This window comes from Peribacillus loiseleuriae, from assembly GCF_001183985.1.
Classification (GTDB): domain Bacteria; phylum Bacillota; class Bacilli; order Bacillales; family DSM-1321; genus Peribacillus; species Peribacillus loiseleuriae.
The window spans coordinates 2,028,863-2,111,782 of sequence record NZ_LFZW01000001.1 but is presented as its reverse complement, the minus strand read 5'-3'; the positions used below and the strand labels follow the sequence as shown (position 1 = coordinate 2,111,782).

Genomic DNA, 82,920 nt, shown 5'->3' with positions numbered 1-82,920 from the left:
GAGCGAATGGCTAATTCTTACTCGACGGGAATCCCACCCGTTATATGATACGACCTAGGCTCGGCCGCACACCTGCCCGTTAGTTTAAGTGGAAACCTTCACACTCTCAATAGAATAGAACCTATTGATACACAATCAAATCACCTCTAAATTAGGCTTCATAATGTCCCATAAGACTTGTACCAAAATCTAATCGTTGTAAATCCGCACTTTCCTAACGATACCTCAACTAGTACAAAACCTAGTAATAGCAAGGGTTCGAAAGTTCCGAAATACCATCTAAATCAACGAACTTAAAGTTAGTTGAAGAAGGGGTTTTTCTGAATGTATGATTTTACATATTTTCATACATTCGGAAAAAGTGTAAAGAAGGCCGCCAATGAACCCTTTAGTTTAACAAAAACTGTCAGTCTATAACTAATTCAAATAACTCAACTACCAGAATGGTCTCATCATTTAAATCAATACCTATATTCTTCCATGCTAATCTGTGGTCTTCTTGAAACTTACTTACATTTTCCCCATCTCCTTCACCTCGAACAAGTCTCAAATCGGGGTTGCCGAAAGTAGTTTCAAATACTCCCTTTAGTCTCACATTACATCTGGGTTTATCACTTTTATCATAGACAGTAACAATTTCGTCAACTGGTTCATACGTTTCTTTTAATTCTTCTTCAGAATATTCCTCTTTAGGAGCACAAGTAGCTGTTTTTTCTCCTCTAAGAATTTGTTGAATTAACATCTCACCTATTCCATTATCATTTTCCCAACCAAAACTCATTTTATAATTATGTACTTTAACTTCAGACATTTAAATTCCTCCACACCTTATAATTTATCTTTAATAACTATATTTATTTTAACCCGATATTTTGTGCCAACAAGTAATACTTGTTGAACTAACTTACCCCTTTAGTTGAAGAAGGGTGCTGAATGTATGATTTTGTATACTTTCGTACATTGAAAAGACCACCAATCTGGTGGTCGCGCTGTTGAATTAAAGCACTTCGTTTAGTTTAAGTGCATTAATTCACACATGGGAATGGTGCGACAAATGATAGTTGGTTTGTTCAGTTTGCACTTACACTAGAGCAAACTAATTGAACATCTCCACCAAAAATAATCAACAATTTTCCAGACTTTCAAAATTTATTTTTATCTAATTTTTCTTTTATTATCATCATCGAAATACGAATTTCATTAATCTCACTATCACTTAGTCCATTAAACAATTGATTTATTTGTTCATCTGACTGAATATTAATTTTACCTAGCAGTTCCTCTCCTTTTTTTGTCAAAAAGAGAAAGTTTTTTCTACTGTCTATTGTTGAGCTTTTTTTCTTTATTAAATCTTCCCTCTCTAATTTACGTAAAATTCTGCTCATATAGCTCCTATCAATATTAAGTTCTTGCACAAGATTATTTGCAATACACTCAGTTCTCTCGCTTATTTCAAATAGTATTCGTGCTTCGGTTAATGAATAATCTGTATCTAGAATTTGGTTATTAAATAAACCCAGTACCTTTGTATAAAATCGATTGAATTGTCTAATATCATAAATGATTTCTTTATCCATACATTCTCCTTTAGTTGACATAGTCCACATTTAATATTAATATAACTGTATCTTTTAAATGTGGACCTTGTCAACATTTAAAGATGCCATTTTTTAAAATATATCGCAATCTTTATTAAGACCTAATTGAAGGAGATAATATATGATTATTCGGGAAATTAAAAAAGAAGACAATGCAAAAGTAAAAGAAATAATACAAGATTCATTAAAATCACTTGGCTTAGCGATTCCTGGAACAGCATATTTTGATCCTCAACTTAACGACCTTCACCACTATTATAATAACTTAAAACATGCAAACTACTGGGTAGTAGAAATGGAAGGAGAAGTTGTTGGTGGAATTGGTATAGCACCGTTTAACGAACATGAAAAAGTTTGCGAATTGCAAAAGCTATACTTAAGTCCAAAAGCACAAGGTTTCGGGCTTGCAAGGAAACTAATGGAAATAGCTTTGTCATTTGCCTCTAAACATTATACAAAGTGCTACTTAGAAACACAGCACGAATTAAAAGCTGCATGTAAATTATATGAGAAATTTGGATTTACACTTTTACATGAACCACTATCAGGTTCTGACCATTCTGCTATGAATGCGTGGTATTTAAAAGATTTGAATTAACCATAAGAAGTCCATTAAATCAATTATAATTAGAAATTAATATATAGAAAAAAGCCGATTTCCAAATGTGGAGTTCGGCTTTTTTCTAACTTTGTGAAGGTATGTACTTAAACTAAACTGCTTCTTTAGTTGAACAAGGAGTTTTTTTGAATGTATGATTTTAGATATTTTCGTGCATTCATTTCGTTGATAACAATAGGGCTTATCGTTAAATTAACAATATCATGGGTTGAATGTGCGATATTGGAGGTAAATCATGAAAGAAAAGAACGTGCAGCCATTGCGAACAGCGAAAGAAATCGAGGATATGAAATGGGCGTTGCGGCGCTATGGATCCGAACCGGACTATTTTTTGTTTGTCTTTGGGATCAATATCGGTCATCGAGTCAGTGATATTATTCCGTTGACCGTTGGGGATGTACGAGATAAAAGTCATGTGGTGGTTCGGGAGAAAAAAACGAATAAGTCGGAAGGAATTCCTCTCCCTCACAAGCCTACAGAGCGCTTGTGAAGGCCGGATACGTGCTTGGACGGGATGACATCGACACGCATACGATGCGAAAAACATTCTGTAACTTTAAAATAAAGATTGATTCAAAAGGTCCTTTACTGGATGTAATACAAACTGATTTAGGCATGAGTGGAGTTGCAGCTAGTTTAATTACTTCACTGCCTGTATTTTGTATGGGGCTATTCGCACTTTTTTCAATCCGTCTAAGTAATCGCTTTGGGATTGAGATGTCTTTACTGATAGCAATGTCTTTAATTTTTATCGCAACACTTTATCGAGGCTTTATTACTGATAGTTGGTCATTGATTATTACTGCCTTATTTTCCGGTATTGGAATAGGGTTAGCGGGACCACCTATTTCAGGTTTTATTAAAAAGTACTTTCCTGAAAAATTAAGTGTTACTAGTATTTACTCTGTCTTCATGGTAATTGGGGCATCGATTGCGACAAGTTTTACAGTACCTTTATTTAATTATTTCAACAAGTCTTGGCAAATTGCATTAAGTATTTGGAGCATTTTATCTTTAGCGGCAGCTCTATTACTTCTTCCACTTTTGATTACAAAAAAAACCGAAAAAGTTAGAACAAAAACGCCTTCTCTAAAAATTACAAATAATCGAGTCTTTTTATTTATGATGTTTTTTGGGTGTATGGCCGCAATATTTTATTCTATTACAGCTTGGTTAGCTCCATTTGTTCAATCGATGGGTATGAGTCACGCTCAATCAGGCATGATTCTTACATTATTCACAGTAATTCAAATACCAGTTAGTTTTTTTATACCTTTCATAGTTGCTAAAACGGGAAATCGAAAAACGTGGTTACTATTATGTAGTGTTGCAGAATTCATTGGGATAGTTTTATTGCTCGGATCTTTTTCACCTTGGATTGCAACTATATTTTTAGGATTTGGGGCAGGTGGTCTCTTCCCTTTAGCTTTAGTCATTCCAATTGAAGAGGCAAATACTTCAGATGAGGCAACTTCTTTATCAGCTCAAATGCAGTTTGGAGGGTTCATTTTAGGTGCCACTGGACCGTTGCTGTTCGGATTGACTTTGGATATATTTAACAACTATATACCGGCTTTAGTTGTGATATTAGTATTAATAATCATAATGATAGTGATTATTTTTAAAATGGAAAGTAAACCTAAGATAACGATAAACCATTATTGAAAGGTAGTGTCAAAACTTCTATAAAAAACTAAAAAATTGGCACGCACATTTGTTAGATGGAAAGGATGGGGGCCGCAATTATTATGGTGCCAGGTACATAAACTAATCAGAATAGTGTTGGTACCTGGTACCGAATCTTATCAGAAACGCCCTCGCAAGCAAGCATTTTCAATAAATAAAAAGAATCCACTTAGAAAAGGGATTGATCCTTTTCTACCTGTGTTGCTCCAAAATCGCCCGATTGTGGAATAAACATTATTAGGGGTTTTTTGTTCCAATTTCATTTGTTCTGGCATTTTTTAGAACTCATTAAAGATATAGCTCCATTAATCCGAACTTTCTTCTATTTATTTTATTAACGATAATATTAAAGTTACAGATTTATCTACGAATGATCGCTCCAGATGAGATTTCAATAAAACAGTAATTCCAATTAATGCAACAACTAATGCCTGAGCTAAGGCTTTAACATCTAGGTTGCTTTCTAACTCACCTGATTTAATACCTTTTAGAAGGGTTTCTTGAAATATGACTGAAAGATACATTTCATGCTCCCTCGTAAGGATCTCAAATTTTTCATCGTGTGGAGCAAGCTCTATAATTGTATTAATACAAAAACAGCCCTTACTTACTTTGTTCTTGTACTCTTCTTCTATCAATTCTTCAAATAGATTACGGAATGCTTCCTTCACAGATGTAGCGTGTTGTAGTTTTGTTCTAATAAGGGAGGCATGCAAATTTGTATATTTACGCAAAGCAGCTTCAAACAATTTCTCTTTATCTCCAAACGTTGCGTATAAACTGGGTCGTTGTATTCCCATAATGGCTGTTAAATCACTAATCGATGTGGCAGCGTATCCCTTCTCCCAAAAAAGTTCCATAGCATCATCCAATGCTTTTTCCTTATCAAATTCACGCTGTCGAACCATGATAAATCCTCCTTCGCAAAAAACTGAATTTCTCTACTGATCGCAATCTTATTTTTGATTTCGTTTTATCTGTTCAATGACTCCAAGTCTGTCCACTTGAATCCAATATTCCACTATTTTTTGTTTTTCCAGCAGGTATATAGCACTACCTATTTCAATAACTTCTTTATTTGTAGGAGGGTAGCCCTCATATTCTGCAATATGCATTCCAATCTGTTTCCATCTAACATAAACCTTCTGATTTTGAGAAAAAAGTTCTTGAATTTCAATTTTAAAGTTTCCCCATACATCCAACATTTCTTTTATATGTTCTGCATAATTCTTGGGTGATCTTATTATTGTCACCGTACTTTCTGAATTCATTTGATGAGCTTTTACCTCTTTCGCCATGAAGGTTTCAGCTTGTTCAGGTTTACTACCTGATCTGACAACTTCAAAAAAAGTTTTTATAATCTGTTCGTTAGTCTGTATTGATTGATTCAGTTCATCAATTGCTAAGTCCCTATCAAATTTTCCTTTTCTATTCATATCAAAACCTCCTCATATTATACCAATCAGTATATTTCGATTTTATTCATTTATATCTTTTCTGTCAATATTGGGTACTTTTTTCATTTAAACTCTCCAATTGAGATAATTAAGGATGTGCTTACAATCTCATATGCCAATGGCCAAATCCTTTGATGAACAAGAGATAACATTCAAAACTAACTTGACATCTAAACAAGTTAAGAATATGTTTAAAAAGCATCATTTTATACCGATCGGTATATTATACTTAACGGTAAAATTAATGAAAAGGAGATGTAATAAATTGGATAATAACGAAAAAAATATTAAATTTACTGAAGATTTTGCCACAAAAACGGATGAGTTACAATTAGCATCCAGTTCAATCATGTCTCGATATACAGAACTATTATTAGCAATAGCTTGTGGTATGGCTGTTGCTAACATCTATTTCGCCCATCCATTACTCGACTCAATAGCTACTGATTTCATTATTACCCCCTCGACCATTGGAATCGTAATTACAATTACTCAGATTTGTTATGCATTAGGACTGCTGTTATTGGTCCCTCTGGGTGATTTATTAAACCAACGACATGTGATTATTGGTCAAATGTTAATGTTAGTTGTTGCGTTAGTTGTTGTTGGTATAGCTCCTACCAGTATAGTGTTTTTCATTGGTATTGCAGTGGTAGGTTTGCTTGCCACTGTTACACAAACTCTAGTCGCATATGCATCAACGTTGGCTGTTCCTGCTGAGCGTGGACGAGTAGTTGGTTTCGTTACAAGTGGAGTTGTCATTGGCATCTTACTGGCAAGGACGTTTGCTGGCATAATGACCGATCTTGGAGGTTGGCGTTCTGTCTACCTTTCTTCAGCTGTATTAATTCTGATTTTGATTGGCTTACTACACAAAGAACTTCCGGGTACGGTTTACAAACATCCACCTCTATCCTACCCAATGTTGTTACATTCTGTTCTAATGTTATTTGTTCAAGAAAGGATTCTGCTTATTCGTGGGATATTGGCACTTTTGATTTTTACTGTTTTTAGTACTTTTTGGACTTCATTGGTGTTACCGTTAAGTTCTCCATCTTACTCATTTTCACATACTGCTATTGGAGCATTTGGTCTGGCTGGAGTTTCTGGAGCATTAGCTGCAGCACGGGCTGGGCGACTGGCTGATCGAGGATTAGGACAACTTACAACGTTTGTAGCATTAGTGTTACTAATGGCATCATGGTTCTTTATTTACTTTATTAACTATTCAATTCCCGTATTAATTATTGGCATTATCCTTCTTGACCTTGCTGTACAAGCAGTTCATGTCACGAATCAGAGTTTGATTTTTACAGTCCGTCCTGAAGCAAGAAGTCGGCTTACTGCTGCATACATGGTTTTTTATTCTGTTGGCAGTGCAACGGGCTCCATAGTTTCAACCAACATATACGCAAATTATGGCTGGAAAGGGGTATGTTTATTCGGTGTCTCTGTCAGTGCTTTGGCTCTTGTATTTTGGATGGCTACCTACCGTCTCACTAAGGAGATTATGCAGAAGTAATTTCGTAGTAGATGATGTTTTTAAAAGATTTAGCAAAAGGGGATAGAAATTAATTCTATCTCCTTTTTACTTAATTTCAGAAACTTACGTTTATTTTATCCTTTTTTCTAACCTTTTTATTTTTAAGAGAAGATTATCAATTTCCATATTCAATTAAATGGCTCTCTAATGGGATAACTTTATTATCGCTTAATAGGTTCTTTAATCCACCCAAAAAAACGAAATCCCTTTTTTATAGAGATAGGAAATTCCGGTTGATCTTTTTTATAAATGGTTAAACTTTCTTCAAAACGGTACGACTTTTTTATAAACAGTACAACTTTCTTTCAAATCAACAGTACACGGTACAATTCAATACCTCTCTCTTGTTCTAATATCATTAAAACCAACACCCTTTCCCAAATGTTTTTGATTTCTATCTCTTCCGAGAACGCAAAAAAGCCTTTGGGCAAGTTTAATTAGATGAACAAAAAAACGTTCAACTACAAAAACTGCCACAAAGGCTAATAATTTATTCTCACCGCTAAATCCAAAATAGGATTTGCAAAAAAAGTTAAAAGAAAAGAATCATAATTTAATATATAGCTTATATGTAACTGTTTCAATATGTTAAGGATAGATAATGCTATATACTTTATCTATCCTTTTTTACGCAAATTAAATGTAGCTTTAAAATAATGTTTGATCAAAAACACCTTCCAAACCCACATTTTACGTGAAATAAAAAGAATCTGTTTTGAAAAAAGATTGATCATTTTAGGGCTGTGATCCTTAACAATCGCGCCCGATAACGGAATACGGATGATCTATTCATCTGAGGCCTTTATTTTCCCCGAGCTTTAATACTTCGTTCAACAACAAAACCAACGACTAATCCAATTCCAATTGGTAATAACGCAATTTCTGTTGTTTGTGTTAAACCATTTTCCAAATGTTTGTTTTGAAAGATTTTAAATGCAAGAAAAGACACGCTAAATATGTCACCAATTAAATACAAGAATATCATCGTTCCGAACGCCGCTATTAATGGCACCCTGAATAGCTTGTTTTTCAAAGAAACACCCCCAATAAAGGAATTCGACATAATTATCCAAGTTTAAGTTACTCCAGAATATGGACCGTTTGTGGTATAATCCTATATTAATTTTAACATAAGAAATCCCTTCAGAATTACATCCAAAGGGAGAAAACGGTGCGACTTTATTTCAAAGCCACATATTAAATGGTTCATTTCTTAGTTATCGATGATTTTAAATAAAGGAAAAATAAGAATAATGCTAAGTAGTTGATTTTCAGTTTATATTTTAAAGGTATAGTTCATTGTAATAGTAACTGTATGGAGGTCTTTTTATGTTTAAAATATTAGTTGTTGAAGATGATACAAATACGAGAAAGCTAATGTGCGCTGTATTAAAGCAGAATGGTTTTGAAACATACGGGGCAGAAGACGGTAATGTAGCGCTTAATTTAATGGATAAGCAGCACTTTGATTTAGTCATGGTTGATTTAATGATGCCAAATATGGATGGTTATGAATTAACCCGTCTACTCAGACTTTCGTGGGAACATCTACCTATATTAATGGTTACAGCTAAGCAGGAGCCAAAAGACAAAAGGAAAGGATTCCTAGTAGGAACAGATGATTATATGACAAAGCCAGTAGACGAACAGGAGATGGTACTTCGTATTAAGGCGCTTCTCCGCAGATCAAAGATTGCCAGCGAACATAAACTATCAGTCGGCAAAGTTGTTCTCGTTTATGAAGCTCACACCGTTTCCCGTGAAGATAAGGTTATAACGCTGCGACAAAAAGAGTTTTACCTTTTATTTAAGTTGCTTTCATACCCGAACATGATTTTTACTCGTCTACAGCTTATGGATGAGATTTGGGGAGTAGAATCTGAAACCGATGACAGCACACTCAATACTCATATTAATCGCTTACGAGACAAATTTCATGATTGGCCAGAGTTTGAAATTCTTACAGTACGTGGTCTTGGCTACAAGGCAGTGAAAAAAGTATGAAAGCATTTTTTAAGAAGCGTCTGAGCCTTGCTATTACATTGGTTATGTTTGTATTCGGAGTCTTGACGGCAACATTTCTGGTGGCTGGTGGAATTACCATACTACTACAGTACACGGACATTATATCTTCTTCTAGCCAAACTGCTCAGAATAACCGTCACCCCATTGAATTTCACATACTTCCACTACTTTATTTTTTAGGATTTTGTATTTTACTCGGAACGGCATTTACGGCATTTCTTAGCAAAAAGGCGCTAAACCCGATTCGCAAAGTAATAGATGCCATACATAGGGTAGCTAGTGGTGACTTTAGCGTTAAGGTAGATATAAAAGGCATTGGAGAACTGGAAGAATTGTCTCAGAGCTTTAATAAAATGACCCAAGAACTTTCTAGCATTGAAACATTGAGAAGTGATTTTGTTAACAATTTTTCTCATGAATTTAAAACACCTATTGTATCTTTACGTGGTTTTGCAAAGCTTCTCAAAGAAAATAATCTTAGTGAGGAAGATAGACAGGAGTATCTTGACATTATCATTAAGGAATCAGAACGTTTAGCTGACCTTTCCACCAGTGTTCTCACTCTATCCAAGTATGAGAATCTTGAAATTATTACTGATAAATCCACATTCAGGCTGGATGAACAGATAAGAAAGACAATAGTTTTAATGGAACCCAAATGGTCTGCAAAAGAGCTTACCGTAAATGTAGAGTTAGATAATGTGAATTATAGTGGAAACGAAGACTTGACACAGCAAATTTGGCTTAACCTTTTGGATAATGCTATTAAATTTTCTTATCAAGGTGGGCTAATAAATATTAGTCTTAAAAGAGCAAATAACAATATTCTGTTTGTTATTCAGGATAATGGTTGCGGCATGGATGATCAGACGAAAGCTCATATTTTCGATAAATTTTATCAAGGTGATACATCTCATTCCAAAGCAGGAAGTGGATTAGGACTTTCAATTGTAAAACGTATAGTGGAAATTAGTGGTGGAAACGTTCATGTACAAAGTGAAGTAGATAATGGTAGCACATTTTCCGTTAACCTAAAATAACGCAAAGACCAAATTCTCCCATAATAATGAGAATTTGGTCTTTAACTATACTAATTGCTTTATTTCACATTTTATTCAACTGAACAACACAAACTTCATTTCAATTGAATCATTATTCACTTCTTAAAGCTGTCACAGGGTCTTTTTTGGCTGCCATTTTAGAAGGTAAAAATCCGCCAATCAATGTCAAAACAATACTTAGTGCGATTAAAATACCGGCATGTAATGGATTTAAATGTGCCACATTATCAAAATCTGTCAGATGATAGATGATCTTATTTATTGGAATTGTTAATAAATACGTAATACCAACACCAATGATGCCAGAGGCAGCACCAATAATAAATGTTTCGGCATTAAATAATCTGGAAATATCTTTTGTTCTCGCCCCAAGAGCACGCAAAATACCAATTTCCTTTGTTCTTTCTAGAACAGAAACATAGACAATAATCCCAATCATAATCATCGAAACAACTAATGAAATAGAAGCAAATGCTATCAATACGTAACTAATCATATCCACGATTGAACCTATCATACTTGTCATCATACTAGCCATATCAGAGTATTCTATTTTCTTATCCTCGGAGACTTTATCATTCCATTTATCCAAATACGATTTTATTGAGTCTTTCGCATCCAAATTCATAGGATAAATGGAAATAGATGTTGGAATAGAAGATGCTCCAAGCATACTTAACATATTATCTTTAGTCGTTTGATTTGATCCTGTTTCTTCACTTAACAATTCACCTGTTAAGACATTATAATCGACCGATTCCTGTACTTTAACGATTTCAGACTCTTGGGCCTTTGCAATAAAGTCTTGTGATAACTGGTCTGAATATACAATACCACTAGGTAATTTAGAAACAGCTGCATCCTCTTTTAATCGAATGACACCAGAAATTTTTAAGGTTTTGCCCTTTTCATTTTTATAAAGATTTGACAAGTCTACTGGGTTCCCATTTACCGCAAAGGTATCACCTGATTTTATATAATATAGGTCATTGGGAAGTAACTTATATTCAGTACCAATTACGTCTTTTAGTGAAATTTCTTTTCTACTGAACCCTAGTTCTTTTAAGGTAGTTTCTTCAATGCGGTTATATTCATCTACCACTAACAATAAATCTGTTTCCTTTGAAGGGAACGAACCTTCTAACAAGTCGAAATTCTTTTCTAGATATGCAGTTGAATCAGAATCATGATCTGACACTGGATAAGTTGTAAAACTTACATTATTCATATTTAACTTCGTTGCGACATTGTCTTCTGTTTTTAGAATAGGTAGTGAAACAGATCTTGTTGTGGAAATTCCATTTATATACTCTTTATCAATTCCATTCACATAATCTATATATTCAAAAGAAAATACATTCTCATGTATTTTCTGCCTCGAACTTTCTTCCTTTGCATTATATGCAATTATGGATTCCTTGTTTGAATATGCTTTGTCTTCCTCGCTGTCTACTAACACTGGTTGTGTTGGAATCGAGTTCACTTTACCATTATTTATGGTAATGGGATAACCCGACAACATTTGTGATTCGTATTCCGAAATTTTTTCGCTGAAACCATTGGAAAGTGCAAGTACTAGCGCCACCCCGATGATTCCTACACTTGATGCAAATGCAGTTAATCCTGTACGCCATTTCTTTGTAATTACATTTCTACCGGAACTTTTTAAAGCTGTCAAAAAGCTCATACTTGTCCTTTTTAATTGGTAGTCATTCGAACGTTCTATCTCTTCGTATGGGTTTGAGTCATTCTTTATTCGCCCGTCTGAGAATTGGATAATACGATCTGAATACTCTTCAGCTAGTTCAGGATTATGAGTGACCATAATAACCAGTTTTTCTCTTGCTATTTCCTTAATCAACTCCATAATTTGAACACTTGTTTCAGTATCCAATGCTCCTGTCGGCTCATCAGCTAATATAATTTCGGGATTATTAGCGAGCGCACGTGCAATTGCTACACGTTGCATTTGACCACCAGATAATTGATTGGGTTTTTTGTAAAGATGAGCTTCCAACCCCACCTTAATCAATACTTCTTTAGCTCTATTGCGTCGCTCTGTCGAGTTAACGCCACTTAAAGTCATCCCCATTTCAACATTATCAATGACTGGTAAATGAGAAATAAGGTTATAGTTTTGAAAAATAAAACCAACAGTATTATTTCGATAAGCATCCCAATCTTCAGCTTTAAATGAAGTACTTGAGCGCCCATTAATTTTCAAGTCACCAGAAGTATATCGGTCTAAACCTCCAATTATATTTAAACAAGTTGTTTTTCCCGATCCACTAGGACCTAAAATAGAAACAAATTCGCTTTTGCGAAAAGCAATATTCACTCCATCTAAAGCAACTTGTTCAAAGTTTTCTGTTTTATAAACTTTACGTATATTGACTAACTCTAACAAATTTCATTCCTCCTTCTTTTCTTACTGTAAAGGAGAAATATAAACTGAAAATAAACTTCTATAATTCATAACTAATAAAAACTATAACCAACTAAACTCCCCGTTCGTTAAAGAAAAAATCCCGCAATCACAGAATTTAATCAAACTTTATTACAAATGATCAATCTTTTTTATAAAACTACATTAAAAGGACTCTTCGGATTAAGTGCAGGTTTCAAGTACTCTAAATTGATAGAAATTTACAAACGAATATTTATCAAACATGGATTTGAGTCAATATTTTGGACACAAAAAAGTTAAATCTTAAGCTGTATTTGCAATTTGATCTTCAATGGCTTGTGGAGTTTTATATCCTAAGCTGCTGTGAATTCTTTTTCGGTTATACCAACCTTCAATAAATTGGAATATCGCTAATTTAGCTGTTTGGTAGTCTAGATACTGTACGTGGTTGACTTCTTCCTTCTTTAATATCGCATGAAAAGATTCAATACAGGCATTATCGTACGGGCACCCCTTCTGGCTAAAGGATTGCTTAATATGATGATTTTGGGTATGTTGAGTAAACTCACTGCTTGTATACTGTGAGCCAAGATCCGTATGAAGAACTAAGCCCTCCGAGGGCTTTTGTGAAGTGTGAGCGTTATCGAAAGCTTTTATGACCAGTTCTGTCGTCATAGAACGTGAAAAGGAATATCCTACTATTTTCTTAGAATGAAGATCCAATACAGAAGCTAAATAACACCATCCGTCTTTTAACGTGTGGATATACGTAATATCAGCCACCCATTTCTCATTAATGGTCTGGGTAGTAAAGTCTCGTTTAAGTAAATTTTCTAACTGAATAACCTTTTCTTTTGATGGATAAGGACGGTATTTCTTCTTCGTGATAGAACGAATACTCGCTTTGCTCATTAGGCGTTGAACACGCTTTAGACTTAGGGAAAACCCTTTGCTTAATAAGCTTTCATGAATCTTTGGAGCCCCATATCGTCCCTTGCTTTCCAGGTAAATGAGATGAATTTCCTTCGTGAGTTCTTGGTTTTCCTGTTCGCGATTGGATACGACAAGTTGAAGAGACTGATAATGGCTGCTTCTTGGGATTTCTAATATTTCACACATTTTCTGTACGGGGTATAGATTCTTGTGTTCCTCGATAAATTCAGTAAGATCTGTCTCGGTTACTTTTTCGCGAATATGGCCATAGCCTTTTTTAAAATTTCAACTTCCTGCTTTAACCAAAGGTTCTCCTTCTGTATGGCGGCTAATTCTTTTGGGGTCATGGACTCTTCTCCTAAACCGATAGGAGTAAATTCTTTAACCCATTTATAAATGGTAACTTCTGATACGCCATATTCGCCGCTTAATTCTTTGACCGAATTACCCGAGTGATAAAGATCTACAATAGTCTTCTATGATAGTAGCCTTTTTAAAATCTCTTTCGTATTCTTTAACCAACTTATAAAAAGTAGTCTTTTTAACGCCTAATTTTTCCATGGCTTTAACGGCTGGCATCTCTCCTGCCTTCCATCGATCATAAACTTCTTTGAAATCCTCTATAACCTGAACTTTCGGTCGACCAAAAGCTACTCCATTTTGTAAAGCCAAATCAATACCCTCACGCTGACGTTTTCGAATTCGTTCCCTTTCTTCTTCTGCCATCCAAGAAAGAATCTGCAAAACAAGATCCGCAATGAAAGTTCCTAAACTATCTTTAAATTGAGTTGTATCGAGCAAAGGCATATCTACCACCACGATATCGGCTTGGATGTTCTTCGTAATGTCATTCCATTCCTGTAAAATCTCTTCTTTATTCCGTCCAAAACGATCCAAGGAATGAATATATAGCACATCTCCTTTTCTCAACATTCGTTTAAGCAACTGATATTGAGTACGATTAAAGTCCTTTCCACTTTGTTTGTCCATGAAAATGTCTCGTTCGCCTATCCCCTTTTCTTTCATGGCATCAAGTTGCCGTCCCTCATTTTGATCTTTGCTACTAACTCGTATGTATCCAAACTTTCGAACGTCCATTTGATTCTCCTTCTTTTTGGTTCTATTTCTCTTATTCTATCAAATGACGTTCGTAAAAGTATATAGAATTCAATGAACGTCCGTAAATCAATTTCTAATTTTTACGAACGGGTAAATGATATTTTTCTTGATCAACTCTAACCTAACAATTTCCCACCTGTATTTCCTGCTTGGAGTTTATTTTAAAAGATTACTTATCCTCTAAAGAATTATCAATAGTAATTTCAAATTTCTGCTTTACCACTATTTGTGATACGGTTCTCCGTGATATATCGGGAAGTTTTTAAAAATAACTATAATAGCATCACCAATATTCGAATTGAAGCCAGAACAGGCAAAACCTATAAATGTTTGTTTGTGAAATAATTTTCATTTTCCCTATTGCTTTTTATATTATATGCTGATAGTATAAACTAGCATTAATAGGAAAGCTAATATTCAAAATATTGAGTCTTTCCAAGTAGATAATTTTGACCACTTCCTTAAGGAAGTTAAGGCCATACGGACAGCCGGGTCAAATGCCGATTGGCAACTTTAGTTGCCTTATTGATTGAGTTAAAAGCTCAAATTTTATAAGTTGGTTACTTTACAACCAGTGCATATGCACATCAACTTGTGAAACGGTCAATAAGAGTAGTAAAAGTAATTATTTGCTATATAGACTCTGATCATATTACGATATATTTTGAATATCAAAGGGCTTTCTACCTTGTCCTAAGACTTTTATGGTAGACGTATACATATGACTTTTATCATAGATATACTTATGCTTTTTAATATTGATGATTATATCTAAAGCAAGTGTTGTGCGCGATTACGCGTTTTAAACTTGCTTTTTTTGTGGTTAAAAATTCTTTGAGGGGTTATGACAATAATCTTTTTCCTATAGACATCCTATGTAGTAGATGCATTGCTAGTTTGGTTGTTATGGAATTCCCTCTTTGCTTTGCAAAATCTATTTAGTTAGGAGATAAGAAAATGGGAAAAGCACTTATTATTGGTTGTGGTGGAGTGGCATCAGTAGCCATTCATAAATGTTGTCAAAACAGTGAGGTATTTGAAGAAATTTGTATCGCAAGTCGTACAAAATCTAAATGTGATGCTTTAAAAGAAAAATTAGATGGTGGAAAAACAAAAATTACAACTGCACAAGTTGATGCAAATAATGTTGATGAATTGATTGCTTTAATTGAAGAAGTAAAACCAGATATCGTCATGAACTTAGCTTTACCGTATCAGGATTTAACGATCATGGATGCTTGTCTTGCAACAAAAACAAACTATTTAGATACTGCCAATTATGAGCCGGAAGATACGGCAAAATTTGAATACAAATGGCAGTGGGAATATCGCGAACGTTTTGAAAAGGCTGGTATTACAGCTCTTTTAGGAAGCGGCTTCGACCCTGGTGTTACAAGTGTATTTTCTGCCTATGCACTTAAACATCATTTTGATGAAATTGAATATATCGATATCCTCGACTGCAACGCAGGAGATCATGGATATCCTTTTGCAACGAATTTTAATCCTGAAATCAATATTCGTGAAGTTTCTGCCAATGGCAGCTACTGGGAAAACGGTGAATGGATCGAGACTGAACCAATGGAAATCAAACGCGTTTATAACTTCCCTGAAATTGGCGAGAAAGATATGTATTTATTGTACCATGAAGAAATTGAATCTCTTGCTTTAAACATTCCTGGAATTAAACGTATCCGTTTCTTCATGACATTTGGCCAAAGTTACCTTACTCACCTAAAATGCCTTGAAAATGTAGGAATGACTTCAATTGAGCCAATTGAATACGAAGGAAAACAAATCGTTCCGCTTCAATTCTTGAAAGCTATGTTACCTGACCCTTCTTCTCTTGGTCCACGCACAAAGGGAAAAACAAACATAGGCTGTATCTTCCAAGGTAAAAAGGATGGAAAAGATAAAACGTATTACGTATACAATGTTTGTGACCATGAAGAGTGCTATAAAGAAGTAGGTTCACAGGCAGTATCTTATACAACAGGCGTTCCTGCGATGATTGGTGCGATGATGTTGATGACTGGAACATGGAATAAACCAGGCGTATACAATATTGAAGAATTTAATCCAGATCCGTTCATGGATGCATTGAACAAATGGGGACTACCATGGAAAGAAAACTTTGATCCAGAACTTGTCGATGCTGAACCTGTAAAAATCTTAGAGCCGGAGCTTGTTTATTAAGATGCGGTTTGAAGAATTACCAACACCATGTTATGTAGTCGATGAAGGTCTTCTGGAAAACAATCTAAAAATCCTGTATGGTGTCATGGAACGTACAGGATGTAAGATTGTTTTGGCACAAAAAGCATTTTCAATGTATTCGATGTATCCTCTCATTGCAGAGTATTTAAGTGGTACGACAGCAAGCGGCTTATACGAGGCTCGTCTAGGTCACGAGGAAATGGGGAAAGAGAATCATGTCTTTTCCCCTGCCTATCGTGAGGATGAAATCGACGAAATTATATCCATTTGTGATCATATCATCTTTAATTCTTTCTCACAGGTGGAAAAATTTAAAGATAAAGTTCTTCAAGCCGGTAAAAAAGTGGGCTTGCGCATCAATCCTGAATGCTCCACACAAGTTGGGCATGAAATCTATGATCCATGTTCACCGGGCTCTCGATTTGGTGTAACAAAAGAGCATTTTCGTCCGGATTTGCTTGAGGGTGTTTCAGGGCTGCATTTCCACACACTATGTCAGCAAAACTCTGACGATTTAGAAACAACGTTAAATGCGGTTGAAGAAAAGTTTGGACCGTGGCTTTCGCAAATGGAATGGGTCAACTTTGGTGGAGGCCATCATATTACAAGAAACAATTATGATATCTCATTATTAGAAGAGTGTATTAAGAGAATGCAAGACAAATATGATTTAGAAGTTTATCTTGAGCCAGGAGAAGCCGTTGCTCTTAATGCTGGATATTTAGTTACGACTGTACTTGATACGCTTCAAAACGGTATGGATATCGCTATTCTTGACACTTCTGCATCTTGTCATATGCCAGACGTGTTAGAAATGCCTTATCGTCCGCCACTTCTTGGTTCAGGGGAAGTAGGAGAAAAGCCATTTATGTATCGACTTGGAGGACAAACTTGTCTTTCTGGAGATACGATCGGGGATTATTCTTTTGATCAACCTTTGAAAAGTGGAGATCGATTAGTATTTGGCGATATGGCAATCTACACAATGGTGAAAAACACCACTTTTAACGGCATGCCATTACCAGCCATCGCCGTTCAAGATAAAGATGGAGATTGTCATATCGTGCACGAATTTGGCTATCAAGATTTTAAGATGAGACTCGCATAAAAAAGTAGTAGAAATTTCATATGTTATTTATCCGTAACGGGAAGCACGGTTTCGAAAATGAGGCTGCCCACACAAAGGTACCTTTAAAGAACCAGATTCTGAAACATGAGTCTGGTTTTTTGTGTAAAAACTTATAAAATCCTTTTGTCCGAATTATTTTATAACACTTCATATTTAGACATGTTTTGAGATGATAATAGGTTATAATATAAAGAAACAGGTAAAAAGAGGATGATATTTTGTTGTATAAGAGCCTAGATTTCAAAAATGTTGTTGGACAGAAGGTAAAAATCAGTGAAATCCCTGTATTAGGAAAAAATAATCGTTACTATTTTATGATTCAAGTTCGATTGCAAATCTTTATCTCATCACTTTACAATAAACTTCAAGAAAAAAGCTGTTATTCCTTTCGTGATTATTTGAAACGAAAAATGAGATGGTCTGATTTCGAGGATTTATTTAGTATTCAAGAATTTAGAAATAACGCTTAATTCTCTTAAGAAACATTCAAAATGACTTCCTACATTTTTATATCATCTATAAAAAGTAGTAAAATAAAGAAACAATTATTTTATTACCTAAACTGTCAATCCAGCAGCTATGTGCTACTGGATTTTTTCTGAACCTTTCCAGTTACATATGGTACAGTTTATTACAATTAATCTTAAAAAAACCTCATTTACTTATGATACGGTTCACCACTATTAATCTTGGGGTTCTGGTGCAAAGATAAAGCAAAAGAGAATAAAGCGCATATATTCCTAGCGGAATCGTATCTTATGCTGCAATCCCAAACAATTGATGGATGAATTCTTTCTGATTTTGAATAGACTTATCCCGTAAATCAATCTGTTCTTTTTTAATCATATGCATGGCTTCTACTCCTGAAAGAATGGATGTAGCTGTGGTAAAAGACTTGAACCCTAACATAGGAATGACTCGTCTCTTAATGAACCGATGATCCTGTTCCACGATGTTGTTCAGATATTTCACTTGCCTTATTTGGATGCCTTCTAGTATCTTTTTTTCTTCTTTTAACTTCTCAATTGCTACTGGATAAGCTGGATTTTTATCTACAGTAATGACACGAGGAGTGGATACATGCGAAAAAGCCAAGGCTTTTTTGAAAAAACGCTTGGCTGATTTGGTATTTCTATTTTTACTTAAATAAAAATCAATGGTATTCCCTTCTGAATCGACTGCACGATACAAATACATCCATTGTCCTTTTACTTTTATGTATGTTTCATCTACTCTCCACGAGTTATTGGTCTGCTTAAGATGACGCCGGATTCTCTTATCCAACTCAGGACCATATTGATGAACCCAACGCATAATCGTTGTGTGAGCTATCGACAGGCCTCGCTCTTCCATCATTTCCACCAAATCACGAAAACTTAATTTGTACCGTAGGTACCATCTCACTGTAAAAAGGATAATCTCAGGTTGATAATGTTTCCATTTGAACAAATTTTGGTTTTCCATACTGATCATGCTCCTTTTTTAGAGTAGTAGTATCAGTATGTTCAAGTTTTAGAGATTACTTGCAAGTGACTTGAAGTTTTTGCACCAGAACCCGATTTTCTAAGTGAAGTTTGTTCAAAATATTTTTAAGATGACTCTTAACCGTATGTTCAGAAATGAAAAGATTTTCAGATATTTCTCTGTTTGACAGACCCTTTGCAACAAGCTGAAGTACTTCTAATTCCCTGAATGACAATATAGCATGATTTAAGTGTTGCTTTGAAATAAAGTTTGGTCAAAAGTATCCCGCAAAAACTCATTTTAGGGGCAAAAAAGAATCCGTTTTGAAAAAAGTTTGATCAAAATGGATTCTTCTCTTAAAAATTAATATACATTTTTTGTAAAAAAGTTTGATCATTTTCTACTTATGATCTTCAAGTAAAGACCCCGTTAGCTTACATCCCAAAAATAAAACAAGCCTCAATTATTTATTTTATTCATATTCCATAACCCAATATTTTTCTTCGGGTTTACCTTCTTCAACAACTTTCTTCCAACCATTATTCTCATAAAACTTCATTGCTTTTTGATTTTCAGATACACATTTCAATCTTAATGGTTTATTCATTTTTTCTATGGATGCATTAACCAATTGACCACCAACGCCCTTACCCGAGAAATCAGGGTGAACAAATAAATGATGTATAAAATTATCTGGCAAGTACAAAGAAGCAAATCCGAGGATATGAGTATCTTCCTCAGCTAAAATTATATACTCTCCTACAGTATGCTTATCAAAGTCGTCTAAAGTCATTTCTTCTATATCTGCCCAATGAAAACTTTTACGACGAGATTTTAAGTATATCAGTCTTAAATCAGGGTAATCTAATTCACTTGCTACTCTAATATTCATATTTTCTCTCTCACTTTCTTTTATATAAATAACAACATAATGTTCAATCTATATATTGTAGGTTTAAATCAAGATTTTCCTTCTTACACTAAAGAGGTGATTTCAACAATAGGACCAATTCCTGAAGAAAAAGCCACCAGAAAAAGCATAAAAGATTGTTTGTTCCACTGTTAGGTCATTTCACATGAAATTAGTTAATTTAAGAAGTGACCTCCGTTTTACTTTGTTTCTGAAGTTGATGGATATGTGGTACCCTCCCATTCAGACTTTAGAATTGAATATTGATATTCATCAATCCACTGTCCTTTTGACATATAGTTTTGTAATAAATGACCTTCTCGCCTCATACCCACACGTTCTAGCACCGCAATAGACTTGGTATTTCGAACATCTGAGAAAGCAATCACTTTATGTTTTTCTAATGAATTAAATATATAATGCAATAACGCACAAACAGCCTCATTTGCATATCCATTTCCCTGATATTCTGGGGAAAGAGTAAATCCAATTTCTACGATGCGAGGTTCATTTAAAAGTGTATGAAGAGCGCAATCTCCAATAAGTTCGTTGGTTTCAGCTAAAGCAATTGCAAATTGGAACCAAGTACCTGGTTGATTAGGATTATTTTTAATTTGTTCATTAACAAACGTTTTTGCTTCGTGATATTGATAATTCTCCCATGACTGAAATTTAGCAACTTCTGAATTAGAACGGTAAAAATGAAAGTATTTAGTGTCATTGATATTAAATCTTCTTAAAATAAGACGTTCTGTTTTTTCAAAAAAATGATCGTATTTTCTCATATTCTTTACCTCTATTCCCTACATTTGTTGTGAGATGGATTTCTTTGTTTCATAGACCTTTTAGTTCATTATAAAAAAGTTAATTCATTCTTATAAACCGCAACGTTAGTTTAAATGGTCCTAGAGTATTGACATGTTTGTTCATACATCATAACCCAATATTTAGTTCTATATGTACAATAATGGTTCAGCAGCCCGTTTGAATCCTTCGTATTTAATTGAAAGACTAATCTTTACAGATGGAAACAACGTAGTGCTACATATCCATTCTTGTTGGTTTAGAATAAAATTTGATTATTATTCACTCTAAATCCTTGATTTTACTGCATATAAAAAGCAATCGTTTTGAATAAAGAATGATCAAAACAATTGCTTTCTTTTATTTTTAAGAACTGTTTTTTATAAAAAGATTGATTATTTTAAATCTCCTTATTCCACTAGTCGAGTAGAAGGGAACCTCTCTACCTTACGGTAGATTGTGTTCCTCCCCCCTCACAGAACCGTGCTTGCGTTATTTACGCACACGACTCCTCCTAGTCACCATTCATAAAATGTAGCTAATCACTTTTCTTTAGTCAGTCATAATTATTCACCTTAACTCTTAGTTAAGGTAACGGATATTTATGAAGAAAGAGTCTGATTTTATCTCAAATAAGGGATTTCCTTTTGCTAATTTTGCTATCCTTAATAGTTTTGTTTCCATTTATTATACCTACCACTGCGTGTAGTAATTGTATCCCTAGTAAGGGTGATAACTGGTAGCTAGCCTTTCCTTCATTGGTACTACGCTGCTATCCGACTCCCTACAACGGCATTTGGTTTCCTTGCTTATTATCGCTTGTACACCATACTCTTCTATAAGAAGAAAAGACCGGTAGGGTCTCCCGAGTTGCCGTATCATATCAATGTGTGACGTGCCAAGGTCTCTGACTCCAGAGAGATTTTATCCTTCTTGCCTTTAACGATGGATAAAATGTAGCTTTCTGCTGTGCTTAAGGCATCAGCCCTCTCGATTTACTAACATTATGGAGCTCAATCCCTTCAACCGTTTGGCTTTCGGCCCGCCACCTAAATGTCTACGCTTAAAGGATAATGTTACCATTAGTCCTCCAAGACTCGCTACGAGTGAATGGCTAGTTCTTTCTCGACGGGAATCCCACCCGCTATATGATACGACCTAGGCTCGACCGCACAAGCACCCGTTAGTTTAAGTACATTCCTTCACAAACTCAGTTAATGCGATTTTCATTTTTTTATTTCTGAATTAATTTATTCGTTTCATTCAATAAACGCGCGGCTTTATTCTTATCAAATGTTGGCATTGACAGATCTACTCCTTTTTTTTGAACATATGCACTTAGTGTTTCTTTTGGCGGGGCATCTAATAAATCGATTACCGGAAGAATTGCTTCTTCAGGAGTTTTCCCAATTAATTTATAAATGAAAGCATTGATTCGTTGCTGTATTTTATTTTTAGCTGAAGCATCTGCACCTGTTGTTCGAACAGCCCATGGATTAAATAAAATGTATTTAATATGCTTGGCTTCATTTTTGTTATCGAATGATACAGCTAGCAAATCATTCAATCGACTTCCGTGACGTTGCGCTTTAGTACTATCAAAGTTTTGGCTCATTTGGATATCATCCCATTTCACTTCACCTTTTAACCCTGGAGCACTTATGTTAATAATAATTGGCCCATTTGATTTTTCCATTAATGATTTTAGACCATAGCTTAATACATGACGACTTAAATAATATAAAGCAAATGTAAACTCAAAACCTTCTTTAGTTTCTCGTTTATTTGGACGATACGATTGATCCGCTGCTGTTAAAATTAAGGTGTCTAATGATTTCATTTCTTGTTTCATAAATTCGATGATTCTTTTGTTTTCACTAATTAAGCTTAAATCGGCTTCAAGAAAAACAGCGCGATTCGAAGCATTTAATTGCTTCGCTTCATTTATAAATTGGGAGCCTTTATCTTTCGAACGACCAACAATAATCACACGATGCCCGTTTTTTAATTGAGTTATCGCCAAAGCTTTCCCCATTCCATCTGTACCACCAGTAATTAATATTGTTTTCATATTATATCCCCTCTAACCAACAAATACTTTTCATGTATTTTTTTATTTATGATGTCTATAATAGAGGGATTACAAATAGAAAAACAGTAGTCACTTTTTTGTGACCAGCTTATACTTTTTATTGCGAGGTGGACAAAATGGCTAAATTCAATTTCAACCTAGACACTCTTCCCCCATCAGAAATCCGAGAAGAAATTTGTTCTTTGACGATTACCCAAAATGTTCTTCAAGGTAGATGGAAGCCGCTTTTAATCTGGTATATTTCACTTCAACCACAAAGATTTGGTGAATTAACACGGCTTCTTCCTGGAATCTCAAAAGGGATTCTCGCCAAACAATTAAAAGAGTTAGAAGATGATGGTTTAATCCAAAAAGAAATATTTGATGAATTACCTTTCAAAGTAGAGTACACATTAACCGATTTAGGTGAACAACTTCTTCCTGTAATAGCTGTTATGCAAGATTGGGGTAAAAAATATATAGATTCTCGACAGAAATAAAGGAGTTAAGTGTAGGTCACTTAACTCCTTTTGAATAGATGCCTTATTCAAGATACGGATAAAAACTAATATTCAACTTGTGGCACTTCTTATTTCTTCAACCCTTTATCTGTATTGTTAAACGGCACAACAAACTCGTTCTTCAACTAGTCGAGTAGAAGGGAACCTCTCTACCTTGCGGTAGATTGTGTTCCTCCCCTCACAGAACCGTGCTTGCGCTATTCACGCACTCGGCTCCTCCTAGTCACCATTCACAAAATGTCTAGCTCTCTTTTTGGTTTTTAAAAGAGATTTCTCCAATCTACATGAAAGTATAGAAGAAGAAAAAGAAGAGAAAATGAAGCAAAGAGTAATCCTGTCAAGGTTAGAAAAATTTTTGAATGAGCAAGATACAATTTCTGCAATGAGAAAAGCAAAAGAGATGAACGATATTATTAAATTAAAGAATCCTAAAAAATGAAGGCAATTTGTTAAAACTGGTTATTTACGATTCCTCAACTATAGAAGCATTTTGTAGCTTTATAATAAAGTTTGATCAAAAATATCTTATGTGCCTGCATTTTACGGCAAATCAAAAGAATCCATTTTGAAAAAAGTTTGTTCAAAATGGATTCTTTCTTTATCATTTCAAATGTGGTTTTTAAAAAGTTTGGTCATTTTCTCCTGTGTTGCCTACAATCGCGCCCTTTAATGGAATAACATGGCGTCATTTAAATTATAATTTTACAGCTTTAATAGGATGAAAAATTTAAAAGGAAAGAGGTATTTCTTTTACCCCTCTTACAACCATACCGGGTCTCCATTCAAGTTCATTCATATCAACTCTTAATTTGATTTGTGGAAAGCGCTGCAAGAGACTGCTGATAGCAATTTCGCCTTCTAGACGGGCAAGTGGAGCACCCAGGCAAAGATGAATTCCTTTCCCGAAAGCAAGATGAGGACTTTTCTCACGGGTAATATCAAAAACCTCCGGGTCTGTAAATTGATTAGGATCATGGTTAGCGGAATTCAGAGCGATAATCACTAAATCTCCCTTACTTATTTCTTTCCCTTTGAATTCAAAATCTTCACGTGCCCATCGGGATGTGCTAAATTCGACTGGGCCATTATACCGGAGCGATTCTTCAAGTGCTGTATGAATCATTTCAGGATGATCCTGCAAGAGCTGTAACTGATCAGGGTGTTCCAAGAAAGAGAGAATACTATTGCCAATCAGATTTACCGTCGTTTCATGTCCTGCGATAATCAAAAGTGAGACCACCCCATATAACTCTTTCTCTGTTAATTTGTCACCCTCCTCTTCGGCCGTGATCAGTTGGCTAATTAAATCTTCCCCTGGACTTTCCCGTACCTTTGAAAACCGGTCTCCCAGATATTCGGTGAATTCCTGCATATGAACTGCCATATCTTTCGCATGTTCACCGTTGGTTCCTTCAATTAATGAATTTGACCATATGCGAAACTTGTCACGGTCTTCTGATGGAACGCCTAAAATCTCACATATTACGATAATCGGTAAAGGAAAAGCAAGATCATCGATTAAATTCATACTATCCTTTTTGGCAATTTCGTCTAAAAGATCATCTGTTATCTCCTGAATTCGATCCCTCATTTCTGCTATCATTCGTGGCGTAAATGCCTTTTGAACAAGCCCCCGTAATCTTTTATGATCTGGCGGATCAGAAAAAAGCATATTGTGGGTAAAAATGCTATCGTATCCCTCATTTTCGCCAGTTAACTTTGAAAAATTCTTAATAAATCTTAAGTCCTTCAGAGCTTCAATGGCATCTTCATACCGTGTAATCATCCAGCCGTACTGACCATCCGGAAGGAGGATTCTGTAAACAGGTTCCGTTTCTCTCAATTTTGCATATGTAGGGTATGGATTCTTTGTAAATTCCTTCGTAAATAAAGTGTTATTAGTTGACTCATTTGAATTCAATTGAAATCTCCTCTCGAATACTTTTTCATGAACGTTCCACTATCCATTTGAAATTGACTTATTTTAAAGTCCATTTGCCATCACTAGTGAGTATGTTATCTAAATGATTGTTTAGATATGTTCTAGATAAGCATTTGCCCCCTTTTGATTATAACTAGGCACCAAACTTTTAATTATTTTAACCTAATCTAAAAATACAAAAACCTAATATATATATACTTTATGAGTTTTACCATTATGCTTTCTATTTTTTTCGTTTAAGAAACTCTAGAATTTCTGAAAACGGTTGCTGATGCCGAACAAGATGATACTCTCTAAAAGGACAGCAATGCTTTATAATCCGCTTTGGCACACTAGAGACGGTGTAATTTCTAATTTGAACGCCTCTTCGCTTTCTCTCAACTCTTCCCAATACAGTGGCGTAGCCACTCCTGCAAAATCGTTACCGCGAGTGGAATAAGGGGCAATGATTGTTTTTCCTTCATGATGTTGAACCGAAATCAAGATACAAACGCTGATGCCGATTTTTTTTTAGTCGTTCTGTTGTAAAGTCATCTGGAAATGTACTTTTTAAATAATCCCCGAGAAATGTAGTGAAAATCCTTGTATCATCATATGTAAAGGTCTCTTTTGGCAGGGGTATATGCACTTGAAGTCCTTTATTTCCCGAAGTCTTAATAAATGCAATTATTCCAAGCGGCTTCAGTACTTGATAAATCTCCAATGCGGCCTTTACTGCAAGGGAAGACTTTTCTTCAGAAGGAGGATCTAAATCAAGGACAAGTTCATACATCGTTTACTGAGTAAAGATATCACGTATTCATAGTAACTTTTCACTCAATTTTTCTTCTTAGAATACTTTAAATACTCCTAATTTTCATAGTACAGATAACCGCATATTCCTGACTCTACCCTTATTTACGCCCAGTCAATTGACCAATAAACTCCATATCATCAACCTTCCAACCTTGCTCTTTCACATATATGAGCGATGTTTTGACGATAACCGTTTCAGTGGCAGCAACATTATTAAATTCCGTAGTGAGCTTGAATTCATTAAAAAATTCAGCTTCCGTCTTCGAGGACTGGTATTCAAAAGGCTTCAGGCCTATCATGGATGACTGGACCGATTCTTCCGAATCCGGAAGGATAGGTCGCCTTGTATCCCTGATTGGTCATGAACGGTTCAATTTTTTTGTATCGTTCAGCAGTGGTTTGATAGGTGAAAAAACTTTCAAGAAACTCACGATTTATCTCTAATGGATCCGTGTTCTGGATAGAGGATAGAGATTTAATCTGATCTTCATAGTTGCCCTGGTTCGCTCTGACTTCCTGCAACTGTGATTGCAAGCTGAAAACGTACATAATAACCAAAGCAGCAACGACAAATACGATCATTAAAAATAAGAAATTTTTCTTTTGGGTTGGCTCCATCCCCTGCACCTCCGTTTCTATATCCGTCTAAAACCTAAAAAGGGATATAAGTTTTTCCATTCTTCAACGGATGAATAAGAAGTACCACCACTGCTATTTGCATTGATAAATTGGTTCTGGTGCAAGAATTCCAAGAAAATTGCAATGAATCTCTAAATCTTGGACATACTGATACTATTACTCTAAAAAAGGTGTGTGATCAGTATGGAAAAGGAAGATTTGTTCAAATGGAAGCACTATCATCCTGACATTATTTTGTTAACAGTAAGGTGGTACCTACGGTACAATTTAAGTTTTCGTGATTTGGTGGAAATGATGGAGGTGCGTGGCTTATCCATGGCTCATACAACGATTATGCGTTGGGTTCATCAATATGGACCTCAATTAGATAAAAGAGTACGTCGTCATCTTAAGCCAACAAATGACTCTTGGAGAGTCGATGAAACGTATATCAAAGTAAAAGGTCAATGAATGTATTTATATCGTGCAGTCGATTCAGATGGGAATACCATTGATTTTTATTTAAGTGAATCAAGAGATAAACAAACAGCCAAGCGCTTTTTCAAGAAAGCCTTGGCCACTTCTCATGTTTATAAACCTCGTGTCATAACAGTGGATAAGAATCCAGCCTATCCTGTAGTGATTCAAGAGTTAAAAGAAGAGAAACGTATGCCTGAAGGCATACAAATAAGGCAAGTTAAATATCTCAATAATATGGTAGAACAGGATCATCGTTTTATAAAGAAGCGAGTTCGTTCGATGTTAGGATTGAAATCATTTCGTACAGCCACTTACATACTGAGTGGTATAGAAGCCATGCATATGATTAAAAAGAAGCAGGTTCATCAAAGGGTAAAGTCTGCCCAAAATCAAAAAGAATTCATCCATAAATTGTTTGGATTAGCTTCGTAAGTTAGCAATTTAAAGGAAACTCATACTCTATGCTTCTAACGAGTGATTTTTGCACCAGAACCCTACAAAGTGTCCTGCTACAGAAGAAAGATTAATAATATGACCGGATTTACGTTCTCTCATTGTTGGAAGAACTGCAGCAATGCCATAAAGCACTCCTTTAATATTGACATCAATTATCTTGTTCCAATCATCAATCTTTTTCTTATAAAGAAATGAATGTGGCATCACTCCGGCATTATTTACTAATACATCGATTTTTTCAAACTCATTAAGAGCAACCTCAGCTAATTCTTCCATTTGTTCATGCGGAGTTACATCCGTCACTTTATAAATAGCTTCTCCGCCAGTATTTTGAATGTCTTGTTGCAATTTTTTCAAACGATCTTCACGTCGCGCTGCAAGAACAAGTTTTGCGCCTTTGGAGACAAGTTCTTTTGCGGTTTCTTATCCGATCCCACTCGATGCACCCATAATAAGGACAACTTTATCTTGAATATTAGACATACTAGAGAACATCCTTTCCAATTTGTTGATTTTATTTTCGTATTCTGCCGGATATCGAACATATGAAATCTTGGTTTTCGAGAGCGCTTTGTTCAAATCGTACCCATGCAACTGAGTCCCTTTGTAGAAACTTCTAGTCCTTACTCAACAGACTATAATGGAAAAAGCGTATGTAGAATTCACACGCTTTTTCTTTTGGATTTTACACCTTAATAAACAACAGTATTTCGGTGAGTAGACTAAACCCAGAATATCATTTTGATTGTTGATAAGAATGAACATTAAATATCAAGTTTACGTGTCCCGATCCATTTCACCATTTCAGGGTCTTGATGAGAAAAGAATAGGCTTTGTTTCGTATCTAAGGTAGCAATTTTCTCCATATCTTCTTGGCTTAATTCAAAGTCAAAGATATTGAAGTTCTCGATGATTCTTTCCTTACGAACAGACTTTGGAATCACAACGACACCTCTTTGTGTCAACCAACGTAAAACCACCTGAGCAACGGTTTTGTTATAATTTTCAGCAATTGATACCAAAGTTTCGTTTTGGAACATGTTATTTTTTCCTTCTGCAAACGGTCCCCAAGACTCAATCTGAACATTGTTCTCTTTCATAAAGTTATGACTTTCAATTTGTTGATTGAAAACATGTGTTTCGACCTGATTTACGGCAGGAACAACTTCATTATGAATGATTAAATCAATTAGGCGGTCTGAATAGAAGTTACTTACTCCGATTGCTTTGATTTTTCCCTCCCGGTATAATTCCTCCATAGCTCGCCAAGAACCATATACATCTCCGTATGGCTGATGAATTAAATACAAGTCTAAATAATCCAATTGAAGTCTTTTTAGTGAATTGGCAAATGCTTTTTTTGTGCTCTCATAACCAGTATCCTGAACCCATAGTTTCGTAGTAATAAACAATTCCTCTCTTGGCACACCGCTCCGCTTAATAGCTCTGCCGACCGCTTCTTCATTTAGATAAGAGGCAGCGGTATCAATCAGTCGATAACCAGCCATAATAGCGTCATAAACAGCTTGTTCACATTCTTTTTCATCTTGAATTTGAAAAACACCAAAACCGAGTATCGGCATTTCAACACCATTGTTTAAAATAATTTTTTGCATAAAAAATTCCTCCTATTAATTAAATTTTGAGTGTATTTTATTTTCCCACTCTATTTGCGTATTCTGCCGGGTAGCGCTCTCCCGAAACTTCAATCTTTGATAGTGCATCGTTCAAATCATGTAGTTCTTCAGCAGTCAGCTCAACATCCGCTGCGCCAAGATTTTCTTCCAGACGTTCCAGTTTCCTTGTACCGGGAATCGGAACAATCCATGGCTTCTGAGCAAGTACCCATGCTAATGCGATTTGAGCAGGGGTTGCATCTTTCCCTACTGCAATCTTCTTTATCAGTTCGACCAATATCTGATTCGCTTCGATATTTTCCGGTTTGAAACGAGGAACAATACTTCGAAAATCGGAGCTAGCAAATGTTGCATTTTTATCAATTTTTCCAGTAAGGAAGCCCTTGCCCAGAGGGCTAAACGGCACAAAGCCGATTCCAAGTTCTTCAAGAGTAGGCAACAGTTCTTCTTCAGGACTTCTCCACATCATGGAATATTCACTTTGAATTGCAGTCAAAGGCTGAACCGCATGTGCGCGGCGAATCGTTTGTACTCCTGCCTCAGAAAGCCCCCAATGTTTAACCTTACCTTCCTTGATTAGGTCTTGTACAGCACCGGCTACTTCCTCAATAGGCACATTGGGATCAACCCGATGCTGATAGTAGAGGTCAATAGTATCAACTTTTAGGCGATTTAATGAGCCTTCAACAGATTGCCGAATAGTCTCCGGCTTGCTGTCAAGCACCTGCTTGCCATTTTCCATTTGGATACCGAATTTAGTGGCAATGACCACTTTTCCCTTGAAAGGTTCAAGCGCTTCACCAACCAACTCCTCATTCACATATGGACCATAAACTTCGGCGGTGTCGAAGAAAGTGACTCCTCGATCAATGGCTGCATGAATCAGCGAAATCATCTCTTTCTTGTCCGATACCGGACCATAACCATTACTCATTCCCATACAACCAAGACCTATAGCAAAAACTTCCAAGCCGCTATTTCCTAATAGGCGTTTTTTCATGATTTATCTTCCTTTCTCCTCTTTATTATCCATTAGATTGTGCAATTTGGTTGCTTCCTTAGAATTAGTTGCTAATCCCATATAATTCATGTGGAAACGGCGACAGAGATGTTTTATTACATTTGTAATATAAGGAATAGCATCATCAGGTGCTGTACCTTGAATTAATAGATAAACACGTTTACCTGCTAATGGGGCATCCAAAGCGTCTGCAAAACGATCAATGAAAGTCTTTAAATAACCACTCATACTTGACCAATAAACTGGAATACCAATGACGATATCATCTGCCATTATTAATTGTTCCATGACATTTTGAAAATCATCTTGCTTTCCGTCGGAGTCTTGTCCGATTTGATTAATATGATGCTCAGCGAAATTGATAGGAATATAATCAAGACCTTGAAAAACTTCTTTTGCTAATCTAGCAGTATTACCATCAACATTCATACTGCCGTTTAGAAATATACGTCTCCAAAATATTCCCCCTCAACTTTTATATTTTAATAAAATGATGGCTTCGCCCAATCTGTATTTGGTTCACTTACTCCTAGACTAGTTTGAAAATATTTATCACTTTTTTCTTCAATGATATCCATGATTAACTGAGTTACAGCTTGACGTGTAACTTGTGCACCAACAAACGGCTCTCCTTTATGGGTAATCATATATTTAGTATTCCTATTTTCGTTGTAAAGCCATGTCAATCTTAATAGTGTATAATCTAGCTTTGATTTTTCTAATAACCGTGCTGATTCAATCTGGGACTGCATTCTAGGGATTCCTCCAATCATACGTTTATTCCATTCTCCGAAAGCTCCCGGCACTTCATCATATATTCCAAGAACCGATGCCGCGATTACTCTTCTTACTCCTGCATCATTCATGGCATTAATAATTGTTTTTGTTGATTTATCGTCACCCATGTCGTTGATATAAACAAGGTCTACATCTTTCATCGCATCGATCAGTTTATCTTTGTCTTTAAAATCACCATCAAAAATCTCTTCACGGCTCTTATCAATGAGCGTTAAACGCTTATGACCGTTTCTTGCATAAAGAACGGTTGAATGGCTAGTTTTATTGAGCAATTCACTTTTTAGCATATGGGCTATTTGACCTACAGCACCCAAAATCAAAATTTTCATTATACCTACTCCCTTAAATAAATTTTGTTCCTATTTTCTACATTATCCCCTTTCTCTTGGTAACGTCGGGTAAGCCCAAATGAGGTAATATTTACAAAGAATGCGACTGCTACCGCGGCGGCACCTATCCAACAAATTGCTAGTATCGATGAGCCTCCCACGACGATTCCCCCGATACCAGCGCCTGCTGCAAATCCAAGCTGCACAAAGGTGCTATTTAGACTAAGCATAATACCAGAGGCTTCCGGAGCGATTGAAAGCAGATTGAAATTCTGTGTTGGCCCAAACGTCCAAGCAGAAATTGACCAAAGCATAAGTAACATAATGACGCCAACTGCCGAACCAGACACGACCGACACCAATGCAAGACTGAGGAATTGAACTGCCATGCTACAAAGAAGGGTCCGAGTGGTACCAAGCCGATCCGCCAGAAAACCGCCAGTTTTGGACCAAATCAAGCTTGCTATCCCTAAAGCAAAAAGAACGGTGCTCACTTTCCCTCCACTAATTGGTATGGCAGAGGTTAAGAAGGGGGTAATATACGTATTAACCACTGAATAGCCAATAAATACGAACAACGTCATACCAAGGGCGAAAGTGACTTTTGGATTCTTTAACAGTGCGAGTTGTTTGCCAAGAGGGATCGGTTTTTCACCTTCCATGGACGGAATCGCCCTTGCGACAGCGAAAATTCCGAGAAGTGTGAAGAACCCAATGCCCCAAAAAATCACCTTCCAATCGTATGCCGAAGCGATTACACGTCCTATGGGAACACCAAGGACAAGGGAAGAACTGAAGCCCAATGAAATATTGGACATGGCTCCACCCTGCCGCCCAGGGGGTGCCAATTTCGCAGCGACCGCATAAGCAGTGACGACGAAGACGCCTGTTCCAACCCCAAGAATAGCACGGGAAACCATCAAGAAACCAAAACCGGGCAGGGCAAGTGTCGAAATGACTCCTAGTAATACGATGGCAAGAGCTATTAGCAGTTGCTTACGCCGGTCTATTTTTGCAGTCGCTACGATAAAAATGGGCGTTCCAATTGCAGTGGCAAGTGCAAATGCGGTGGTAAGCTGTCCAGCTGCCGATAACGATACATCGATAGAAACAGCTACCTGGTCTAGAATGCCAGAGATAACATTTTGTGACGTGCCAACCAAGAAACTGATGAGAGTTAACATGTATATTTTCCAAGTATTGTTCATGGTCATCTTTCTACTCCCTTATCTATAATTTGATATTTTTACGTAAAAAAAGATGTGCAATTACTTGATCCTAATTATGCTACATATGAAATCACGACTGGTATCACAATTCTGTCAAATGATTGCATAATCCTCTCACAACCATTTACGCAGAAAGTGAATTAGTCTTATAATGGGATCATCACGAATGAAGAAAAAAAGGGGGATTTATGTTTGAACAATTATATAGACAAAGAGTTGAGCTCGCCAAAATTATAGAGGGTAACACAGGACAGGGCGGTACTCAAATGACCGCTATTCCGTCTTTATTTTTCTCCCGTTACTCTAATGATACTGGACCAAATTACGGAGTTCACAAGCCTTCCTTATGCATTGTCGTTCAAGGGATGAAGGAGGTATTACTTTCACAGGAGCGTTTTCAATATGGTCCTGCCGATTACCTTGTTGCATCCGTTAATCTGCCGATTTCAGGACAAGTAACAGAAGCCTCTTCTGAAGTTCCATATCTGGCTCTCAAACTTGAATTCACACCGAGTGAAATATTGGAGGTGTTACGTGAATTCCAAATGGGAGTTGACAAAAAGGAAAATGCCAACCGAGGAATGTATGTCAGCAAAATAGAGCAATCTCTGTTAGACGCGGTAACCAGATTAGCTCGACTTCTAAATAATCCGAAAGATATCAAGGTTCTTGCCCCTCTAATTAGGAAAGAAATCATCTATAGAGTTCTGCAAGGAGAACATGGAGAATTGCTAAAACAAATAGCAATAGAAGGAAGTTCCACCAGTCAAATCAATGACGTGATTGAACATATCATGACTAATTATGAAAAGTCTTTTAAGATTGAAGAACTTGCTGAAATAGCAAATATGAGTGTTTCTTCACTGCATCGGCACTTTAAAGAGGTAACAGCAATGAGCCCCATTCAATTCCAAAAACAACTGAGACTACAAGAAGCCCGGAGTCTGTTATTATCCGAATCAGCGGATGCAGCAGATGTTGCATTCCGAGTAGGCTATGAAAGTCCATCACAATTCAGCCGTGAATATTCGCGCATGTTTGGTTTACCACCAAAAGAAGATATAAAGCACCTAAAGGAGCAAAATGACCAAAGGATAAAAGCTTGATTCCCCTGCTTACGGGGGTTCATACTGCGTATAAATTATAGTTGCAACTACACTTTAATAGCATGAAAAGGTGCATTAATCCAATCCCAGATTAATGCACCTTTTCATGCTATAATTTACCTTCCTTTGTAAACCATAGCTTTATCCTGCTTCCGAACAAATTTCAGTACATAATGAGTCTCACTGATATATATTCCCATGATGGATAGATGATCGATTAAAAATCCTATGGAAGACTCATCATAGTTCCAACCAAATGGATTATATACGGTTAACTTGTAAAGTATACCTCTCTCAAAAGAAGCCTGCACGCCATATACAACTATCAACACAGCTATGACACGCAACGCAATTGTGCGGATACGGCTATAGCTGGTAATTCCCGTCATCTTTCGTACTTCATTGATAATTGTTCTCCAGGACATTCCTATATGCACAGCCATGAAGATAAATCCCCAATATGAAGTCATAACCAGGGTTATACCTTAGTCGTCGTTCCAAGGAAATCGGACCAGTTTATGGGATACATACATTTTCTTTATGTATAGTCGCCCAAGGTTATAAAGAAGTTTACTTAGGAAAAGAGAGGTATGGTTATGGAACAAGAGATTATTTTGTAACAGTGGCAGATGTTCCTATTACGGCTCATGTCCTAAAAGCTTCAAAGGATTTCCCTTATTTGTAAATCAAGTTACAATTTACCACAAAGGATATACTGGATCTAATTAATAAAGGCGTACAAGTAAAACCTAATATGGAAATCAAACAAAAACGAAGTATGCTCGTTAGCTCATTAAATGAGGGAATTTTCAACGCAGTTTGTCGCATGGTTGAACTTTTACAAGAACCTGAGAGTATTCCTTTCTTAGCACTTTTAATTAAAGAGGAAATCCTATACAGAATTCTACAAAGCTCTGATGGTCATATACTGCATCAATTTTTTAATGGGAAAACCAGTAAAATGAGCGAAATCATTTCTGAGATTACAAGGAATTATGAACGAAAATTAAGCATACAGGATCTTGCAGAAAGTGCAAATATGAGTGTCGCGTCACTGCATCGTCATTTTAAAGAGATGACCTCAATGAGTCCTATACAGTTTCAAAAACAAGTGCGATTACAACAAGCAAGAAGTTTATTAAAACTTGGAAAAATAAGTGCAGCAGATGTTGCCTTTAAAATAGGTTACGAGAGCCCTTCTCAATTCAGTAGGGAATACTCCAGATTATTCGGTTGTGCCCCCTTAAAAGATATGGAAAGATTAAAATTAGAGTACGGATCCTAAAATTTTTACCTGTTTCTGTTTCTGGTTCTATTATTTTTGAGATTCACTATAATTCTAATAAAATGGCACTGTCCGAAAAGTAGTTTTTTAAGCAAAAATTTATATACAGCAAAACCCAAGAATGTTGTTTTATCAACATTCTTGGGTTTTTTCTTGGTTAAAATTCACGATAAAATGTACCTTTTAGACAACCCCATTCTTACCTCTATGTACCGTAACAATAAAGTCATTTAATTTTGAAGCGTCAAACTCGCATAAAACCGTTCTAAATTCAGATCAAACAAAAAATAAGTTGTTTAATTTCGATCGTAACATGAAGATTAAATTTCAAAACTAATGATAATAAAGTTGTTTAAAATGTTAATATTCAAACAACTTCATTGCCATTCAACAACATATTTCTATTTTTTTATAAGAAGATTTTTGATAGATCGTGATGAGTTTGTCTAATTTCCGACTGCAATAAATGGTCTCACGGCTATTTAAGCCAGTTATTTCAGCAATCTGAATCAATTCTTTTCTCAGTTGATTGATTCTGTATTCTAACTCATCTAACTCTATAAATATCATACAAATTCCCCTAATCACTCACCCATTATCTTAAACTGGTTATTAATAAAAATCCTTTCTTAGGTCGACAAATCAGTGAAAACTTATATTTATTTAGTCTTTTCGCTTGCACATGTAATATTGAACAACTTTATTATGTTTTAAATGACTTTATTGTAAATTGAAAAACTTTATTGTCACTCAACATATTACCTCTGTGCTAAAAATATTTATATGAACCTATTAGATTAATAGCAAGTCAAACACAAGACCTGCATTAACCATGGCTTTCTACCTTGTTTCACTATTAAAAAGCTGGTGGAAATGCACATCCTAAATAGAAAGCTCTTTTGACAATCTCAGAAGGTTCGTATCAAGCGTATGTGCTCCTCCCAAAATATCTGCGATTTCGTGATCTATTATTTGATTGTTTTCAATCCCTACTGCCCTTCCACCTTTTCCTTCTATTATAAGTTCAACTGCACGTGCACCAAGCCGGCTTGCTAATACACGGTCAAAGGCTGTAGGAGAACCACCACGCTGCATATGTCCTAATACAGAGACTTTGGTATCAAAATTCGTTAGCTCTCTAATTTGTTTGCCCAATTCAACACCGCTTGCTGCCCCTTCAGCAACAACGATGATGCTATGTTTTTTGCCCCGTTCATGCCCCTTTCTTAATCGGTCACAAATTTCGTTCATGTCGTAATTTTCTTCAGGAACGAGAACCGTTTCTGCTCCTCCGGCAAGCCCGGCCCAAAGCGCAATATCACCGGCATCCCTTCCCATTACCTCAATTACAAAGGTTCGTTCATGTGATGTTGCGGTATCTCTAATTTTATCGATTGCCTCAATGACAGTCTTTAAAGCTGTATCAAATCCAATCGTAAATTGTGTTCCGCAAATATCGTTATCGATTGTCCCCGGTACACCCACACATGGAAAACCATGCTCAGTGAGAGCCTTAGCCCCTCGGTATGAGCCATCTCCGCCGATTACAACCAAGCCCTCAATACCAGCCTTTTTTAATTGCTCAATACCCTTAAGTTGACCTTCTTTTTTCTTAAATTCTTCACATCTTGCCGATAAAAGAATCGTTCCGCCGCGATGTATAATGTCACCAACAGAGCCCAATCCAAGTTCCTCGATATTTCCTTTTATTAAACCAGCGTATCCGCCATATATTCCAGATACCTTAAGATCATGGTAGATTGCTTTCCGAACAACTGCTCTGACAGCAGCATTCATTCCAGGCGCATCTCCCCCACTCGTTAAAACACCTATCTTTTTCATTTCACCCTCCATTGTTCATGTGCCATCAATGTGTATCATCGTTCATTGTCTCGGTTCTTACGAGAAATGGTTCATAATGGTTAATGAGAACGGCTTTTACAAGTATTTTTCAAAAAAATAAAACCGTCCCCGTTAAAAATCATTTTTTATAACCGTTCCTATTTCATAATTTCCTTTACGGCTTCGATTACTTCACTTGTTGTTTTCATTTGCAAGGCTTTTTCTGCTAAGTTCTTCATTTCTGTTTTAGAAAGACGAAGAATTTGGGAACGTACTTTTAGGATGGATGTTGCACTCATTGAGAACTCATCAAGTCCCAGGCCTAAGAGAATTGGAATTGCTGTTTCGTCTCCCGCCATTTCACCGCACATACCTGCCCATTTGCCTTCAGCATGCGCAGCATCAATTACCATTTTAACCAATCTTAAAATTGCCGGACTGTATGGCTGATATAGATAGGAAACACGTTGGTTCATACGATCTGCAGCCATTGAATATTGGACTAAATCATTTGTACCAATGCTGAAAAAATCCACTTCTTTAGCAAACTGATCAGCTAAAACAGCAGTAGAAGGAATTTCCACCATGATCCCCAGCTCGATTTTTTCTACTACCTGCTGGCCTTCAAACAAAAGCTTTTGTTTTTCTTCTTCAAGAATTCCTTTTGCCGAACGGAACTCATCTAGTGTGGCAATCATAGGAAACATGATTTTTAAATTTCCATAAACGCCTGCTCTAAGCAAGGCTCGAAGTTGGATGCGGAACATATCCTGCATTTCTAAGCATAAACGAATCGCACGGAATCCTAGAAATGGATTCATTTCCTTTGGTAAGTCTAAGTATGGAAGTTCTTTATCTCCACCGATATCAAGTGTACGCACAACAACAGGCTTACCTTCCATGCGCTCTAATACGGATTTATAAGCATCAAATTGCTCCTCTTCAGTCGGAAGCTGAGTACGTCCCATATATAAAAATTCGGTACGATACAAGCCGACACCTTCACCACCGTTTTCAAGTACACCCTTTACATCCTCAGGCGTACCAATATTGGCAGCGAGTTCTACATGTTGTCCATCTTTTGAAACAGTCGGCTCATTCACAAGCTTTGCCCACTCTGCCTTTTTTGCTTCATAAGTAGCTTTTTTCTCTTCATATTCTTTCACAGTATCAGCTGACGGATCGACAATCACTGTTCCAGCTAAGCCGTCTAGGATGACTAATACGCCATTTTCGATATCAGTTGTGCCTGTTTTTGTTCCAACAACTGCGGGAATTTCCAATGAGCGAGCCATTATTGCTGAATGGGATGTGCGTCCACCGATATCGGTCGTAAACCCTTTCACATATTGTCGATTTAATTGAGCTGTATCAGATGGAGTTAAATCCTCAGCAATAATAATAACTTCCTCAGAGATCATACTTGGATTCGGAATCGTTACACCTAAAAGATGAGACATCACACGTTTTGTCACATCCCGGATATCTGAAGCACGTTCCTTCATGTATTCATTGTCCATTGACTCGAACATGCCGATAAACATATTTGCAACTTCCTGTAAGGCAAATTCAGCATTCACTTTTTCAGTTGTGATTTTGTCTTTGATTGGGTTAATAAGCTCTGGATCACTTAGGACAAGAAGGTGAGCAGCAAAAATTGCTGCTTTATCTTCTCCTAACTCTTTGAAAGCATGTTCTTTTATTTGTTCAAGCTCCGATGTCGATTGGCTAATCGCAGCAGTAAAACGTTGAATTTCTGCTTCGATGCTGTCAATCACACGTTTTTCCACGACTAGTTCTGGTTCTTCTAATCGATAAGCTTTTGCAATGGCAATTCCTGCTGATGCTCCAATCCCTTTTAGACTTTGAACAATCATTGGCCTAACCCCTGTTTCGTGATTGTTTCAGTAACCGCAGCAATTACTTCGTTTTCATCTGAACCAGATGCAACAATTTTTGTTTCAGCACCTTTTACAATTCCTAATGACATAACACCCATAATTGATTTTAAGTTTACGCTTTTTCCGTTATATTCTAAGTTGATCTCACTGTTAAAATTAGATACTGATTTAACCAAAAGTGTTGCCGGGCGTGCATGAATTCCTGCATCATCAATAATTGTGTATAATTTTTCTGCCATTTATTATGACCCCTTTTTCAGTTTTTAATTACTTAATGAGTTCTTCCATCTGTTTGAATTTACAAACCACGTTTTCTACGGTAAATACGTACTCTTGTAATAATTTATCTGCTGGGGCAGATGATCCAAAATGATCAATCGGTATATACTCTCCAAATTCACCGATGTATTCCCTCCAACCAAATAAAGATTCTAATTCAATTGCTATACGAGCAGGTAGATTTTTTGGAATGATACTTTCTTTGTATTCTTTTGATTGTTGTTCAAAACGATCCCAGCTAGGCATACTAACAACAGAGACGTGAATACCTTCTTTTTCAAGTTCTTTTTGTGCTTCAATGGCTAATGAAATTTCAGAACCAGTTGCAAGTAAAAGACCCGTTGCTTCACCTTTAGCAGTTGAAACCACATAAGCACCTTTCTTAACGCCTTCATATAGGGGTACAGACACATAGACAAGCTGCCTAGTAAAAAAATCGTATTTTAATAGGCTTCTTTGGTATGCCTACTTTCCCATCACTCGCTCGTTTTGAAACAAGAATTATTTCGTATCTAGTCATTTACGTCTTTAGCTTGATGGGCATGTGGCGATACCCCTATAATCAAAAGGGCACTAAGTGACATATCATGTCCTATTAATTTTTCCTTAAAAAGAAAGTACGCGTTGCACCCTAACTCATATAGTTAGTTGTGCAACACGCTCTTTAACAGTTAAATATTCTTCCCATTACTTCTAATACATTCCTTATACCAATAAAAGGAATCCTTTTTATATCTATCTAATGTTCCATTTCCATCGTTATCTTTATCTACATAGATAAAACCGTATCTTTTTTTCATCTCTCCAGTTCCTGCACTAACAAGATCAATGCAGCCCCATGGAGTGTAACCCATTACTTCTACACCATCTTCTAATACAGCTTTTTTCATTTCTTCCACATGTCTTCTCAAATAATCAATCCGGTAAGGATCATGTATGCTACCATCTTCCTCATTTCTATCTACTGCACCTAAGCCATTTTCTACAATAAATAGTGGAATCTGATACTTATCGTATAACCAGTTAAGCGTAATGCGAAGCCCAACTGGATCAATCTGCCATCCCCACTCACTTGCTGGTAAAAGAGGATTCTTGTAACCGCTAATCTCATTGCCCTGACTCTTATCCTGTTTTGTTGGATTAGCGATTGCAACAGAACTAGAGTAATAACTAAAGCCAATGTAATCAACGGTTCCCTCTTTCAGAATTATCTCATCTTCTGGCAAAGTTTTAATGACTAGTTGATTTTTGTGCAAAAATTTATAATAAGAATTAGGATACTTTCCTCGTACATGAACATCTAAAAACATATATGCTTGTTGAAGTTTTTTTAGGTGTGCCATTACATCGTCTGGATCACAGGTTGCAGCATAAGATGTAGGATGAAGAAACATGCATCCTATGACAAAATCAGGATTAATTTGAATCCGTTGCACATATCCTTCATCGACCAATAACTGAACTGCGTGTCTTACAGTAATACGACTCACATTATATCGTTTTTGTAAGTCAGGCTCCGCTGGGAAAAGATCACCAATGGGGTAATCCCCATTGGTGATCTTTTGTTTTAATTCTTCGAAATCGTCAAATATTTAATATTATTTTTTTTCATCACTATTCACCATACTTGCTAATGAATTTGCTAACTCTACTAAGTTATAATTATTAGCACGTTGTACAGTCTCATACAAAGGCATAAATCTTTCATCAGTTAAATCAACAAACGAACCAACCATAGATCCAACGATTGTTGCAACAGTATCTGTATCGTATCCAATATTTACAGCATCAAACACTGCTTGTAGGGCATCGTCTTTGTTTAAAGCAATAATTCCAAATGCAGAAGGAACAGCTTCTGAAATATGCAATCCGGTTCCTACTACTTGTGATAACCGACGTAATTTTTCTTCTTTTGTACCGACACCATCTACTATATCGAGCGCTAATCGGATACGCTCTACAACATTTGGCCCTGCAACTTCACGAGAAATGACTTTTGCCTTTGTTTCACCACGTACGGCCCCATAAAATCCGGCACTTAGAGCATCTTCGACTGTCGCATTGGGTGCTAAAGAAGCACTTATAGCAGCGGCTACTGCACAAGCACCAGAAATCGCCAAGCTATTATCATGTGTTACTTGTGTAATCGTAATTGCAGCATCAATTGCTCCTTCCAAATCATTAGGATGTAAAATTCCAGCTGGCGCAATTTTCATTGCCGACCCATTTGTGGCCTTTGATGCATAATCTACAGCTGCCGACCCTGGTAACGGCTTCATTTTTAATGAAGGATCTTTATACATGGCCACCGCACTTCGAGTTGTAGGTCCTGCAAATCGATCAAAATACCAAGGAACATCTGACCAATCTAAAATAGCTTGAATGATAATATCTTTTTCAATAACACCGTTATTTTTTAAAATAGCTTGACAAAGAAAGTATATTTGGGAAAAATCATCTGTCACTTGTCCTGCTTCATTTCCTAGCGCAAATGCCGTTTCTCCAGGTTTTTTAAATTCTGTTACAGGTTGACCGAACTTTTTACGAATTTGATCAAACGATAAATTTTCAGTTGCTGCCCCCATAGCATCACCAATTGCTGCTAGTCCTAAAATTCCTTGTATTTTTGAGTTCAAACTCAATTCCAACATCCTTTCTGTATTTAAACTGCTATTTATTTAGAAGCAGACATTTCTGCTTTTGGATCTTTTATACCGAAAATCAATGTTAGTACCATACCACCAATAAATGAAATGGTTAAACCAACGATATATAGCCATAATGTTGGTCCCGCAAATGCAGGAATTGTTGTCAATCCACCAAATACAAATGCATTCCCTACTACGTTAAATGCACCCATAAACGCACCACCAAGTGCAGCACCTAAACAACCTGCTACTAATGGACTCTTAAATCGCACACCTAAGCCGTAAATTGCTGGTTCCACAATTCCTGATAACATGACAGAAGTAATGGCAGTTAATGAAAAGTTCTTCAATTCCCGATTTCGGCTGCGTAAGAAAATAGCAAATGCAGCACCTGCCATACCAAAATTTGCGGTAGCAGCATAAGCAATCAAAGCTGATTTACCTGTTGAAGCAACTTCAGGGATAACAACCATTGTATTCGGTGCCCAGTGTACACCAAACATAATCAAGATATTCCAAGTTCCACCAATGACCGCTCCAGTAACAATTTGATTAATATTTACTAACGAATCCACCATGCTGGCAATACCGATACTTACATAGTTTCCAATTGGTCCAAATATTCCCGCAACAACTGGAACTAATATTACTAATAATACCGTAGGAATCACAATCATGTGTAGACTGTTTGGTAGTTTCTTTTTCATAAAATGTTCCATTTTTGACTGTACCCAAATAGTTAAAATAGCCGGAATAATTTGACTAGTATAATTAAATACAGGAATCGAAATACCTAGAAATTTAATTGTATTTCCACCATCACCTTGCACTAATTCAATAAAACCTGGCATAATCAGCGCACCCATCACAGCAATCGCAATATACGGACTTGTGTCAAATCGTTTTGATGCTGTAACAGCGACTAATAATGGTAAGAAATAAAACACTGAAGTTGCTGCTAGAGTTAAAATTAAATTCGTTGTACTCTCGGTTGATAACCAACCTAACTCATTAGCTAAAATCGTAAATCCTCGAAGCAACCCTGAACCCGCTAACAATGGTAATAACGGTGAAAAAATACTGACAACTAGCCCAATAAAATCATTAAACAAATTACGTTTTTCATTACCTGTCTGCAAGGTATCTGCCATATCGTTAATATCAGTTGATGCATTTGACTTCCAGACCTTCATAAATGCATCGTAAACCTCATTAACATGGAGACCAATCACTATTTGCAATCCCGCATCTCTATCAACAACCCCTGACACACCATTCAATGCTTCAATTTTCTTCACGTTAACAAGTGAACGGTCTTTTACTGTGGGACGTAGTCGTGTTGCACAATACGTCACCGACACTATATTATCTGCACCTCCCATTAACGATAATAATTCTTTTTCTAAAGACTCCGTTTTCTCCATAAAAAAACCCTCCTTTTATTAGATCTAGGGATATTTTCATCACCTAGATAATGTTATAATGTTATATCTTTTTCGTTAAACATATACAGATTCACAATAACTGTAAAGGGTTACAAACTTTACAATTTGTCTCTATTCCTTATTTACTCAACTATTCTTACCTTTAAATTAGGTGTCATAAGTGTTAATATGTTTAAGTATGCAATCTTTTGATTTAGAATCAGTTTGAGTCATCGTCAATTTCCTTCGTATTGTGGTTTTGGTCGACCTATATTATAACGGGGTTTCACGATGACTTTCTGATTTTCCAACAGTAGCATTTGATTTTATAATGAACCAATATTAATAAGGTCAGAAAAAAGAATCTCGTAAAACTTGAAAAACTCTAGACATCTTTATGCGTTGCATTATTTCATTTAGTTAATACATCAAAAACTACTTAGAAAATAAATGAATCAATTTACCGTAACGACTAGTATTGTCTCCTCGGATGCATCTACTTTTCCTGAACAGAAAGGTTTTTCAATATTTGTCATCACTTCTGTATTAGTAATAATTAATGGTGTAACTATACTTTTTGCTTTTTGTTTAACCAAATCCAAGTCAAATGTCAAAAGTACGTCACCAACGTTAACCTTTTCCCCTGCCGAAACGTGTGCTTTAAAACCTTCTCCATTCATTGCGACAGTTTCAAGCCCGATATGAATTAAGACCTCGACACCATTTGAAGTTTTGATCCCTACAGCATGTTTTGTGGGGAAAACTTGTACTATTTCACCTTTAACTGGAGCAACAACTTTTCCTTCTGTCGGTTCAATAGCCAATCCATCTCCCATCATTTTTTCTGCAAAAACGGGATCGGGAACATCTTCTAACGGAACTATATTACCCGACATATGTGCTTTTAGCTCAATCATTTTGGGTGTTTCTTCCTTTTTCTTGAAAAGTTTTGTAAACATAATTTTTCTGCTCCCATAATATTTAATTTTTTTCTTTTTTTCACTCAGAAGGTATTTGACAACATTATTTTTTCCTATATTTTTCAAGGAAAGCAAACTTTATCTTGTATTCCCTTACAGGATTAATTTCTGTTCTTATATTCTTTCGCCTTGTTAGCTTCGGCCATAAATAACTTAGCTTTATCGGGGTCAATTGGATTCTTCATATCGCCATTCTTAATCCATGTGGCAACAGACACGCCGTCATAATATTTAAGAAGCTCATAAATATTATCTCCATTAGCACCGCCACCCAATAGAACAGGAGTGTCAGGTAATTTTTTTCTGATCTTTTTAATCATTTCAATGCTTTCCTCAGGTGTCTTACCTGCTAGGAATAAACCATCTAGGCCTCATGAACAGCTTCCCATGCTGCATCTTCAATCGGTTTTCTTCCTAATGGAACGCCATGGACCTCATACACATCTGCATATACAGGAACTTTTGTATTAATTCTTTTTCTTAGTCTAGCAATATCCACACATTGGGCCTGTAAGATTCCAGCGCTAGTTACGTTTGCATCAGTAAAGAGATGCTCGACCCTTACAAAATCTGCCCCAACAGCATCTGCAACTGATAAACCAGAGACACCATCCCAATTCATTAGAATACCCATTGTTAATGTCGGAAACTCTTTACGAATTTCATAGCCAATTCATGTCATATACGCTATTGCCTCAGGGTCTGATTCTTGTTTGATTGGCATGTCATTCATGTTCTGAACGATAATCCCGTCAAACCCATTTTCTAATGCCATTTCAGTTTCTTTTAAGGAATTATAAACAATTTGATCAATTGTTTGATCCCTATGTCTGTAACTACCCGGTAGCGGATCGGGTTGAATCATTGATAATACTGTGCAATCAGGTTTAAATAAATTTCCCATTAAATAGTACCCCAGTCCTTTATAAAATTCTTGACTCACGGCAGATGGAATAATACCCTGTTCTGTAACACCCCCCTTATATGTTTAGCTTTAACGCCTAATAATTCTGGTGCGGTGAAATCAATACCCTTTGTCAATTCCTTGTTCGACCAATACTCTGTCATTTTGTGAGTTAAGTCACTAATTTTAAGGTTTTTATAATGTCCATATATAGATCGAATATCTAATTTAATTAGTGGGGTAAGGAAATATAAAGGAATTTTATAATAACTACATACTAAGCCAACGATATCTGATCCAGTAGTATTGAATCCCGTTCCATCCGCATAGAAGGTTTCAGCTCCCATTAAGGCAACATCACATTCTTTTAAGTAGTACATTAAAGCGGCATCTGGGAAAAACTTAATTTTATGTCCAGCCTCTTTACATGTCTCAACAAATGGTAGCCCACCAATAATAATTCTGCTTTCAGGAATATATACTGTTGCTCGTTTTCCCCAAGTTCTACCAAGACCTTTTCAACGGTGCTTGAATAATCGTATACTAGAATATTTTTCTTGTTTTTTATTAATTCAATTGAATATTTAAGCGCTTTCTTTGTTGCGTTATTGTTATAAGTTAAGTAATTATTTTTACTGTTAATGATCTTTTCAACAGCGACGTCACTAGGCTCTTCTTCATGTGATTCGATATTCTTTATCATAATTAAAATTGCATTACTAATAGCTTGACTAGCCTGTCCTCTAGTTTCCATAAAATACTTTGTTACTGATTTAATATCAGTAATAATATCTTTTACAGGTCTATTCTTTGTTTTTCCATAGCAAAATTTATATCTACTCCCTTATTTCTTAAGGTTTCATAAAGTGATGTTGTTTCATCAAACTCTGAACCATCAAGTACCAACGCATCACTTTTCTTTATATAGGCTTTATGCAATCCAGCAATGAAACGACCACTCATACGGAGTCTTTCAAGATAATAAACATCCCCCCTTCTGGAATTTGAAAGAATTGAGCTAACCTATGGCTAGCTGGCATGACTTTGAAGTCACGAATAACAGAACGGGAAATTTCACCATACCTTTATACATCTTCACTAAAACTAGTTAGTTTATTTAGTTCATGTCTCTTTGGTCCTTTTACAAAGCTTCCCTTACCTCGAACCCTCTCGACATATCCACCAGAATCAGGAAAAGAATATAAAAATGCATGAAAATAATAACCGTGTTCTATCAGTAAAAGAACGCATTATACCGCTAGACCTTCCATCGTTAAAGTTTCTTCTATGCTTTGTAATGCTTCTTTTTCATCGGTACCTTCAACAATAATTTTGATTTCTGCACCTTGGCCGATTCCTAGAGCCATAACGCCCATGATCGATTTTAAATTTACTCTCTTTTCGTTATATTCAAGCTGAATACTTGAATCAAATTTTCCAGCAGCCTGTACTAAAACAGTTGCGGGGCGAGCATGAATTCCTGTTTCTTCAATAACCTTATATTGTTTTTCAACCATAATTTTTCTCCTTTTCTTTTTACTTTTACTTCATACGAATAAAGGCTGCTTAACGTCGAATATATTCCGCCAACATCTCTGGTACTCAAATTATATATACCCTTATATAGCCTGACCACCAATGCAGTAACGCTATAGTGCAGTGAGGGTCAGGCCTCAAAATTTATTGTTTGTTATTTCGAAATTCCTTCGCCTTGTTCGCTTCTTCCATAAAAATGCGAGATCGTTCAGGATCAATTGGATTTTTCATATCGCCTTTTTTGACCCATGTGGCCACCGAAACGCCATCATAGTATTTTAGCAGCTCATAAATGTTATCTCCAGTTGCTCCGCCGCCTAAGAAGATAGGAGTATCAGGCAATTTGGTTCTTATCTTTTCAATCATTTCAATGCTTTCAGCCGGGCTATTTCCTGCGATAAATAGTCCATCTGCAAATGCCTCGTGAACAGCCTCCCATGCGGCATTTTCAATTGGTTTACGGCCTAGCGGCACGCCATGGACTTCGTATACATCGGCATAAACCGGCACTTTGGTTCTGGTTCTTTTTCTAAGTTTGGCAATATCAACGCATTGCGCTTCAAGAATACCGGCGCTCGTTACATTCGCTCCGGTAAAAAGATGTTCCACCCTTACAAAGTCTGCACCCACCGCATCGGCGACAGATAATCCGGCAACGCCATCCCAGTTCATCAAAATACCCATTGTTAAGTTAGGAAATTCTTTTCTAATTTCATAAGCAATTCTAGTCATATAGGCAATTGCTTCTGGCTCAGCATGCTGCTTAATCGGCATATCATTCATATTTTGAATAATGATTCCATCAAAGCCATTTTCCTGCACCATCTCGGTTTCTTTTAAAGAATTATACACAATCTCATCAATTGTTTGATCAGTGTGTCGATAACTTCCCGGAAGCGGTGGCGGCTGAATCATCGATAAAACGGTACAATTTGGTTTGAACGTTGCCATTAAATCACTCCTCCTAACTTTTTATAGTAATTCATGCTGACATTGAACATTTGATCTGCTGGGATAATTCCCTCTTCTGTAATAAACCCTGTGATATGCTTAGGTGTTACCCCAAGTAATTCAGGAGCCTTAAAATCTATATTATCCACAAGATTTTGATCCGGCCAATCTTCGGTTAATTTCTTCTCTAATTCTTGGACAACTAACACTTTCTTATATCCATAAATCGGGCGAATATCCAATTTAATTAAAGGGGTTATAAAATACAATGGAATTTTATAATAGTCACAAACTAAACCAACGATATCAGAGCCAGTTGTATTAAAGCCTGTCCCATCCGGGAAGAACGTTTCCGCTCCCATTAGCGCGACATCGCATTCTTTGAGGTAATACATCAAAGCAGCATCCGGGAAAAACTTAATTTGATGACCTGCTTCCTGGCAGACTTTCACATAAGGAAGTCCACCATCAATAATGCGACTTTCGGGAATATAAATGGTATAGGTTTGCTCATTTTCGCCTATTCTTTTCAAAAGTTTATCGACAGTACTTGAGTAATCATAAACCAAAATATTTTTCATGTCTTTGACGGCAGAATTAGAGTAGTCAATAACTTTTAATGTGGCTTCTTTGTTATATTCAAGGTAACCATTCTTTTGGTTAATGATTTTTTCAACAGCTTCATTGATTGATTTGCCTGAATGACCTTCCAGGTTGTTTATCATCAGCAAGATGGCATTGCTAACCGCCTGACTTGCTTCACCTCTTGTTTTGATAAAAAATTGGCTGACAGATTGAATTTTTTCTATAATTTCTCTGACGTTACATTTATTTTGTTTTCCGTCCAATGCAATCGATTCAATCATGTCACCGATCATGGAAATGTGATTACTTGCGCCCAATACTTTTTGTTCAACAATATCATCAAATAATGATTGAACGTCTGTAGGCAAAAGCTTTCTAACACTTTCTGCTGCCTGAATCATATAAAACCGTCTCCTTCTCGACTATTAGGCTATTTACACAAACCTTGTTACGAATAATGTACAAATAGCCATCCGCTGTGGATATTTGTCCTACAGGTTTGAAGAACAAATCTCCTTATTCATTGTCATCGAATACATCAAGGGTTACTTTATATTGATAAACATCTGAACGGTAATACATTTTTACATATTCGATAGGTATTCCAGATGTATCATACATTACGCGTTCTTTATAGAATATAGGGATGCTATCTTTCATCTCCAGAATCTTCTTCAGCTTATTGTCCGGTGTTTTCGCTTCTAAAACTTCATCGGCGTATTTAAATAGGATTCCTTTCTTATTCAATGTGTCATATAATGAGGTCTTTTCATTGAACTCTGATGGATCTAGAGTAAACTCATTGGACATTCTGATATACGCCTTATGCAAACCTACGATGGAATCACCACATAACCGGATTCGTTCCAAATAATACACTTCATCTCCTTCTAAGATATTTAATGATTGAGCAACCTTGAAATCGGCCTTTATAATGTTGAACTCCCGGATAATGGAGCTTGAAATTTCGCCAAGTTTTGTTATATCTTCACTAAAACTAGTGAGCCGCTTAAGATCATACCTATGTTTCGGGGTGCATACGATCGTTCCTTTTCCCTGCGATTTTTTTACAAATCCTTCGTTCTCTAAATCTTGCATGGCTCGTCTGACGGTAATTCTGCTGACTCCGTATAGATTCTGTAGTTCTATCTCAGACAACAGCATGTCACCGGCAAGCAATTGTTCATTTTCTATTTTTCCCCTAATTTCCTCATAGATCTGAAAGTGCAAAGGCACCTTCGAATCCTTGTCTATGTTACGTTTCACAGCATTCACCTATCCGATTAAAAGTAGTTGATATAACGTTATAACAAGTTGAGGTATAATTTTTGGCTTAACTAGGCTTTAAACCTAATATTTGTTTGATCTCTCTTAAAAATACCTCATACCAAAAGGATATAACGTTATAACAAGTTGAGGTATAATTTTTGGCTTAACTAGGCTTTAAACCTAATATTTGTTTGATCTCTCTTAAAAATACCTCATACCAAAAGGATATAACGTTATAACAAGTTAGAGTAAAATAATAAAGTCTAAAACGACTTCCACTTGGTGTTTATTGCCAAAAATAAATCATAATATCATGTAAGCGTCTTCTCTTTTAGAGAAGTTGATATAACGTTATAACAAGTTAGAGTAAAATAATAAAGTCTAAAACGACTTCCACTTGGTGTTTATTGCCAAAAATAAATCATAATATCATGTAAGCGTCTTCTCTTTTAGAGAAGTTGATATAACGTTATAACAAGTTGAGGTATAATTTTTGGCTTAACTAAGCTTTAAACCTAATATTTGTTTGATCTCTCTTAAAAATACCTCATACCAAAAGGATATAACGTTATAACAAGTTAGAGTAAAATAATAAAGTCTAAAACGACTTCCACTTGGTGTTTATTGCCAAAAATAAATCATAATATCATGTAAGCGTCTTCTCTTTTAGAGAAGTTGATATAACTATAAAACTTTTTAAAGTGGTTGTCAATTATTTTTTAAATTTTTTCGAATATTTTTGATTCGGATTTAAAAATGCTATTTGATAGGGGATGGATTTCGGTTCATCCCCTATTAGGGGTAGTACCAGCGTTCGTGCAACCAGTGGCAAAGTAAACTGTCAAAATTGTAGCTTTGTAATAAAGTTTGATTAAAATGATGCTAATAACCTTGATTAAACTACTCCCAATTTGGATATAAATAAAGCCTTGATTTTTCTCTTAACGTAGAAAAATCAAGGCTTTCACTTCCAATAAACACCTCAATTATCTTAAGAAATAGCACTTAAATAAAGATTTAGTGAATCTTCTACTTCTTTTGCGATCAACTGTATGAAATCACGATAATCCTTTGTTGTATGAGATTTATCTAATGCTTCATAATAAGCTAATCGGTTTTCAACTTTAATAACAACTGCAGGAAAACCTGCTTTCATCAATTCTAAATTTAAAAGAAGTCGAGATGTACGCCCATTCCCATCAATGAACGGATGGATACCAACGAATATTGCATGTAACATAGCTCCTCGTTCCACTGGATGTAACTTTTGTGCCTCGATGTCATACCACTTCATCAACTGTTCCATTTGTTCCTTGATTAAATAAGGTGCTGGAGGTGTATGCTTTGCTCCAGCAATAAACACTTGTTGGTCACGATACACACCTGTGTAATCATCATCAATACCTTTTAAAACTAGTCGATGGAGATTTTTTATTTGCCATTCTGTTAGTTGCTCCCCTTTTTGCACAATGTCTTCAACATACGCAATCGCATCTCGATGATTAATGACTTCTAAATGCTCTCGCATCGTTTTACCGCCGACAGTAATCCCTTCTAACACAACCTTTGTTTCGTTCATTGTTAATGTATTACCTTCAATAGCGTTGGTATTATATGTCCATTCAAGCAATAGCTTTTCACGTAAACTCTTTAACGTATACTTTGGCAATGGTCGTAAGGTATCTAAGCTCTCTTTTTTCCTATTTATTTGTTCAAACATCTAATTTCACCTCTATGCTTCGACCTATATTTCTTATCTCAATTTTACACTAACTGTTAAATAAAAACAGCTTGCATTATTTCATGATTAGCAAGCTGTTTTATCAAACTTTAATATAATACTCGACTTTCGCAGTTAAGTTTTAGTCCCAATCCCCACCATTGGTGTAACCCAATAAGAAAAACGCTGTCTATCAACACCATTCACTTTTATTTATGCCCAGTCAATTGACCAATAGTAAGCTTGAATTCATTAAAAAATTCAGCTTCAACAAAAAATAAGATCAAATCTTAGCAACTAACGAGAGGCGTGTTTTATGGATAACGTACGAGAAGGATTAATCCCGGCAGTTCTTGGAACAGCTGTAACAACTACAGGATTCAATTGCAGAACAATAGATACATGAAACCGTTGATCACAGGTTCGATTTTTGGATTTGGTTTGACCCATGTGGTATTAGGGAGCAATCGATTTAGTCGAGCATCGCCGCCGCTAAAGTTTCGAATATTTCTTATTGCTCTAACGTTGCCGTTTCAGTTTAAGATTTTATTACCTGAATCTTATACGAAATAACTTTTAGAGATTTAGAATCCTCAGATGCTAATAAATAGTAATTTCTTTATCTAGTTGCCATGATTTAAATAATTCTTTAGCAGTAGGATGAGTTATACCATCTTCAAGTAATGGTGGATGATCCTTTTTCCTCCGCTCTTTATCAATCATTTCAAAGACATTATATAAAGCTTGTTCACGTTCTAATTTAAGCTGTTTAATATCATATTCGGGATTAAATTGAAGCTTTTGTATAAAGGAATTGACCGTTTCATTTAAATAATGATTATCTTTATCCGTCACCTGTTTCAAACGTTGATCTACATTTTTCAAAAATAAATCATGAAGTGGCTCTGATTCTTCCTTTTTAATAGGACCATTATAATCAGCAAAGCCTTCTGAAATTGCTTTTACTAAATAACCGGCCAAATTGTCAACAGTACCTAAATTTAAAACATAACGAAGATTCGCTTCTAAATATTCAATATGATACTCATTAATAATACTCATTGCTTTTTCTCGGCGTATTCCATTTCGGATCAACTGATAAAAAATGCTTTGTATATCGTTGGCTACAGAGTCAATATTATAATTTTTATTTTTATCGTTTTGATTTATGTAAAATATAAAACTGTCAATACGTCTTCCAGCCTTCTTATGAACATCATAATCAATATATAGGTCTGTTTTGTCGTTTAATTCTTTTTTTGCTATATCCATTACCCGAGCTGGAAAATTACTCATAGTTGTTAGTTTATTATCAGGAATATTCAAGATACGTCTTAATTCTTCGACTTTTAAAATTCGATAAGATTTCCAATGAGTATTACCGAAAGTGACTTTTCTAGATTTCCACTCATCTTCTTTTAGAAGTTCGTATATTCTCCAAGAATAATCACTAGTAAGTCTTAATACATTCATAAGCCTGTATTTTGTATAGCTGTTTAGTCTAAGTAAATATGCTGCTAAGTCGTCAGATAACTTGATTCTTACTTATCCTGATCCATTTATATAGGTTGCCCTTTGTACCCACTGAATTTTATCAACAATACTATGTTTACCTTCTCCAGTTTGTAAAATAATTTGTTTTTTCATCAGTCCATCTATTGCGGACTCAACTCGCTCATGAAAACTATTTCCCTTTAAACCTATTAAATCTGCTAAGTCTTTTATGGAAATTATGTAGGTTTTAAAATCATGATCATCTGGTTGAACTAAAGCGATTAAGGAATAGACAAGCCGCCGCTCTGTTAATGTTAGGTCTTGAGTGAGGTTAATAAGATTATTTGATTGATTCACCCAATAATAAGGTTTTATATCCGCTTGAAAAAGTTCTTCATCCAAAGTTAACTGTTCTGGTATATGGCTGGTCATATCTAATCCTCCTCTCACATAGTAATATGTGTAACGAATACACTTAAAAATAACTAGAATAAACAAGAGAAGTTATGAAACTGTAATATAACTACTTATACGGGATTTGGTAGAGCATGTTTATATTATTTATATGTTTTTTTTGTTTTATTTTGTTTTATTGTTTAGGACATAGAAGAAGATAGTGATAGCAAGTAGTATAAGCTCTATTAAACTACTTTTTAGGGATAAGAACTTACATAAACGGGATAAATCAATACAAATCCGGGATTTAATAAGTACATAAGAGGGATCTTATAGCTACATAGACGGGACGATTTCACTACATAAATGGGATAATAAAGAAAAAACAACGGAGAAAAGCATATTTATACCCGATAATTTACAATAAACATTCTTTTTTTCCACAAATAGGGATATGAGGGGTGGGAATTTTATTATTAATTCATATTGAAACAGATATAGTAAATTTATTTTTAATATGATCCTGTTTATGTATCTATATTGGTGAAATTTTGGAGGGATTCTTTACAGGTTTCGGGGATGAAATGATTGATTATTGTCGAGTGACACAAAACTCTAGACCATTAAGAGATAAACCTCGTTATAAGCATGCTTTTATAGCCTAAGCTATTGCTTTAGAATGAAGTTTGATCAAATTGATATCAATTACCTTGATAAACGAACATATAGAAAGATCGTGTTTTGAAAAAAGATTGATCAAAACACGATCTTTCTATTTTCAATTGAATCATTCTTTTATAAAAAAGTTTGATCATTTTCTACCTGTGATCCTCCACAGTTGCGCCCTTTAATTGAATAAGTAAAAAACTCCTCTTATTTTATTAAGAAGAGTTTACATAATCATCTTTATCGGAATTCAATGTATCTATGAGCCTACAAAAATACCCTCCAGCTAAGTGATCTGGAGGGTATTCGTGTTCACATAATCTTCGATGTAGGAAGTTAATTTAACATATTATCTTTAAACTTCGTAACTGTTTTGCTCTTATCCGTAGTATGAGCTAAATAACAGGATATAAGAAAGATTTTTCTTTCAACCAATTAACTCTCATATCCGTCTACTACTATATCCAATTTTCCTGTTTCTGGGCAGATGACAAGTCCATGGACACTAATATTTTTAGGGAACATTGGATGATTTTTGACCATCTTAACGCTTTGTTCGACACTTTCTTCAACCGATTGAAATCCTGTTAACCAACTTTTGATGTCAATACCTGCATTAATTAAAGTTGTTATGATTGTTTCATCTAATCCGGCCTGTCCACATTTTTCTAAGAAAGAATTAGGTTCTAACCCTTTCATCCCACAACCGTGATGCCCAACGATGGCGACTTCTTTTGCTCCAAGCTCATAAATTGCAACTAATATACTTCGCATCACGCTTCCAAATGGGTGTGAAACGATTGCTCCTGCATTTTTGATAAGCTTTACGTCACCATTTTTAAGGTTCATCGCTTGAGGCAATAATTCAACAAGGCGAGTATCCATACATGTAAGAATAACCATTTTTTTATTAGGAAATTTAGTCGTTTCGTATTTTTCATATTCCTTATTTTCAACAAATTGTTTATTGTATTCAAAAATCTCTGAAAGTAATGTCATTTAAATCCCTCCTAATAGTTAATAAGATTATTTCATATCTTTCTTTGATGTTCAATACGACCTCGAAGTTATACCTTCTCATAGAGCAAGACATGGTTTAATTTTCTTTTTTTATGAATATGCTATACATTTTCAGTTAACATAAAGTAATTTATCGTCAATGAAAAAGGATCTTCCGGTCAAAGATCCTTTTAGGTGCTTGTTTAATTAATGCACCCGATTGTTGAAGATTTTTATACTTACCTTGCTGCAAATACTTTTCTATAAACTAAAAATGATTTAAGGTCTGTACTTTTTTGCTTATGCTACCTCTTATAATTTGTAATTATATAAGTCGAAAACTGACATAATAATCTGTATTACAATATTTATTTAACATTAAAAGATTAAAATTTTTTTATATCTAAATATATTATCCTCTTGATTATATTTATTTAATTTGCTAATATAACTGACGAACGTTCGTAAAAATCGAGGTGATATTAGTGAAAAGTAATGAAATTAAAGAGGCTGCTCTAAAATATTTTACCATTCATGGTTATGAAGGAGCATCCCTTGCTCAAATAGCTGAAGAAGTCGGCATGAAAAAGCAATCCATTTACGCCCATTTTAAAGGAAAGGATGATCTTTTTCTGCAAGTTTTACGTGATGCGAAAGAGACGGAGCTATCTTCAAAACGCCAATATTTCAGTAAATTTGGTTCAAAAAATCCTGAAAAAGATTTATACGGATATCTACAATTGGTCATCGATCTTTTCCAAAGAAATGAGCAGTTAAAGTTTTGGCTGCGTATGTCTTTTTTTCCGCCAGTCCATCTTGAAAAAGTAATCGAACAGGAAGTCAGAGATATTGAGGAAAAGATGCAGGCGATACTGGAAAGTAAATTTCAGGATTGGATCAATGCTAAATTAATCGTCGGAGATGCAGCAATAACGCCGACCTTTGCATTCTTAGGAGTAGTCGATTCCATTTTGCTGGAGCTTGTATACGGCAATGATGAGAAACGGCTGCAGGCTAAATTAGCAGCCTCTTGGACAGTATTTTGGAGAGGTATTTCACATCAATGATACATATAGAAAGAGGAGATAATACATGATGAAACCAATTAAAGAACAAAAGACGGTATTAATTATTCTTCTAAGCAATATATTCATTGTATTTCTAGGAATTGGACTCATCATCCCCGTTATGCCGTCTTTTATGAATAGCATGCATTTATCAGGAAGTACGATGGGCTATCTTGTTGCCGTATTTGCGGTAGCACAACTGCTTATGTCACCATTCTCAGGTCGCTTTGTTGACCGTTATGGCAGAAAGAAAATCATCATCATCGGTTTATTCCTTTTTGGTATTTCAGAACTTATCTTTGGTTTAGGCACGAACGTATCGGTGTTTTATCTATCAAGGATCCTAGGAGGAATTAGTGCCGCCTTTATTATGCCAGGTGTTTCTGCATATGTTGCAGATATTACATCAGTTCAGGAACGTCCAAAAGCGATGGGCTATCTTTCTGCCGCCATTAGTACTGGCTTTATTATAGGACCTGGTATCGGTGGCTTTATTGCAGAATATGGTATGCGCTTGCCCTTCTTCTTTGCAGCAGCCATTGCTTTTTTAGCATGCATTTCATCAATCTTTATTTTAAAAGAGCCGCTTACAAAGGAACAGCTTGCAGAAATTTCTGCTAATACAAAGCAAACAAACTTTATTGGCGATTTAAAAAGATCACTTAATCCGCTTTACTTTATTGCATTTATCATTGTATTTGTACTCGCTTTCGGTTTATCAGCATATGAAACTGTTTTTAGCCTATTTTCTGATCATAAATTCGGCTTCACGCCGAAGGACATTGCAGCTATTATTACAATAAGCTCAATCTTCGGCGTTGTTGTACAAGTATTTATGTTTGGAAAAATGGTAGATCTGCTCGGTGAAAAGAAACTAATCCAATTATGTTTAATTATAGGTGCAATATTGGCGATGGCGTCCACCATGATCTCTAGCTTTTTGGCAGTGTTGGCGGTAGCTTGCTTTATCTTCCTTGCATTTGACTTGCTTCGTCCGGCATTAACAACATATTTATCAAAAGCTGCCGGGAAAGAACAAGGATTTGTTGCTGGAATGAACTCTACTTATACGAGTTTAGGTACTATCGTCGGGCCAGCCATGGGCGGAATCCTATTTGACGTAAACATCCACTATCCATATCTTTTCGCTGCCGTAATTATGGTCATTGGCCTCGGTATTACAGTCATGTGGAAAGAAAACCAATTGACAGAAAGCTTAGCGCAATAATTAGAAAGACACGAGGCGTCTGTGGAACAATTCGGAACCCCCTGATGCTCAAGGGGTTCCGAATTGTTCATTTTTATCGTTTATACATGATTTTACACATGGTTGATGAATCAACATTATCGGCTTCTGAAGAAGCTTGGTAGCTGCATAAAAAAGGGGTGTTTTATGCAAATTTTTCTTTCGCTATAGCACCCGTTAATGAAATTTATTCCAAATGCATTGCGATTTCAAGACCAGTCGGTTTGTTTTTAAAAGGGGTACTAAATTCTTTAAAAACTAAGTCAAACCCTGATATATCGTCTGGTAAAGGTGGGAGACACAATGAAATTGTAGGTGATATGCCCTTCTGAACCACCACCTCCAGTAACTCGACAATCATAATAATCTCCTACAAATAATTCAAGAAATCTATACCAAGAAGTGTCACCATGAGAATCGTTTGTGGCATCCCAATGGATATCTAAATTTACAACGCTGGCATTTTCATATTGACGAATACATGGTACCGAATATAAATATTTTCCTTTTTCAACTAACTTTAAGATTGGTAAATTTCTTTGAAATCCAGTAGGTTCAACACGAGGCCGAAATTCTTCATCATTTCTCAGTTCTCCAAATAATAACCTTAATAAATCCTCATGCAGACCGAACTTTTCAGCCCAATGAGAGATATTTTCCAGAGGTGGAAAACCTGGATTGTTGTTAGACAGTTCTTTACGTTGTTTCAACAAAGAACAAATTTGTTCATCAATTGAAAATATACGTTCATCATAATAGTCAGTTGGACGTTCAAATGGCATTCGTTTCATTAGTGTTACCTCCTAAACTTTGTAACAAACCTCGCGTCGTTTCATTGTATTTCAGCATATAATGGTATTTTTTAAAAAATCGGCAGGCACCTATTCAACAATCCTGCTTTATTAGTTGAAGAAGTTTTTTTCAAATGTATGATTTTGTATATTTTCGTACATTGAAAAGACCACCAATTTGGTGATCGCGTTGTTGAATTAAACCAGCTAATAGGATGTCAATATCTTTCTCTAAAATTTTCATTTCCCTTATGATATACTATTTTTGGTCATGACAAATAGCCCTCCAAAGCCCTTTTGGAAGGATTCTTCTCCGTTTCACAAAACCGTTAATTAGGTTAAATCTAGGAACATTTCTTTTCTCTTTAATAAAGCGTAAATCCAATGAAGAAGTTTATTCATACAGGCAACGATTGCCACTTTGGCTGGCTTTCCTTCTGACTTTTTCTTATCATAGAACGCTTTAAGCTTTTTGTTTCTTGAACTCCTTATCCCGCATAAAACGGCAAGATACAGGGATTGACGTAGTCTACTCGAACCCCTTTTTGTAATACGATTAATGGTTGCCGTAAACTTACCTGATGAGTGAACACTAGGGCCGAATCCAGCGTAGGCCGAGTTTTTCGGATGATTAAACCGATCGATTTCACCAATCTCAGAGATCATCGTGGCTGCGATTTTTTCTCCTATACCAGGAATCGATTGGATCATCTTATATTCTTCCATTTCATTTGCCAGGGCAACTATACGATCTTCCAAATCAGAAAGGTGTCCCTGGTAATGAAAAAGCGACTCCATATACATACGCAGATTAATTAAGTGACTTTGATACACGCTTGTTCGAAATGGATTTCGAGATGCGGAATCCATTATTTTTTTGGCCTTTTCCCATGCCCATTGACCAGATCGGCTAGGACAGAACTCCATTACACTCTCTGCTAGTTTATTTTCCCCGACTGTTAATACCGTCTCTGAAGTAGGGTATTCTTTTAACATCAATAATGAAACCTTTGAAAATAAATCGCCAAAAACTTTTCGGTATTCAGGAAACACTTGATCTAAAATAGTATGAAACTGAAGTTTAGCTTCCACATACATATTCGTTACGATTTCCTGTTGCCTTGACAAATTCCGAAGGTCTAAAAGCTTAATTCCTCTAATTTTATGAGGTTCAAAATCCTCTTTGTAATACAGCACACACAACTGGTACGCATCGATTGAGTCTGTTTTTACCTTTCGTAAACTAGACTTCTTTGCCTGATAAGAAATAATGGGATTTAGTAAGATATATAGAACCCCTTGTTCCTCCAAGTATTGAATAACGGGCGTATGGTAATGCCCTGTAGATTCTAAATTGATCATAGGCATTCTTCGATCTCTTTTAAAAATCCGATAAAATGATCTAATTCCTCTCTAGTATGCTTTATTGAAAAGCTCTTCCCATACGGTTTTGATTTATTTAAAAATGCCTGAACTTGGCTCTCTCCCTTTGCCACATCCAGACCAACTACTGGATTCATCGTTTTTTCCTCCTCTACGTACTAACCAGTACCCCCAGTCCTCCATGTAGTGTCATAGCTTCGCTTGTTATACGAGATCTACGTCCCAACTAGCCTCAAACATGTTTCTACAAGTAGGGGGCGGACAGTTTAGTTCACGGGATCATGTCCCACGCACCCGTACGTCCTACCCTGGCTACTGATATAATAGATTCTATTAAAAAAAGGTCAACCAGTAATCTTTACTGGTCGACCTTATAATACGAAATCACCCGTTAGTTCAACAAGGACGTTTGCTTTAAATAGACTTAATCCCAATAATTAAAGATTACATCTCCAATTCTTTCGGGTTTCCAATAGGCTATTTGTTTCAATTCAGCATTATTAAATTCATTGTCTTTTTGAAAAAATGGTTCGTTCAGCTCCTTAGTACCCAAAACACTATAAAAAGGGCTAAATTCTTTATATAAATGAGGTTCATCAATAAAATTAATTTCTCCGAAATTAACAACAGAAGCAAAAGTTAGTAAAGGATAATGTGCATTCAGCAGTATATGAAAATGTTTATTAAAAACATTAACTTCCACATCAAAGAAATTTGTTTCTTCTGTTGGTGCTTTAAATTCTAAAACCGTTCCTCCGTTATTTTTTATGATACTGAAACATAACTGTTTAAATTGTTTTCCATCAATTTTTGGAGGTTCGCATTGTTGTTCATAAAAGCCAGTTATACCGTTAGGTAATTTCATAAACTACCACCCTCATTAAATTCTAATTGAATATATTCCCTTTGCATCTTCTTGAACTGATTTCAACCATTAGCTTAATAAGCTAGATAAAAAAGCTCCTCTTATTTTATATCAAGAAGGGTTTACATAATCACCCTTATAGGTACTGAAAAAGAATCTTCGGTTGGAAGATCCTTTTAGCTGCTTGTTCAATTAAAGCGCTCTTTTACGTACGGAATAACATATCAGCTTCTATTAGCTGGTTTGGAAAATTAATCTTTTTTGTTCTTTGACTTTAATCTTTTTATGTACCATTTCCAAATTAAGATTATGGAAATTACCATTAGTAATAAGGTAAATACAAGGTCTAAATCCTTATCAAACATAAACCACATCTTATAACCTAAATTAACCTTTTCTTTCGGCTTTAAACCCTCTCCAAGCAGTTTCTCATACTCACTACTTGAATTTACCATACTAACAGGACTACATGGACTGTTAGTATATATCCCATTCTCTTCGTTAAGATAAATAAGATATTTTTTTCCCTTTTCAAAGTTATAACCCCAAGTAAAATCAGTTTCAAAAGTTGGTGAAGAAAATGAAATTAGGACAATCCATGTCACGTCGTGGAAACTGTTGGGATAATGCCCCACAAGAATCATTCTTTGGCCAATTTAAAGATGAAACAGATTTGAAAAAATGTGAGACATTAAAAGATGTGAAACGCGAAGTGAAAAGTTATATGACCTATTACAATCATTATCGAGGACAATGGAACCTAAAAAAGATGCCGCCTGCAAAATACAGACAGCACCTCCTTCAAGTTGCCTAGCTTTTTTTTTAATGTCCTTTACAAAGGGTACACTTTATTTTGAAGTAAGGCTTCATTTGCATGTTCATGATGTCTAAATGGAATAATCCTCTGGAATAAACACTTTTAATTGTTTTGGTTTGACATAGACTTCCACACCTGTTATTAAATTGAGGCTTCGAAAATGTTCTTTTGTTAATTCTGCTTCTAAAACATCTCCTGTGTCTGTTCGAATGAGTTCAAGTTGGACGACCGCCCCAATCATATGAATATATATAACTGTTGCAGCAACGGCATCCGGACTCTTTTCTCTTTCGATGTTGATATCATGCGGCCGGACATATCCTACGGCTTCTGTATTCTCGGCTCCTAAAAATTCAGGTGCATCAACTTCAAAATGACCTTGCCGTAATTTCCCGTTATGAAGACGTCCTTTAAACAAATTGACATTGCCTAAGAAGTGATAAACAAATGGACTATTGGGATAATCATACACTTCTTCCGGGGTGCCAATCTGCTCAACCTTTCCTTCATTCATAACCACGATTCGGTCCGCAACATCGAGCGCTTCCTCCTGATCATGCGTTACAAATATACTCGTAATCTGATAATCATTATGGAGCTTTCTTAACCAGCGGCGCAGATCCTTCCGTACCTTTGCATCTAATGCACCGAAAGGTTCATCTAACAAAAGAACTTTGGGCTCCACGGCCAAAGCTCTCGCTAAGGCCACACGCTGGCGCTGTCCACCAGACAAATGGGAAGGATAACGATTGGAAAACGCCTCTAATTTTACCAATTTTATCAATTCCTTTACCTTCTTTTCTATCTCCGGTTTGCTTGGTCTGCTTTTTCGCGGACGTACTCTTAACCCATAAGCGATATTATCAAACACAGTCATGTGGCGGAATAATGCATAATGTTGGAACACAAATCCCACTTTCCGTTCTTTTGTACTGACATGGGTTATATCTTCATCACCAAACAGGATAGCTCCCTGATTTGCCGCTTCTAATCCCGCGATAATCCTTAGGAGGGAAGTCTTCCCTGAACCAGAAGGACCAAGAAGCGCAATTAGCTCACCCGTTTGAATATCGATATTAATTTGATCAAGGGCTCTAAAAGTCCCGAACGATTTTGAAATATTTCTGATTTGAATACTCATCCTAGAAACCTCCTTCTTCAGATACCATGGATTTTTTCGCTTTCCATTCAATCAGATTCTTCACAACCAAGGTGAAAATGGCGAATAGCGACATTAAGGAAGCAACCGCAAAGGCTGCTGAAAATTGATATTCATTGTATAAAATTTCAATATGAAGCGGCATTGTATTGGTTACGCCGCGAATATGCCCGGACACAACGGATACAGCACCAAATTCCCCGATTGCGCGGGCAGTACACAAAATAATGCCATATAATAAGCCCCACTTAATATTTGGAAGAGTCACCAATAAAAACGTCTTCCAACCGCTTGCCCCTAACGTCATAGAGGCTTCTTCATCGGCCGTCCCTTGTGTCTGCATCAACGGAATTAATTCCCTAGCCACAAAAGGAAGCGTGATTAACAAGGTTGCCAGAACAATTCCCGGCACCTCAAAGATAATTTTTATATTATGCGCCTGCAGCCAAGGGCCAAATATACCATGGCTGCTAAATAATAACACAAACACTAATCCCGCGATCACAGGCGAAACGGCAAAGGGCAAATCAATAATCGTAATGAGTAAGCTTTTTCCTTTAAAATTGAACTTCGTTACCGCCCAGGCAGCAGCCACTCCAAAGATGGCATTTAGTGGTACCGTTATCAAAGCAACTAACACCGTTAACCTAATCGCGGATAAGGCATCAGGACTGCTGATTGCAGCGGAAAACACTGCACTTCCTTTTTCAAATGCTTTGATAAAAATGGCAACGAGCGGCAAAACCAAAAACAAACATAAAAATCCAAGAGCCGCTGTGATAAGGAGCCACTTCACCAAACGAGGTTCCGATTCTTTCATCGTTCTGTTTACCGGGGAATGAGGATATTGTATGGAAACATGTCCCGCCATCATTTCTTCCCTCCTTTTATATAAATTTGCGATTTGTCCGCCATTGTAATAGATTGATAATCAATAAGAGAATAAACGAAAAAATAAGCATAACGGCGGCAATGGCTGTCGCCCCGGCATAATCATATTGTTCAAGTTTCGTCATAATCAACAGTGGGGTAATTTCCGTCCGCATCGGCATATTCCCGGCAATAAACACCACGGACCCATACTCACCTAGGGCTCTCGCAAATGCTAGTGCGAACCCAGTTAGCGCCGCAGGCAATAATTCTGGGAAAATGACTTTTACAAAGGTCTGGAGTCGGTTTGCCCCCAAGCTCGCTGAAGCTTCTTCCATTTCTTGATCCAAGTTCTGTAAAACAGGCTGCACTGTTCGAACAACAAACGGTAATCCGATAAAGGTTAAAGCCATGATAATCCCAAGCGGCGTGAACGCCACTTTAAAACTCAAAAATTGACCGAGCCAACCATTCTTCGTATACAAGGTTGTTAAGGCGATTCCAGCAATCGCCGTGGGCAAAGCAAAGGGTAAATCCACGAGACCATCCACGATTCTTGCCCCTGGAAACCGATAACGAACCAACATCCAGGCAATTAACACCCCGAAAACCACATTGATGCATGCTGCTGTTAATGATGCACCAATGCTTAGCTTGTAAGAGGCCATCACACGCGGGTCAGAAATAGTCTGCCAGATTTTTGCCCATTCCACCGAAACGGTATTAATAAAAACCATTGATAATGGCAAAATCACGAGGAGACTTATATAAAACATGGTGAACCCAAGCGAAAGCCCGAATCCAGGTAGTACACCCACTCTTTTCATTTTCATGCTTTGTAAACGAGCCATGAGGTTGACCCCTTCCGTAAAAAATACTTGGGGCCCTTTATGGGGAGGCCCCGATTTTGGTTAAAGAAACTTACTTTGGCTGATAAATTTGATCGAACGTACCGCCATCACTAAAGTGTTCATCCTGTGCTTTTTTCCACCCTCCAAAATAATCATCAATCGTTACTAAATTAATTTTTGGAAAGACGTCTGCATACTTCTCAAGGATTGCTTGGTTCCGAGGCCGATAGTAATTTTTCGCCACAATCTCCTGCCCCTTCTCTGTATATAAATAATTTAAATAGGCTTCGGCAACTTCTTTTGTTCCCTTTTTATCCACCACTTTATCAACGACAGCAACAGGCGGTTCCGCTAGGATACTTAGCGAAGGTACGACAATTTCAAACTTGTCTTTCCCCAGTTCGTTAAGTGTTAAGAACGCTTCGTTCTCCCAGGCTATCAGCACATCGCCAATGCCCCGTTCCACAAATGTAGTTGTCGCCCCGCGTGCCCCTGAATCTAACACTTCGACATTTTTATATAATCTTCTCATAAAGTCCTTCGTTTTCACTTCTTCACCATTGTCTTTTTCTTGCGCATACGCCCAAGCCGCTAAATAATTCCACCTCGCACCGCCTGATGTCTTGGGGTTTGGCGTGATCACAGATATCCCTTTTTTCGTTAAATCGCCCCAATCCTTAATCCCTTTTGGATTCCCCTTTTTGACAAGAAAAACAATGGTTGACGTATATGGTGTAGAATTATCCTTTAGTTTCTTTTGCCAGTCTTTTGAAAGTAAGCCGCCTTTATCCGCAATTTCATCGATATCATAAGCCAATGCCAGGGTCACAACATCTGCTTCAAGTCCATCAATAACCGCTCTCCCCTGTTTCCCCGAACCACCATGTGATTGCTGAATGGTAACCTCCTGCCCCGTTTTCTCCTTCCAATATTGAGAGAATTCTTTATTAAACTCTTCATAAAGTTCACGGGTTGGGTCATACGATACATTTAATAATTGAACAGAATCCTTCTTTTTTGCCGTTTCCCGGCTGCTAGTTTCTTTCTTTGAATTTTGTCCACTCGTCGTGCCGCAGCCGGATAGAATAACGGCCAAAAGAATGAGTACTAATGTATATTTGTGAATAATTTTCATATAATTTCATTTCCCCCTTTGTTTTAACAAAAAAGACTGCTTAATTTTTTCAGAATGAACAAAAGAGTTGTTACCTGTGTTTCGGGGCAACAAGTTTTTTGCACGCCTGAAAATTAAGCAGCCTTCAGTGGACTAATCGGCTAATTCTTTTTCAATAAATGGACCTTTTTTTACACTAGAATTTATATCAACTTTGAGAAATGTCCAGTGCAAGCTCCCTACGTCTCTGACCAGGGTGCTTGCGCTTTTCTTACCTATCATTTTTGATTTTTTGATGTAAACCTCTTTGATTCAAAGCGAGTCTTTTCCGTTTTATCAATTTGCGTGATATTGCCGTCATGAATGGTTATGATGGCAGAACCATACTCAATATTCTTTAAAGTGGATAAAATAAAATTTGCTTTCACCTGATCTACAAGGCATATAAACACCTCCCCTATACTCCTAATATCATATAATATTACTCGGTTTTAAAGTCGAAAAATAGGGATCCATCAACCGACAGACAACAATGTTGCTTACACTTACTTATTGGATAAATCATTGGTCATCACTACTCCTTTCTAAATAAAAAAGGCTTATACTCCTTTTAAAGAGTATAAGCCTTTGGTTTTCCAATCAGCTTATTATTGAATTCGTTATGTCTTGTTCGGAACCTTTTAAATTATTATCATTTTATTCTGACTCTTTCTAGTTGTCAAGTGGGTTTTTCGTTTTTTTAACCCCTATTTTGAAAAACTTAATAAAGTCCAAGTCTACCCAATAGCCCTCCAATTTGCGATTGAGGATTTTCTTGCTGTGAGAACAGGCAATAAGATAAACGATTAAACGAATCCAAATAAATTCTTTCCTTAACATTTGAAGGATAAGCGCGTATATTGTTCAATTCATCTAGCAGATATCGGGGCCAATAAACACTGTACACTTTGTCAATTCTTAAGACTCCTCGAATTTTTTATGAAGATACTCAAGCCCTTGTTCTTTGCTGTAAATATGACCATTCACGCGATCTTCACGACTTCTTTGAATTTGACGAATAAGATCCTGGTCAATAGATAGCTTTTCAACATCTGTCCTATCTAGGACATCCTTTTCCCGTTTCTTGTTTAAATATCAAATGAAATCGTACACATCAAGAGTATCTTTTTCAGAGATTTGATCAATCATCCGTTTCAATTCCTCACGATTTACACTCAGGACCGTTCACCGCCTTGTGATTTTAGCTTTTTCCATTATATCAAATCAAGGATAAAACCTAATTATTATTCAGCCCGATTTACTACACTTCACACTTTACATCTCTTGATAATAGGTGGTAGTGAACATCGATTTTAAACCCTACCGAATTTACCTTACTCAAACCCTCAATCCTACGTTTTTCGCAGTGATAATAAAGTTTTCCTAATCCTGCTTTTTCCCCTTTTTTCTTTCAAGATCACACCTTTTCCCGCTCTTTTTTCACACTTCTTCTCAAATTCAAAAAAGTTTTCCGAGTTCACAAAAAGAAGAAAGGCTTATCCCGTATAAAATGTACCCTATAGAATAGACACTTTGAAAAAAGTCTATCCTGTAGGGTACTTTTGTTTATAATGAGAAAAAACATGTCGGAGAGAACTAAGATGACCAAACGATTATTTACGAAAAAAGAACAAGTACAACTAAAATGTAATCCTCATGTTCAAGCTGTTAGTGACAAAGCTATCACATATACAGATGAATTTAAACGTCTATTTTTTTCTGTATCACTTTCATCGTCTTTTTTAGCTCTACCTTTAAGTGGGTTACGAGATGTTCCTCTCTTTTCCTCTACCCCTTGAATTCCTTCTCTTTTATAGTGAGCTATCCATCTTTGAATAGTTGTAAATCCAATCCCTAGCTCTTTGGAAATGGATCTCATCTCCATATCTTCGTTTTCGTATAAATGAATCGCTTTTAGCTTAATCTCTTTTTTATAGGTTGTTCTAATTTTCCCCATGAAAAAATCCCCTCCATAGAAGACAGTATGATCCTTTCTTTTTACTGTCCACTATAAGGGGATAATAACAGTTTGTAGATCCTTTTTTATTTTTTATTTTATTAAAGCTCTGTTAAAGATTTTTTAGAATCCTGCTAAGAGGTTGGAAACCATTTTTTTATTTAACAGGAAGTTGAACATGAAAGGTAGTTCCTTCTCCAACTATACTTTGAACTCTGATATTCCCTCCGTGTTCGTGTATCGTTGTAAACACTTGAGTTAAGCCCAGGCCCGTTCCTTCGCTTTTGGTAGAAAAGAACGGTGTTCCCAGCATCTTTAACTTATCTCCAGATATTCCTACTCCTGTATCACTCACTTTTATATGAATCCATCCATTTTTATAATAATGTTCGATCCTAATTTTTCCTTTACCCTGAATAGACTCAAAAGCATTCTTTATCAGGTTAAAAAATGCTTTTAGAAATAAGTTTCTCTTCCCATTTGCTTTTCTCTCTGAATCTCTTAAATCCATTTCTACTTCCACGTTATAAAGCTTTTCTTGGAACAAAGACAATATAGAAGCTAATTCTTTACATAAATCAATTTGAACAAAAGATTCATCAGCTAAATCAGGTTTGGATACTTGTAATAAATTTTGTAAAGTATCTAAAGCTTTCTCTAATTCAGACTCCATCATATCTAAATAAGGATGTGATTGGGATTCTTTTAATAACTGTAAAAATCCTTTTACTGATGTGAGAGGATTTTTGATTTCATGAGCAATACCAGCTGCTATTTGACCGATTGACGCTAATTTTTCTCTATCATTCAAAAGCCTCTCTGTTATTTTACGATCTGTAATGTCTTGAATAATGATTTGAGCTAAGATCTTATTTTCCAAATAAAAAGGCGCAATCCTTACTTCAACATCAATAGTCCCCCCATCGCTCCTAATCATTTTTGATTCAATAAGTTCTATTTTTTTTTGTTTTTTCAGCACTCTTTTTACTTGTTCTTTACAACTATCATGGATGTCAAGAGGGAGAAAAACGCAAAAATTTTTATATAAAATGTCCTCTGGAGAATCTAACTTTAGCAATTTCAAACAAGCCCTATTACTGTAAAGGATTTTTTCTTCTGATCCAACAATCCAAATTGAATTGAGTGAATACTCAATTAATTGATGAAAATCTATGTATTTTGATTCAATTTGCAATTCCAAGTAAATACCCCCGATTACAATATTTTATCAGAAAACATTCTTGACTTAAATATAAATTTTTTTCCTTACTCCTTTAGTTCAACAAGATCCCAAAGCATCACATGAATATGTTATACAAAACTAGTTAACATAAAGTGAATTTTCGGAACTTCCGAAATATGAAACCCCTTGGGAAACAAGGGGTTCCGAATGGTCCATTTTTATCGTTTATACATGATTTTATACATGGTTGATGAATCAACATTTTCGGCTTCTGAAGAAGCCTGGTAGCTACATAAAAAAGGGGTGTTTTATGCATATTCTTCTTTAACTAGTCGAGTAGAAGGGAACCTCTCTACCTTGCGGTAGATTGTGTTCCTCCCCCCTCACAGAACCGTGCTTGCGCTATTTACGCACACGGCTCCTCCTAGTCACCATTCACAAAATATAGCTAATCTCTTTCGCTCAGATTTTGCTAATTCTGCTATCCTTAATAGTTTTGTGTCCATTTATTATCCCTACCTCTGCGTGTAGTAAATGTGTCCCTAGTAAGGGTGATAACTTGGTAGCAGCCTTTCCTCCATCGGCATTACCCAACTTCATTGGTACTACGCTGCTATCCGACTCCCTACAACGGCATTTGGCTTCCTTGCTTATTATCGCTTGTACACCATACTCTTCTATAAGAAGAAAAGACCGGTAGGGCCTCCCGAGTTGCCGTATCATATCAATGTGTGACGTGCCAAGGTCTCTGACTCCAGAGAGGTTCTATCCTTCTTGCCTTTAACGATGGATAAAATGTAGCTTTCTGCTGTGCTTAAGGCATCAGCCCTCTCGATTTACTAACATTATGGAGCTCAATTCCTTCAACCATTTGGCTTTCGGCCCGCCACCTAACTGTCTACGCTTAAAGGCTAATGTTACCATTAGCCCTCCAAGACTCGCTACGAGTGAATGGCTAGTTCTTTCTCGACGGGAATCCCACCCGCTATATGATACGACCTAGGCTCGGCCGCACAAGCACCCGTTAGTTTAAGTACATTTATTCACAAGCTTCATTGGAGAAGCCTGACAAAAAAGCAGCTCGATTTATTTTTAAATCGACTGCTTTTTTAATTTATACGTAACAAATTAGAATATCCTCCTTCTCCATAGTGCCAATCCGATCAAATTGACAAAGATGAATGCTATTATCAGTATAATAATCCAAGAGAATGGATCTTTATCAGCAATAGGTAAAATAACATTCATACCAAAGAAACTAAATACAAGTGTTGGAAGAGTTAAAAAAACTGTAAATAACGTAAGAGTTTTCATTGTATTATTCAATTCATTAGATATTAACGAAGAATACGACCCCGTTATACTGTTCAAAATTCTTGTGTATAATTCTGTGGTCTCAATTCCTTGATTATTTTCAATTCTAACATCTTCTAGAAGTTCTTTGTCATCTTCATATAACTTTACTGAATTGGTGCGAAATAGTTTGGTTATAACAACCGAATTAGCCTTTAATGATGTGAGAAAATAAACTAAGCTTTTTTCAATTTCCATTAGGTCATAGAGTTGCTTATTTGTTAATGAATTGCGCAAATTACTCTCTATTTTAACACGCTGTTTGTTGAGTTGTTTTAATTTTTCAATATACTGAGTTGAAATTGACAATATTATCTCTAACGCAAAACGATTCTTCATGGAGGTGTTAATATTTCTTTTGATTAAACCTTCTAAAAAGTTAGTTGTTTGGTTACTAACCGTAACAATGTAATCCTTACCTAAGATTATTCCAATAGGAATGGTAATGTAAGAATCAAGTTGATGGCCATTAACATCAATAGTTGGAAAATCATTGATAATTAATGTACAATTCGTCTCTTCATCATATTGAATCCGAGCACTTTCTTCTAAATCCAACGGATCTTCTAAAAATTCAATTGGGATATTACAAAGTTGAGAAACTTCTTTAAGTTCTTCCTTTGAAGGGGCGGTAATATTTATCCAGCTATTCTTTTCAAATTTTTCTATCATTTCTAAAATTCCATCATGGGAGGATTTATAGGTAACAAACATTATATATCACCCTTTCTATTTTTAATCTAAAGTCTTGCGCAAGTAGAAATTTAAGTTAACCTAATGCCACATCGAAAATCATCATCAATACAAAACCTACCATTAAACTCATAGAAGCAAGATTCTTATTTCCTTTTTCTTGTGAGCTTAGAATAACTTCTTCAGCTACAACAAATATCTCGCTTCAACCGCAAAGCATCTCCTAAAGCAGTCATTCCCCACGTAAAAAAAGTGGCTATAAATGCTTGTGTTATAGGATTAAAATATAGAAAAAATTAACCAATAAAGTCAATTATTTAATGCCTCTTTTTCGTAATAATAAGGAGTATTTACAAATTCTTTGTTATTAACCATATATAACAAAACAAGCCGTTTCCTATAAAGGAAACGACAAGTTCATTGTTATCCTCTAATTTAAGTATCCCCATTTATATGAAGTCCCGGCAGCGGAAATTGCACACTAGTCGGGACTCGGACTTTCACTAATCTTTCTTAGGAATCACCGGTACTAAAAGGAAAGAATCATACTTTCCGCCGGCATAAACCGAATGAGTTCCTTTGTTCACTGTTTCCGTATGCCCATAACGTCTTGTATTACCTGATGGGTTATCTTCAATAATGATCTCGCTGCCTTTTATGACCAGCACCAGACTTTCTCCAGATTTCAGGAGAATGCTTGAAGGCAATATTTCAATTTCTACCGGAACAATTTCGTCTTTATTAAGCTTCAATAATCTCTTATGCTTAAGTACCGGCTGATAAGGAGTAGATCTCTCAGTATCCAGCTCTCTATGGGAAACCCTCAGCCATCCATTGGCCACCTGACCGTTTTCAATATGATTAAAGTCGGGCAGGAACACTTCATTGCCGCGTCTATCGTACTTCTTAATGCCGACAAAAATATCCATATCATCCGTGTCGTCAGCGGAGACCCAGAGCTTAAGCTTCATATTTCCGGTGAGCTCGATGTCCTCGTCAGCGGTAAATCTAAACCTTAAATCACCGTTTTCTTTCTGACCGGGCTCAGCATTATAGGCGAGTCTGGTTTCGTTCCGAACGGGAGCGTGCTCCAGAGACATTCCTTCGCCATTCAGATAATATTCGGAATATTTTGTACGGTCTATTGGCCATTCATTCTCGATGCGAATGTGTCCCTTATAGAATTTCTCTCTGACCTCGTAGCGTACCCGAGGCGTATCCATCCAATCATTCTCAATGCCTTTCAGGAAATAATCGAAGAACTCCTTCTGCTGTTCCAGCGATTCACGCAAATAGTAGGTTTCCCATTCCTTACGACCATGAACCAGCAGCCACTTGTCTTTGGATGAAGCCTGTTTAAAACCTTCAAAGGTGCCGCGGCAATGCAAGCCTTGGGTCGACCAGCTGGCGCAAACAAACATGGGTACCTTGATATCGGACAATTTGACTTCTCTTTCCACCCAGTGCTCATCGAGTAACGGATGTTCTTTTTGCGCCGCTACCATTTCTTCTATGTTGTTATTTGGCCAACGGGTATGTTGCAACTTCTCGAAATCAGCTGAGAAAACCGTTTCCGGTATTCCGCCGTGAAAGTACCATTCCCGGTACAGATCAGAAGTCCCTTCCCACGGGATGATCGCCTTCAGATGAGGTGGATTCATAGCGGCCACTCGCCATTGGGTCATGGCCAGATATGACACACCGTTTAGTCCCACATTGCCATCGCTCCACTCCTGAACGCCTGCCCATTCGATGACTTCATAATAATCTTGAGTTTCCGTTTTCGTCCAAGGATAGAGGTCACCTTCCGAATTTGAACTACCCCGCGTTGCGATTTTAATCAATATATAATCGTTTGGGACCCAAAAACCTGGATCAGGTGACTCAAATGGCGCAAAAAGAGATGTAACGATAGTACCTACCGTCGGCCAGACTTGACGAAAAGTATCATAGGGGGGTAAGCCATCTTTATTATATGGATCCATGCTCATTACCACCGGAAACTTCCCAGGCTTATTCGGACGGAAAACATTGACGTATATTGTGACCCCATCCCGCATTTTGATGGGAACATCTTTTTCCATTATTACCTCTTGATTTCCATAATGCGCAGTAGTCATGACTATTTTGTTCAAACCTGGTTTAGTCTCACTGGGATGTGTCGGTTTCAGATCAGGGCGGCCCAGAAATTTGTTCATTTAATATTACTTCCTTTCATTAGAAATTGATTGCTGGAACCCATAAGTTCCTATTGCTTAAAAACAGTATCCCTAACTTTGGGTGAAAAAAAGAGCATATTTATGTCGAATTCTCTTAACGTATAATTTTGTTAATATGTTTTCTGTATCATCTCCTAGATATTAAGTTATAATAAGTAATGAACAACCTGTTGTTTATTACATTTCAAATTATAAAATTGAATTAGATTTTGTTCAATAATTAAAAATGGCAAATGTGTTGGTTATGGAACACATCTAATAATTGTGTTGGGTAAAATTAAGGAGGAATTTGCTTGCGTAATAATAATGCTGATTTACGTGTCATTCGGACAAAAGAATCAATTCGACACGCATTAGTAGAATTAATAAATGAAAAAGGTTTTGAAGCAATTACTGTTAAAGACATAACAACTATGGCGAAAATTAATAGAGGTACATTTTATGCACACTATCAAGACAAATTTGATTTAATGGCTAAATGTGAAGAGGAAATTATGCTTGATATGTCCAGAATTACAAAACAAAACTTTCCAAGTGTTATTGCCGCACTTGAAACTGACTCTAAGACTTTGACACCATTGTCCTTAACGGTTACATTATTTGAGTATTTGAACATAAATAGTGAATTTATGAAAGCTGTGTTAGGTCCCAAAGGGGATTTATCATTTCAAACAAGATTGAAAGAATTTATGTGGGAAACACTCTATGGAAATAATCCAAACGCATTTATAAAAGAAGAAAATTTCCTTGTTCCTGGACAATATTTAGCTTCTTATATGGGAACTGCAATAATAGGGGTAATTCAACAATGGTTAGAAAGTGGCAGGAAAGAGTCTCCTCAAGAAATGGCTCGTATCCTAACGACCATTACGGTTAATGGTCCCTACTTTGCAGCTGGTTTAAAAAAATAATCCTCAAAGAATAAGGGACATCATTGAAAGAACAGGTACTGCCCCTTTATTTCAATTAACCTTTTCCAAATAAGATTAAGGCTATTTTCCTTGCTCTTTTATCTTATCCTCTAAGCCTATTCGGAACCAACCACATCGTATTTGCGACAGCATCAAACAAGTAGACCAAGACTTTAATTATTCAAATCTTGATCTACTTGTTTAGTGTCCCTAATTTCACTAACCTGCTGCGATAGTTCAATACCTTACGTTTCCATTTCTACAATCAAGGCAATAATTCCTCCAATACGAAAAGGAGGAGATTTTTTTGTTATTATCAAGAACTTGGGAATTATATGAATCGGATAAAAAGATCGAAGGATTCTCCCCTCAGACATTAAAAGCATATAAGCTCCAATCTAAGCTACTTATCCAATACTTTGACGATGTGAATATTGAATCATTGACTACTGATCGGCTGAAAGAATACTTGGCAAAATCCAGTGAACACCTCAAGCCATCAAGTTTGGCTCATCGAATTCGATTTATTAAATCGATATTTCGTTGGTCACACGAAGAAGGGCATATACAGAAGAATCCTGCTGCAAAAATCAAAGAACCTAAACAGGGAAAACGGATTCCAAAATTTTTAACAGAGAGAGAAATAGAACACTTGAGGGAAGCATGTATTACACCAATGGAAAAGGCGTTATTTGAATTTATGTTTTCAACAGGTTGTAGAATAGGGGAAATTGTTTCTCTTGATAAAAATTGTATTAATTGGTCAAATCGTTCCGCCATTGTGCTTGGGAAAGGTAATAAGGAAAGGGAGGTCTACTTTAATATACGGTGTGAAATCTGGCTCAAACGATACTTGGATCTTCGTCAGGATAAAGACCCAGCTATTTTTGTTACTGAACGGCACCCACATAGAATGAATATTGGACAAATGAGATATATCATAAAACGAATATCAAGTCGAGCAGGGATCAACAAAGAAATTCATCCGCATCAACTACGCCACAGCTATGCGACACACCTATTGAACAACGGAGCTCCTATTGATGTTATTCAAAGTTTACTGGGACACGAAAAAAGCGAGACCACTAGGATTTATGCTCAGCTAAGTGGAAGCGTTAGAAGAGAATTTTACAGAAAATATTTTTAATAATGGATGGCAAAAGGCAACGGATACTCCGCTGCCTTTCACTATCGCCCCCGTTAGTTCAACAAGATTTTTACCTTTTCCCTTAATTCTTCAATTTCTTCAATCATTAATTTTGGATATTCTTTAGGCGTTGCGTGCTTTGTATTTTTTTCCTTAAACACCTTGTAATCATTCAATGTATTCCAAAAGTGTGTTGCTCCATCTAAAAGGGCTTCTAAGAATTCTCTTTTAGGTAATGCAGCTTGTGCAAATACCTCAACAGGTTCCCATTCCCCCTCAATAGAAAGTTCCAATAAATTGCTGTTTATTGAGATTAACTTCATAAGATATGGATCGATACCATATGGTATTTCAACGTTCTCTCCTTCTAAATATTGCTCTATACCAACTATATAATCAGTCCATAAATCTAACCCACTAGGAATATCGTTTCCTACAACAATTTGATCATTATACTGAATCATTACATGCATTTGAATATGCTCCGGAGTAAATTTTCGATGTTCAAAAAGTTCTCTTAATTTTAAAGAATCATCTAAGGATATATAACTCTCTTCACCTTCACTAGTTTTTACTAGAAATGTACTTATTTTAAACATCATTAAACTCCTATATCTTTATTAAATTTTATAGCCATACTAACAAGTCCCTTTAGTTGCATAAGAAAAAGAATGCTATCCATTTTCCTTAATTTATCATTTTTCCTTGTTCAACTAAACTGCTTCGTTAGCTTAATACGCTAGATTAAAAAACGCCTCTTATTTTATTAAGAGGCGTTTACATAATCACCCTTATTGGCAATGACAAAAGGATCTTCGACTGGAAGATCCTTTTTGCTGCTTGTTCAATTAAAGCGCCCGATTGTTGAATAACTTTATCCATATATGAATGGTTCGCCGTGATGTGTCTAAATGAGGTTTATTAATTAGTTTTTTAGAACTTATGCCCTCTATCAAAGGTTGTAAAGAGACGAAATCATTGATATACTTTTTTATTGGTATCTGGTATACCAGATACCAACTGTTTCTTTTCCCTTTTTCGTAGATTATTAACAATACTGATAATCCCTTAAAATTTAACCACTATGCTTATAAAGGATGAAAATTGATGAGTTTCTTAAAGGTAGAACAACCCCAGTCATTTAAAGATCATGCTTATAATGAAATTAAGAAAGGCATTATTCAACATAAAGTCGAACCTGGATCCATGTTATATGAACGTTCACTTAGTGAAAGCCTTGGAATTAGCCGTACCCCATTAAAATTAGCTTTGCAACAGCTAGAACTAGAAGGGTGGATTCAGTCTATACCTAGAAAAGGTATTGTGGTCCAAACCATTAATAGACAAGATGTGGATGAAATTTTTCAACTGCGAAAGGCTAATGAAGTTTTGGCCATCGAGCTACTTATTCCTCTTCTTAATGACGAAACAATTGAGAAAATTGAGAAGATGGATAATCAACTATCCGACATTAAGAAAGACCCTATAAAATTTATGTATGCTGATTCAGCTTTTCACTTGTTCCTTGCTGAGCTAAGTCAAAATCATCGGCTGTATCAATTAATCCAAAACCTTACCGACCATGTTAATTGGTATGGGTTCGTTGCATTAAAGGCTGGAAAAAACTTAGATGAGGTTTCATACGAACATCGATTAATTATTGAGGGTCTAAAAGCAAGGAATTTACGTCAAACAACGGATGCTGTTTTAAACCATCTTGATATCTCACATCGCACAATCATAACAAATCTTAAGGAGTGAGAGTGAAGAGAAACATCTACAATTTCATCCTCTAGCTGATGTACTAAATATTCATTTTTAAAAGAAAGAAGGGACGTTGTTTCCTAAAAGAGGAACAACACAACATGAAAATCATCACCATTTCTTTACAAATTGTTATTTTATATATCTTTTCCTTTATCGGAACTGCGATTCACAACTTTTTCCATCTCGCTATTCCGGGAAGTATCATAGCACTGTTATTACTTTTTATTTGTCTATGTTTAAAAATTGTTCCAGTAAAGTTCATTGAAAGTGGAGCAGCTTATTTGATAAGTATATTAATGTTATTGTTTATTCCAACAACCGTTGGAATCATGAACTATCCTTCGTTACTTTCTATTCATGGTGCGTTGCTCGTTATAACGGTTTTATTAAGTACCATCATTTCCATTGCAATTTCAGGAACTGCAAGTCAATTTTTTGAGAAAAAAGCACAAAAAAGAAAAGATGATAAAGAATGCAACAAGTTTTCTTCGCATTCTGCATGATTCTATTAACCGTCGTTGTTTATTTAGCAATGTCTAAATTGTATAAACGATATGCCTATCCTTTTTTACTTCCCATTTTAACTACGACGACGGTAATCATCATCATCCTTGTAATGCTCCATATTCCGTACAAAAATTATATGGTAGGTGGGCAATGGGTGACTTCCCTTTTAGGACCAGCAGTTGTAGCACTTGCTTATCCTTTGTATAAACAACGTCGTTTTTTAATGAATTATTTATTTACAATAGTAGGTGGAGTTTTAATCGCCGCTATTTCTGGAATGGTCAGTGTTGGCCTTCTAGCTAAGCTACTAGGAATAAATCATACATTAATTCTTTCCATTATCCCTAAATCTCTTACTACTCCTGTTGCGATAGAAGTTGCTGAAGGGCTGGGGGGAAATGCCTCTATGGCAATTTTCGGTGTTATGATTGCGGGGATATTTGGTGCAATAATCGCTCCTACTATCTTTAAATTTATGAAAGTGCATAGTCCGATTGGAAGAGGGATTGCCCTCGGAAGTAACGCACATGCCATGGGAACTTCAAAAGCTGCCGAATACAGTGAACTCACATTTTCGATGAGTTCCGTTGCGATGACATTATGTGCAATCATCGGTACCTTTTTAGGACCAATTATTGTGTGGCTATTCCACTTTTAAGAAACTCTCTCACGAATAAAATACAGTTTACTTATACATGTAAGTATTCGATTAACCAACTAAAAAGAAGTCCAATTTCCTTTATCTGCTCTTTGGAAATTGGACTTTTTATCTGGCAAGATTGTACTCACCTAATTGCTAACGCTGAAAGTCCTTCTTAAACAGAACTAAATTGCTTTATGTAATCACTCAATAATTACCTTTGTAACAAAACCTTGGTAAAACCTCATTTACTTATGATACGGTTCACCGCAATGAATCTAAATGAGGTTGTTAATCTTAACCAGTCTCACCCACGCTTATCGATAGAAATAGCATAATTAACAGCTATCCTCTGTAAATGTAAAACGTTTTATAAAAGCATACAAAAAGCCGATTCCTACAAACTGTATAAATCGGCATTCGTTTTATAATTACCTTGAAGTATAACCTCATATGCATGAATCGTTGTACCTGTAATATAAGAAGATAAGTCAGATACTATCCAAAGACTCGCTTGCGCAATTTCATTAGCTTGACCAAAACGATTTAACAAACTTAATTGTGGTGCGTATTCTGCTTCATTTAGAACAAATTGTTCAAGTGCACCGCGTAGCATTGGTGTATCGATGGCACCTGGTGCTACAGAGTTTACACGAATATTGAAAGGAATTATTTTCAAACAATAATTCCCTACGTTTTTATCATTTTCACTTTAAATTCGATTAAATTCACTAATCCATCGTACGAATAAATCACACGCTTACTTTTTGTAAGCCAATTTACTTGCAAACTTTTTGAGATTATTTAAAATAAGAAAGGTAAATTGATACAACTAGGAGGATTTTATTATGACATTCCAAGCAAAAGATTTCCGTACAGCTGAACACGAAATTGCAGACTTATTTTTAAATCGTTGGTCTCCACGTGCTTATGCTGACAAACCAGTAGCAGACGACGTATTAAATCGACTATTCGAAGCAGCTCGTTGGGCTCCTTCTTCAGGTAATAACCAACCTTGGCGCTTCATCGTCGCTAAAACTGAAGCTGACCGTGAAAAATTCCACCCAATCTTAATGGAAGGAAACTTAGTATGGGCTAAAAATGCACCAGTATTAGTATTAGTCGTTTCTGATAATACAAAAGGTTCAAATGAATTCGATGCTGGCACAGCTTGGGGATTCCTTTCATTACAAGCAGCTAAAGAAGGGTTAGTCACTCACCCAATGAGCGGTATATACAAAGATGTAGCAAAAGAAGCATTAAATATTCCTGAAAACTTTGATGTACAATTAGCGATCGCAATCGGGTACAAAGGTGAAAAAGAAATGCTTTCTCCAGAATTACAAGATCGTGAAACACCATCAGGTCGTCGCCCATTAGAAGAAATCGTATTTGAAGGTTCTTTCAAATAATTCTAATATAATCAAAACGTCCTCACTTTAGGGCTGACCATAAAACGATACATATAAAAACACCTTCATATTTAATTCGGGTATCGTACCTAAAATTAAATATGAAGGTGTTTTTTATTGGTGAATTCAACCTCGCTCTGGACAGACTTCACCCCTTGTTGAGGTTGTCCTTTTTTCAGCATCTGCATCACTTCCACTCCGCAGATAATCTGTTTGGCTGTTCGAAACATTTTTAATCCTAGAATTGAAGTTATCGTGCTAGAAGAATTTATATACGAAATATTAAATCCCAAGTTTAATAAACAAAAACTCAAAGTATAAAATAAGCCGTTCAGCTTTTATACCTACGGTTTATTTTAAAAACCTCATTTACTTATGATACGGTTCACCTTTCTTAATGTTAAGTCTATAATTATGTATTCCACAATCTGGCCCTTTAGTTGAACAAGTTCCCAAAGTATTACATGCATATTATATACAAATCTAGTTTACATAAAGTCACTTATCAGCAATAAAAAAGGATCTTCGATTTGGTCTTATCCCCGTCAAGTAGACAATTAATAAAAGGTTCACTTATTAGGCAGCCTTAGCTCTATATTCAGTAGGGCTAAGGTTATTTAATTTTTTTTGAAAACGTTTATGATTATAAAACTTCATATAATTCTTTACTGCTTCCTTAACCTCATTCGAACTATCGAATTGGTATCGGTAAAAACATTCAGCTTTAAAGTGGCTAAAAAAACTCTCCATACAAGCGTTATCTAAACAATTTCCTTTTCTAGACATGCTTTGCTTCATGTTGCATCTTTTTAATAGCTTGTTATATCTTATTGAGGTGTACTGGAATCCTTGATCACTATGTAATAGGAGTCCTTTCACCTCTCTTTTTTTTATGGCTTCTTTTACTGTATCAGCTACTAGTTTAAGATCATTTCTTTCACTTATTTTATATGAAATAATCTCATTGTTGTAAAGGTCTAGTATCGCCGATAAATAGTGTTTCTTTCCATTAAACAGTAGATAAGTTATATCGGTTACCCATTTTTCGTTCGGGCGTGTAGCTGAAAATTCTCTGTTTAAATCGTTCTCTGAAACGACATATTTTTCTTTTCGCCCAAAGTGCTTCCACTTCTTTTCCCGTATCTTCGCTTGAATTCCATTCGCTTTCATTAAACGATAAATTCTCTTATGATTAACTTTCAAACCATACGTCTTTTTAAGCCAAGTTTGAACTCTTGGGTAACCGTAGCTCCAATTAATATCAGGATCTTGTTGGCATTTAATAATCTTAGTTACGATTGATTGATCATCCAGCTCCTTATCTGTTGGGTTATCTTGGCGTTTTAGCCATTTGTAATAACCACTTTTTGAAACACCGGCTATCTTACATAACGTGATGATAGTAAAATGATCCGTAAGCTCATGAATTATTTTGTATTTTAACGATTTTTCTTTTCCTGTATCATCCCCCTTTTCGCAGCTAAGAGCTTTTTTAAAAAGGCATTCTCTGCTTCTAATCGAGTCATTTTTTCTGTATCACTTTCATCGTCTTTGTTAGCTCTACCTTTAAGTGGGTTACGAGATGTTCCTCTCTTTTCCTCTACCCCTTGAATTCCTTCTCTTTTATAGTGAGCTATCCATCTTTGGACAGTTGTAAATCCAATCCCTAACTCTTTGGAAATTGATCTAATCCCCATATCTTCGTTTTCGTATAAATGAATCGCCTTTAGCTTAATCTCTTTTGTATAGGTTGTTCTAATTTTCCCCATGAAAAATCCCCTTCATTGAAGACAGTATAATCCTTTCTTTTTACTGTCCACTATAAGGGGATAATAGCAGTTGGAAGATCCTTTTAACGACTTTATTTCAAGAACTTTCTTTTCACTTAATAATATAATTAGTTATTAGCACTAAAGTTATAGTCCCAATAATCAAAGCAACAATGTGAATTAAAATCTTGTATCTCAGCTTAGTTTTTAATAAGAAATATAACTTAAAAGTGAAATAAATTAATATCATATCAATAGGTGCCTTAATTAATGAAATAATAAGTTTATTATTAATGTGGAAGTTTTCATAAATAAACTCCTTAAAAGAATAATTATTTACCATTCCAAGAATAGATAAAACGACTTGATAAACAAAAAACTTAAAGAGGTTCACACAATTCAACTCCCCTCAACTATCCTGCTCCGTTACTTTAAGTGCAAAATTTCACAATCTCTTCTAAACTCTAACATACATATCCAATTTTTTTAAAGTGTTATTCAATTAAATAGCCGTTTGCTGAATAAAGGTTCTATATGGAACACATGAATGTTTTATACAGATCTAGTTAACATAAGGTCAATTTTCGGAACTTCCGAAACATAAAACCCCTTGGTACTCAAGGGGTTCCGACTAGATCAACGCACTGTTGAATTAAAGCATCTGTTAGTGAAAGAAATACCTTAGAGAAAAATTACAATAAATAGTAACCCTATACCTATAAGAAATCCACCAATCAACTCTTAATTGTCCAACAAGAAGAAGAATTTACTTTTATTGTTAAAATCGAATGATACAATCCTTTTTCTTAACCAAAATCCAAAAATGATAGTAAAAAGGAGCCCAAAAAGAAGTAACAGTGGAGTATCTTTTATATATGTTTCACTTCCCATTATTCACACCTACCAGTAATCACTAAAGATTAATAATTAATTTTATTAATCTTTCTTTTTATAAAAGTATACTGCTTCTTTAGTTGAATAGGGGGTTTTTCTGAATGTATGATTTTGTATATTTTCGTACATTGACTGTGATTTAGCCACGAGAATTGACCTTATAGGCAATAAAAAAAGATCTTTCAATAGAAGGATTCTTTTATACTTTCTTATTCCACTTAAACACTCAGTTAGTTAAAATTCATCAACCTTTTGACCTCACTTATATCCACCCAATATTAACAGAATCATCATGAAAAAATTCAATTACAAATCTTTGGGTTGGGCAGTATATATATAAATCTATTCCTAACCAAATGATATCATCAATTTTACTTAACATCTGTGTAGTTAATGAAGTTTTTACACATGGATAATCATCATATCCCCAAAAGGCATATATAGGAGTTGTAGTATCAAATCCTTTAGAATGTAACATCAAAGGTATATTTTTAATATCTTGTATATTTAATTCCAGTTTATTAACATTACCTTTCTCCCAATCAATTCTGTTCCAAAAGGCAATTGGAAAAGTTCCAGAGAAATTTCCAACAATTAAATCACTTTTATTTGTATCCAAAATTTCAATTTCCAACAAATTATCGAATACCTCTTCGAACAAGTCTTTTACTTCTTTCTCTTTTTTCATTTTTTGCTGAAATATTTCTTTTTGTTTTCGTGCAGTTAATAATTCACTTAATCTCTTCTGTCTTTCTTCTTTGTTCATCCTAATGTCACCTCCTTCCTATACCATTTTTTATTCAACTAAAAGGAGTGCTTATATACGGTATCAATTAAAAACCTTTCAAGACAAATCATACCCAATGAGGATCCAAGTCAAGTCCTTATACGCTTATCTTTGCATACATGTAAACAATGATAAAGGGTGCAGCATATCAGTACTGCTTCTTTAGTTGAATAGGGAGTTTCTCCGAATGTATGATTTTAAATATTTTCGTACTTTGAAAAGACCACCAATTTGGTGGTCACGTTGTTGAATTAGTCGAGTAGAAGGGAACCTCTCTACCTTGCGGTAGATTGTGTTCCTCCCCCCTCACAGAACCGTGCTTGCGCTATTTACGCACACGGCTCCTCCTAGTCACCATTCACAAAATATAGCTAATCTCTTTCGCTCAGATTTTGCTAATTCTGCTATCCTTAATAGTTTTGTGTCCATTTATTATCCCTACCTCTGCGTGTAGTAAATGTGTCCCTAGTAAGGGTGATAACTTGGTAGCAGCCTTTCCTCCATCGGCATTACCCAACTTCATTGGTACTACGCTGCTATCCGACTCCCTACAACGGCATTTGGCTTCCTTGCTTATTATCGCTTGTACACCATACTCTTCTATAAGAAGAAAAGACCGGTAGGG

General features: G+C 36.0%; 75 protein-coding genes and 13 pseudogenes. 24 read left to right on the top strand and 64 right to left on the bottom strand.

Features of this window, described 5'->3' with window-relative positions:
• Window positions 1-406: 406 nt before the first annotated feature.
• Window positions 407-811: an ASCH domain-containing protein gene (locus AC625_RS09950; RefSeq protein WP_049681163.1), complete on the bottom strand. Its 405-nt coding sequence runs from the start codon at window positions 809-811 to the stop codon at window positions 407-409.
• Window positions 812-1,142: 331 nt separating this feature from the next.
• Entirely contained in the window at window positions 1,143-1,577 is a 435-nt protein-coding gene (locus AC625_RS09945; protein WP_049681162.1) for a MarR family winged helix-turn-helix transcriptional regulator, read from the bottom strand.
• Window positions 1,578-1,719: 142 nt separating this feature from the next.
• Here AC625_RS09945 and AC625_RS09940 point away from each other — a divergent pair, with 142 nt between their 5' ends.
• The 3 genes from AC625_RS09940 (at window position 1,720) to AC625_RS09930 (ending at window position 3,882) form a co-directional block, all read left to right on the top strand.
• Entirely contained in the window at window positions 1,720-2,196 is a 477-nt protein-coding gene (locus AC625_RS09940) for a GNAT family N-acetyltransferase (RefSeq protein ID WP_049681161.1), read from the top strand.
• A 256-nt stretch (window positions 2,197-2,452) separates the two neighbouring features.
• Window positions 2,453-2,707, top strand: a complete 255-nt coding sequence (locus AC625_RS27250; RefSeq protein ID WP_049681160.1) for a site-specific integrase — start codon at window positions 2,453-2,455, stop codon at window positions 2,705-2,707.
• 44 nt (window positions 2,708-2,751) lie between these two features.
• Complete coding sequence (locus tag AC625_RS09930; RefSeq protein WP_049683668.1) at window positions 2,752-3,882, top strand: MFS transporter; 1,131 nt, start codon at window positions 2,752-2,754, stop codon at window positions 3,880-3,882.
• Between the two features lie 347 nt (window positions 3,883-4,229).
• Here AC625_RS09930 and AC625_RS09925 read toward each other — a convergent pair whose 3' ends face one another.
• Both AC625_RS09925 and AC625_RS09920 read right to left on the bottom strand, forming a co-directional pair.
• Complete coding sequence (locus AC625_RS09925; RefSeq protein WP_049681159.1) at window positions 4,230-4,811, bottom strand: TetR/AcrR family transcriptional regulator; 582 nt, start codon at window positions 4,809-4,811, stop codon at window positions 4,230-4,232.
• A gap of 48 nt (window positions 4,812-4,859) precedes the next feature.
• Complete coding sequence (locus tag AC625_RS09920; protein ID WP_082191019.1) at window positions 4,860-5,339, bottom strand: ester cyclase; 480 nt, start codon at window positions 5,337-5,339, stop codon at window positions 4,860-4,862.
• 307 nt (window positions 5,340-5,646) lie between these two features.
• On the opposite strand from AC625_RS09920, the gene AC625_RS09915 reads away from it, so the two are divergent.
• The gene (locus AC625_RS09915; RefSeq protein ID WP_049683666.1) at window positions 5,647-6,882 is read left to right on the top strand and encodes an MFS transporter; all 1,236 of its coding nucleotides are present in this window, start codon (window positions 5,647-5,649) and stop codon (window positions 6,880-6,882) included.
• 823 nt (window positions 6,883-7,705) lie between these two features.
• On the opposite strand, the gene AC625_RS09910 is transcribed toward AC625_RS09915, so the two are convergent.
• Window positions 7,706-7,936 (bottom strand): hypothetical protein, encoded by a 231-nt coding sequence (locus AC625_RS09910; RefSeq protein WP_082191018.1) that lies wholly within the window; start codon window positions 7,934-7,936, stop codon window positions 7,706-7,708.
• A gap of 296 nt (window positions 7,937-8,232) precedes the next feature.
• Between AC625_RS09910 and AC625_RS09905 the strand changes: the two genes are divergently transcribed.
• Entirely contained in the window at window positions 8,233-8,907 is a 675-nt protein-coding gene (locus AC625_RS09905) for a response regulator transcription factor (protein WP_049681157.1), read from the top strand.
• Window positions 8,904-9,968 carry a sensor histidine kinase gene (locus AC625_RS09900; protein ID WP_049681156.1) on the top strand — a complete coding sequence of 355 codons (1,065 nt, stop codon included), beginning with the start codon at window positions 8,904-8,906 and terminating at the stop codon, window positions 9,966-9,968. The genes AC625_RS09905 and AC625_RS09900 overlap by 4 nt, the downstream gene beginning before the upstream one ends.
• Window positions 9,969-10,080: 112 nt before the next feature.
• Here AC625_RS09900 and AC625_RS09895 read toward each other — a convergent pair whose 3' ends face one another.
• From AC625_RS09895 to AC625_RS09880, 3 genes are all read right to left on the bottom strand, one after another.
• On the bottom strand, window positions 10,081-12,396 hold the full coding sequence (locus AC625_RS09895; protein ID WP_049681155.1) for an ABC transporter ATP-binding protein/permease: 2,316 nt from the start codon (window positions 12,394-12,396) through the stop codon (window positions 10,081-10,083).
• A 303-nt stretch (window positions 12,397-12,699) separates the two neighbouring features.
• A protein-coding gene (locus tag AC625_RS09890; protein ID WP_425415484.1) for an IS3 family transposase occupies window positions 12,700-13,799 on the bottom strand; the annotation gives its coding sequence in 2 pieces (ribosomal slippage) (window positions 12,700-13,601 and window positions 13,601-13,799; 1,101 coding nt in all).
• The gene (locus AC625_RS09880) at window positions 13,774-14,427 is read right to left on the bottom strand and encodes a recombinase family protein (RefSeq protein ID WP_049681152.1); all 654 of its coding nucleotides are present in this window, start codon (window positions 14,425-14,427) and stop codon (window positions 13,774-13,776) included. The genes AC625_RS09890 and AC625_RS09880 overlap by 26 nt, the downstream gene beginning before the upstream one ends.
• Before the next feature lie 978 nt (window positions 14,428-15,405).
• On the opposite strand from AC625_RS09880, the gene AC625_RS09875 reads away from it, so the two are divergent.
• The 3 genes from AC625_RS09875 to AC625_RS09865 all read left to right on the top strand — a co-directional run bounded on the left by AC625_RS09875 (window position 15,406) and on the right by AC625_RS09865 (window position 18,264).
• Window positions 15,406-16,644 (top strand): saccharopine dehydrogenase family protein, encoded by a 1,239-nt coding sequence (locus AC625_RS09875; protein WP_049681151.1) that lies wholly within the window; start codon window positions 15,406-15,408, stop codon window positions 16,642-16,644.
• Between the two features lies 1 nt (window position 16,645).
• Window positions 16,646-17,773 (top strand): carboxynorspermidine decarboxylase, encoded by a 1,128-nt coding sequence (gene nspC, locus AC625_RS09870; RefSeq protein WP_049681150.1) that lies wholly within the window; start codon window positions 16,646-16,648, stop codon window positions 17,771-17,773.
• A gap of 239 nt (window positions 17,774-18,012) precedes the next feature.
• Window positions 18,013-18,264: a DUF2535 family protein gene (locus AC625_RS09865; protein WP_049681149.1), complete on the top strand. Its 252-nt coding sequence runs from the start codon at window positions 18,013-18,015 to the stop codon at window positions 18,262-18,264.
• Window positions 18,265-18,550: 286 nt separating this feature from the next.
• Here the strand turns inward: AC625_RS09865 and AC625_RS09860 are convergent, their stop codons facing one another.
• From AC625_RS09860 to AC625_RS09845, 5 genes and pseudogenes are all read right to left on the bottom strand, one after another.
• On the bottom strand, window positions 18,551-19,258 hold the full coding sequence (locus AC625_RS09860) for an IS6 family transposase (protein ID WP_049681148.1): 708 nt from the start codon (window positions 19,256-19,258) through the stop codon (window positions 18,551-18,553).
• A gap of 55 nt (window positions 19,259-19,313) precedes the next feature.
• Window positions 19,314-19,493, bottom strand: a pseudogene (locus AC625_RS25680) (response regulator transcription factor); the annotation flags it as partial.
• 237 nt (window positions 19,494-19,730) lie between these two features.
• Window positions 19,731-20,150: a GNAT family N-acetyltransferase gene (locus AC625_RS09855; protein ID WP_049681147.1), complete on the bottom strand. Its 420-nt coding sequence runs from the start codon at window positions 20,148-20,150 to the stop codon at window positions 19,731-19,733.
• Between the two features lie 218 nt (window positions 20,151-20,368).
• Window positions 20,369-20,953 carry a GNAT family N-acetyltransferase gene (locus tag AC625_RS09850; protein ID WP_049681146.1) on the bottom strand — a complete coding sequence of 195 codons (585 nt, stop codon included), beginning with the start codon at window positions 20,951-20,953 and terminating at the stop codon, window positions 20,369-20,371.
• 1,253 nt (window positions 20,954-22,206) lie between these two features.
• Window positions 22,207-23,043, bottom strand: a complete 837-nt coding sequence (locus AC625_RS09845; RefSeq protein WP_049681145.1) for an SDR family NAD(P)-dependent oxidoreductase — start codon at window positions 23,041-23,043, stop codon at window positions 22,207-22,209.
• A 137-nt stretch (window positions 23,044-23,180) separates the two neighbouring features.
• Between AC625_RS09845 and AC625_RS09840 the strand changes: the two genes are divergently transcribed.
• Entirely contained in the window at window positions 23,181-23,543 is a 363-nt protein-coding gene (locus tag AC625_RS09840) for a winged helix-turn-helix transcriptional regulator (RefSeq protein WP_049681144.1), read from the top strand.
• A 748-nt stretch (window positions 23,544-24,291) separates the two neighbouring features.
• On the opposite strand, the gene AC625_RS09835 is transcribed toward AC625_RS09840, so the two are convergent.
• The 5 genes from AC625_RS09835 to AC625_RS09820 form a co-directional block, all read right to left on the bottom strand.
• Window positions 24,292-25,485, bottom strand: a complete 1,194-nt coding sequence (locus AC625_RS09835) for a cytochrome P450 family protein (protein ID WP_049681143.1) — start codon at window positions 25,483-25,485, stop codon at window positions 24,292-24,294.
• Window positions 25,486-25,818: 333 nt separating this feature from the next.
• Window positions 25,819-25,989, bottom strand: coding sequence for a non-homologous end-joining DNA ligase LigD (ligD, locus tag AC625_RS28510; protein WP_156187491.1), 171 nt, complete (start codon window positions 25,987-25,989; stop codon window positions 25,819-25,821).
• On the bottom strand, window positions 25,967-26,278 hold the full coding sequence (ligD, locus tag AC625_RS09830) for a non-homologous end-joining DNA ligase LigD (RefSeq protein WP_049681142.1): 312 nt from the start codon (window positions 26,276-26,278) through the stop codon (window positions 25,967-25,969). The genes ligD (AC625_RS28510) and ligD (AC625_RS09830) overlap by 23 nt, the downstream gene beginning before the upstream one ends.
• 121 nt (window positions 26,279-26,399) lie before the next feature.
• Window positions 26,400-26,600, bottom strand: coding sequence for a hypothetical protein (locus AC625_RS09825; RefSeq protein WP_049681141.1), 201 nt, complete (start codon window positions 26,598-26,600; stop codon window positions 26,400-26,402).
• Window positions 26,578-26,919, bottom strand: coding sequence for a hypothetical protein (locus AC625_RS09820; protein ID WP_049681140.1), 342 nt, complete (start codon window positions 26,917-26,919; stop codon window positions 26,578-26,580). Before AC625_RS09820 ends, AC625_RS09825 begins: the two co-directional genes overlap by 23 nt.
• A 204-nt stretch (window positions 26,920-27,123) precedes the next feature.
• On the opposite strand from AC625_RS09820, the pseudogene AC625_RS09815 reads away from it, so the two are divergent.
• Window positions 27,124-27,831, top strand: a pseudogene (locus tag AC625_RS09815) (IS6 family transposase).
• A 63-nt stretch (window positions 27,832-27,894) separates the two neighbouring features.
• Here AC625_RS09815 and AC625_RS09810 read toward each other — a convergent pair.
• The 6 genes and pseudogenes from AC625_RS09810 to AC625_RS09785 form a co-directional block, all read right to left on the bottom strand.
• Window positions 27,895-28,338: pseudogene (locus tag AC625_RS09810) on the bottom strand (SDR family oxidoreductase); the annotation flags it as partial.
• A gap of 281 nt (window positions 28,339-28,619) precedes the next feature.
• Window positions 28,620-29,471: an aldo/keto reductase gene (locus AC625_RS09805; protein ID WP_049681139.1), complete on the bottom strand. Its 852-nt coding sequence runs from the start codon at window positions 29,469-29,471 to the stop codon at window positions 28,620-28,622.
• Window positions 29,472-29,508: 37 nt separating this feature from the next.
• Window positions 29,509-30,492, bottom strand: coding sequence for an aldo/keto reductase (locus AC625_RS09800; RefSeq protein WP_049681138.1), 984 nt, complete (start codon window positions 30,490-30,492; stop codon window positions 29,509-29,511).
• Window positions 30,493-30,495: 3 nt separating this feature from the next.
• Window positions 30,496-30,960, bottom strand: a complete 465-nt coding sequence (locus AC625_RS09795) for a flavodoxin family protein (protein WP_281177270.1) — start codon at window positions 30,958-30,960, stop codon at window positions 30,496-30,498.
• Between the two features lie 35 nt (window positions 30,961-30,995).
• Window positions 30,996-31,640: an NAD(P)H-binding protein gene (locus AC625_RS09790; protein WP_049681136.1), complete on the bottom strand. Its 645-nt coding sequence runs from the start codon at window positions 31,638-31,640 to the stop codon at window positions 30,996-30,998.
• A gap of 5 nt (window positions 31,641-31,645) precedes the next feature.
• A complete protein-coding gene (locus AC625_RS09785; protein WP_245644972.1) occupies window positions 31,646-32,854 on the bottom strand; it encodes an MFS transporter in 1,209 nt (402 codons plus the stop codon).
• Between the two features lie 203 nt (window positions 32,855-33,057).
• On the opposite strand from AC625_RS09785, the gene AC625_RS09780 reads away from it, so the two are divergent.
• Window positions 33,058-33,975, top strand: coding sequence for an AraC family transcriptional regulator (locus AC625_RS09780; RefSeq protein ID WP_049681135.1), 918 nt, complete (start codon window positions 33,058-33,060; stop codon window positions 33,973-33,975).
• 116 nt (window positions 33,976-34,091) lie between these two features.
• Here AC625_RS09780 and AC625_RS09775 read toward each other — a convergent pair whose 3' ends face one another.
• A complete protein-coding gene (locus AC625_RS09775; RefSeq protein ID WP_053178055.1) occupies window positions 34,092-34,418 on the bottom strand; it encodes a hypothetical protein in 327 nt (108 codons plus the stop codon).
• A gap of 41 nt (window positions 34,419-34,459) precedes the next feature.
• Here AC625_RS09775 and AC625_RS27680 point away from each other — a divergent pair.
• Window positions 34,460-34,888, top strand: a pseudogene (locus AC625_RS27680) (AraC family transcriptional regulator); the annotation flags it as partial.
• Between the two features lie 48 nt (window positions 34,889-34,936).
• Window positions 34,937-35,260, top strand: coding sequence for a helix-turn-helix domain-containing protein (locus AC625_RS27675; RefSeq protein ID WP_281177269.1), 324 nt, complete (start codon window positions 34,937-34,939; stop codon window positions 35,258-35,260).
• 387 nt (window positions 35,261-35,647) lie between these two features.
• On the opposite strand, the gene AC625_RS09765 is transcribed toward AC625_RS27675, so the two are convergent.
• The 18 genes and pseudogenes from AC625_RS09765 to AC625_RS09685 all read right to left on the bottom strand — a co-directional run bounded on the left by AC625_RS09765 (window position 35,648) and on the right by AC625_RS09685 (window position 51,299).
• Window positions 35,648-35,830 carry an aspartyl-phosphate phosphatase Spo0E family protein gene (locus AC625_RS09765; protein ID WP_049681133.1) on the bottom strand — a complete coding sequence of 61 codons (183 nt, stop codon included), beginning with the start codon at window positions 35,828-35,830 and terminating at the stop codon, window positions 35,648-35,650.
• A 312-nt stretch (window positions 35,831-36,142) separates the two neighbouring features.
• The gene (gene pfkA / locus AC625_RS09760) at window positions 36,143-37,102 is read right to left on the bottom strand and encodes a 6-phosphofructokinase (protein ID WP_049681132.1); all 960 of its coding nucleotides are present in this window, start codon (window positions 37,100-37,102) and stop codon (window positions 36,143-36,145) included.
• Between the two features lie 158 nt (window positions 37,103-37,260).
• Window positions 37,261-38,979, bottom strand: coding sequence for a phosphoenolpyruvate--protein phosphotransferase (gene ptsP, locus AC625_RS09755; protein ID WP_049681131.1), 1,719 nt, complete (start codon window positions 38,977-38,979; stop codon window positions 37,261-37,263).
• Window positions 38,976-39,242 (bottom strand): phosphocarrier protein HPr, encoded by a 267-nt coding sequence (locus AC625_RS09750; protein WP_049681130.1) that lies wholly within the window; start codon window positions 39,240-39,242, stop codon window positions 38,976-38,978. The genes ptsP and AC625_RS09750 overlap by 4 nt, the downstream gene beginning before the upstream one ends.
• A gap of 28 nt (window positions 39,243-39,270) precedes the next feature.
• A pseudogene (locus AC625_RS09745) lies at window positions 39,271-39,678 on the bottom strand (transketolase-like TK C-terminal-containing protein); the annotation flags it as partial.
• 275 nt (window positions 39,679-39,953) lie between these two features.
• Window positions 39,954-40,874, bottom strand: a complete 921-nt coding sequence (locus AC625_RS09740; protein WP_082191017.1) for a family 1 glycosylhydrolase — start codon at window positions 40,872-40,874, stop codon at window positions 39,954-39,956.
• A gap of 6 nt (window positions 40,875-40,880) precedes the next feature.
• On the bottom strand, window positions 40,881-41,933 hold the full coding sequence (locus AC625_RS09735; protein WP_049681128.1) for an ADP-ribosylglycohydrolase family protein: 1,053 nt from the start codon (window positions 41,931-41,933) through the stop codon (window positions 40,881-40,883).
• 23 nt (window positions 41,934-41,956) lie between these two features.
• Window positions 41,957-43,354, bottom strand: coding sequence for a PTS transporter subunit EIIC (locus AC625_RS09730; RefSeq protein WP_049681127.1), 1,398 nt, complete (start codon window positions 43,352-43,354; stop codon window positions 41,957-41,959).
• Between the two features lie 455 nt (window positions 43,355-43,809).
• A complete protein-coding gene (locus tag AC625_RS09725) occupies window positions 43,810-44,313 on the bottom strand; it encodes a PTS sugar transporter subunit IIA (RefSeq protein ID WP_049683662.1) in 504 nt (167 codons plus the stop codon).
• A 122-nt stretch (window positions 44,314-44,435) separates the two neighbouring features.
• Window positions 44,436-44,687: pseudogene (locus AC625_RS28165) on the bottom strand (BtpA/SgcQ family protein); the annotation flags it as partial.
• 11 nt (window positions 44,688-44,698) lie between these two features.
• Window positions 44,699-45,199 (bottom strand): annotated as a pseudogene (locus AC625_RS27670) (BtpA/SgcQ family protein).
• Between the two features lie 74 nt (window positions 45,200-45,273).
• A pseudogene (locus tag AC625_RS27665) lies at window positions 45,274-45,992 on the bottom strand (IF-2B domain-containing protein).
• A gap of 41 nt (window positions 45,993-46,033) precedes the next feature.
• A complete protein-coding gene (locus AC625_RS26650; RefSeq protein WP_156187488.1) occupies window positions 46,034-46,201 on the bottom strand; it encodes a hypothetical protein in 168 nt (55 codons plus the stop codon).
• 287 nt (window positions 46,202-46,488) lie between these two features.
• Window positions 46,489-46,755: a phosphocarrier protein HPr gene (locus tag AC625_RS09705; protein ID WP_049681124.1), complete on the bottom strand. Its 267-nt coding sequence runs from the start codon at window positions 46,753-46,755 to the stop codon at window positions 46,489-46,491.
• A gap of 163 nt (window positions 46,756-46,918) precedes the next feature.
• Entirely contained in the window at window positions 46,919-47,725 is an 807-nt protein-coding gene (locus AC625_RS09700; protein WP_049681123.1) for a BtpA/SgcQ family protein, read from the bottom strand.
• On the bottom strand, window positions 47,725-48,711 hold the full coding sequence (locus tag AC625_RS09695; RefSeq protein ID WP_049681122.1) for an IF-2B domain-containing protein: 987 nt from the start codon (window positions 48,709-48,711) through the stop codon (window positions 47,725-47,727). The genes AC625_RS09700 and AC625_RS09695 overlap by 1 nt, the downstream gene beginning before the upstream one ends.
• Window positions 48,712-48,826: 115 nt before the next feature.
• Window positions 48,827-49,576, bottom strand: coding sequence for a GntR family transcriptional regulator (locus AC625_RS09690; RefSeq protein WP_049681121.1), 750 nt, complete (start codon window positions 49,574-49,576; stop codon window positions 48,827-48,829).
• Window positions 49,577-50,570: 994 nt separating this feature from the next.
• Entirely contained in the window at window positions 50,571-51,299 is a 729-nt protein-coding gene (locus AC625_RS09685) for a Fic family protein (RefSeq protein WP_049681120.1), read from the bottom strand.
• A gap of 316 nt (window positions 51,300-51,615) precedes the next feature.
• Here AC625_RS09685 and AC625_RS26645 point away from each other — a divergent pair.
• A pseudogene (locus AC625_RS26645) lies at window positions 51,616-51,795 on the top strand (asparagine synthase).
• Window positions 51,796-51,899: 104 nt separating this feature from the next.
• Here AC625_RS26645 and AC625_RS28345 read toward each other — a convergent pair.
• From AC625_RS28345 to AC625_RS09670, 3 genes and pseudogenes are all read right to left on the bottom strand, one after another.
• Complete coding sequence (locus AC625_RS28345; RefSeq protein ID WP_342671012.1) at window positions 51,900-52,655, bottom strand: replication initiation protein; 756 nt, start codon at window positions 52,653-52,655, stop codon at window positions 51,900-51,902.
• 72 nt (window positions 52,656-52,727) lie between these two features.
• Window positions 52,728-53,225 (bottom strand): annotated as a pseudogene (locus AC625_RS28340) (replication initiation protein); the annotation flags it as partial.
• Between the two features lie 1,065 nt (window positions 53,226-54,290).
• Entirely contained in the window at window positions 54,291-54,854 is a 564-nt protein-coding gene (locus tag AC625_RS09670; protein ID WP_049681117.1) for a beta-class carbonic anhydrase, read from the bottom strand.
• Window positions 54,855-55,339: 485 nt separating this feature from the next.
• On the opposite strand from AC625_RS09670, the gene AC625_RS09665 reads away from it, so the two are divergent.
• Window positions 55,340-55,921 (top strand): TetR/AcrR family transcriptional regulator, encoded by a 582-nt coding sequence (locus tag AC625_RS09665; RefSeq protein ID WP_049681116.1) that lies wholly within the window; start codon window positions 55,340-55,342, stop codon window positions 55,919-55,921.
• Window positions 55,922-55,946: 25 nt separating this feature from the next.
• Window positions 55,947-57,149 (top strand): MFS transporter, encoded by a 1,203-nt coding sequence (locus AC625_RS09660; RefSeq protein ID WP_049681115.1) that lies wholly within the window; start codon window positions 55,947-55,949, stop codon window positions 57,147-57,149.
• A gap of 281 nt (window positions 57,150-57,430) precedes the next feature.
• Here AC625_RS09660 and AC625_RS09655 read toward each other — a convergent pair whose 3' ends face one another.
• The 3 genes and pseudogenes from AC625_RS09655 to AC625_RS09645 form a co-directional block, all read right to left on the bottom strand.
• Window positions 57,431-57,958 (bottom strand): hypothetical protein, encoded by a 528-nt coding sequence (locus AC625_RS09655; RefSeq protein ID WP_342670987.1) that lies wholly within the window; start codon window positions 57,956-57,958, stop codon window positions 57,431-57,433.
• A gap of 333 nt (window positions 57,959-58,291) precedes the next feature.
• A pseudogene (locus AC625_RS09650) lies at window positions 58,292-59,478 on the bottom strand (IS110 family RNA-guided transposase).
• Window positions 59,479-59,765: 287 nt separating this feature from the next.
• Entirely contained in the window at window positions 59,766-60,206 is a 441-nt protein-coding gene (locus tag AC625_RS09645) for a hypothetical protein (RefSeq protein WP_049681114.1), read from the bottom strand.
• A 559-nt stretch (window positions 60,207-60,765) separates the two neighbouring features.
• On the opposite strand from AC625_RS09645, the pseudogene AC625_RS09635 reads away from it, so the two are divergent.
• Window positions 60,766-61,020: pseudogene (locus AC625_RS09635) on the top strand (IS3 family transposase); the annotation flags it as partial.
• A gap of 73 nt (window positions 61,021-61,093) precedes the next feature.
• On the opposite strand, the gene AC625_RS09630 reads toward AC625_RS09635, so the two are convergent.
• From AC625_RS09630 to AC625_RS09590, 10 genes and pseudogenes are all read right to left on the bottom strand, one after another.
• Entirely contained in the window at window positions 61,094-62,164 is a 1,071-nt protein-coding gene (locus AC625_RS09630) for a sulfate/molybdate ABC transporter ATP-binding protein (protein WP_049681111.1), read from the bottom strand.
• A 1-nt stretch (window position 62,165) separates the two neighbouring features.
• A complete protein-coding gene (gene cysW, locus AC625_RS09625) occupies window positions 62,166-63,053 on the bottom strand; it encodes a sulfate ABC transporter permease subunit CysW (RefSeq protein WP_049681110.1) in 888 nt (295 codons plus the stop codon).
• Between the two features lie 16 nt (window positions 63,054-63,069).
• The gene (gene cysT / locus AC625_RS09620; RefSeq protein ID WP_049681109.1) at window positions 63,070-63,903 is read right to left on the bottom strand and encodes a sulfate ABC transporter permease subunit CysT; all 834 of its coding nucleotides are present in this window, start codon (window positions 63,901-63,903) and stop codon (window positions 63,070-63,072) included.
• Window positions 63,904-63,973: 70 nt separating this feature from the next.
• The gene (locus tag AC625_RS09615; RefSeq protein WP_049681108.1) at window positions 63,974-65,038 is read right to left on the bottom strand and encodes a sulfate ABC transporter substrate-binding protein; all 1,065 of its coding nucleotides are present in this window, start codon (window positions 65,036-65,038) and stop codon (window positions 63,974-63,976) included.
• 257 nt (window positions 65,039-65,295) lie between these two features.
• Window positions 65,296-65,469, bottom strand: coding sequence for a YezD family protein (locus AC625_RS25670; protein ID WP_425415441.1), 174 nt, complete (start codon window positions 65,467-65,469; stop codon window positions 65,296-65,298).
• A 1,247-nt stretch (window positions 65,470-66,716) separates the two neighbouring features.
• A complete protein-coding gene (locus AC625_RS09610; protein ID WP_049681107.1) occupies window positions 66,717-67,013 on the bottom strand; it encodes a helix-turn-helix domain-containing protein in 297 nt (98 codons plus the stop codon).
• A 157-nt stretch (window positions 67,014-67,170) separates the two neighbouring features.
• On the bottom strand, window positions 67,171-68,214 hold the full coding sequence (locus tag AC625_RS09605) for a two-component system sensor histidine kinase NtrB (protein WP_049681106.1): 1,044 nt from the start codon (window positions 68,212-68,214) through the stop codon (window positions 67,171-67,173).
• Window positions 68,215-69,324: 1,110 nt separating this feature from the next.
• Complete coding sequence (locus AC625_RS09595) at window positions 69,325-70,263, bottom strand: magnesium transporter CorA family protein (RefSeq protein WP_049681105.1); 939 nt, start codon at window positions 70,261-70,263, stop codon at window positions 69,325-69,327.
• 55 nt (window positions 70,264-70,318) lie between these two features.
• Window positions 70,319-70,441 (bottom strand): annotated as a pseudogene (locus tag AC625_RS27660) (ZIP family metal transporter); the annotation flags it as partial.
• A 304-nt stretch (window positions 70,442-70,745) separates the two neighbouring features.
• Window positions 70,746-72,440: a CocE/NonD family hydrolase gene (locus AC625_RS09590; protein WP_049681104.1), complete on the bottom strand. Its 1,695-nt coding sequence runs from the start codon at window positions 72,438-72,440 to the stop codon at window positions 70,746-70,748.
• A 314-nt stretch (window positions 72,441-72,754) separates the two neighbouring features.
• Between AC625_RS09590 and AC625_RS09585 the strand changes: the two genes are divergently transcribed.
• Window positions 72,755-73,372: a TetR/AcrR family transcriptional regulator gene (locus tag AC625_RS09585; protein ID WP_049681103.1), complete on the top strand. Its 618-nt coding sequence runs from the start codon at window positions 72,755-72,757 to the stop codon at window positions 73,370-73,372.
• A 307-nt stretch (window positions 73,373-73,679) separates the two neighbouring features.
• The gene (locus AC625_RS09580; protein ID WP_049681102.1) at window positions 73,680-74,519 is read left to right on the top strand and encodes a tyrosine-type recombinase/integrase; all 840 of its coding nucleotides are present in this window, start codon (window positions 73,680-73,682) and stop codon (window positions 74,517-74,519) included.
• 53 nt (window positions 74,520-74,572) lie between these two features.
• On the opposite strand, the gene AC625_RS09575 is transcribed toward AC625_RS09580, so the two are convergent.
• Window positions 74,573-75,118 (bottom strand): hypothetical protein, encoded by a 546-nt coding sequence (locus tag AC625_RS09575; RefSeq protein ID WP_049681101.1) that lies wholly within the window; start codon window positions 75,116-75,118, stop codon window positions 74,573-74,575.
• A gap of 508 nt (window positions 75,119-75,626) precedes the next feature.
• Here AC625_RS09575 and AC625_RS09570 point away from each other — a divergent pair.
• The 3 genes from AC625_RS09570 (at window position 75,627) to AC625_RS09560 (ending at window position 77,451) form a co-directional block, all read left to right on the top strand.
• Window positions 75,627-76,280 (top strand): GntR family transcriptional regulator, encoded by a 654-nt coding sequence (locus AC625_RS09570; protein ID WP_049681100.1) that lies wholly within the window; start codon window positions 75,627-75,629, stop codon window positions 76,278-76,280.
• A 104-nt stretch (window positions 76,281-76,384) separates the two neighbouring features.
• Complete coding sequence (locus AC625_RS09565; protein ID WP_049681099.1) at window positions 76,385-76,789, top strand: CidA/LrgA family holin-like protein; 405 nt, start codon at window positions 76,385-76,387, stop codon at window positions 76,787-76,789.
• Window positions 76,759-77,451, top strand: coding sequence for an LrgB family protein (locus AC625_RS09560; protein ID WP_049681098.1), 693 nt, complete (start codon window positions 76,759-76,761; stop codon window positions 77,449-77,451). The genes AC625_RS09565 and AC625_RS09560 overlap by 31 nt, the downstream gene beginning before the upstream one ends.
• A gap of 379 nt (window positions 77,452-77,830) precedes the next feature.
• On the opposite strand, the gene AC625_RS09555 is transcribed toward AC625_RS09560, so the two are convergent.
• The gene (locus tag AC625_RS09555) at window positions 77,831-78,112 is read right to left on the bottom strand and encodes an SDR family oxidoreductase (protein WP_049681097.1); all 282 of its coding nucleotides are present in this window, start codon (window positions 78,110-78,112) and stop codon (window positions 77,831-77,833) included.
• Window positions 78,113-78,281: 169 nt separating this feature from the next.
• Here AC625_RS09555 and AC625_RS09550 point away from each other — a divergent pair, with 169 nt between their 5' ends.
• A complete protein-coding gene (locus tag AC625_RS09550) occupies window positions 78,282-78,845 on the top strand; it encodes a nitroreductase family protein (protein WP_049681096.1) in 564 nt (187 codons plus the stop codon).
• Window positions 78,846-79,421: 576 nt separating this feature from the next.
• Here AC625_RS09550 and AC625_RS09545 read toward each other — a convergent pair.
• From AC625_RS09545 to AC625_RS09530, 3 genes are all read right to left on the bottom strand, one after another.
• Complete coding sequence (locus AC625_RS09545) at window positions 79,422-80,363, bottom strand: IS3 family transposase (RefSeq protein ID WP_156187487.1); 942 nt, start codon at window positions 80,361-80,363, stop codon at window positions 79,422-79,424.
• Window positions 80,285-80,614 (bottom strand): helix-turn-helix domain-containing protein, encoded by a 330-nt coding sequence (locus AC625_RS09540; RefSeq protein WP_049681094.1) that lies wholly within the window; start codon window positions 80,612-80,614, stop codon window positions 80,285-80,287. The genes AC625_RS09545 and AC625_RS09540 overlap by 79 nt, the downstream gene beginning before the upstream one ends.
• A 1,156-nt stretch (window positions 80,615-81,770) precedes the next feature.
• On the bottom strand, window positions 81,771-82,274 hold the full coding sequence (locus tag AC625_RS09530) for a CDI toxin immunity protein (protein ID WP_049681092.1): 504 nt from the start codon (window positions 82,272-82,274) through the stop codon (window positions 81,771-81,773).
• Window positions 82,275-82,920: the final 646 nt, after the last annotated feature.

What these genes read in the sequence shown, in the direction of transcription:
- AC625_RS09550 (WP_049681096.1), top strand. Translation starts at nt 78,282, where the DNA reads ATGACATTCCAAGCAAAAGATTTCCGTACAGCTGAACACGAAATTGCA.
- AC625_RS09930 (WP_049683668.1), top strand. Translation starts at nt 2,752, where the DNA reads ATGCGAAAAACATTCTGTAACTTTAAAATAAAGATTGATTCAAAAGGT.
- AC625_RS09845 (WP_049681145.1), bottom strand. Translation starts at nt 23,043, where the DNA reads ATGAAAACAATATTAATTACTGGTGGTACAGATGGAATGGGGAAAGCT.
- AC625_RS09695 (WP_049681122.1), bottom strand. Translation starts at nt 48,711, where the DNA reads ATGATTCAGGCAGCAGAAAGTGTTAGAAAGCTTTTGCCTACAGACGTT.
- AC625_RS09950 (WP_049681163.1), bottom strand. Translation starts at nt 811, where the DNA reads ATGTCTGAAGTTAAAGTACATAATTATAAAATGAGTTTTGGTTGGGAA.
- AC625_RS09855 (WP_049681147.1), bottom strand. Translation starts at nt 20,150, where the DNA reads ATGAATATTAGAGTAGCAAGTGAATTAGATTACCCTGATTTAAGACTG.
- ptsP (WP_049681131.1), bottom strand. Translation starts at nt 38,979, where the DNA reads ATGATTGTTCAAAGTCTAAAAGGGATTGGAGCATCAGCAGGAATTGCC.
- AC625_RS27250 (WP_049681160.1), top strand. Translation starts at nt 2,453, where the DNA reads ATGAAAGAAAAGAACGTGCAGCCATTGCGAACAGCGAAAGAAATCGAG.
- AC625_RS09630 (WP_049681111.1), bottom strand. Translation starts at nt 62,164, where the DNA reads ATGAGTATTCAAATCAGAAATATTTCAAAATCGTTCGGGACTTTTAGA.
- AC625_RS09610 (WP_049681107.1), bottom strand. Translation starts at nt 67,013, where the DNA reads ATGGGGAAAATTAGAACAACCTATAAAAAAGAGATTAAGCTAAAAGCG.
- AC625_RS09660 (WP_049681115.1), top strand. Translation starts at nt 55,947, where the DNA reads ATGATGAAACCAATTAAAGAACAAAAGACGGTATTAATTATTCTTCTA.
- AC625_RS09615 (WP_049681108.1), bottom strand. Translation starts at nt 65,038, where the DNA reads ATGAAAATTATTCACAAATATACATTAGTACTCATTCTTTTGGCCGTT.
- AC625_RS09785 (WP_245644972.1), bottom strand. Translation starts at nt 32,854, where the DNA reads ATGACCATGAACAATACTTGGAAAATATACATGTTAACTCTCATCAGT.
- AC625_RS09825 (WP_049681141.1), bottom strand. Translation starts at nt 26,600, where the DNA reads ATGATAGGCCTGAAGCCTTTTGAATACCAGTCCTCGAAGACGGAAGCT.
- AC625_RS09730 (WP_049681127.1), bottom strand. Translation starts at nt 43,354, where the DNA reads ATGGAGAAAACGGAGTCTTTAGAAAAAGAATTATTATCGTTAATGGGA.
- AC625_RS09575 (WP_049681101.1), bottom strand. Translation starts at nt 75,118, where the DNA reads ATGTTTAAAATAAGTACATTTCTAGTAAAAACTAGTGAAGGTGAAGAG.
- AC625_RS09880 (WP_049681152.1), bottom strand. Translation starts at nt 14,427, where the DNA reads ATGGACGTTCGAAAGTTTGGATACATACGAGTTAGTAGCAAAGATCAA.
- AC625_RS09560 (WP_049681098.1), top strand. Translation starts at nt 76,759, where the DNA reads ATGCAACAAGTTTTCTTCGCATTCTGCATGATTCTATTAACCGTCGTT.
- AC625_RS09940 (WP_049681161.1), top strand. Translation starts at nt 1,720, where the DNA reads ATGATTATTCGGGAAATTAAAAAAGAAGACAATGCAAAAGTAAAAGAA.
- AC625_RS09780 (WP_049681135.1), top strand. Translation starts at nt 33,058, where the DNA reads ATGTTTGAACAATTATATAGACAAAGAGTTGAGCTCGCCAAAATTATA.
- AC625_RS09850 (WP_049681146.1), bottom strand. Translation starts at nt 20,953, where the DNA reads ATGAGAAAATACGATCATTTTTTTGAAAAAACAGAACGTCTTATTTTA.
- AC625_RS09945 (WP_049681162.1), bottom strand. Translation starts at nt 1,577, where the DNA reads ATGGATAAAGAAATCATTTATGATATTAGACAATTCAATCGATTTTAT.
- AC625_RS09790 (WP_049681136.1), bottom strand. Translation starts at nt 31,640, where the DNA reads ATGAAAATTTTGATTTTGGGTGCTGTAGGTCAAATAGCCCATATGCTA.
- ligD (WP_049681142.1), bottom strand. Translation starts at nt 26,278, where the DNA reads ATGTATGAACTTGTCCTTGATTTAGATCCTCCTTCTGAAGAAAAGTCT.
- AC625_RS09570 (WP_049681100.1), top strand. Translation starts at nt 75,627, where the DNA reads ATGAGTTTCTTAAAGGTAGAACAACCCCAGTCATTTAAAGATCATGCT.
- cysW (WP_049681110.1), bottom strand. Translation starts at nt 63,053, where the DNA reads ATGGCGGGACATGTTTCCATACAATATCCTCATTCCCCGGTAAACAGA.
- AC625_RS09595 (WP_049681105.1), bottom strand. Translation starts at nt 70,263, where the DNA reads ATGTTTGTTACCTATAAATCCTCCCATGATGGAATTTTAGAAATGATA.
- AC625_RS09590 (WP_049681104.1), bottom strand. Translation starts at nt 72,440, where the DNA reads ATGAACAAATTTCTGGGCCGCCCTGATCTGAAACCGACACATCCCAGT.
- pfkA (WP_049681132.1), bottom strand. Translation starts at nt 37,102, where the DNA reads ATGAAAAAGATAGGTGTTTTAACGAGTGGGGGAGATGCGCCTGGAATG.
- AC625_RS09705 (WP_049681124.1), bottom strand. Translation starts at nt 46,755, where the DNA reads ATGGTTGAAAAACAATATAAGGTTATTGAAGAAACAGGAATTCATGCT.
- AC625_RS26650 (WP_156187488.1), bottom strand. Translation starts at nt 46,201, where the DNA reads ATGAGTGGTCGTTTCATTGCTGGATTGCATAAAGCCTATATAAAGAAA.
- AC625_RS09685 (WP_049681120.1), bottom strand. Translation starts at nt 51,299, where the DNA reads ATGTTTGAACAAATAAATAGGAAAAAAGAGAGCTTAGATACCTTACGA.
- AC625_RS09645 (WP_049681114.1), bottom strand. Translation starts at nt 60,206, where the DNA reads ATGAAATTACCTAACGGTATAACTGGCTTTTATGAACAACAATGCGAA.
- AC625_RS27675 (WP_281177269.1), top strand. Translation starts at nt 34,937, where the DNA reads ATGAGCGAAATCATTTCTGAGATTACAAGGAATTATGAACGAAAATTA.
- AC625_RS09805 (WP_049681139.1), bottom strand. Translation starts at nt 29,471, where the DNA reads ATGCAAAAAATTATTTTAAACAATGGTGTTGAAATGCCGATACTCGGT.
- AC625_RS09840 (WP_049681144.1), top strand. Translation starts at nt 23,181, where the DNA reads ATGGCTAAATTCAATTTCAACCTAGACACTCTTCCCCCATCAGAAATC.
- AC625_RS09700 (WP_049681123.1), bottom strand. Translation starts at nt 47,725, where the DNA reads ATGGCAACGTTCAAACCAAATTGTACCGTTTTATCGATGATTCAGCCG.
- AC625_RS09900 (WP_049681156.1), top strand. Translation starts at nt 8,904, where the DNA reads ATGAAAGCATTTTTTAAGAAGCGTCTGAGCCTTGCTATTACATTGGTT.
- AC625_RS09920 (WP_082191019.1), bottom strand. Translation starts at nt 5,339, where the DNA reads ATGAATAGAAAAGGAAAATTTGATAGGGACTTAGCAATTGATGAACTG.
- AC625_RS09905 (WP_049681157.1), top strand. Translation starts at nt 8,233, where the DNA reads ATGTTTAAAATATTAGTTGTTGAAGATGATACAAATACGAGAAAGCTA.
- nspC (WP_049681150.1), top strand. Translation starts at nt 16,646, where the DNA reads ATGCGGTTTGAAGAATTACCAACACCATGTTATGTAGTCGATGAAGGT.
- AC625_RS09800 (WP_049681138.1), bottom strand. Translation starts at nt 30,492, where the DNA reads ATGAAAAAACGCCTATTAGGAAATAGCGGCTTGGAAGTTTTTGCTATA.
- AC625_RS09775 (WP_053178055.1), bottom strand. Translation starts at nt 34,418, where the DNA reads ATGGCTGTGCATATAGGAATGTCCTGGAGAACAATTATCAATGAAGTA.
- AC625_RS09925 (WP_049681159.1), bottom strand. Translation starts at nt 4,811, where the DNA reads ATGGTTCGACAGCGTGAATTTGATAAGGAAAAAGCATTGGATGATGCT.
- AC625_RS09820 (WP_049681140.1), bottom strand. Translation starts at nt 26,919, where the DNA reads ATGGAGCCAACCCAAAAGAAAAATTTCTTATTTTTAATGATCGTATTT.
- AC625_RS09565 (WP_049681099.1), top strand. Translation starts at nt 76,385, where the DNA reads ATGAAAATCATCACCATTTCTTTACAAATTGTTATTTTATATATCTTT.
- cysT (WP_049681109.1), bottom strand. Translation starts at nt 63,903, where the DNA reads ATGGCTCGTTTACAAAGCATGAAAATGAAAAGAGTGGGTGTACTACCT.
- AC625_RS09725 (WP_049683662.1), bottom strand. Translation starts at nt 44,313, where the DNA reads ATGTTTACAAAACTTTTCAAGAAAAAGGAAGAAACACCCAAAATGATT.
- AC625_RS09540 (WP_049681094.1), bottom strand. Translation starts at nt 80,614, where the DNA reads ATGGGGAAAATTAGAACAACCTATACAAAAGAGATTAAGCTAAAGGCG.
- AC625_RS09875 (WP_049681151.1), top strand. Translation starts at nt 15,406, where the DNA reads ATGGGAAAAGCACTTATTATTGGTTGTGGTGGAGTGGCATCAGTAGCC.
- AC625_RS09750 (WP_049681130.1), bottom strand. Translation starts at nt 39,242, where the DNA reads ATGGCAGAAAAATTATACACAATTATTGATGATGCAGGAATTCATGCA.
- AC625_RS09530 (WP_049681092.1), bottom strand. Translation starts at nt 82,274, where the DNA reads ATGAACAAAGAAGAAAGACAGAAGAGATTAAGTGAATTATTAACTGCA.
- AC625_RS09765 (WP_049681133.1), bottom strand. Translation starts at nt 35,830, where the DNA reads ATGATATTTATAGAGTTAGATGAGTTAGAATACAGAATCAATCAACTG.
- AC625_RS09860 (WP_049681148.1), bottom strand. Translation starts at nt 19,258, where the DNA reads ATGGAAAACCAAAATTTGTTCAAATGGAAACATTATCAACCTGAGATT.
- AC625_RS09735 (WP_049681128.1), bottom strand. Translation starts at nt 41,933, where the DNA reads ATGTTGGAATTGAGTTTGAACTCAAAAATACAAGGAATTTTAGGACTA.
- AC625_RS09655 (WP_342670987.1), bottom strand. Translation starts at nt 57,958, where the DNA reads ATGAAACGAATGCCATTTGAACGTCCAACTGACTATTATGATGAACGT.
- AC625_RS09670 (WP_049681117.1), bottom strand. Translation starts at nt 54,854, where the DNA reads ATGACATTACTTTCAGAGATTTTTGAATACAATAAACAATTTGTTGAA.